The sequence below is a fragment of the Massilia forsythiae genome, from assembly GCF_012849555.1.
In the GTDB taxonomy this organism is placed as follows: domain Bacteria; phylum Pseudomonadota; class Gammaproteobacteria; order Burkholderiales; family Burkholderiaceae_D; genus Telluria; species Telluria forsythiae.
This window is the reverse complement of sequence record NZ_CP051685.1, coordinates 6,036,315-6,149,234: the sequence shown is the minus strand read 5'-3', so window position 1 is coordinate 6,149,234 and position 112,920 is coordinate 6,036,315. Positions and strand designations below refer to the sequence as shown.

Sequence of the window (112,920 nt, the reverse complement as noted above, 5' to 3'; positions counted from 1 at the left end):
CGGCGCGCATCGTTTTCCCTGGCGATGCGGTCGGCGGCCGGCGACAGGTAGGGCTGCTCGCGCTCGTAGGTGTCGCGGTAGCGGCGCGACAGTTCGCCGTAGCCGCCCAGGCGCGCCGAGGCGTCGGCGAACTGGCGCACTTCGGCAAAGCTGATGGGTCCGGCGTTGGGGGACGTGGCGCAGCCGCCGAGCAGGGCGGCGGCCAGGGACAGCAGGGCAAGCAGGAAGGGCAGGCGGGCAGACAGGCGGCGGAAGTCCATGGGTCCTTTCTGGACGGCAAAAGGCCGTGCCGGAACAGCCCATTCTTTCAGCTCATGGATATCGAGTTATTGCCTGGGGTCAATTATCGAAAATGTTGCGGGGCGCGACGTGGATTTGCGGGCGTGGATGCGACGCCCATGGGTATCCGCACAACAATCCAAACCGTCGCCTTGTGTCAGGCCGCGCTGGCCGCCGTGTGCGCCGCGATGGCATCGCGCCAGCCCAGGCTGTCCAGCGTGGCACCGCGCGGGTTGTATTCGCAGCCGATCCAGCCGTCGTAGCCGAGTTCGTCGAGCGTGCGGAACAGGTAGGGAAAATTGATTTCACCCGTGCCCGGTTCATGCCGGCCGGGCACGTCGGCCAGCTGGATATGCTTGATCAACGGCAGCAATTCGCGCAGGTTGTGGGCCAGGTCGCCCTCCATGCGCTGCATGTGATAGATGTCGTATTGCAGGAACAGGTTATCGACCGCGGCGTCGGCGATCACTTGCGCCGCCTGCGCGCTGCGCGTCAGGAAATAGCCGGGCACGTCGCGGTCGTTGATCGGTTCGACCAGCACGCGGATGCCGTGCGGCGCCAGCGCCGCGCAGGCAAAGCGCAGGTTGTCGACGAAGGTGGCGTGGGCGCGTTCGGGCGCGACCGCGGGATGCTGCTTGCCGGACAGGCAGTGCAATTGCTTGACGCCCAGTTCGAGCGCATATTCGAGAGCGATCTCGACACTGTCCTGGAACTCGCCGATGCGGCGCGGATCGCAGGCGAAGCCGCGCTCGCCGGCGGTCCAGTCGCCGGACGGAAAATTGAACAGCACCAGTTCCTGTCCGTAGCGCTGCAGGCGTCCGGTGATCTGCTCCGCTTCGAACGCGTACGGGAACAGGAACTCGACCGCGTCGAAGTCGGCCGATCGCGCCGCGGCGAAGCGGTCGAGGAAACCGAGCTCGTTGAACAGCAGGCTCAGGTTGGCGGCGAATTTCGGCATGCGGGTGACTTTCGTTTGGTTGACAGCCCGACATGCTAAACGATTCCGGCGCGGGATGCGCTGGCACACGCCTGTGGTGCGCCGGCACCTGTCGCGTCATGGCGCCGGCGTTCCGTCCGCAGGCATACCGGCGGCGGGCATACCGGCGGCGGGCGTGCCGGATGCGGACGCGTCAGACAGCGAACGCATCGGCGTCAGCAGCCAGGCCAGCAGCGCGGCGCCGGCCAGGAACAGTCCGGCGCCGGCGAACAATGCGTCCAGCGTCACCCGCGTCGCCAGCCAGCCGGCCACTGCCGCGCCCAGCGGGGTCAGGCCCATGATCACGAACATGAAGATGCCCATCACGCGGCCCAGCATGGCGCGCGGCGCGCGCTGCTGCAGCCAGGTGAACACGGCCACGGTGGCGAAGCCGCCCAGCATGCCGATCGCCAGCAGGACGGCGGCCCCTTGCCAGAGCGTGGCCGCCATGCCCAGCAGCGGCAGCAGCAGCCCGGTGGCGCCGTCGAGCAGCAGCAGCGTCGTGCCGAGCTTGCCGATGCGGCGCTTGCCGGCCGCGCCGCTGACGGCCATGCCGGCCAGGGTGCCGGCCCCGTGGGCGCCGGCCAGCAGCGCCAGCGCCGAGGCGCCGTGCAGGCGGTTGCTGGCCAGCAGCGGCAGGGCCACCTGCATCACGCTGCCGACCACGCACGCGCACAGCCCCCAGTACAGGAAAGCGGTGCGCAGCAGCAGGTCGCGCCATACCGCCGCCACGCCGGCGCCGACCGCGCGCAGCAGCGGCTCGGCCGGCGCCGTCCCGCCGCCGGCAGCGGACGGTGTTTCCTCGCCGGCAGCGAGCGGCAACGGCCGGACCCTGGACAGCGTCCACGCCGATAGCACGAAGCTGAAGCAATCGATGCCGAAGGCCAGCCCCAGCCCGCGCGCATCCTCCACGCCCGCTTTGCCGTCGCCGGCCAGCACGAACAGCAGTCCCGCCAGCAGCGGTCCGAGCAGCATGGTCACCTGGCGTATCGCCATCATCATGCCGTTGGCGGCCTGCAGGTGCTGCGGCGCCACCGCGTGCGGCAGCATCGAGGTCCCGGCCGGGATACTGAACGCCGAGGCCAGGCTCAGGCCCAGCGCCAGCAGCGTTACCAGCGGCAGCGTGGCGCGCCCGGCCAGCACCAGCGCCGCCAGCAGGCCCAGCAGCAGGGCATTGGCGTGCTTGGTCAGCATCAGCACGCGCTTGGGGGAATAACGGTCGACCAGGGCGCCGCCGAACAGGATCAGCAATGCGCGCGGAATGCCCATCAGGGTGATCACCAGGCCCAGCGCCAGCGGGTCGCCGGTCAGCTTCAGCACCAGCCAGGGCAGGGCGATCAGGGTGAACTGGTCGCCCAGCGCGGAAATGACGCCGCCGCTCATCAGCCAGGCGAAGTTGGGGTCGCGCAGCAGGGCGGCACGCGCTGTGGACGACATGAGTTGCTCCTTGTAGTTATTACCGTGTAGTGGAGACTGCCTTGTTGCCTTGTTGCCTTGTTGCCTTGTTGCGGTCCGTGCCTGCCTACTGGACGCCGCCCAGTTGCGCCAGCAGCGTCGAAGTCGTTTCCAGCTGCGGCCGACCGGGACCGCCGAGGGCATTGCGGCTGACGTTGTCGACCACCACGGTGGCATTGGTCGCCATCTCGTCGCCGGCCGGGGTGATCGAGGCGTAGCCGACGCGGGCGTCGCGCGGATCGCTCTGGCGCGTGACCAGGCCGATCTTTTCCAGCGGCAGCAGCGAGCGCGTCACACCGGACGCGGTCAGGCCGAGCTTGTCGGCCAGGTCGACGCGGCGCAGGCGCTGGCCCGGCGCGCGCTGCAGGTGCAGCAGCAGCTGGTAGTCGGCGAAGCTGATACCGTGGTGGCTGCCGAGGGCGCTGTCCAGGCGGCGCGACAGCGTGGCCCAGGCGCGCGACAGGCGCAGGCAGAATTCGGTGGTGAGGGTATCGGTGGCCATGACCGCTCCAGTTGGTTGATGGATGCTTGGTTACCCGAGTATAGGATGCTGCCGGTTCCTTGTAAAGTACTTGAGTACGCAATTATATTCTTGTGGCAAGGCGCATGAAAAAGGCCGGGACCAGGTCCGGCGCCGCAGCGCCGGCATGGTCCCGGCCCTATGCCGTGACGAAATCCTCGTGGCGCCGCCGGACGCAGCGCTGCCGGCAGGCGTCGGCCGGCGCGGCGGTCGACATACTGCCGCGCCGGCCGGCGGACGCCCGCCGGCGCCCGTGAATCAGCGTTCGCCGCTGCCCGAGCGCGCCGACGACGTACGCGGGCCGCGTTGTTGCGGACGGCCGCCGTTGCCGCCGCCATTGGCGCCGCCATTGCCGCGCGCGCCCGGTTGGCCGCCGCGTCCGCCGCCGGCTGCGACGCCGGGGCTGCGCGGCTTGGCGCCGCCGTGGTTGGCATGGCCGCCGCCGTTGCCCGGCGCGCGGTTGCCGCCGCCCGAGCGGCCGCCGCCGCCGCGGTTGCCGTGGCCCGGCGCGCCGCTGCGCAGCTGGATCGGCTGCGCCTTGGCGGTCGGGTCCGGCTCGAAGCCCGGGATCACCTCGCGCGGCAGGGTCTGCTTGATCAGCTTCTCGATGTCTTTCAGCATCTGGTGCTCGTCGACGCACACCAGCGACACCGCTTCGCCGGTGGCGCCGGCGCGGCCGGTACGGCCGATGCGGTGCACGTAGTCTTCCGGCACGTTCGGCAGGTCGTAGTTGACCACGTGCGGCAGCTGGTCGATGTCGATGCCGCGCGCGGCGATGTCGGTCGCCACCAGCACCTGCAAGCTGCCGTCCTTGAACTCGGCCAGCGCCTTGGTGCGCGCCGACTGGCTCTTGTTGCCGTGGATCGCCATCGCCGAGATGCCGTCGCGGCCCAGCTGCTCGACCAGTTTGTTCGCGCCGTGCTTGGTGCGGGTGAACACCAGTACCTGGTGCCAGTCGTTGGTCTTGATCAGGTGCGACAGCATCGGATGCTTCTTGTCGCGGTCGACCGGGTGGATGGTCTGGGTGATGACTTCCACGGTCGAGTTGCGGCGCGCCACCTCGATCAGGGCCGGGTTGTCCAGCAGGCGGTCGGCCAGGGCCTTGATCTCGTCCGAGAAGGTGGCCGAGAACAGCAGGTTCTGGCGCTTCGGCGGCAGCACCGCCAGCACCTTCTTGATGTCGTGGATGAAGCCCATGTCGAGCATGCGGTCGGCTTCGTCCAGCACCAGGATCTCGACCTTGTCGAGCTTGACGGTGCCCTGGCCGACGTGGTCGAGCAGGCGGCCCGGGGTGGCCACCAGGATGTCGATGCCGTTGGCCAGCAGCTTGATCTGCGGATGGATGCCGACGCCGCCGAAGATCACGGCCGAGTTCAGGTTGGTGTACTTGGCGTAGGTGCGGATGTTTTCCTCGACCTGGGCCGCCAGTTCGCGGGTCGGAGCCAGCACCAGCGCGCGGATCGGGCGTTTCGAGGTCTTGTTGGTCAAGGCCGCACCCTGCTTGTCGGTGGACAGGCGGTGCAGCATCGGCAGGGTGAAGCCGGCGGTCTTGCCGGTGCCGGTCTGGGCGCCGGCCAGCAGGTCGCCGCCGCCGAGCACGGCCGGGATGGCCTGGGCCTGGATCGGGGTCGGGGCGGTGTAGCCCGCTTCAGTAACGGCGCGCACGATGGCGTCGGTCAGACCGAGAGTAGTAAATGACATAGTTTTCCGGTGGGGGATCGGCGCGTCGCCCGCATGGGCGCCAGTCCAGCCGATCGGATTACACAACACAGGGCCACCGGTACTGGAGCCGGTGCGCCCAGACGCAGCCATCGCACGAACGCGGGGCTGCGCGGATCAGATTCAAAAGTTTCGCTAGGGAAATTATAGCGCAGCCGGCGCCGATTGCGGCGAGACCGGTGGAAGCGGGAGGCGCGGCGCTGGGATGGGGCGCCGCAAGCGACACTGCAGGCCGGCGCTTGCCGGCCCTGGAACATTCGGCGACCGAGTCTGCGAACGGTGGAACCGCCGGCCTCGTGGGCAGGCGGTCCGTTGCGCGTCGATCTGGAACGATCCGAACTTACACGCCGTCTATTCTACGCGAAAGCCGCAACGTGCGTACTCGGGCTGCATGCTCAGGCGAAGGGTTGCAGCAGGTTGACCATGCCGGCGAAGACCTTGGGGCCGGCGGCGACCACGTTGCCGCTGTCCAGGTAGCCGGCTTCGCCGTCGAACTGGCCGACGATGCCGCCGGCTTCGGTCACCAGCAGCGCGCCGGCGGCGATGTCCCAGGTCTTGAGACCCTTCTCGAAGAAGCCGTCGACGCGGCCGGCGGCCACGTTGGCCAGTTCCAGCGCCGCCGAGCCGCTCGAACGCACGCCCTGGCAGCGCGCCGCCACGACTTCGTACATGCGCAGGTATTCGGCCAGCGCGCGCGGATCGGGGCCATGGCCGGCGCCGATCAGGGCCTTGTTGATGCGGTCCGGATTGCGCACGCGGATGCGCTTTTCGTTCAGGTAGGCGCCGGCGCCCTTCGTGGCGGTGAACAAATCGTTGCGCACCGGGTCGTAGATGACGGCCTGGGTGGTCACGCCGCGCTGGCGCAGCGCGATCGAGATGCAGTAGTTGGGGTAGCCGTGCAGGAAGTTGGTGGTGCCGTCGATCGGATCGATGATCCAGACGTACTCGCTCTCGTCGTTCAGGTTGCTCGATGCGCCCGATTCCTCGGCCAGGATGGCGTGGTCCGGATAGGCCTTGAGCAGGGTTTCCACGATCGCCTGTTCGGACGCTTGGTCGACGTCGGTGACGAAGTCGTTGTGGCCCTTTTCGCTGACGGTGATGCGGTCGAGGTCGAAGGAGGCGCGCTGGATGGCGTGCGCGGCGCGGCGGGCGGCCTTGATGGCCGTATTGAGCATGGGGTGCATAGGGCTTCCGGAAAAAATGCCGGCATCCACCGCGCGAAGGCGCAGCGAACGACGTGGCGAGCAATGAGAATGACAAAGAGCAAAGCGGTGCCGAAACCGTTAGAATCGCAAGCCTTCCGGCCCACAACCCAACGCTTCGTCACCGCGCGATAGCGCTATTTTAAATGAACCCGACCGAAACCGACACATCTCTTTTCCAACGCCTGCGCTTCGTGCTGGTCGAGACCAGCCGTGCCGGCAACGTCGGCGCCGTGGCGCGCGCCATGAAGACCATGGGATTCCACGACCTGGTGCTGGTGACGCCGCGCTGCGCCGATCCGTTGAACGATGCCGAGGCGGTCGCCTTCGCCAGCGGCGCCACCGACGTGCTGGCCGGCGCGCGCATCGTGGACAGCATCGGCGCGGCGCTGGAAGGCTGCAACTTTTCCGCCGCGGTGTCGGCGCGCCTGCGCGAATTCTCGCCGCCGGTATGGGCGCCGCGCGCCTTTTCTGCGCACGTCGCCGGGCAGGAAACGCTGCGCCCGGCCCTGATCCTCGGCAACGAGCGCGTCGGCCTGCCGAACGGCATCGTCGAGGGCTGCAACGTCCTGATCAACATTCCCGCCAACCCGGATTATTCGTCGCTGAACCTGTCGCAGGCGGCCCAGGTGCTGGCCTACGAATGCCGCCTGGCGGCCGAGGGCGAGCACCGCACCCAGCACGGTGTCGGCTTCCACGGCGAAGCCGCCAGCCTGGCGCAGATCGACGGCATGTACGCGCACCTGGAGCAGGCGCTGGTCGACATCGGCTTCCTGAACGCCGACAACCCGAAAAAGCTGATGCCGCGCCTGAAGCGCCTGTTTTCCCGCACCGGCCTGGAAACCGAGGAGGTCAACATCCTGCGCGGCATCGCCCGCCAGATGCAGCGCCAACGCCACGATTGACTTCGCACAAACCGGGGTCAGAGCCCGGTTTTTGGCAATAGGCGGTCCACAACACCAATTCGGGGTCAGAGCACAATCCCGGCGCTATGATTGTGCTCTGACCCCGAATTTCACAGGAGTGGCCGTATGGATGCCTTGCGATGAGTGTGCGCCTGCTGACCCGCATCTTGCTGCTGCTCCAGGCCGCCGCGGCGCTGGGCATCGCGTATGGCCTCCTGCGCTGGGGCGGGGCGGGGCCGTGGCAGGCGCTGCTGGCCGGGGCGGGCGCCGTGCTGATGGCGCGCCTGCTGGTCAACCTGAACAATTTCATCCTGTCCGCGTGGTTCGCCAGCGCCACGCCGGAGGCGTTCCGGCTCGGCGCGGCGGCGCGCTTGCGCCTGCTGGCCGGGGAATTTCATGCCAGCATGCTGACCACGTCCTGGCGCATGCCGCGCGGCCTGCCGCGCACCGCGCTGTACCCGGACAGCAGGGCCGTGCCCGTGCTGCTGTTGCACGGCTACGGCGGCAACAGCGGTTACTGGTCGCGCCTGCTGCCGCTGCTGGACGCGGCGCGCATCAGCCACGCCAGCATCGACCTGGAGCCGCTCGACGGCGACATCGACGGCTACGCGGCGCGCGTGGAGCAGGCCGTGGCTGCGCTGTGCGCCGCCACCGGTGCGCCGCAGGTCGCGATCGTCGCCCACAGCATGGGCGGCCTGGTGGCGCGCGCCTGGATGCGCGCCCACGGCGCCGCCAGGCTGGCGCGCCTGGTCACGCTCGGCACGCCGCACCACGGCAGCGCGCTGGCGCGATTCGGCCCGGGGCGCAACGCGGCGCAAATGCGTTGGAACGGCCGGCGCGAGCGCCGCCGCGCGGAAGGCGCGCACGAAGCCGACGCCAGTGCCTGGCTGCGCGCGCTGGCCGCATCCGAAACGCCCGCGACGCGCGCCCGCATCACCTCGATCTGGACCCACCATGACAACATGGTGGCGCCGCAGGCATCGAGCGTACTGGCGGGCGCGCGCAACATCGAATTCGGCGGCGTCGGCCACGTGGCGCTGGGCAGCGATGCGCGCGTGCTGGCCGAGGTGCTGCGCGAACTGGCGGCGTCGTCCACGCCGTGCGCGACGGCGTCGCGGCGCGGATCGCCCGCCTGAGCCGTGCCGCGGCGGGCCGCCCGCTGTGGCCGCCCGCTGCCGTCGATGTTATCCTTGAGGATGAATCCAATCGAGCCGTCTTCCATGCAACAGAAAGCCCCACGCCGAACCCGCGAACGCATCCTCGAGCTGTCGCTGCGGCTGTTCAACGAGTTCGGCGAGCCGAACATCACGACCACCGTGATCGCCGAGGAGATGAACATCTCGCCGGGCAACCTGTACTACCATTTCCGCAACAAGGACGACATCGTCAACTCGATCTTCGTCGGCTTCGAAGCCGAGATCGAGCGCATCCTGACGGTGCCGGCCGGGCGCCGCTCGAACATGCAGGACGTCTGGTTCTACCTGCACCACATGTTCGAGCTGATCTGGCGCTACCGCTTCTTCTACCGCGACCTGAACGACCTGCTGTCACGCAACCGCACGCTGGAGCTGCGCTTCAAGGCGATCCTGGCGCACAAGATCAAGGTGGCGCGCCAGCTGTGCGAAGACCTGCGCAGCGAAGGCTCGCTCGAGGCCGGCGACGCCCAGATCGGCGCCATGGCCACCAACATGGTGGTGGTGGCGACCTACTGGCTGTCCTACGAATACGTGCGCAACCCGCGCAAGTACAGCGAGCAGCAGGCCATCGCCGACGCCCTGGCGCGCGGCTGCTACCAGGTGCTGTCGATGGTCGGGCCCTACCTGCGCGGCGAGACCCACGCCCTGTTCCAGCGGCTGTCCGAGGATTACCTGAGCAAGCTGCCCCAGGAAGCGCCGGACGCGCCGCCCTCCGAACCGAAAGACTCCCCATGAAATCCATCGCCGTCTACTGCGGCGCCGCGACCGGCGCCGATCCCCGCCATGCCGACGCCGCGCGCGCCCTGGCGCGCGCCCTGGTCGACCACAACATCTCCCTGGTCTACGGCGGCGGCAAGGTCGGCCTGATGGGCGTGATCGCCGACGAGGTGCTGCGCCTGGGCGGCGAGGCCACCGGCGTCATCCCGCGCGCGCTGGTCGAGCGCGAAGTCGGCCACACCGGCCTGACGCGGCTGTTCGTGGTCAAGGACATGCACGAGCGCAAGGCCATGATGTCGGACCTGGCCGACGGCTTCATCGCCATGCCGGGCGGCATGGGCACGCTGGAAGAGTTGTTCGAGATGGTCACCTGGGCCCAGCTCGGCATCCACGCCAAGCCGATCGGCCTGTACAACGTGAACGGCTTCTGGGACCGCCTGGTGGCGCTGGTCGAGCACATGGTGCAGGAAGGCTTCGTGCGCCCGGCCCACGCCGCGCTGCTGCTGCGCGATGCCGATCCGGACGCGCTGATCCGCAGCCTGCGCGGCGCGCCCTAGGCGCCGTCAGGCCACGGCCACGCGGTCGCGCCCGCCCGACTTGGCCGCGTACAGCGCCTTGTCGGCGCGGTTGATGGCATCGTTGAAGGATTCCATGGCGTGGCGCGCGCACAGGCCGGCCGAGAAGCTGACGCGCCGCTCCAGCTCGATGCCCGGCAGCGCCAGCGCCGCCACGCGCGCGCGCATCGCGTCCAGCAGTGCGCCGGCATCGGCGACGGCGGTGTCGGGCAGCATCAGCAGAAATTCCTCGCCGCCCCAGCGCGCCAGCAGGTCGCCCTCGCGCAGCATGGCGCGCGCCGCGCGCGCGAAGCCGCGCAGCACGGCGTCGCCGGCCGCGTGGCCGTGGCGGTCGTTGATCCCCTTGAAGAAATCGATGTCGATCAGGGCCACGCAGGTGGGCAGCGCGCGCGGCGCGCGCCCTTCCTCGTGCGCCAGCATCTCGTTCATGTGGCGCCGGTTGGGCAGGGCGGTCAGCTCGTCGGTGGTGGCCATGGTGCGGATGCGTTCCAGGGCCTGTTCCAGGCGCTCCTGCTTGGCCTTCAGGCGCGCGCGCAGGCGCGTCATCTCGCCGGTGAGGATGGTGACCGACAGCGAGCAGGCCGCCATCATGATGAAGGTCACCGCTTCCACCCCCGGCGGGAAACGGAGCGGGTCGTGCGCTTCCTGCCACCACATGGTGCCGCCCATGCCGAGCAGGCCGGCGAAGGTCAGCAGCATGGTCTGGCGCGGGCGCAGCGCGAAGGTGCAGAACACCACCACCACCATCAGGCCCATCAGGGTGGCGCCGCGCAGCGGCCCGGTGATCGAATACGACCACATGTTGCAGGTGATGCCGAATACGCCCTGCAGCGCGGCCAGCGTATGGAACGACAGGCCGAGCCGGCCACTGGCCCGGATCAGCAGGTAGAACAGGGCCAGGCCGGACAGCGTGTAGACGGCCAGGCCGTGCAGCGTGCCGCCCAGGATGAAGACCTGTTCGTCGTACAGCAGGCCGAGGAAGGTCGCGTACAGCAGGGCGGTGCCGGCCAGGTACTGCAGCATGCGGTGCTGTTTCGCGTCGCTGCCGACCAGCAGGCGCATGGATCTCCGGCCCGGCGCGGCGCGGGTGTCGATGCCCATGCCCATGCCTCAGCCCGCCAGACGCATGCGGTCGCGGCGCGCCTGCTGCGCCAGCATCTCGCCGATGCGTTCGGCATCCACCGGGGCGCTGAACAGGTAGCCCTGCATCTCGTCGCACTCGTGCGCCAGCAGGAAGTCGCGCTGCTGCTCGGTCTCCACGCCTTCGGCGATCACGCGCAGGTTGAGGCGGTGCCCGAGCGAGATCACGGCCAGCGCGATGGCCTGGTCGTCGGTGCTGTCGGCCAGGTCGCGCACGAACGACTTGTCGATCTTGAGGGTGCTGATCGGGAACGACTTCAGCGCCGACAGGCTCGAATAGCCGGTGCCGAAGTCGTCGATCGACAGCGACACGCCCATCGCCTTGAGTTCGCGCATGCGCTCGACCGCCTGGTTGAGGTCGCGCATCAGGAGGCTTTCGGTGACTTCCAGCTCCAGCGCGCTGGGCGGCAGGCCGGACTCGCGCAGGGCATTGGCGACGCGCTCGACCAGGCGCTTTTCCTCGAATTGGCGGGCCGACACGTTGACCGACACCGTCAGTCCCTCGAGGCCGGCGGCGCGCCAGGCCTGGGCCTGGCGGCAGGCGCTGCGCACCACCCATTCGCCGATGGCGACGATCAGGCCCGATTCCTCGGCCAGCCCGATGAAGCGCGGCGGCGGCACCAGGCCGTGTTCCGGATGGCGCCAGCGGATCAGCGCCTCGACCCCGAACATGCGGCCGGTGCGCAGGTCGACCTTGGGCTGGTACACCAGGTGGAAGCGGCCGGCGTGCGCCGGCGCATCGGCGTCGAGCGTCGCTTCCAGCGCCTTGCGCAAGCCTTCCAGCAGCACCAGCTTTTCCTCGACGCTGGCGTTCATCTCGCGCGTGTAGAACTGGAAGTTGTGCTTGCCCAGGTCCTTGGCGCGGTACATCGCCGCGTCCGCGTTCATCATCAGCGTCTTGGGGTCGTCGCCGTCGCGCGGGTACATCACCACGCCCATGCTGCAGCCGACCTGCACGGCCTGCCCGGCGATCATGACCGGCTCGCCCACCGCTTGCCGGATCTTTTCCAGCACAGGCGCCAGCGCCAGCGGATCGTCGGCCACGTCCTGCAGCAGGATCACGAACTCGTCGCCGCCCAGGCGCCCGAGCGTGTCGTTGCGGCGCAGGCAGGCCTGCATGCGCCCGCCCACCACCTTCAGCAATTCGTCGCCGGCATTGTGGCCGAGGCCGTCGTTGACCAGCTTGAAGCCGTCCAGGTCGACGAAGGCCAGCGCCAGGCAGTTGCCGTGGCGCTGGGCGTGCTTCACCGCCTGCTCCAGGCGGTCGCGGATCAGGCTGCGGTTGGGCAGGCCCGTCAGCTCGTCGTGGTGGGCCATGTGGCGGATGCGTTCCTCGGTCAGCTTGCGCTCGGTGATGTCGCGGATGGTCACCACCACGCCGCCCTCGACCCGCACCACCTGGCGCTGCAGCCAGCGTCCGGATGCCGGCTGCGCCGCCGCCTGCCATTCGGTCTCGGCCACGCCGCCGTCCTGCGCCACGCGCGCCAGTTCCTCGAACATGCCGTTGCCGCGGTAGAAGGGCAGCATTTCTCCCATCAGGCGGCCGCGCATGGCGTCCTTGGCAATGCCGGTGAGCTGGCCGGCGCGGCTGTTGGTTTCCTCGACCATGAAGTCGGCCACGGCGCCGTCGGTGGCCAGCACGTTGCGCAGCACGAAGATGGCATCCAGGCTGGCTTCCGAGGCGGCCGCGTAGGTTTCCTGCGCGTGGCGCTCGCGCCGGCGCGCCTTGGCCAGCTGCCACGACCAGGCGCTGACCAGGCCGACCACGGCCACCAGCAGCAGGCTGGCGCCGAGCGCCGCCGCCAGGTAGGTGCCGCGGTGCTGCTGATACTGCGCCATCTGCTCGCCGTGCGCCAGGCCGACCACCACCGCCAGCGGAAAGCCGTGCAGGCGGCGCATGCCGGCGTAGCGCGGCACGCCGTCGGGAATGATCAGGCGCGGCTCGGCGGCGTCGCCGGGCAGGCCGTCGATGGCGATGTGCTGGCCCCAGCTGACCTTGTCGCCCACGCGCAGCGCGCGCGCCACGCCGTCGTTGCCGACCAGCGCAAGCAGGCCGCGCTCGCCCTCGCGCGAGTGTTCGTAGGAACTGGTGAAATAGGCGGGGTCGACCTCGACCATCGCGATGCCGGCGAAATGGCCGTCGGCATCGTTGATGCGGCGCGAGAAGTGCAGGTGCGGCTCCGCCCTGGCCGAGTCGGACAGCGTGTGGCTGACCTGCGGCGCGCCGGCGGCGCTGCCGTCTTCCAGGTCGCGGTGGGTGGCGAAGAACGATTGGCCCGACACGTCCAGCGCCGGCATGGCCGGGTTGCTGGCCACCACCTTGCCGTCGCGGTCGGTGACGCTGACCACGATCACCAGGCCCGGCGGCAGCAAGCCCTGGCGGCGCAGCACCGGCAGCGCGCCGGTCGCGCCGTTCATCTCGACCGCGTACTTGATCACCTTCAGGGTCTGGTCGATCGCGGTCAGGTTGCGCGCCATCTGCGCTTCGTAGGTGTCGACCTGTTCGCGGGTGGCGTCGCGCGCCGCGCCGAGCGCGGCGTTGCGCTCGACGTCGATGAAGTGGAAGGTGGCGATCCAGATCGCCACCAGCGGCAGCAGCGCGAACAGCGGCAGCGAGATATAGGTCTCGAGGGCGCCGCGCAGGCGGCGCGCGCGGCGCGCCGCGCGTTCCGAGGCGGGCGGCTGCGCGGGCGGCTGTCCGAGCGGCTGCCCGGCCGGCGGCGCCAGCGTCTGCGCGGTCGACGGCGCCGTCATCGCACCACCAGCACGGCGCGCACGCTGGCGTCGAGCGCGCCGCGCTCGATGTAGCCGACCGTGTCGGGATTCTCGGCCACGCGGCGGCGCACGGTGGCGCTGTCGAGCGCCTCGGCCGGCGGCTGGCCGCGCCCGGTGAATACCATCTTCGACCAGTAGGCCTTCAGCAGCGACGGGGTCTTGTTGGCCACGCGCTCGTAGAACTGGTCGCGCAGCGGCGCGCCCAGCGGCTGGTCGAGCGGCACCGCTTCCACGCCGTCGGGAAAGCGCGCGCTCTGGCCCAGGAAGATCGCCGCCACCTGGTCCGGGCGCAGGGCCGTCACCGGACTCCTGGCCGAGACGATCACCACCAGTTCGGCGCCGCCGGCGCCTGCTCCCGGTCCTGCCCCGGCGCCGAAGCCGAAGCCGGCGGCCAGCGCCGCACCCGCGCCGCCCGCGCCGGCCGCCACTAGGATTACCGCGGCCAGGCGCCGCGCTCGATCGAGAATGCCCATGCTAGTACACGAAGTCGATGGCGACGCTGGCGACATGCGAGGTGCGTCCGGACTGGTACGCGGGCGTCTGGTTGATCATGGTGCCGCGCGAGCCCTCGTGCGGCGTGATGCGGTCGTATTGCAGCTTGAGCGCGCTGTTGGGGTGCCAGTCCCAGCGCAGGCCGGCGCTCGCCGAATGCTGGTCCGGCACGCCGCTCAGCACCTGGCGCAGCGCCCAATTGAGTTGTCCGGCATAGGCCGCGTAGGCCGGCGGCAGGCCGGCCAGCGGCAGCTTCGGCGCCATCTCCGGGTCCGGCGAGCTGACCCGCGACCAGGTCGCGTAGGGCGTCAAGGCGCCGAAGCGCCAGCCGGCGCTGGCGTACAGGGTGCGGCTGGCGGCCAGCAGCGAGCGGCTGCGGATCTGGCTGGCTTCGCTGGTCAGGAACCACCGGCCGGGGTCGTAGTTGATGCCGAGGCTGGTGATCGTCACGCGCGAGTGGTCCAGGCCGTAGGCGCGGGTGAGGGCGGCGCCGGACTCGCCGAAGGCGCCCAGGGCGTCGAACAGTTCCGGGCTGACCGAGGTGGTGGCGACGCCGGTGATCAGGCTGCCGCGCACGGTGAGCGCGCCCCAGTCGCTGGTATTGGCCAGGCCGACCAGGTCGTCGCCGACGATCGGCGGCACCGTGGCGCGCGTGCTGCGGCCGTAGAACACCTGCGACACGTTGCGCACCGGGCCGGCGCTCCAGCGGTAGTTGGCGTCCACGCCGTCGCTGCTGGTGAACGGGTTCAGGCTGTAGTTCTCGACCGGCGGGCGCACCCAGGGATAGGCGTAGCCGACCTTGCGGTACTCCGCGGCCAGGAACATCGGCACCGCGATGCGGCCGAGGCGCAGCGACAGCTCGGGCGTGACCTGGTACTTGAGGTTGGCCCACTCGACCTTGGGCCGGTAGCTGCCGTCGATGTGCTGTTCGCTGACCAATTGCAGCACCGCCGACCACTGCTTGTTCATCGCCACGTCGAGCTGCAGTCCGAGCCGGGTGTCGACGTCGGCGCTCCAGGAACGGGTGACGCCGGCGCCGCTGCGCTTGAGCACGGACGAGGTGTAGTCCGCCTCGCGTTCGCTCGAATGCACCGCGTCCACGGTGCCGAAGCCGGATACCGATACGGTCGGCCAGGCGCCCTGGCTGTCCGCGCGCGCGCCGCTTGCCGCGCCGGCGGCGAACAGGAAGGCCAGCGCGGGCGTGCACAGGCGCGCCAGCGAGCGTACGAACGAGCGCGCGCACGGAGACGCGCGCAGGCGCGCAGGCAAGCGTGAATCGCGGGATGGAAGCTGCATCTGTCTTTTCTCGGTAGACCGGCCGGTGCGCCGCGGCGGAGGGGCGGACGACCGGTTCGGGACGGCACTGCCGGCCTACGGGGGCATGGCAGGCCAGGCGCACGAGCGCGCATGGCTCATCAATGTAAATCCGGCTATCGTCAAAGTCGATAGTGTTTAACTAATATCGTTTATTGCTTTTAAAAATTGTTGCGTATCGGCAACGGCGTGCAATATAGCATGTTTCCTGGACGCGCGCCGCGCACACGGCGGCAAGCGTGTCACCCCCACAGGCGCGTGCCGCCGCCGTCCAGCAAGGTCAGGTACAGGCGCAGGTCGAACTCGAACTGGTGGTATTCCGGCTCCATCCAGCAGCACAATTTATAAAAGGCCTTGTCGTGGTCCTTTTCCTTCAGGTGCGCCAGTTCGTGCACGGCGATCATGCGCAGGAATTCGGGCGGGGCGTCGCGGAACACGCTGCCGATGCGGATTTCGTGCTTGGCCTTGAGGCGGCCGCCCTGCACGCGCGAGATCGCGGTGTGCAGGCCGAGCGCCTGCTGGACGATGCCGATCTTGCTGTCGTAGCCGACCTTGGCCAGCGGCGCGGCATTGCGCAGGTAATCGCCCTTGAGATCCTGCACGTAGTCGTACAAGGCCTTGTCGGTACGGATGCCGTGGGCGTTCGGGTAGCGCCGGCGCAGGTGATCGGCCAGGCTGCCTTCGTCGATCAGGCGCTGCACCTGCGCCAGCGTGTGGGCGGGATAGGCTTGCAGGTAAGCGAGATGGGGATGGGTGAGGGAAGCCATAGGCTGCGCACTGTAGCACAGCGGCGGCGCCCGCAAGGGAAGTCCGCGCCCAGGCGCGAGCGGCGCGGCGGATGGTCGGCCAGGATGAAGAAACACGCGCACGAAGACGCACGCGCAACTGCGCATCCGCGGCCTGTCACTCCTCCTTGCCGCCCTGGCGGTTGCCGGGCTTGGCGGCCGCCGCGGCGCGGTTGGCCGATTGCCGGCTTTCCCCGCCCTTGCGGCCGATGTCGGCCATGTGGGCGCGGTTGCGGCTCACCACTTCCCCGCCTTTCTGGCCCGCGCGACGCGCTTCCTCGGAATCGAATTCGTGCGCCGTTCCTTTCTGGTGGGCGGCCTGGCCGCCCTTGCTGGCGATTTGGCGCTGCTGGTTCTGGTCCATCGCAGCGAAACCGCGCTTGGCAGGCTGGCTTTTCTGCTCGCTACCGCTCGAGCCCGCAGCGCTCTTGCCGCCGTCCTTGCTTGTCGCCATATCGATCTCCTTGTGCCTGTCGGTGAATGTCCAACCCGAGCGCCATGGATGCGCTCGTGCGTTTAGAGAGGCGAGGGGAACGATAGTTCCGGCGGCTTGGCCACCCGCGGCGCATACGATCAAGCCTTGAGAAACCGCAAGCCGGGGTCAGAGCGCAATTCGGGGTCAGAGCACAATTCTGGCGATCGCCAGAATTGTGCTCTGACCCCGAATTCTCTCCATTGCCAACGTCGTGCGACAATGATCGGCCCTTGTCAACCGACCATGTTCATGACCTATCCCGAATACATCCTGACGCTGTCCTGCCTGGACCAGCGCGGCATCGTGCTGCGCGTGTCCGGCTTCCTGGCCGAGCACGGCTGCAACATCATCGACTCGGCCCAGTTCGGCGACCCGGAATCGAAGCTGTTCTTCATGCGCATCCACTTCGCGCTGGAGGAAGCCGGCGTGTCCGACGCCACGCTGCGCGCCGGCTTCGACGCGCTGTGCGCCCAGCTCGGCGCCAGCGGCCAGCTGCACGACGCCGCGCGCAAGCCGCGCGTGATGATCATGGTGTCGAAGATCGGCCACTGCCTCAACGACCTGTTGTTCCGCTACCGCAGCGGCCTGCTGCCGGTGGAGATTCCGGCCATCGTTTCCAACCACATGGAGTTCTACCAGCTCGCGGCCAGTTACAATATCCCGTTCCACCACTTGCCGCTCGAGGCGGGTGCCGGCGAATCGGCCAAGCTCGCCCAGGAGGCGCGCATCGTCGAACTGCTCGACACCCACCGCATCGACCTGGTCGTGCTGGCGCGCTACATGCAGATCCTGTCGCCGGGACTGTGCGGGGCATTGAAGGGCAGGGCGATCAACATCCACCATTCCTTCCTGCCCAGCTTCAAGGGCGCGCGCCCGTATGCCCAGGCGCACCGGCGCGGCGTGAAGCTGATCGGCGCCACCGCCCACTTCGTCACCGGCGACCTGGACGAAGGCCCGATCATCGAGCAGGACGTCGAGCGCGTCGACCATTCCCTGAACGTCGAGGAATTGACGGCGATCGGGCGCGACGTCGAAAGCGTCGTGCTGGCGCGCGCGGTCAAGTGGTTCGTGGAACACCGCATCCTGCTGAACGGCGACAAGACCGTCGTGTTCAGCTGAACCCAGAACCGAACCGAGAGAACCGATCCACCGATGGCCCTGAAAGCAACGATTTACAAGGCAGACCTGAACATTGCGGACATGGACCGCAACTATTACCAGGAGCACGCGCTCACGATCGCGCGCCACCCTTCCGAAACCGACGAGCGCGTGATGATCCGCCTGCTCGCTTTTGCCCTGCACGCCGACCCGGCGCTGGCGTTCGGCAAGGACCTGTTCGACGTCGAGGAGCCGGCCTTGTGGCTGAAGGACCTCACCGGCGCCATCGACCTGTGGATCGAGGTCGGCCAGCCCGAGGAGCGCCGCCTGATGAAGGCCAGCGGCCGTGCCGAACGCGTGATCGTGTACAGCTACAGCGCCACCAGCAGCATCTGGTTCAAGGGCATCGCGAAACAGATCGACCGCGCCCGCAACGTCAGCATCGTCAACATCGCCGCCGAGACCTGCGCCGCGCTGGAGCGCATGGCCAAGCGCAACATGCAGCTGCAGTGCACGATCCAGGACGGCCAGGTGTGGATCACCGACGGCGAGGAAACTGTGCAGGTGGAGCGCGAGACCCTGCTGGCGCCGCGCTGACCCTCCATCATCATCAACCGACAGGTACGTCCCATGATCAAACGTCTTCTACTTGCCGCCGCTGCCGGCCTGCTGTCGCTGCAGGCCGCCGCCCAGGTCGGCGTGACCGACCCCTGGATCCGCGCCACCGTGCCGGCCCAGAAGGCCACCGGCGCCTTCATGCAGCTGCGCTCGGCCAAGCCGGCGCGCCTGGTCGGCGCCAGCTCCCCTGCCGCCGGCCGCGTCGAGATCCACCAGATGGAGATGCAGGGCCAGTCGATGCGCATGCACGCGGTCGACGCGGTCGAACTGCCGGCCGGCCAGCCGGTCGACCTGGCTTCCGGCGGCTACCACATCATGCTGCTCGACCTGAAGCGCCAGATGAAGGAAGGCGAGCAGGTGCCGCTGACGCTGGTCGTGGCCGGTGCCGACGGCAAGCGCGAGAACGTCGCGCTGTCGGTGCCGGTGCGGCCGCTGGCGTATTCGGCCAGGCCGGCGGCGCACGCCGGCCATTAAAACGCCGGCCATTAAAACGCTGGCAACTGAAGCGTCGGGCGCGGCTCAGTGCGGCGCGCTGCCCAGGCGGCGCAGGCTGCCCGAGCCGATGCTGGTCTTGTCGATGCGCGGATCGCCGTAATAGGCCACGTCGCCGGACCCGACCGCGTTGATGTCCAGGCTGTCGCGCACCCACAGCGCGGCGTCGCCCGAGCCGGCCATGTTGACGTCGGCGGTTTCGACGCGCACGCGCCCCAGGTCGACGTTGCCGGACCCGCCGAACGACAGCGCCAGGCTGCGCACGCTGCCGGCGCCGGCCTTGACGTCGCCGCTGCCTCCCAGGCTGACGCCCAGCCTGGCGCCATCGATCTTGCCGACAGCAATCGCGCCTGAGCCGCCGACGTCGAGCTGCATGCGTTCGCCGCGCACCTGGTCGGCATCGATGCTGCCCGAGCCGCCCACCGACAGGCGCGCCAGCGCGCGCGTGCTTACCGCTATCTTCAGGTGCCGGGTGCGGATCGCCGTGCCCTTCCTGGCGCGGATGTGCAGCGTGCCGTCCTCCACCACCGTCTCGATCAGCGGCAGCAGGTTGGCCTCGGTCTCGATCGACAGGCTCTCGGCGCTGCCGTTCCTGACCTCGACCTTGCCCGGCAGCGACAGCGCCACGCCGTCGAAGCGGCCGACCGGGCGCGCCTCCTGGCGGATGCCGCCGCTGCCCTGCACCTGTCCGGACGGCATGGCGCCGGCGAAGGAGACGTCGCAGCCGCCCGCGGCGAACGCGCCGCCGAGTGCGAAGGCGAGGACGAGGCTGCGGCGCAGGCGGGCAGGGGAACGAGGGTCGGTCATGGCGGTCTCCGGTTCGGTTGCTAGTGGGTGATGCGCCCATCGTAGGCAAACGCGCGCCGCGGCGACGGCGTTTTGCGACGAACTGCAGCCGCGCCGGCCCAGGGTGCATGGATGGAGCATGAAGCGGCGCGCACGCGGTGCCGGGCGCGCGCCAGGTCGAGTATCATGCGGGCATGGAAAACGATCACACTCCCACCGAACACCCGGCGGCCGGCCAGGACGTCGGCTTCGACGACGTGGCCGCGGCCGCCACCCGCCTGCAGGACGAGGGCCGCACCGTCGACGCCGATGCCGTGCGCGCCATCCTCGGCGCCGGCTCGACGGCCGCCATCTTCCGCCACCTGGCCGCCTGGCGCGCCAGCCGCGCGGTGCCGGCCGCGCCGCCGCCGGCCGAGCTGCCGGAAGCGCTGCTGGCCGGCCTGGCCGACTGGGCGCGCCAGTTCGCCGACGCCTCCGGCGCCGGCACGCGCGATGCCCTGGCCCAGTCGGAAGCCGACATGGCGGCGCTGCTGGACGACACCGAGCGCCTGGAAGGCGAGCGCGACGGCCTGCTGGCGCAGGTGGCCGAAGTCGGCGACGCGCGCGACGCGGCGCTGGCCGTCGTCAGCGAGCGCGGGGAAACCATCGAGCGCCTGACGGCCGAGTTGAACAACGCGCGCCAGGTCGCCATGGAAGCGCTGGTCGGCAAGGCCAAGGACCAGCTGGCGATCGAAGGCAAGGATGCGCAGCTGGCCGACCTGCGCGCCCAGGTCGAGCGCAACGTCACGGCGACTTCCGCGCTGTCGGATGCGCGCCTGGCGGCGCAGATGGAACTGGTGGGCGCCACCACCGCGCGCGACAGCCTGGCCGCCGAGAACCAGCAACTACGGGCGCAGATCGCGTCGCTGCGCGCGCGCTGACCGCGCAGGGTGGGCGCGGCCGGCGAGGCGGCCGTACCGCACACGTCGCGTAGCGGCGACGATGACGCCGTCCACGCGCCCGGCCGGCGGCGGATGACACCGCGAGATGGCATGAGGATGACGACACCGCATGCATGCGTGGACGGCGCACGGGTTTGCGCCGGATCGACCGGCACGATATAGCTGCCCGGTTCCGTCGATCGCTGAGGACGGGATGCACGCTGCAACGCCGTGGCGTCGCCCCGTTTTGGTACAATCCCGCACTTTTTTGGTGAGCGTCGGCGCGGGCCGGCAGTGCGGCATGAATCTCGTCTTGTTTGTCATCGCGTTCTGCGCGGGTATCGCGGTCTCGTTCCAGGCCGCCATCAACAGCCAGATGGCGGCGGCGGTGGGCGCCAATTCGGTGGTGGCGGCGCTGGTGTCCTTCCTGTGCGGTTCGCTGGCGTTGGGCTTGGCCGCCTTCGCGCGCGGCGGCCTGCCGGATGCGCTGGCGGCGCTGCCCGGCCAGCCGCTGTGGAAATTCTCCGGCGGCTTCCTGGGGGCCGCCTTCATCTTCTGCACCGTGATGCTGGTGCCGCGCATCGGCCTGCTGAACCTGGTGGTGATGGTGATCGCCGGCCAGCTGCTGACCTCGATGGCGATCGACCATTTCGGCCTGGTCAACGTGGCCATGCGCAAGGTGTCGGCGATCCGCCTGGCCGGCGCGGCGGTGATGATCGCCGGGGTGACGCTGGCGCTGTTCGGCGACCGCATCGCGCAGTCGCTGCAGCGCTGACGGCCGAAAAGCCGGTGCCGAGTTGCGCATCCGCCACAGCGCTGCGCCGCCGCGCCGGGGCGTGCACGGGCGAAGCGGCTCGGCCAATGAAAAATAAATTTCCAGATGGAATTTTAGGCGGGTGCTGAATTTATAATTCGGCATCGCCCGTTGGCGCTTGCAGATCGTCGATCCGATGGAATACCACCAGTCCTCGCAGATTCCCACCCTGTCGTACATCGAAAACGAAGACCACCCGGTGTTCGGCACCCTGGTCGAGCAGATCCTGCACCTGCTGAATTCGAAGCTGGTGTTTTCCGATGTGATCATCCACCAGAACAGTCCGCTCATGCTGCGCCAGCCGAAGGGCCTGGTGGCGGTCACCGATTCGCCGATCACGCGCGAAGAGCTGGAAGAATTCTTCGACGTCATCGAACCGAACTGGGCCGCGCGCATCGCCGAGCGCGCCTTCGACCGCTCGATCGACCTGCACACCGCGCGCATCCGCGCCAACTGCTTCAGCTTCCAGGCGAAAAAACGCCTCGGCTGCGTGATCCGCCGTTTTCCCAAGGAGCCGCTGGCGCTGGCCCAGCTCGGCCTGCACGAGGACGAACAGGACTTCGCGCGCCTGACCAGCGGGCTGGTCTTGATCATCGGCGACACCTGCCAGGGCAAGTCGACCACCATCGCCTCGATGCTGGACGAAATCAACAAGCGCCGCTCGGGCCACATCATCACCATCGAAGACCCGGTCGAGACCCTGATCCCGCAGCGCAACTGCATCATCACCCAGCGCGAGGTGGGCGTCGACGGCGACGTCGAAAGCTATTACCTGGGCGCGCTGGACGCCCTGCGCGAGCGCCCGGACGTGATCGTGATCGGCGAGATCCGCGACGCCGAGACCGCCCAGGAAGCGCTGGCGCTGGCCGAGTCCGGCCCGCTGGTGCTGGCCACGCTGCACGCGCGCTCGACCGAGCTGGGATTGCAGAAGATGCTGCGCCTTCTGGGCAATTCCGATGCCGGCGGCCAGGCGCTGGCGCATGCGCTGCGCGGCGTGCTGTGCCAGGCGCTGCTGCCCTCCAAGCAGGGCAACCGCTACCACCTGGCGACCGAGTGCCTGACCACCGGCCCGGCCGTGCTGGAGATGATCGAGGAGGGCGACCTGGGCGCCATCCGCGCGCGCATGAACGCCGGCATCGATCCCGGCTGCCACACGATGAACGCCAGCCTGGAGCTGCTGCTGGCGGCGCACAAGGTCGGCGTCGAGGATGCGCGCGCGGCCACCACCGACCGCATCGGCTTCGCGGATATGGTGTGATTCAGTCCAGCGGCACCGGCCGCTGGCGGTCGACCTCTGCCGCCGTCACCGGCGCCGCCGCGTTGCCCCAGCTGGCGCGCGCGTAGCTGAGCACCGCCGCCACCTCGGCATCGTCCAGCACCGGGCCGAACGGCGGCATGCCGTAGGGCCGCGGGTTGCCGGCGGTGGCCGGCGGGAAGCCGCCGTGCAGCACGGCGCGGATCGCGTTGACCGGGGGCGCCGCCGCCAGCGTGCGGTTGCCGGCCAGCGGCGGGTAGGCCGGGGCGCCGTTCGTATCCGTGGCGCCGCGGCCGTCGCCGCCGTGGCAGGCGGCGCAGTGCCGGTCGTACAGGCGCGCGCCCGCCTGCGATACCGCATCGGACGGCGCCCGCGTCGGCGCCGGCATGGGCGCTGCCGGCGCAGCCGGCACCGTCCGCAGGTAGGCCGCCATGGCGTGCAGGTCCGCTGCGCTCAGGTATTGCAGGCTGTCGCCGACCACTTCCGCCATCGGCCCCGAGACCGCGCCATGCGCCGAGACGCCGCTGCGCAGCAGCTGCACCAGCTCGCCGGCAGCGCCCGGCGCGGCGCCGGTGGCGCCATGTCCGGCGAGCGCGGGTGCGTACCAGCCGCTGCCCGCCATCGGTCCGCCCCACAAGTTCGCGCCGGCGGCGCCGAGCGCGTTGCGTCCCGCATGGCAGGCGCCGCAGTGGCCCAGCCCTTCGACCAGGTAGGCGCCGCGGTTCCAGGCGGCCGGCCTGTCGGTGCGCGCTGCCTGCACGCCGGGACGGAAGTACAGCAGGCGCCAGCCGGCCAGCGCCAGCCGGCTGTCGTAGGGGAAGCGCAGTTCGTGCGCGCGGTTGGGCCGGCGTACCGGCGCCAGGCTGCGCAGCCAGGCGAACAGGGCGTCGGCGTCGTCGCGCGTCACCCTGGTGTAGTGGGTGTACGGGAACGCCGGGTACAGCAGGCGGCCGCCGGGCGCCACGCCGTCGTGCAGCGCATGCCAGAAATCGTCCGCGCTCCAGGCGCCGATGCCGGTGTGCGGGTCGGGCGTCAGGTTGGGGCCGTACAGGCGTCCGAACGGCGTGTCGATGGCGCGCCCGCCGGCATAGGCCGCGCCGCCGCGCGCGGTATGGCAGGCCAGGCAGCCGCCGGCGCGCGCCAGGTAGGCGCCGCGCGCGACGTTGTCCGCGCTTGGCGCCCAGGCCTGCGGCGAGCGTGACGGCACGAAATCGGCGCGCGGCCAGGCCAGCACGATCCAGGCGCAGGCGGCCAGCACCAGGATCGCCGCCGTGCCGGCGGCAGCCGCCGCGAGCGGATGGCGGCGCCGCGCCGCGCCGCCGGCGTTCGTGGGCGTCATGCCGGTGGGTCTCATGCCGGTGGGTCTCATGGACGCGCCACGGCGGTTCGCGGCCGCGCCTCGGGCGCGCTGCCGCAGGCCAGCGGCAGCGGCCGATCCGGCTGCGGCGCCGGGCGCACATCGGACGGCTGCGGCTGGCTGGCCAGCCAGGCCGAGACGGCGGCGATGTCCGCCGGCGACAGGCGTGCGGCGATGACGGCCATGCAGTCCGGCGCCAGGGCGTGGCGGTCGCCGTTGCGCCAGGCGCCGAACTGGGCGTTGATGTAGTCGCGCGGCAGCCCGGCCAGGCCGGGAATCGCGGGCAGGGCGCCGGTCAGGCGTTCGCCGTGGCAGGCGATGCAGGCCGGCACCTTCAGGGCGGCGTCGCCCTGCGCCACCAGGCGCCGCCCGCGTTCCAGTTCGGCGGCCGATGAATCCGGCCGCCCGGGAGGCGGCGCCGGCGGATGCTGGCCGGCGAAATGGGCGGCGATCTCGCGCAGGTAATCGTCCGACAGCGGCGCCACCATGTGCGTCATCAGCGGATAGCGGCGGCGCTCGGCGCGGAAGTTCAGCAGCTGGTTGTACAGGTAGCCGGCCGGCTTGCCGGCGATGCGCGGGAAGTAGCGCCGCTCCCCGGCCGGCTGCGTGTTCGCGGCCACGGTCGCAGGGGCGCCGTGGCAGCCGGTGCACGCCAGCAGGCGCTGGGCCATGGTGTCCGGCACGACGCGCTGCTGCGCCGCCGCCGGCGCCAGCAGCGCCCAGCCGAGCAGCACGACCGGGATATCGAGACTGCCTCGCATGCGGCTCCTGTCGATGAACGGGTTGGTTCGGACCTGACTCGGGCGTCAGGCCAGATCATAACCCCATCCATGGATGACTTCGCACTATTTCGGGAGGCGGATGGCAGGCCGGCGCGCATCGGCGCCATCGTCGGCGCCGTCGCCGGCTTGCTGGAAGCCGCGCAGATGCGCCAGCAGCGCGGCGAGCTCGCGCTCGTCGCCGATCCCCCAGAAGCGCATGCGGGTGCCCGGCACCACCTTCGACGGATCGCGCAAAAAGGCGGCCAGCGAGCGCTCGTCCCAGACGATGCCGGAGCGCTTCATCGCGTCGGAATAGATGAAATCCGCGCTCGATCCGGCGCGCCGGCCGAACAGGCCGTTCAACTGCGGACCGAAGCCGCCGCGCGCGTTGGGGCCGACCTGGTGGCAGGACGCGCATTTCTGGAAAGCCTTGGCGCCGTCGACCGGGCCGTCGGCGGAGGACGAGCAGGCCTGCAGCGCAGGCAGGAACGACACGAATAACAGGAACGTGGGCAGGCGCAGACGATTCATGCCTGCATTATAGGTGTGGCCGGCGAGGTGCGGCCGGCGAGGTGCGGCCGGCGAGGTGCGGCCGGCCAGGTGCGGCCGGCCAGGTGCCGGCCGGCGCGGCCGGTTCCGGCTGGCGGGCGCCGCGGGTTCAGTCCGGCAACGGGTCCGGTTTCCTGCGTGCGCGTCCGGCGCCGGCACCGGGCGCCTTGTCCGGCGCTGTTGCCGGCAGCGCGTCCGGCGGCAGCGCGCGCCAGTGGCGGTAGACACGCAGGGCGACATGGGCATCGTCGGCGGCGTACTGGATCTGCTTGTCGCTCAGGCGCGGCAGCGACCAGTTGGTGGTGGTGATCTTGCGCGATTTCTGCAGGCGCCGTCCGAAGAAGCGCGCCACCGCGGTCTTGGCGCCCCAGGCGTTGCGCTCGCCGCGGCGCAGGGCGTTGGCCAGGTCGAGCACGTTGCGCGCGTCGATGCCGAGCTTGGCGCGCAGGCGGCGCAGGTCGTCGCCCAGGCCGAAGCCGACCTTGAGGATGGCGGGGGATTCGAGCACCGCGCGCAGCACGGCGATGCCGGCCGCCGGTTCGCCGGCCGCCAGCGCAACGTTCGCGATCTGGAACAGGTAGGCATGGCGGTCGGTCGCGAGCTGCACCAGGTGCGGCCCGGTCGAGACTTCGCCCTTGCGGAAGGTCGGCTTGGATTCGGTGTCGAAGCCGATCGCGTCGGCCTCCAGCAGCGCAGCCAGGGCCGCCGCGGCATCGTCGCCGGAACGCACCAGGCGCACGTCGGCCAGGTCGATGCCCTCGTAGGGCGGCAGCGCATCGTCGGGCGCCGGCGCACGGGCCTGCGCCGGCGCCTGGCGGGCGCCGGCGCTCATGCGGTCATCGGACGTGCGGTCAGCGGCCATACGGTCAGCGGCCATGCGGCCGGCGCGGCGCGGCGCTCGCGGTCATGCTTGACGGCGCGTTCAACGGCGTGCGAACTTGGAAGCCAGCTGCTGCAGCTTTTCCTGGTGCTTGCGCTCGGCTTCTTCCTGGGCCGCCGCCTCGCGTTCGGCCTTCTTGCGGTCGGCTTCCTTCTTGAAGCGTTCCTGCAGCAGTTCCTTGGCGTGCTGGCGGTGGGTGGCGGTGACTTCGGCGCCCGGATTGCCGTCCAGGTCGTAGCGCACGGTCGCCTTCTCCATGGCGCGCAGGTAGCGCATCGAACCGGTGTGGATGCCGAGTGCGACGCGCATGGACTTGCGGTTCAGGCCGGGCATGCGTGCCAGCACCTGCTTGTCGATGCCGATCGCCAGCGGCAGGCATTCGCGGAACGCCTTGAATTCCTGCTGCATCTGCTTGAGCAGGGCGCGCGGCGATTGCGCGTCGGCGCCTTTGGCGGCGGGTGCAGCGGCGGATGCTGCGTCGGGGCCGGCGCCGGCGTCATCGGCCGGTTCGCTTGCCGCTTCGGTGGTGGCGCCGGCAGCCGGTTCGCCGGTCGAGGCGGTGGCCGCTGCGCCGGCCGGTTCGCCAGTGGAATCGCCGGCCGGCCCGGTGGCCGCTGCGACGCCCGTTTCGGCATCCGCTTCCGCGGCCGGGGCGGCGGAATCGGCGCTGGCCGGCGCAGTGCTGGAAGCGGTGGCGGACTCGATGCCGGGGACCTTGTTTTCGGTGGCCTCGGGGAACTCGGCGACAGGACTAATTGGTTTCATTGACTTCATGGTAAGAGCGAGAAGCGGAAGAATAGCATGACGGAGCGGCAAGAGCAGGCTTGAATAGTTGCTGTGCGTCGCATTTTTTACGGGAACACCGGGCCGTTGCGCCGGTCGCCGGCTTGCGGCACGCCCGGCGGCAGCGGGCCGGGCCGGCATGCGCCCGGTGCCGGATAACCGCCGGTCGCGCTCGTGCAAAAACCGCAATTTTCGTCGTCGACGGCGGGCACGGGGATGGGAATTCGTGTATGATCCGCCCCTTTCCTTGTGCCGGCCAGTGCCGGCGCAAACTGGCCGGGAGCGAGGCGGGTGCAAAGGTAGTATGCGAAACGTTTATATCCATTATCGGATATTGAAATTATCGCTAATTCTCTCCTTCTTGCATAATACGCCTGTCTCCTCTATTTCTCCCCTGGAAAAATAGATTGCAAGCCCGTTGTATGACGGGCTTTTTTTCGTTCTGACATGCATGACCGCGATTTCAACCCGATGCCGTTCCACTTCCGCCGCCTCCGTGCGCCCGGCGCAGCCGCTGTCGCGCGCCCCCGCAGTCGACGCGCGGCGAGGGGCGCGCCACGCAGTGCTTGATATCCGGCCTATCCGCCCTTAGCTAGGGCAATCCCGTTATCCCTTCCCGAGGTCCGCAGCGCGGGCCAGGTGGATTATTGACTTCGCAGGCGCGCAGCTCGCCTCGACTGGAGAGAGTTACATGAAAAACACCGCCAAGACATTGACACTGACAGCGAAGAAGGCGCCGGCGAAAAGCACGGCACAGCTGTCGGTGCCGAAAACCGCGACCTCTTACTTCCTCGAAACGGAAGCAGCGGCCAAGGTGACGGTGGTCAAGACGCGTTCCCGCCTGGCTTCGCTGAAGGCGGTCCAGGCCGAGGAAGCGGCGCAGGCGGCTGCGCAACAAGCCGGGCAGCTGCGTCCGGAACAGTTCGACCAGGCCGTGGCGGCGGGCGCCGAGGCGGCCGAGGCCGTCGCGCTCCAGGTGTCCGCGCCGGAAACCGCTGCCGCCGGCGTCGAGGCCGCGCCGGAAGCAACCGCCACGCCGGCTGCCGCAGCCGTGGAAGCCGTGGAAACGGCAGCCGCCGCACCGGCAGCTGCCGATGTGCCGGCCGCAGGCAATGTGGCGGCCGCGGGCGCCGCAGGCACCGGCACCGCAGCGGACGCCATCGGCGCCGCCCCGGTTGCCGGCCAGCCGGCCGCGGTCGCCGCCGTGTCCGCCGACGACGCCGATCCGATTCCGGTGCCGAGCGCGCCCGCCGCGCCGCCGGTGATCGTGCGCAAGCGCGTCTCCAAGCTGGCCGCGCTCAAGGCCGCCACTGCCGACGCCGCGCCCCAGGAAGCGTCGGCGCCGGTGGCGCCGGTTGCCGCGCCCGCCGAGCCGGAGCAGCCGGCCGCGCGCGTGGTCCGCACCCGCACCGCACGCCGCATCGAGCCGACCCAGGCAGCCGCCGCGCCGGCCACCCCGACCGGTAGCGTCAGCACCACCACCGACGCCGCCGCGCTGGCCGCGATCGACACCTCCGGCTACACCCTGCCGGGCGTGAAGGTGCCGGGGCGCCGCGGCCGCAAGCCGAGCGAATTCATGCCGGAAAACGACGAGATCGCGGCGCTGAACGCGGTCGAGCGCGCCGAACTGAAAGCGGCGTCGAAGCTGCGCGAGCGCAAGGCCAAGGGCGCCGCCAACGTGCTGGGCGGCGAGGAAGGCTTCTCGGGCGAGGAACTGGAAAAGCGCCGCACCCAGTTCAAGAACCTGATCAACATGGGCAAGGAGCGCGGCTACCTGACCCACGCGGAAATCAACGACCAGCTGCCGGAAAACATCATCGATCCGGAAGCGATCGAAGGCATCATCGCGACCTTCAACGACATGGGCATCGCCGTCTACGAGCGTGCGCCGGAAGCGGAAATGATGCTGCTGTCGGACGCCGTGGTCACCCCGACCAGCGAGGACGAGGTCGAAGCCGCCGCCGCCACCGCGCTGTCGACGGTCGATTCCGACTTCGGCCGCACCACCGACCCGGTGCGCATGTACATGCGCGAGATGGGCGCGGTGTCGCTGCTGACGCGCGAGGGCGAGATCGCCATCGCCAAGCGCATCGAAGAGGGCCTGAAGGACATGGTACAGGCGATCTCGGCCTGCCCGGTGACGATCTCGGAAATCATCGCGCTGTCGCACAAGATCGCCAGCGACGAGCTGAAGATCGACGACGTGGTGGACGGCTTCGTCGACCTCGAGGAAAACGCGGCGGCGACCACGCCGGCGCCGGCCGCCGCATCCGACGAGGACGAGGAAGACGACGTCGAGGACGACGACGGCGAAGAGGGCGGAGCGGGCGGCAGCGCCGCCGCCGGCTACTCGGCCGAGCAGTTGGCCGCGCTGCGCAAGAGCGCGCTGGACAAGTTCGCGCTGATCGAAAAGCAGTTCGACAAGATGGGGCAAGCCTTCAAGAACCAGGGCTACGGCTCGGCCCAGTACATGATGGCGCAGGCCGTCATCTCGAACGAGTTGCTGGGCATCCGCTTCACCGCCAAGGTCGTGGAAAAGCTGTGCGACACGCTGCGCAGCCAGATGGACGAGGTGCGCGCCATCGAACGCGCCGTGCTGGACATCTGCGTCAACCGCTGCGGTATGCCGCGCGCCCACTTCATCAAGGTATTCCCGGGCAACGAGACCGACCTGGAATGGGTGCAGCGCGAAGTCGACTGCGCGTATCCGTACAGCGCGGTCCTCAGCCGTAACGCCCCGGCCATCATGGAGCTGCAGCAGCGCATGATCGACCTGCAGGCGCGCGTGGCGCTGCCGCTGGCCGACCTGCGCAAGATCAACAAGCAGATGGCGGCCGGCGAAAAGCGCGCCCGCACCGCCAAGCGCGAAATGACGGTGGCCAACCTGCGCCTGGTGATTTCGATCGCCAAGAAATACATCAACCGCGGCCTGCAATTCCTCGACCTGATCCAGGAAGGCAACATCGGCCTGCTGAAGGCCGTCGACAAGTTCGAGTACCGCCGCGGTTATAAATTCTCGACCTATGCGACCTGGTGGATCCGCCAGGCGATCACGCGTTCGATCGCCGACATGGCGCGCACCATCCGCGTGCCGGTGCACATGATCGAGACCATCAACAAGATGAACCGCATCTCGCGCCAGATCATGCAGGAAACCGGCAGCGAGCCGGACATGGCGACGCTGGCGGCCAAGATGGAGATGCCGGAATCGAAGGTGCGCGAGATCATGAAGATCGCCAAGGAACCGATTTCGATGGAAACGCCGATGGGCGAGGACGGCGATTCGCAGCTGGGCGACTTCATCGAGGACAATGCCACGCTGGCCCCACTGGATGCGGCCATGCACGCCTCGATGCGCAACGTCATCAAGGAAGTGCTGGATTCGCTGACCCCGCGCGAAGCCAAGGTGCTGCGCATGCGCTACGGCGTCGAGATGAGCAACGACCACACGCTGGAAGAAGTCGGCAAGCAGTTCGACGTGACGCGCGAGCGCATCCGCCAGATCGAAGCCAAGGCGATGAGCAAGCTGCGCCAGCCGTCGCGTTCGGACAAGCTGAAGACCTTCCTGCACAACCAATAAGGAATTATGCGGCGAGGATAACGCGCGCCGCCAGGTGCGCGCTTGCACGTAGACTCCAGGTCAATCCATGGCCTGGCGTCTTTTTTTTTGTCTCGCTTCGTGAGATTTGGTGATCTTCTGTCAATAGGGATAGTCACTTATTTCAGCCGGTTGTGTTGTATTTGTCCCAAAGTAAATTGTTGTTGAAATGTATTTTCAGCCCGATCCACCCGGCGCGCATATTACAATCCTCCCTTTTGCCGAGAATTTCCCTGCGGCAACCGTGTCTTCGTTTAAGAGAGCGACATGTCTGACGATAAACAATCTCCATCCCGCCGGCGCCTGATCAAGAGCCTGGTGTTCGTGCCGATGGGTGTCGGCGCCGCCGGCGCCCTGCACGGCGGTCTGCAAACCGCCGGTGCCGCCGCCACCGCGGCGCCCGAGGGCAAGCCGAACCCGTACACGCCGACCTTCTTCAATGCCGACGAATGGCGTTTCCTGAATGCCGCCGTCGATCGCCTGATCCCGCACGACGAACACGGTCCGGGCGCGATCGAGCTGGGCGTGCCGGAATTCATCGACCGCCACATGAAGACGCCGTACGCCCACGGCAGCATCTGGTACATGTCGGGCCCGTGGCTGGATGCGCCGCCGGAGTTCGGCTACCAGGGCAAGCTGCCGCTGTGCGACATCCTGCGCGTCGGCATGAAGAACTTCGACAACCATTGCGCCCAGCAGTTCAATGGCAAGAAGTTCGCCGATCTCGACAAGGGCCAGCAGGAAGCCATGCTGAAGGAAGCCGAAGGCAACAAGCTGAAGTTCCCCGATATCTCCGGCAAGATTTTCTTCGCCAACCTGCTGGCCGAGACCCGCAACGGCTACTTCGCCGACCCCGGCCACGGCGGCAACAAGGGCATGGGTTCGTGGAAGATGATCGGCTATCCGGGCATGCGCGCGGATTACCTCGACTGGGTCGAGGTGCGCGACCGGGCATATCCGATCCCCCCGGTGGACTTGGCAGGCAACAGAGGATAAGCATGGCAATCGTAAAAACCAAAGTAGACGCCGTGATCGTCGGCGCCGGCTGGACCGGCGCGATCCTGGCGAAGGAACTCACCGACCACGGCCTGAACGTGGTCTGCCTGGAACGCGGTCCGGACCGCGACACCCAGCCCGACTTCGCCTATCCGCGCGTGGTCGACGAGCTGGAAGGCTCGGTGCACCGCCGCTACCTGCAGGCGCTGGCCCAGGAAACCGTCACCATCCGCCACGGCGTGAACGACACCGCGGTGCCGTACCGCCAGATGGGTTCGTTCAAGCCGGGCACCGGCGTCGGCGGCGCCGGCAGCCACTGGTCGGGCGCGCACTTCCGCCCGCTGCCGGAAGACTTCTTGCTGCGCTCCAACATGGAACAGCGTTTCGGCAAGAAGCTCTTGCCGGAAAACATGAGCATCCAGGACTTCCCGATCACCTACGACGAACTGGAGCCGAGCCTGGACCACTTCGAGTACGTGTGCGGCACCTCGGGCAAGGCCGGCGTCATCAACGGCCAGGTCCAGGAGGGCGGCAACCCGTTCGAAGGCTCGCGCAAGCGCGAGTACCCGCTGCCGCCGAACCCGAACTACCTCGGTTCCGAATGGTTCTATAAAGCCGCCAAGGAAATGGGCTATCACGCCTACCCGATCCCGGCCTCGAACGCCTCGCGCGCCTACATCAACCCGTACGGCTGCCAGATGGGCCCGTGCAATGCCTGCGGCTTCTGCTCGGACTACGGCTGCCTGAACTACTCGAAGGCCAGCCCGAACGCCAACGTCTGGCCGGTCGTGCGCGGCCGCAAGAACTTCGAGATGCGCACCCACGCGCAGGTGCTGAAGGTCAACCTGGCCGACGACAAGAAGACCGCCACCGGCGTGACCTACCTGGATGCGCAAGGCCGCGAGACCGAGCAGCCGGCCGACCTGGTGCTGCTGTGCGCGTTCTCGCTGTACAACGTGCACCTGATGCTGGTGTCCGGCATCGGCACGCCGTACGACCCGGTCACCAAGACCGGCACCATCGGCAAGAACTACTCGTACCAGAACCTGAACCGCGTCGTCATGTACTTCGACGAGACCGTGCAGGCCAATCCGTTCATCGGCATCGGCGGCGCCGGCGCCACCTTCGACGACTTGAACGGCAAGCAGAACGACCCGACCAAGAGCGGCTTCGTCGGCGGCGGCATCGTCTGGGCGCGCCAGCCGGGCGCCGGTCCGGTGCGCGGCATCCCGACCCCGCCGGGCGTCCCCAACTGGGGCAGCGCCTGGAAGAAGAGCGTCAAGGAAGTGTTCCGCCACCAGTTCTACTACGAAGTGCAGGGTTCGTGCATGTCCTACGACGATGCCTACCTGAGCCTGGACCCGACCTACAAGGATGCCTTCGGCCGCCCGCTGCTGCGCATGACCTTCGACTGGCACGACAACGAGATCAAGGCGTCGCAGTTCCTGGTCGGCAAGGCCCAGGAAATGTGCAAGGTCTTGAATCCGCTGGCGATGAAGGGCGATGCCAAGAAGGATGGCCAGCACTACGACGTGACCCAGTACCAGTCGACCCACACCTGCGGCGGCGCCATCATGGGCAAGGACCCGAAGACCTCGGCCCTGAACAAGTACCTGCAGTCGTGGGACGTGTCGAACGTGTTCGCGCCCGGCGCCAACGCCTTCCCGCAGAACAACGGCTACAACCCGACCGGCCTGGTCGGCGGCCTGGCCTACTGGTGCGCCAAGGCGATCCGCGAGCAATACCTGAGCAACCCCGGCCCGCTGGTGCAGGCATAAGGACGGCATGACGATGAGTACAACGAAAAAAGCCCTTACCGCCGTCGTCGGCATCGGCGTGGTCGTGTTCGCCGGTGCGCTGGCCTATGCCTTGACCCCGACCGAGACCCGCGCGATTCCCGCAACGCCGGCCGGCGCCGCTGCCGACCAGGCCGCGCTGGTGGAAGCCGGCCGCTACGTCGCGGTCGCTTCCGATTGCATCGCCTGCCACACGGCGCCGGGCGGCAAGCCCTTCGCCGGCGGCCGTCCGGTGCAGTCGCCGATCGGTAACATGTACAGCAGCAATATCACGCCGGACAAGGCCACCGGCATCGGCAACTACAGCCTGAACGACTTCGACCGCGCGATCCGTCACGGTATCCGCGCCGACGGCGTCACGCTGTATCCGGCCATGCCGTATCCGTCGTACAGCAAGCTGAGCGACCAGGACATGCGCGCCCTGTACGCCTACTTCATGCAGGGGGTACAGCCGGTCAACCAGGCGAATCGCAAGAACGACATCACCTGGCCGCTGTCGATCCGCTGGCCGGTGGCGATCTGGCGCAAGCGCTTCGCGCCGACCGACGTGGGCACTTTCCAGGTCTCGAAGTACCAGAGCGAAGCGCTGGCGCGCGGCGCCTACCTGGTGCAGGGCGCGGGCCACTGCGGCACCTGCCACACCCCGCGCGCTTCCACCATGCAGGAACTGGCGCTGGACGAAGCCGGCAACGGCGGCAAGGACTACCTGGCGGGCGGCGCCCTGATCGACGGCTGGCGCGCGGTCAACCTGCGCGGCGACCAGGCCGGCGGCCTGGGCACCTGGAACGAGCAGGACATCGTCGACACCCTGAAGACCGGCCGCAACCGCAGCAACGCTGTGGTTGGCGGTCCGATGAACGACGTGGTGGCGCACAGCACGCAGAACATGACCGATGCCGACCTGCATGCGATCGCGTCCTACCTGAAGTCGCTGCCGGCGCACGGCGGCGGCAAGGCGACCTACGCGGCCAGCGAGGACACCGCCAAGGCGCTCAAGGCCGGCCAGGAAGCCAACCGCGGCGCCCAGCTGTACATCGACAACTGCGCCGCCTGCCACCGCACCGACGGAAAGTCGAACGCAATCACCTTCCCGGCGCTGCCGGGCAACTCGACCGTACTGGCCGACGATCCGAGTTCGCTGATCCGCCTGATCCTGCGCGGCAGCCGCCTGCCGTCGACCAGGGAGCGTCCGTCGGAGCTGGGCATGCCGGGCTTCGCATGGCGCCTGTCGGACGACGAGACCGCGCAGCTGGTGACCTTCGTGCGCAACAGCTGGGGCAACCACGCGCCGGCGGCGACGGCGTCGGAAGTGGCCAAGATCCGCAAGGCGATCGAAAAGGACGATGGCCAGAGCCTGGACCAGGCGAATACGCACTGATCCCGCCGCGTTCCGCGAGCGCGCAGGCGCCCGGATCGGTGAAAGCGCTGCCGCGAGGCGGCGCTTTTTTTATGCGTTGCCGTATCGGTCGACTGGTCAGTTGCGTTTAGGTAACGCTCGCGCTTCCCGCGTTGGCGCCGCGCAGCCGGCCGGAGGATACTGGCGTTTTTCTTACTTCAGAGCATGTGATGGCTTTTCCACGTTCCGTTTTTCCTCACCAGGCGTCGTTGTCCGTGGCGCTGCGCATCGGCCTGGCATTGGCGCTGGCCGGCGGCCTGGCGCAGCCCGCGTTCGCGCAAGCATCCGGCGATGACGACATCAGTCCCGACCGTCCCGGCTTCGGCGCCTCCAGCGACACGGTCGGGCGCGGCCGCGTACAGCTCGAAGCCGGCGTGCAGTGGGAGCGCCAGCGCGACGATACGCGGCACGAGCGTGCATTGTCGACGCCGGCCCTGCTGCGCATCGGCGTGGGCGAGGAGCTCGAGCTGCGCCTGGAAACCGACGGCCGCGACGTCATCCACGACGTCGACCCGGCCACCGGCGAGCGCAGCACCACGGTCGGCTACGCCGATACCGCGCTCGGCTTCAAGTGGAAGCTGGCCGAGCAGCAGGGCGCGCGCCCGGCGCTGGCGCTGCTGGGCGAAGTCGACCTGCCCAGCGGCAGCCGCCAGCTGCGCGGCCGCGGCGCCCGTCCCGCCGCTTATGTACCGATGAGCTGGGACCTGGCCGGCGGCGTCAACCTGCAGCTGATGCCCGGCCTCGCCACCGAGAACGACGAGCGCGGGGCGCGCTACCGCTACGGCTTCCTGGCCTTGTCCGTGAGCCGCGCCATCGACGAGCGCCTGCAGGGCTACGTCGAGCTGGCGGCGCCGCAGATCGCCGGGGCGCAGCACGGCGGCACCCAGGCCGCGGTCGACGGCGGGTTCATGTTCAAGCTGTCGAAGGACTGCCAGCTGGATGCGTCGCTGGTGCACGGACTGAACCGCAGGACGGCGGACCTGGGGGTGGCGTTCGGGGTGTCGGTCAGGCGCTGAGAATGAAGGGGTATCGGGCACAAGCGCTTCGCCGAAGGAGCGAGCGCCAATGCGTCGTCCCCGCGAAGGCGGGGACCCATGCGAGGCAAGCAAATTCGTCACATTTGCTCAGCCTGCGCATGGTTCGGGTGCGCCGACTTCGCAAGCGCAGCATGGGTCCCCGCCTTCGCGGGGACGACGATAAGTACCTGGCCATCATTTAAGCCGCACCCATCAACCCGTATTGCGCAAGCCCGCCGCCACGCCGTTGATCGACAGGTGGATCCCCCGGTGCACGCGCTCGTCGACCTGGTCCGGTTCCTTCGACAGCGCGCGGTGGCGCTGGATCAGTTCCACCTGCAGGTGGTTGAGCGGGTCCAGGTAGGCGAAGCGGTTCTGGATCGAGCGCGCCAGCAGCGGGTTGCCGGCCAGGCGCTCGCCGTTGCCGGTGACCAGTTCCAGGCAGCGCAGCGTGGCGTGGTACTCGTCGGCGATGCGCTTGAAGATGCGCTCGCGGAGCAGCGCGTCCGGCACCAGTTCGGCGTAGCGCGAGGCGATCGCCAGGTCGCTCTTGGCCAGCACCATGTCCATGTTGGACAGCAGCGTCATGAAGAACGGCCAGTGGCGCGCCATCTCGCCCAGCAGGGCGCGGCGGCCTTCCCGGTCGGCGTCGTCGGCGCCGTCGGCGATCCAGCCGGACACCGCGGCGCCGAAGCCGAACCAGCCCGGCAGCAGCAGGCGGCACTGGCCCCACGAAAAGCTCCACGGGATCGCGCGCAGGTCTTCGATGCGCCGCGTCGACTTGCGCGAGGCCGGGCGCGAACCGAGGTTCAGCTCGGCGATCTCGGCGATCGGCGTGGCGGCGAAGAAGTAGTCGGTGAAGCCCGGGGTCTCGTACACCAGGTCGCGGTAGGCTTGGTAGGCGCGCTGCGACAGCTCGGCCATCGCCGCCTCGAAGCAGCCCAGGCGCTCGACCTGCGCGCGGTCTTCGCCGTGCGGCATCAGGCCGGCTTCCAGCGTGGCCGCCAGCAGGAGTTCCAGGTTGCGCCGGCCGATCTCCGGGTTGCTGAATTTCGAGGAGATGATCTCGCCCTGTTCGGTCAGGCGCACCTGGCCGTTGACCGTGCCCGGTGGCTGCGCCAGGATGGCGTCGTAGCTGGGGCCGCCGCCGCGGCCGACGGTGCCGCCGCGGCCGTGGAACAGGCGCAGTTTCACATTCGCGTCGGCGAACACTTGCACCAGTTTCAGCTCGGCCTGGTACAGCTCCCAGTTCGAAGTCAGGAAGCCGCCGTCCTTGTTCGAGTCAGAATAGCCGAGCATGACTTCCTGCAGGCGGCCCTGGTTGGCGATGATCTCGTTCACCAGCGGCAGCGCCATCCACTCGGCCATGATGGTCGACGCGCGCTGCAGGTCGGGGATGGTCTCGAACAGCGGGATCACCATCACGTCGGCGCGGCCCTGGCCCGGATGCAGCAGGCCGGCTTCCTTTTGCAGCAGGAAGACTTCGAGCAGGTCGGACACGGTCTCGGTGTGCGAGATGATGTAGTTGCGGATCGCGCGCGCGCCGTAGCGGGCGCGTACTTCGCGCGCCGTGCGCAGCACCTGCAGCTCGGACTCGGTGGTCTCGTCGTAGCTTTCGTAGGGCGAGTACAGCAGGCGCGGCTGGGCCAGCTCGGCCAGCAGCAGCTGCACCTTGCCGGCTTCTTCCAGCTTGGCGTAGTCGGCCTGCACGCCGGCGCGCGCGAACAGGTCGCCGAGGATGCGCTCGTGCACGTCCGAGCTCTGGCGCATGTCGAGCGTGGCCAGGTGGAAGCCGAACACGCGCGCCGCGCGCAGCAGGCCGTGCAGGCGCGGGCGCGCCAGGATGGCGCCGTGGTTGGCCGCCAGCGATGCGTCCACGGTCGTCAGCTCGGCCACGAATTCGGCCGGGTCGTTGTACGGATCGGCGTGGCCGACTTCCTTGCGCAGGATGTTGGTGGCGCCCAGCTCGCGCGCGCTCGAGGCCAGGCGCGCATAGATGCCGATCAGGGCGCGCCGGTACGGCTCGTCGCTGCGGTGCGGCGAGTGGTCGGGCGAGGCATCGGCCAGCGCCTGCAGCGCCGGGCTGGCCGGCACCAGCAGCGTCGAGGGCGACAGTTCGGCGCCCAGCGCGTGCACCTCGTCGAGGTAGAAATCGAAGATGGTGGTGGCCTGGCGCACCAGCGCGCGCTGCATGGTGGCGGCGTTGACGTTGGGGTTGCCGTCGCGGTCGCCGCCGATCCAGCTGCCCATCTGCATGTAGTTGGCGTCGATCGGGGCCGGGGCGTTGACGATGCTGTCGACGCCGTCGTCGTCCGCGACCTCGGCGGCCGGGTGGTCGTCCGGGCTGGGGAAATGCGCCGCGAGTTCTTCCTCGATGTCGTCGTACACCGCCGGCAGTTCGCGCAGGAAGGTGATGCGGTAGTAGGACAGGGCGTTCTCGATCTCGTCGGCCACGGTCAGCTTTTCGTAGCGCAGCATGCGCGTCTGCCACAGCGTGGCGATGCGCGCCTGCAGCAGCTGCAGGTTGCGCGCGCGTTCCTTCGGCGTGAGCGGCAGGTCGCGTTCGGCCAGCAGGCGCGCGATGTCGTGCTCGGCGTCCAGGATGCTCTTGCGCTGCACCTCGGTCGGATGCGCGGTCAGCACCGGCGACACCAGCGCATCCTGCAAGAAGGCCTCGATGGCGTCGCGCCCGATGCCGGCCCCTTTCAGGCGCTCCAATGCGTAGGCCACCGAGGACGGCTGCGGCTTCGAGCCGGCCAGCAGGTGGGCGCGGCGGCGGCGGATGTGGTGCTGGTCCTCGGCGATGTTGGCCAGGTGCGAGAAATAGGAAAACGCGCGCACCACCGAGATGGTCTGTTCGCGCGTGAGTTTCTTCAGCAGCGTGGTGAGCTCGGCGCCGGCCTGCTGGTCGTCCTCGCGGCGGAAGCGCACCGCGGTCTGGCGCACGGTCTCGACCACGTCGAACACCGCCTCGCCCTCCTGGGCGCGCAGCACGTCGCCCAGCAGGCGGCCCAGCAGGCGGATGTCTTCCTTCAGCGGCGCGTCCTTGTCGGCGCCGGCGGCGATGGTGCTCGATGCATCGATGGTGCTTGGTGCATTCATGTCTGGTGCAGGTTTGTCCATTATCGACCACGGGTTGGATTGGTGGGAAGGCATGGCGGCAGGCAGGGCGCCGGACTCGTCGACAGGCATGGCGGCCGGCTGTCGGTACAGGGGGCGCGTGCTAGAATTTGTGGTTCCAAGCATGCCTTGCCGGGCCGGCCGGTACGGCACGGCGGCGGCACAACGACAGTGAAAGAATCCGTTTTGAACTCTACCGATACGACCCAGCGCATCCCCGCGAAACTCATTATCGCATCGCGCGAGAGCAGGCTGGCCATGTGGCAGGCCACGCACGTGCGCGACCGGCTCGCGGCATTATATCCGCAGTGTCAGATCGACATCCTCGGCATGACGACGCGTGGCGACCAGATCCTGGACAAGACCCTGTCCAAGGTCGGCGGCAAGGGCCTGTTCGTCAAGGAGCTGGAGGTGGCGATGGCGGAAGGGCGCGCCGACCTGGCCGTGCACTCGCTCAAGGACGTGCCGATGGAACTGCCGCAGGGCTTCGAGCTGGCCGCCGTGCTCGAGCGCGAGGACCCGCGCGATGCCTTCGTCTGCAACGACTACGACAGCCTGGCCGGCCTGCCGCCTGGCAGCGTGGTCGGCACCAGCAGCCTGCGCCGCCAATCCTTGATCGCGGCGCGCTACCCGCAGCTGGTGATCAAGCCGCTGCGCGGCAACCTCGACACGCGCCTGGGCAAGCTCGACCGCGGCGACTACGCCGCCATCATCCTGGCCGCCGCCGGCCTCAAGCGCCTCGGCCTGGAGCGCCGCATCCGCGCCTACCTGGAACCGGAGATCAGCCTGCCGGCCGCCGGCCAGGGCGCGATGGCGATCGAGATCGTGGGCGGCGCGCGCAGCGACGGCGCCGACCTGACCGCGCTGCTGGCGCCGCTGAACCACGAAGCCACCGCGCGCGCGGTCACGGCCGAGCGCAAGGTCTCCAAGGTGTTCGGCGCCAGCTGCCAGATCCCGCTGGCGGCGCACGCCGTCATCGACGGCGACACGCTGCACCTGCGCGCCATGGTCGCCACGCCGGACGGCCGCCGCAGTGCCTTCGCCGAGGCATCCGGCCCGGCGGCGCTGCCGGAAGCGGTGGGCGAGCAGGCGGCGCAACTGCTGGCGCAGCAGGACGCGGCCGCGATCCTGGCCGAGTGCAAGCGCGATGCCGCCGCCGGCGATGCCTGAGCAGGACGCAGGCGCGGCGCCCGGCGCGGCCGTGACGCCGCCTGCGGCCATGGGCGCCGCCGCGGCGGCCGCGGGCGGCCATTCCGATGCCGCAGCGCTTGCGGGTGCGTATCCCGGCGCCGCCGGTGCGGATGGGACCGCGTCTGCCGTTGCGGCGCCGAATTCGGCGTCTGAAGCGCGTGACCGGCACGATGTACCGGTCGTCATCACCCGCCCGCGCCGCCAGGCCGAACCGCTGGCGCGGGCGGTGACGGCGCTGGGGCGGCGTCCCGTGCTGCTGCCGCTGCTGGACATCGCGCCGGTCGACGACCAGGACGGCTTGCGGTGCGTGCTGGCCGGCCTGCACGAGTACGCACTGGTCGCCTTCGTCTCGCCCAACGCGGTCGACGCCGCCTTCGCCCATATTCCGCGCTGGCCCGCGGACACGGCGATCGCCGTGGTGGGCGAGGGCAGCCGCCTGGCGCTGGCGCAGTACGGCGTCGACGACGCCTGCGCGCGCATCTACCGTCCGCGCGATCCGGCCCACAGCGATTCCGAGCACCTGCTGCAGGCGCTCGACCTGGATGCCATCGCCGGCCGCCGCGCGCTGGTGGTGCGCGGCGACGGCGGCCGCGAGCTGCTGCCCGACGCCCTGCGCGCGGCCGGCTGCGCGGTCGACACCCTGGTCGCCTACCGGCGCGCCGTGCCTGCGCTGGACGCCGCCCTGGCCGCTGCGCTGGCCGACCTGCTGGTGCGCCCGAACGACTGGATTGTCACCAGCTCGGAAGCCTTGCGCGGACTGGATGCGCTGGTGCGCAGCCTGGAAGGTGCGGAAAATGTGGCAAAACTGCAACAGCAACGCCTGATCGTGCCGCATGCCAGGATCGCGCAGACCGCACGGGCGCTGGGTTTCACGGAAATCACGCTGACCGGTTCCGGCGACGAGCGTTTGCTTGCCGCGTTACAATCACGGGCATGAACGAATTGCCCAACCAGCCAGACCAGCCGGGCGCGGGCGGCGCGTCCGTGCCGCCGGATAGCCACGCCGCGCCCGCCGCTTCCACGCCTTCCGCCGCCACGTCCGCCGCCGCGGCGGGCGCGTCCCCGTCCTTCGCGCCGCCGCCGCTGGGCGAGCCGCGCGTGCCCGAGGGTTCAAGCCTGGGGGCCTTGCTGGGCAAGCCGCAGAATGTCGCCATCCTGGCGCTGGCGCTGCTGCTGGCGGTGCAGACCTGGTCGACCCACAACCGCTTCGGCAAGCTGCGCGAGGAAGTCGCGCGCACGCTGCAGAAGGACAATGCGTCCAACGCCGAGACCGCGCAGCTGGTGCGCGACACCCAGGAAAGCGCCAAGGAACTGGAAGTCAAGGTCGGGGTGCTGGAAAGCCGCGCGGCCGAGTCGCAGAACCAGCAGGCGGCGCTGCAGCAGATGTACCAGGACGTCTCCAAGAACCGCGACGAATGGGCGTTGACCGAGATCGAGCAGGTGCTGTCCACCGCCAGCCAGCAGCTGCAGCTGGCCGGCAACGTGCAGGGCGCCCTGATCGCGCTGCAGAATGCCGACCGCTCGCTGTCGCGCTCCGACAAGCCGCAATTCATCACCATCCGCCGCGCCATCGCGCGCGACATCGAGAAGCTCAAGGCGCTGCCGTCGGTGGACCAGGCCGGCATCGCGCTGCGCCTGGACAACGTGATCGCGCAGATCGACGGCTTGCCGCTGCTGTCCGACGAGAAGCCGGCCCAGCCGAGCGCGCCCAGCCGCGTGAACGGCGGCGCCCGCGGCGCGGTTGCGGCGCCGGCACGGCCTGCCGGCGCCGGGTCGCCGGCCGCCGGGTCGCCGGCCGCAGGTTCGCCGGCCGCCGAGGAGCCGGGGCTGGGCCGGCGCATGGCCGAGACCTTGCGCAACTGGAGCCACGAGATGTGGGACGACATGCGCCAGCTGGTGCGGGTGCGCACCGTCGACACGCCGGAGGCGCTGATGCTGTCGCCGAGCGAATCGTATTTCGTGCGCGAGAACCTCAAGTTGCGCCTGCTGAACGCGCGCCTGGCGCTGTTGTCGCGCAACGAAGGCACCTTCCGCGACGACCTCGGCAATGCCCAGGAAATGCTGGTCAAGTACTTCGACACGCGCGCGCGCTCGACCCAGGTGGCGCAGGCGCTGCTGCGCCAGGTGCAGGCCAACAACGTGTCGATCGACGTGCCCGACCTGTCGGAAAGCCTGAACGCCGTGCGCAACTACAAATCGAAGAGCCAATAAGCCATGCGTCTACTTCTCTGGCTGGTGGCCCTGATGGCGGCGGCGATCGGCATCGCCGTGACCGCCCGCTTCAATCCCGGCAACGTGGTGTTCTTCTATCCGCCGCACCGGATCGACATGTCGCTCAACCTGTTCGTGGTGCTGGCGGCGCTGCTGTTCCTGGTGCTGTACGGCCTGGTGCGCGCATTGCGCGCTACCCTCGGCATGCCCGAGCGCGTGGCCGAGTACCGGCAGCGCAAGCGCGAGCGCGAAGCCAACCGCGGCCTGCGCGAGGCCCTCAAGGCCTTGTTCGAGGGCCGCTTCGGCCACGCCGAAAAGGCCGCCATGCGCGCCGCCGAGCTGCCCGAGAATGCCGGCCTGGCAGCCCTGGTCGGCGCGCGCGCCGCGCACCGCATGCGCGAGCCGGCGCGGCGCGACGCCTGGCTGGCCGGCATCGCCCACGACGCCGGCCTCAAGACCGCGCGCCTGATGACGGTCACCGAACTGGCGGTCGACGAGCACAAGCCGGAAGGCGCGCTGGAAGCGGTGGCCGAGCTCAACGCCAGCGGCCAGCGCCACATCCACGCGCTGCAGTGGGCGATGAAGGCCAACCAGCAGGCGCGCAACTGGCCGGAAGTGCTGCGCCTGGTGCGCACGCTCGACAAGCGCAATGCCTTGCACCCGGCGCTGTCGAAGCGCCTGCGCGAGCTGGCCTACGAAGACCTGCTGGCCGAAGGCGCGCAGGACGCCGATGCGCTGCGCCGCGAATGGGCGGCGGTGCCGGCGGCGGATCGCGTGCAGCCGGCCATCGCCGCGCGCGCGGTGGCCGCCTTGAATGCGCACGGCCTGCACGACGAAGCGCGCGCGGTGGCCGAGGACGCCCTGCGCGCCGGCTGGGACGAGCGCGTGGTGCGCGCCTACCGCGACGCCGCCGCTCCGGAAGGCTCGGCGGCGCTGCTGGCCCAGATCGAACACTGCGAAGCCTGGCTGCGCGAGCATCCGGACGATGCCCAGCTGGCGCTGACCCTGGGTTCGCTGTGCCTGCGCCAGAAACTGTGGGGCAAGGGCCAGCGCTACCTCGAGCAGGCGCTGTCGGACGCCGGCGACGGCGTCATGGTGCGCGAGGCGCACCTGAAGCTGGCGCAACTGCACGAAGCGCTGGGCCAGCACGAGGAAGCCGCGCGCCATTACCGCCAGTGCGCCCTGGCGACCTTGTTGTAGAACGTTCGTTTTCCTCGGCTGTTTCCGTCGTTGATGAGGGCTTGTGCGCCGCACAAGCCCGGGACGATTCGCTATAATGGCTCCCTTTATTGTTTCTCCAGCAACCAAGGACACCCATGAGCCTGAATAACGTCAACGCCGGCCGCGATGTGCCGAACGACTTCAACGTCGTCATCGAAATCCCGATGAACGCCGACCCGGTCAAGTATGAAGTGGACAAGGAATCCGGCGCGATCTTCGTCGACCGCTTCATGGGCACCGCCATGCACTACCCGTGCAACTACGGCTACATCCCGAACACCGTGGCCGACGACGGCGACCCGTGCGACGTGCTGGTGATCACCCCGTTCGCCCTGATCCCGGGCGTGGTGGTGCGCTGCCGCGTGCTGGGCGTGCTCAAGATGACCGACGAAGCCGGCGGCGACTCGAAGATCCTGGCGGTGCCGGTCGAGAAACTGTTGCCGCTGTACAGCAACCTGCAAAAGGTGGAAGACGTCCCGGAACTGACCCTGCGCCAGATCCAGCACTTCTTCGAGCACTACAAGGACCTGGAAAAAGGCAAGTGGGTCAAGGTCGAGGGCTGGGAAGGCCCGGAAGCCGCCAAGCAGGAAATCCTGACCGGCGTGAAGAACTACGAAGCGACCCAGCCGAACCAGGACGCGGTCACGCAGCCGTCGATCAACCAGCTGTAATCGGCGCGCAGCCGTCCGCGGCGTCCGCCCGCTTTTCATCGTACGGGTGCGATGCGGGCGTGACGCGAGCGAGCGGACGCGGTCGCAACATCGAAGCCGGCACCTCGTGGTGCCGGCTTTTTTTCGTCATGCGCTTCGGCGGCGCGACCTCGCCGGCGCGCCCTGGACCGCGGGAGCGCCGCTCGGGCGGACTACCTGAGCGTCACCCCGCCGCGCCGGCAGAACGATGGACTGCCGGACTGCCGGACTGCCGGACTGCCGGACCGCGGCTTACCAGCCGATATCGCGCAGCAGCGGGAAGGTCAGGTCGCGCGGCGGCGTCACCTCGTGCGTCAGGTCGACGTTGATCGCCGGTTCCATCAGCTGGTTCGGCTTGGCCTCGGTGGTGTAGTGCGAGACGCTCGAACCCGGCGACAGGGTGCTGGGCGTGTACAGCAGGATCCGCCCCGCACTGTCGGTGCCGGCCAGGCGGTTCGGATTGACCCCCAGGCTGGCGAGCACGCCCGACTGGGTGCGCGAGCGCCGCTGCAGGGACGCCTTGAGGGTGACGCCATCGGCTTGCGTGATGCGCACGGCCGGGATGGCGATGGTCGGATCGGCGCCGCCGAGGTCGCTGACGTCGCCCGGCTGGTTGTCGGCCACCACCATGCCGATCGCGCCGGCCGCCTGCACGTTGCGCGCCTTGTCGACGAAGGGGCAGGTGCCGCGGTCGACCAGTGCGACGTTGCCGCGCACCGCCAGCGCATTCAGGTTGCTCAACGGTTCGCAGGCCAGGCCGGTGCCGTTGGCCTGGTCGACCACCGGCATCAGCTGGCCGCTGACCGCCGGCTGGCCGAGCGGCGGGCCGAAGGCGGCATCCCCGACCTGGTAGTTGCCGGTCGCGCTGCCGGCGGCGCTGCCGGAAATCGCCAGGTTCGAGGCAGGGTCGAGCACCTGCGGCACGGCGGCGGTGACGATCGGGCCGTTCCACGACAGGCCGCGCCAGGTCGTGGCCGATGCCGCGCGTTCGGCCGGCGTCATCTCCACCCACAGGCGGTTGTTGCGGTTGTTGAGCAGGTAGTAATCCCAGATCGAGGGGATGTTCAGGATCTCGGCGCCGGTCTCGTCGTCGGTGAAGGTCTGGAAGCCGAAGCCGTGCGCGAACTCGTGCAGCAGCACGGTCACCAGGTCGATCTGGGTGCCGAAATTGCGGTCCAGGCCCAGGTAGAAGCCGGAACCCGGCAGGCAGTCGGAAAACAGGCCGACACGCGAATTGAAGCGCGCCACGATGTGCGGCTCGCCCGGCGTGGCGACGTCCTCGCCGGCCAGCTTGCTGGCCAGGGCGCTCGGATACCAGGTGTTGGCGCGCGGCGCGTTGGGGAAATCGGACCAGATTTCGTTGGCGCCGGCCGAACCCAGCGTGGCGCTGGTGGCGGTGCACGACAGCGGCACGAACGAGGCGCCGATGCGGATCGGCACGTTGCTGGTCAGCGTGGCGCCCCAGATATCGGCGGCGCGCTGGAAGGCATACAGGCGCTGCTGGCCGAGCGTGGTGCCGGGGTTGCCGCCGACCGGCGCGGCCGGGGTCGGGTCGTTGAAGCCGACGCCGGTGGCGTTCTGGTTGACGATCACGATGGTGGCGGCGGCCTGTGCGCTGCCCGCGGCGCCGGCGACGGCGCAAGCCAGGGCGGCCGCGGCCGCCATCGTCCGGGCGGCGGCAGCGGTGCGCTGCAGGCGCGACGGCGCGGCAGGCTGCGATTGGGCAGCCCCCGATTCGGCCGGCTGTAGCCCGGCGGACGGCATTTCAGCGGACATCATGGCTGTGCTCCTTGTGTTCGGTGTTGGCGGGACGGCCGAGGGCATCGGCGGCGGCCGCTTCGCCCTGCACGCACTGGCTGGACAACGTGCCGTCGGCGCCGCGCGCGACGACTTCGTAGACCATGGACTTCTCGCCCAGGCGCACGCCGCGCGCGCCATTACGGGCGCTGAGCGCGGCCGGTCCCTGCGCCGCGCCGGCGCCGAGCGCTGCCGGCGCCGGCGCCTTGGCGCGCAGTGCCCGGAGTTCATCGGGCGTGGGTGCGCGTACCTGGCTGGTGACGGGGTCGCGCACGACGACCATGCCTTCCTGGCCGGCCGCCTTGGCCTGCATCGAGAACGCGGCGAGGGCGCACAGCGCCGCCATGGCGCTGGCAGTGAGCATTTTTTGCTTGGACATGATGGTTCCTCTCATTGACGCGATGCGCGGCGCAGCAGCCCGAAGCCGCCCAGGCCCATGGCCAGCATCATCCAGGCAGCCGGTTCGGGGACAGCCGTTACCACCGAGACCGTGTCCAGGCCCACATAGTTCAAGGTATCGGCCTGGCCGACATAGCGGAACGCGAAGCGGCCGGCGCCCTCGGTGCCGATGCTGGCGGTGAACGCGGTCCAGTCGTCCGGATAGGCGGTGGCGCGCCCGACGCTGCCGAGCAGGGTGGAGAAACCGGACGGATCGCTGCCGGAACCGGACGAAAAACGGACTTCGAGCAGGTCGTTGAAGTTCGATTCCGTATCGTGGCGGGTGAAGAAGCTCAGTACCGTGGTGCCGGTCAGGTCGAGGACGGGGGTGATCAGCCAGTTGTCGACGCTGCCGCTGCCGTTGGCGGCGCCGAGGTAGTTGGCGGCCGCGTAGGCATCGGCGGCGCCGGACTGGGCGCCGAAGATGCCCGGGTTGCCCTGGAACCAGCCCGTGCCGGGTGGCGTACTGGCGTTGAGCTGGGTCCATCCATCCAGGCCGCCGAGATTGCCGAACCCTTCATTCAGTACTTCGACCCCGGCGGCGCCGGCAGTGCCGGAGCCCAGCGCCGCCAGCGAAACGACCGCCGTCGCGCACATGGATTTCGCGGAAAGCCCTTTCATGGGAAAGCCCTTTCATGGAAGCCAGTAGGATGGTGGACAGCTCGCGCTGGCTGGTCGACGAGGCCACTGTTGGGCTCATCATATGATTCAAAAGTCAACAGGTATTGATCTTTGGCTAACGGCCGGGCTGGACAGGTGAAGGCGAATCGGGCAGTACGCGCGGGCGCAAGGCATGCACCCTGGATGCGAATATTGGGGGAAATTGAGATCGTGCAATTACTTGCAGGTGGGAAGTTGCAATATCGCAAGACCGATCTGGCAGGCCTGCCGGTGCCGGATGCGACGCCATGCGGCGGGACGGCGCCCGCACGGCATCGTCAGGCATGCACGCATGTATGCCTGCACATGCGTGCAGGACCGGCCGTCAGCGCTTGCGGTAACGCCGCATGCGCAGCTTGCCGACGATCCCGATCGGGAAGAAGTAGATGGACAGGATGAACAGCACGCCCAGCCACAGCATCCAGCGGTCCGGATGCAGCACCGCCGCCAGCGGCGGCACGCCCGCCAGCGCCTCCGATACCTGGCCCATCAGCGTTTTCAGGTAGTTCTGCGCCAGGATGAACAGGGCGGCGCCGACCACCGCGCCGTACATCGTCCCCATGCCGCCGATCACGACGATCAAGAGGATGTCCGTCATCACCTCGAAGCCGAGCATGGTCTTGGGGCCGACGTAGCGCAGCCACAGCGCCATCAGGGCGCCGGCCAGCGCCGCCACCACGGCGGCCAGTACGTTGGCCCAGATGCGGTAGACCACGGTGCGGTAGCCGAGCGCCTCGGCGCGGAATTCGTTCTCGCGGATCGCCTGCAGCACCCGTCCGAACGGCGAGTTCACCAGGCGCAGCAGCAGCAGGAACAGCAGGGCGCAGCCGGCCAGCACGAGGTAATAGGTGATCAGGCGGCCATCGACGGCGCGGCCCAGCACGTCGCTCTCGAACAGGGTGAAGCCGGGCGACAGCAGCGCCGGCACGCCGAAGGTGCGCCCGTCCTCCCCGCCCGTCAGGTCGGACAGCTGCGACGCCAGCACCGAGAACGAGGCCGCCACCGCCAGCGTGATCATGGCGTAGAAGATGGCGCGCACGCGCAGCGCGAACAGCCCGATGAGAAAGGCGAGCAGCACCGTCAGCGCCAGCGCCAGCCCCAGGCCGGCCAGCGCGGCGCCCCAGGTCGGTTCGTCGACGCGCGCCAGGGCGATGCCGATGCCGTAGGCACCGATGCCGTAGAACATCGTGTGGGCGAACGAGACGATGCCCGTATAGCCCAGCAACAGGTCGTATGACGCCACCAGCACGACGTAGATGCAGACGGTGGCCGCGGTGTTGAGCGGACGCGCGCCGCTGAACAGGAAGGGCGCCAGCAACAGGCCGAGCGCGATCGCGACCAGCAGGCCGGTCAGCAGGCGGCTGCGCGGCAGGTCGTTCGACAGGAGCTTCGCCAGCATCTCAGTGCCTCGCTTTCGCATACAGGCCGGCCGGCCGCCACAGCAGGATCGCGACCATCAGCATCAGGTTCGACACCAGCGCGACCTTGGGCGCCAGGAAGGCGGCGTAGTTGGCCACCAGCGCCATCAGGAGGGCGCCGATGAAGCAGCCGCCGACCGAGCCGAGGCCGCCGATGATGACCACGATGAACACCATCACCATGATCTCGCTGCCCATGTGCGCCACCAGGTTTTCCTTGTACAAGCCCCACAGCACGCCGCCCAGCCCGGCCAGCGCCGAACCGGCCGCGAACACGCCGACGAACAGGCGGCGGATGCGGTAGCCCAGCGCCTCGACCATCTCGCCGTTCTCGACGCCGGCGCGGATCAGGAGGCCGATGCGGGTGCGGTTCAGCACCAAGAACATGGCGGCGAATACCACCAGCCCGACCGCGACCGCGAGCAGCCGGTATTTCTCGATCGCGGCGTCGCCCAGGAAGATGGCGCCGCGCAGCGCCGCCGGCATCGGCAGCGCGATCTGCTCGGCACCCCAGATCAGGTTGATCAGCTGTTCCGAGACGATCATGCCGCCCATCGTGACCAGGATCTGCTTCAGGTGCTGGCCGTACACCGGCATGATGACGACGCGCTCGAACGCCCAGCCGAGCAGGGCGGTGACCAGCATCGCCAGCGCCACCGCCAAGCCCAGCACGCCCAGGTTGGCCGCCAGCGAATCGGCTTCCAGCCAGCCGCGCATCGGCAGCAGCACGGTGGTGGCGGTAAAGGCGCCCACGGAAACGAAAGCGCCGTGGCCGAAATTCAGCACGTTCATCAGCCCGAACACCAGCGTCAGTCCGCTGGCCATGATGAAGATCATCATCCCCATGGCCAGGCCGGCCACGGTCAGCGTGATCCAGGTCGGCAGGCTGACGAAGGGGAGCATGGCCAGCGCCAGCGCCGGCGCCAGCAGCAGCGGCAGGAGGTCGCGCCGCGGCGCCGGCAGCGGCGCGTCCGCTGGCGCGGCCGGGGCGGGTGGGACCGGCTCTACGGCCGGGTCGATCGGGTAGGTGGCGTTCACGTCATGGTTTCCTTGTCCGGTGCGGCATGCATGCGTTTTCACTGGTGCGCGTCCAGCGCCAGGCCCAGCAGGCGCTGCTGCAGCGCCGCGTCGCCGGCCAGGTCGTGCATGGCGCCGGCATGCACGACGCGGCCGTCGTCCATCACGCCGACGCTGTCGCCCAGCGTGCGCACGAAGTTGACGTTCTGTTCGACCAGCAGGATCGTGGTGCTGGTGTCCTTGAGGTCGAGGAAGGCCGCCATCAGGCTGGCCACGATGGCCGGCGCCAGGCCCTTGGTCGGCTCGTCCACCAGCAGCAGTTGCCGCGGTTCGACGACGGCGCGCGCGATCGCCACCATCTGCTTCTGGCCGCCGGACAAATTGCCGGCCGCGCTGTGCCAGAACTTGCGCAGGGCCGGGAAGAAACCGCAGATCCAGTCGACGCGCGCGCTGTCGAGCAGCCCGTTCCTGGCTGCCAGCACCAGGTTCTCGCGCACCGTCAGTTCGGAAAACACGGCCATGCTTTCCGGGACGTAGGCGATGCCGGCGCGCGCGATGTCGGGCGTGGCCATCCCGGTGATGTCGCGGCCGTCGAACACGATGGTCCCGGCGCTGGCGCGCCACAATCCCATCACGGTGCGCAGCGTGGTGGTCTTGCCGGCGCCGTTGCGGCCCAGCAGCACGGCTAGGGCCCCGCGCGGCACGGCCAGGTCCACGCCCTGCAGGATGTGGTACTGGCCGATGTGGGTGTGCACGCCGGACAGCGTCAGGATCGGCTCGCCCATGGATGCCGTCGTATTCGACGCTTCACGCGGGTTCGGTTGCGCCAAGATAGGCCTCCTGCACGATGGTCGATCGCATCACCTCGGCCGGCTTGCCGTCCGCCACCAGGGCGCCGTTGTGCAGCACCACGATGCGGTCGGCCAGTGCGCGCACCACGTCCATCTTGTGCTCGACCAGCAGCACGGTCCTGTTGCGCGCCGCCTTGACCTGGTGGATCAGGTCGAGCACCACCGGCACTTCGTCCACGCTCATGCCGGCGGTCGGCTCGTCGAACATCAGGATGTCGGGTTCCAGCGCCAGCAGGATCGCCACCTCCAGCTTGCGCTGGTCGCCGTGCGACAGCGTGCCGACCCAGGCATCGCGCTTGGCTGCCATGGCGACGCGCTCGAGATAGTGCTCGGCGCGCGCGATGACCTCGCGGTGGCTGGAGCACAGCGACAGCATGTGCATGCCGATGCCGGCCCGGCTCTGCACCGCCAGGCGCACGTTTTCCAGCACGCTCAGGTGCGGGAACAGGTTGGTCAGCTGGAACGCGCGGCCGATGCCGAGGCGGGTGCGCCGGGCCGCGCCCAGCCGGCTAACGTCGCGGCCGTTCACGAACACCCGTCCGGCGCTGGCCGCCAACTGGCCGGACACCAGGTTGAAATAGGTGGTCTTGCCGGCGCCGTTCGGTCCCACGATGACGGTCAGGGTACCGGGATAGAAGGCCGCCGTCACCGCGTCGACCGCCACGTGGCCGCCGAAGCGCACCGTCAGGCCCTCGGTCGCCAACGCAGGCGCGAGCGCCGGCGCCGGCCCGGTGGACGGCGCGGCTGCCGGCGCGGCGGCTTGCTGGTCGGGCGCCATCAGCGCTTGTTCCTGACCGGCAGCGGCAATTCCGCGGCCGGGATTTCGCGCACCAGTTCCAGCAGGTCCCACTCGTTCTTCTGCTCCTTCCTGATGCGGAAATGGTACATCGGCTGCAGCGCCTGGTGGTCTTCGCGGCGGAAGCTCAGCGTGCCTTTCGGGCTCTCGAAGCTCATGCCTTCCATCGCCGCCACCAGTTGCTCGCTGTCGGCCGACGGCACCTTCTGCAGCGCCGCGAACACCGCGCCGGCCGCGCTCATGCCGCCCGCGGTGAACATGTCGGGGGGTGCCTTGAAGCGCTTCATGTGCTCGGCGACCAGCCAGTCGTTCATCTTGTTCCTGGGGAAGCCATAGTAGTAATAGATCGTGCCTTCGGTACCGGCATACGCCTTCCAGGTCTTCATCACCGGCAGCAGGTTGCCGCCCGGCGCCAGCGCGATGCCGAAGCGTTCCGGCTTCATGTCGGCGATCTTGTTCATCGGGTTCGGTCCGGCCCAGGCGATGGCCAGGATGCGCGGCTGCGGCTTGTCCTTGAGCGCGTCGAACAGGCGCTGGGTCGGTGCGGTGAAGTCGGTGGCGGCGACGGGCGCGTATTCCTCGTGCACCACTTTCGCCTTGCTGCCGGTCGCCGCCAGCGCTTCCTTGCCGGCCTTGACGGCGTCGCGCCCGAAGGCATAGTCCTGGGCCAGGAAGGCGACGCTGCCGCTCTTGAGCGTGGATGCCGCCGCCAGCGCGTCCTGCATCGAATTGCGCGCGGTGCGGAACACGTACCTGTTCCACCTGGCGCCGGTGATCTCGTCGGCCACGGCCGGCTCGACCACCAGCACCTTCCTGTATTCCCTGGCCACCGGCAGCATCGCCAGCGCCGAGCCGGACGAGGTCGTGCCGACCGCGATGTCGACCTTGTCGTCGTAGGCTTCGGCCAGCAGGGTGCGGCCGAGGTCGGGCTTGCCCTGGTCGTCCTTGACGATCACCTTGATCTTGCGGCCGTTGATTTCCATCTTGCCGCCGGTCAGGTATTCCAGGCCCATCATGAAACCGGTCTCGGTCTCGCGCGCATACGATTCCAGGATGCCGGTCTTGCCGGCGATCAGGGCGATCTTCAGGTCGGGCGCGGCGCCGGCATTGCCGCCATACGCGATGCCGGCGGCAAAAGCGGCCGACAGCATCGCCGGCAAGAGTTTGAAGCGTGTCATTCCGTCTCCTTTTCGATACTTGTCGTAGTCTCAGGGCAGGCCGGCCAGGAACGCGGTGACCGCCGCCAGCGCGGCCGGCTCGGTCAGCATCGGCGCGTGGCCCACGTCCGGCACCTCCACGTAGCGCATCGACGGCGCCGCGCGCCGCATCCATTCGGCCTGCCGCGCTTCCAGCAGGTCGGACAGTGCGCCGCGCACCAGCAGCAGCGGCCGTTCGCGCGCCAGCCGGCGGAAGGCCATCCGGCTCTGCAGCGAGGTCGGCCTGAGCTTGCCGCTTTGCAGGGCGATGGCGATGTGCGGGTCGTAGCGCGGCGCCAGGCGCCCGCCGGCATCCGGCTCGAAGGCGCGGCGCGCCCATTTGTCCCATTCCGCATCCGGATTGTGCGGAAAGGCGCAGCGGTTGATGTCGCTGACGTAGCGCGCGGCATCGTCCCACGACGCCGGCCGCACCGGCTTGCCGGTATAGCCGGCGATGCGCGCCAGGCCCTTGTCGGATACCACCGGGCCGATGTCGTTCAGCACCGCGGCGGCGATCAGGCCGATGTCGCGCGTCGCCAGCGTCATCGTGATCAGGCCGCCCATCGAGGTGCCGACGAAGATGGCGCGCGCGATGCCGAGCCCGGCCATCAGGCGCTCGACGTCGGCGGCGTACACCTGCGGGTTGTAGTTGTCCGGATTCGGGTCGCGCGCCGAGTGGCCGCGGCCGCGCACGTCGAGCGCCAGCACGCGCCGGCCCAGGCCGGCGACGAGGGGGGCGAATTCATCGAAGTCGGCGCAATTGCGGGTCAGTCCGTGGATGCAGATGACGGGCAGGCGCGCCGCGGGCGAGGCGGCAGCCGGCGTGCCTGCCATCGATGCGCCGGCCGCCGCGGTGTCGACCGCCGCGGTGTCGACCGCCGCGGTATCGACCGCCGCGGTGTCGACCGGCGCATAATCCCGCGCATACAGCGTCAGGCCGTCTTCGCTGCTGTAATGGATCGGTGTGAAGTGAGGCACGCTCGGCAGGTCCTGTGGTTCGAATCGTTGGGGTGAATCCTTGCGCCGGCATCCAGGGGCGCCGGGGACGTCGGCGGCGCCGGGCGGCTGCACGGCGGCCGCCATGGCGCGGGGTGTGGACGCGGCGCTCAGAAGCGGTACTCGACCGTTGCCTGCACCGTGCGCGGCGCACCGTAGAACGCCGTCAGCGTGCCTTCGTTGCCCAGCGTCGGGAACAGGTAGCCGGCGGTCTTGTAGTGCTTGTCCGACAGGTTCTTGCCGTGCAGGCCGGCGCGGATCTTGCCGTCCTTGCGGGTCCAGATCACGCTGGCGTCATATAGCTTGTACGACGCCTGGTCCAGGATCGACACGGTCTCGAACTGGTTGGTGGCGCCGCGGTAGGATGCCGCGCCGATCAGCGTCAGGCTGCCATCGACGCCGCCCAGCGGCAGCGCCACATCGTAGGTGGCGCGCAGGTTGGCCGCGTTGCGCGGCGTGTTCTGGAACACGCGCTGGTTGGCCACGTTGACGCCGGCCACGATGTATTCGTCGTACTTGGCGTCGATGTAGCTGACCATGCCGGACAGGCTGAAGTTCCTGGTGAGATGGGCCACCGCCTCGAATTCGACACCCTTGATGGTGGCCTTGCCGGCATTCGTGGTCAGGCCGGCGAAGCTGTCGTCGCGGCCGTCGCCGTTGGTGTCGATCGCCACCGAACCCGGAATCTGCACGTCCTTGTAGTCGCTGTAGAACAGGGCGGTGTTGGTGGTGACGAGCCCGCCGTTGAACGAGGACTTCAGGCCCAGCTCGTAGGTACCGATGGTTTCCGGGCTGTAGCCGGCGCGCGCCTGGGCCAGCGTGATGCGGGTGCCGACCACGTTCAGGCGCGGGTCGAAGCCGCCGCCCTTGAAGCCCTTGGCGTACGAGGCATAGACGTTCTGGTCCGGCGTGGCCTTCCAGTTCAGGGCGATGCGCGGCGTGAACTTCTTGTCTTCGCGCTGCAACTGGCCATTGCGCAGGTCGGTGTCGGTGCGGAACAGGATTGCGCCCGGGTTGCCCATCTCGGGCGTGCCGTTCAGGCCCAGATAGATCTGGCGGTAGACGTCGGCCTCGCGCTTGTCGACGGTGTAGCGTCCGCCCAGCGACAGCTGCAGGACGTCGGTGAGGTTGTAGCTGCCGTCGGCATACACGGCCCAGGCGCGGGTGTCGACGTCGCCGCTGGTAAAGGTGCTGGTCGGCACGGCGCCGGCCAGGATGGTGTCGAACTTGTTGTAGGCGTTGGCGTCGATGTAGTAGACCCCGGCCGTACCCTGGATCTTGGGACCGGTATAGGTCAGGTTGAATTCCTGGCTGAACTGGCGGTTGGTGTACAGGGCCGGCACCTCGAAGTCGACCACCGGCAGCGAATCGAAGTCGATCGGCGCATACGACTTGTCCTGGCGCTGCGCGGTGATCGACTTGAAGGTCAGCTCCGGATTCACGGTCCATTCGACCGTGGCGGACACGCCGTGCTGGCGCACTTCCTGTTCGTGCCCGAGCGCCCTGGCCAGGTCGGCTTGCGTGTCGTAGACGTTGGACAGGATCGGTGCGCCGCCCGTGCGGCCGACGATCAGGCGGTGACCGTTCTTCGGATGCGAGTCGTCCTGGGTGATGTCGCCGGCCACGCGCACCCACAGGTCGGGCGTGGCCTGCCATTCGGCCGACAGGCGGCCCGCCGTCAGGTCCTTGTCGTAGTTGGGCGCGCCGGTGAACAGGTTGCGGCCATAGCCGTCGTGCTTGAAGCGGGCGACCGTGCCGCCGATGCGCAGCTGCTCGTTCACCGGCGTGCTGGCGGTGAGCACGCCGTCGCGTTCCTTGTAGTTGCCGAGCGTGCCTTTCAGGCGGATGTCGGTCTGCGGCGCCAGCTTGCGGGTCACGTACTTGACCGCGCCGCCGATGGTGTTGCGTCCGTACAGCGTGCCTTGCGGGCCGCGCAGCACCTCGATGCGCTCGACGTCGTAGATGTCGGCCACGGCGCCCTGCGGGCGCGCCAGGTAGATGTCGTCCAGGTAAATGCCGACGCCGGACTCGAAGCCGGCCAGCGGGTCGGCCTGACCGACGCCGCGGATGAAGGCGGTCAATGTCGAGTTGGTGGCGCGCGACGCCTTCAGGGTGGTATTCGGCAGCGTGGTGGTGAGCGCCACCACGTCCGGGATGCCTTGCTTGGACAGCTGGTCGGCGGTGAAGGCGGTGACCGAGACCGGCACGTCCTGCAGCGTTTCCTGGCGCCGGCGCGCGGTGACGACCACCTTCTCGATATTGCCCTCGGGCGCGGCGACGGCGCTGCTGATGCCGCCGCCTTCCTGTGCATGGACACCCACGCCGGCGCCGGCGCCGGTCAGCACCAGCAGGGCGGCGGCCGAGCGCCCGAGCAGCCTGCTCCCTGGCAGCCTGCGCCTGGCCGATTGGTGAACGGGCGAATCCGACTTCTTGCTAACACGCATCATTGTCTCCTGAATGTCTTGTGGTGTCATGCCGTGAGCTACAGGTCGCACGCACCGCAGTGTGCCTCGGTTGGGATCGACTGGAAAGACATCACCGCGCCCACAGGGTGTGCATGAATGCACAGCCAATTGCACCGGGCCGGTGCGGCAAAATAACGGGGTCCGGCAGGCGCTGCGCCAGGTTGGGGTGCGCGCGCAAGGCCGAGCCCGAAAACGTTGCAGCGAGAATGTGCACGAGCGCACAATATGTCACCTTGACAAGGAACAGCCCGCCGATGAATACCCTGCCGGAGTGGACCGACCTGCGTTTCTTCCTGGAATTGGCACGCGCCGGCACGCTGTCGGGCGCTTCGCGCCGGCTCGACGTCGAGCACACCACCGTGGCGCGCCGCATCGACCGTCTCGAGCACCAGCTCGGCAGCACGCTGTTCGACCGCTCGCGCGAAGGCTACGAATTGACCGAGATGGGGCAGGCGCTGCTGCCGCACGCGGAGGTGATGGAAGGCGCGGCGCTGGCCGCCGCCGAGCAGCTGGGCGGGGCCGAGGTGGCGGCGCACGGCGTGGTGCGCCTGGGCGTGCCGGAAGTGTTCGGCACGCGCGTGGTGGTGGCGCTGCTGGCCAGGTTGTTCGCCGACCACCCCGACCTGTCGATCGACCTGCTGGCGCTGCCGCGCTTCGCCAACCTGGCCAACCGCGAGGCCGACCTCGGGGTGATGCTGGACCCGCCCTCGACCGGACGCTACATGGTCACGCGGCTGGCGGCGTTCCGCTTCTACCTGTACGCGGCGCCGGACTACCTGGCCACGCATGCGCCGATCCTGGCCCAGGCCGACCTCGAGCGCCACGACTTCGTCGACTATGTGCAGGACCGCCTGGCCAGCCGCGAACTGTCCTACCTGAATGAGCTCGGTTTCACGCCGCGGCGCCGCCTGTGCTGTTCCGGCATGGCGGCGCAGATCGAGGCGGCGGCGCTGGGGATGGGTCTCATGATGGCGCCGCCGTACGCGGTGCCGGACGACGGCCGCCTGGTGCCGGTACTGCCGGGCTTCCACGCCGAGCGCTCGTTTTGGCTGGCGGCGCCGGCCGACCTGTACCGGCTGCGCCGGGTGAAGCTGGTGTGGGACCTGCTGCGCCACCTGGCCGACAACAACCCGACCCTGTGGTGGCACCATGGCGACATTCGACGCAAGGCATGAGGACAAGGCGCGCATGGAGATCACGATCCGCCATTACCGGCCGGACGACCGGGACGGCGTCAACCGCGTGGCGCTGGCCGCGTTCGCGCAGTACGCCCGGGACTACGACGACTGGGCCGGTTTCAGCGCCGGCATCAAGCGCATGGCCGACCTGGCCCTGGACGCCGATTTGCTGGTGGCCGAAAGTGGCGGCGCGCTGGTGGGTGCGGTCGTGCATGTGGGGCCGGGCAAGCCGCGCGGCGCCATGTACCCGAACGGCTGGTCGGTGATCCGCATGCTGGTGGTGGACCCGGCCTGGCGCGGGCGCGGCGTCGGCCGGCGCCTGGTGGCGGCCTGCCTGCAGTGTGCGCTGGACGCGCGCGCGCCGGTGGTCGGCCTGCATACCAGCCCGATCATGGCGTCGGCGCTGCGCCTGTACCTGGCGATCGGGTTCGAACGCGACATGGAGCTGCCGCCGAACCGCGGCGTCGAATACGCGCGCTACGTGTTGCCGGGTTCGGAAGTGCGGACGGCGATCGCGGCGTTGAACGTGTAGCCGGCGGGTTCAGGCGCCGCGGAACGGCGTGCGGTCCCTGAGCTCGTCGATGTAGCCGTCGATGCCGCCCGCTTCCTGCGCCAGGAAGCGCTCGACCGCGTCGGCGAAGGCGGGGTGCGCCAGCCAGTGCGCCGACCAGGTGCGGGTCGGCAGGAAGCCGCGCGCCATCTTGTGCTCGCCCTGGGCGCCGCCCTCGAATACCCGGATGCCCTGCTCGATGCAGAACTCGAGCGGCTGGTAGTAGGCGGTCTCGAAGTGCAGGCAGGCCACGTGTTCCAGCGCGCCCCAGTAGCGGCCGTACAGCGTGTCCGCATCGTGCACCACCAGCGAGGCGGCGATCGGGGAGCCTTCGCGCTCGGCGATCACCAGCAGCAGCTTGTCCGGCATGCCGCGGCCGATGCGGCGGAAGAAGTCCAGGTTCAGGTAGGGCGTCGAATGATGCTCGGCATAGGTGTGGCGGTAGCAGCGCGTGAAGAAGCGCCAGTCTTCGTCGGTGGCGTCGCGCCCGCGCACGCGCCGCAGCGTGACGCCGGCCTCCTTGACCTTGCGGCGCTCGGCGCGGATGTTCTTGCGCTTCTTCTGTTCCAGCGTGGCCAGGAAGGCGTCAAAGTCGGCGTAGTCCCGGTTCTCCCAGTGGAACTGGACCCCACTGCGCAGCAGGAAGCCGGCCTCCTGCAGCTGGCGCGCCTGGTCCTCGGGCGGGAACAGCACGTGGGTCGACGACACCTCGGTCGCGCCCTGGGTCGCGCACAGCACCTCGACCAGGGCGGCGCGCGCCGCGGCGTCGCGCGCCAGCAGGCGCGCACCGGACACCGGCGTGAACGGGATCGCCGACAGCAGCTTCGGATAGTAGTCCAGCCCGTTGCGCCGGTAGGCGTCGGCCCAGGCCCAGTCGAACACGTACTCGCCGTACGAATGGTCCTTGACGTACAGGGGCAGGGCGGCCGCCAGGCGTTCCGGCGCAGCGCCATCGGCCGTTGCGCCTTGCGCCGGTTCGTACAGCACGATGAATTGCGGCTGCCAGCCGGTCTCGGGGGCGGCGCTGCCGGATTCGTGCAGCGCGTGCAGGAAGGCATACGAGAGGAAGGGATTCGGCTGTGCCTGGACGGCGACCAAGCCGTCCCAGGCGGCCTGGCCGATTTCGGACAGGGATGAAGCGATATGCGTGCGATAATTCAAGATGACTTCCATATCAAGGCAACAAGAGCCAGCGGTGAAGCAACCAGCGACGAATATAGAAAGATGAACATGGACAAGCGATTCTTCAACCTCTATTCACACGATTTCGCGCGCGTGGCCGTGGCCAGCCCGCGTTGCCGCGTCGCCGATCCGGCCTTCAACGCCCAGGAAACCATCAAGCTGGCGCGCCAGGCGGCAGAGCAGGGCGCGGTGCTGGCCGCCTTTCCCGAACTCGGGCTGTCGGCCTACACCTGCGACGACCTGTTCCACCAGCGCGCGCTGCTGGACGCCTGCCTGGCGGCGCTGGCAGACGTCGTCGAGGCCTCGATCGAACTGCCGCTGGCGCTGGTCGTCGGCATGCCGCTGCGCGTCAACCACACGTTGTTCAACTGCGCGGTGGTGCTCGCGGGCGGGCGCATCCTGGGCGTGGTGCCGAAGAGCTTCCTGCCCAATTATGGCGAATTTTATGAAATGCGGCAGTTCAATCCGTCCGAGAACACCGCGGTCGAGCGCGTCGAGCTGCTCGGCCAGGCCGTGCCGTTCGGGCCGGAACAGCTGTTCGAGATCGAAGCGCTGCCGCTGCTGCGCTTCCACGTCGAGATCTGCGAGGACGTGTGGGTGCCGGTGCCGCCGTCCTCGTTCGCGGCGCTGGCCGGGGCCACGGTGCTGGTCAATTTGTCGGCGTCGAACGTGGTGGTGGGCAAGAGCGGCTACCGCCACCAGCTGGTCGGCCAGCAGTCGGCGCGCTGCCTGGCGGCCTACCTGTACACCTCGGCCGGCCTGGGCGAATCGACCACCGACATGGCCTGGGACGGCCAGTCGCTGATCTACGAAAAGGGCGACATGCTGGCCGAGTCGCAGCGCTTCCGCGACGATTCGCACATCATCTACGCCGACGTCGACCTGGAGCGCCTGTCCACCGAGCGCATCCACACGACCACCTTCGCCCAATCGGTGCGCCGCCATGCCGGCGAGGTGGCGAAATTCCGCCTGCAGCGCTGTTCCCTGGCCCTGCCGCTGGCACGCGACCTGCCGCTGCGGCGCCTCGTCGAGCGCTTCCCGTACGTGCCGGCCGACGGCCGCCGCCGCGACGAGCGCTGCACCGAGGTCTACAACATCCAGGTGCAGGCGCTGGTGCAGCGCCTGCAGGCGTCCGGCCACCAGAAGGTGGTGATCGGCGTCTCCGGCGGGCTGGATTCGACCCATGCGCTGCTGGTGTGCGCCAAGGCGATGGACCGCCTGAACCTGCCGCGCGCGAACATCCTGGCCTACACCATGCCCGGCTTCGCCACCAGCGAGCGCACGCTGCGCCAGGCGCGCGAATTGATGGAGGTGGTCGGCGCCACGGCGGCGGAAATCGATATCCGTCCCAGCTGCCTCCAGATGCTGAAGGACCTGGGCCACCCGTACGCCGAGGGCAAGGAAGAATACGACGTCACCTTCGAGAACGTGCAGGCCGGCGAGCGCACCAGCCACCTGTTCCGGCTGGCGAACCACCACCACGCGATCGTGATCGGCACCGGCGACCTGTCCGAGCTGGCGCTGGGCTGGTGCACCTACGGCGTGGGCGACCACATGTCGCACTATAACGTCAACGCCAGCGTGCCCAAGACGCTGATCTCGCACCTGGTGCGCTGGGTGGCGGACACGGGACAATTGCGCGGCCCGGCGCGCGCGCTGCCGGAAGGCCCGGCCGGCGCCAGGCTGGACGACCGCGGCGCCGAAGTGCTGAAACGCGTGCTGGAAACCGAGATCAGCCCGGAGCTGGTGCCGGGCAAGACCGGCACCGGAACGGATGCCGGCGAGGCGGCGGCCGGCAAGCCGGCCCAGGTCACCGAGGATTTCATCGGTCCCTACGAGCTGCAGGATTTCAACCTGTACTACACACTGCGCTACGGTTTTTCGCCGGCCAAGGTCGCCTTCCTCTCGTGGAGCGCCTGGCACGACCGCGCCCAGGGTCCATGGCCGGAAGGCGGCAGCCCGGCGCGCAACCAGTACGACCTGGCGGCGATCAAGAAGAACCTCGGCATCTTCCTGTGGCGCTTCTTCAAGACCAGCCAGTTCAAGCGCTCGTGCGTGCCCAACGGCCCGAAAGTCGGCAACGGCGGCTCGCTGTCGCCGCGCGGCGACTGGCGCGCCCCAAGCGATGCCGAAGCCGTGGTGTGGATGGATGCGCTGGCGCGCATCCCGGACGATGCCATCGCGCCGGCAAGTGCGCCTGAATCTGATTCCCAAGAACCTGAAAGGAGCAGCAAATGAAGCAAATTACGTGCGTGATCAAACCGTTCAAGCTGGACGAGGTGCGCGAAGCGCTGGCCGAGGTGAACGTCACCGGCCTGACCGTGACCGAGGTGAAGGGCTTCGGCCGCCAGAAGGGCCATACCGAACTGTACCGCGGCGCCGAGTACGTGGTCGATTTCCTGCCCAAGGTGAAGATCGAGGTGGTGGTCGACGATGCGATGACCGAGCAGGTGGTCGACGCCATCATCAAGGCGGCGCGCACCGGCAAGATCGGCGACGGCAAGATCTTCGTGCAGGAAGTGGAGCAGGTGATCCGGATCCGTACCGGCGAGACGGGGCCGGATGCGGTGTGACAGAGCGTGGGGTGGCAAGTCGGTGTCAGGCGGCCATGCCAGTTGAACCGTCGTCCCCGCGCAGGCGCACTACTGTCCAAGATAAGCGTTATCTCTGCATTGAGCGGGTTTTGTTGCTAGCAGTAATGTAAAAATCATTATTAGCCAACAACTCGTCGTCCCCGCAAAGGCGGGGATAATGCCACTGGCATTATCCACTCCATACTGAGCAAGAGAATTTGGTACTTAAAAGCAACCATAATGCTTCAAAAATCCTAATTTTTGGTACTCAGCATGGGTCCCCGCCTTCGCGGGGACGACGGTTTTTAGGCCAGCAATACTATCTTGGACAGTAGTGCGCGCAGGCGGGGACCCATGCTGAGCTTGCAAAGTTACCGCACTCAACGACGCTACAGTATTTCCAGTTCTGCGATTTCAATAGCTCACTATGGGCCCCCGCCTGCGCGGGGACGACGGTGCAGGGTGCGGCATCCAGGATTCACTATCCGCGAACATCACCGCCCCAGCGTCATATCGAACTTCCAGCAGATCAGCCGCAAGCCGCTGATGAACAGCGCGCTGGACCACAGCGCGAAGTCGTGCTCCACGCCGTACAGCCCCATCAGCAGGAAAATCCAGTTGCCGATGAATGCGCAGATCGCATACGGTTTGCCGTCGCGGAACACCATCGGCACCTCGTTGCAGACGATGTCGCGCAACACGCCGCCGAAGATGCCGGTGATGACGCCCATCATCGAGGCGATGAACAGCGGCATGTGCGCTTCCAGCGCCGAGGACACGCCGGCCACCGAGAACAGGCCCAGGCCGACCGCGTCGGCGATCACGATCATGCGTTCCGAGACGCGGTGGCGCAGCGTGCGGATCAAGGGGGACGCGACCAGCGCCAGCACGAAGATCAGGATCGCGTATTCCTGGTGCGTCACCCAGAACAGCGGGCGGCGGTCGAGCAGGATGTCGCGCAGGGTGCCGCCGCCGAATGCGGCGATGAAGGCGACGGTGAACACGCCGACCACGTCCATGCGCTTGCGGCGCGCCTCGATGAAGCCGGAAAAGGCGCCCACCAGGATCGCCACGATTTCGATGAAGGTGATGAGATGCATGCAGAGCCGTTTTTGTTGCGACCCTGCAAGCCTACCATGCCGGACGGGTGGATGTACGGACGCGCTGCCGCACCGTCGTATCCGCGGCGCGGCGCCGCATCGGCAGGCGCCGCGACCGGCGTATCAGGGCTGGGCGGCCTGGCGCGGCGCCAGCGGCAGGCGCACGGTGAATACCACGCAGCCGTCCTCGTGGCGGTAGCCGATCTCGCCCTCGTGCTCGCGCACGATCTGCTGGGCGATGTACAGCCCCAGGCCCATGCCGGTGCGGTTGCGCGCGTTGTTCAGCGAGCTGCGCTTGTACGGGTTGAACAGCGTGGCCTCGGCCTCGGCCGGGATCGGCGCGCCGTGGTTCGACACGCTCACCACCGCGTGATGCGCCTCGAGCTTCAGGCGCACGCCGATCGGCTGGTTCGGCTCGCCGTGGTGGCGCGCATTGCTCAGCAGGTTGGACAACACCTGGCCCAGGCGGCTGTCGTCGCCCAGCACGAAGGCCGGGCCGATCGTGTGCAGCTCGTAGACGATGGTGGGGTAGGCCAGGCGCGCCTCCTCGACCATGTCCTCGACCAGCGCGGCCAGGTCGACCGGCGCCAGCGCCACGCCCAGCGCCAGGCCGCGGTCGATGCGGCTCATGTCGAGCACCTGGCTGATCATGCGCTGCATGCGGCTGCTGGACGACTGGATGCGCTTGCCGAGCGTGCCCTTGGTGTCGCTGGCGGCGGTCTTCTCCAGCACCATGCCGGCCATGTTGATCGAATGCAGCGGGTCGCGCAGGTCGTGGCCGAGCATCGCCAGCAGCTGCGAGCGGGTGGCCTCGGTCTGGGCGCGGCGCGCGTTCGACACGCGCATCAGTTCGCCCAGCGTCATGCGCGCATGGGTCAGGATCGCTTCTTCCCACGGATGGGCGCGCCCGCGCACGGTCTCGTGCCAGGCTTCGAACGAGCCACGCGGCGTCAGGCGCACGCCGAGCGGGCCGACGGTCTCGATCTTACCCGGCTTGCCGCCCCAGACCACGTGCTCGATCTGCTCGGTGCGCAGCAGCAGGCACCAGCCGCCGCTGGGCGGGTCGAACGGCATGCCCAGCAGGCCGGCCCACTTGCCCAGGTGCGGGCGCACATTTTCCGGCCAATCCTGCATGCCTTCGCGCAGCAGCAGGTCGTGCACGTGCTCCGGCAGCGAGGCGACCACGCGTTCGCCGTCCTCCTGCTCCAGGCCGAGGCAGACCGTGCGCCCGAACTGGGTCGCGATCATCGCCTGCGAACGGGTCGAGGCCATCAGTTCCTGGCCGTGCTTGACCAGCGCTTCCAGCGGGTCTTCTTCCAGCAGCTGGGATTCGACCAGGTGGGTGCGCACCTCGGCGGCGCGCTGCGCCAGGCCGGCCTCGAAATTCGCTTCGATGCTCTGCACGGTCGAGGCGATCACCTGGGCCAGCACGTCGGCCGCCATGCGCACCGAGTAGGGCACGCGCTTGGGCGCCATGTGGTGGCAGGCGATCAGGCCCCACAGGCGCCCGTGGATGACGATCGACACGCTCATCGAGGCCGCCACGCCCATGTTGCGCAGGTACTCGACGTGGATCGGCGAGGTGCTGCGCAGTACCGCGAAGCTCATGTCGAGCGGCGCCGCGCCCGGTGCGCCCAGCATCGGCACGGCGTCGTAGGTCATGTCGGCGATCATGCGCAGCGTGTTCAGCACGTACAGGCGGCGCGCCTGGGCCGGGATGTCGCTGGCCGGATAGCGCTGGCCGCGGTAGGCCACCAGGCCTTCGCGGTGCGCCTCGGCCACCACGTCGCCGCTGTCGTCGCCGCGGAAGCGGTAGGCCATGACGCGGTCGAAGCCGGTGAAGTCGCGCACCTGGCGCACGGCGGTCTGCAGCAGGCCGTCGATGCTCTTCTGGCGGCGCACGCGCTCGATCGAGGCATGCGCCTTGATGGCGAACTGGGCCACTGCGTCGGGCGTTTCCTCGCGCGCCTCGAATTCGACGATCACCCGGCCCTTGTGCCCATGCACCACCGAGTCGTAGTCGACACCGCCGATCGACACCGCGCCGACCGCGGGTGCGGCTTCGCCGTCGCTCATGGCGTCGAAGGTCTCGCGCACCAGGTCGACCACGTCGTCCGGCAGGCCGGCTGCGGTGAACGGCACGCCCAGTGCGAGCGCGGTGCCCAGCCTGTCGTCGGCGTTCGCGCTCCAGCCTTCGACCGCACCGTCCGCGTCCAGGAAGACCAGGGCGCCGTGCGGCTGGATCGAACCGGGCGTATGGATCGGCTCGTCGGCGCAGTTGAGCAAGTCGACCTGCCGCGGCGCTACCATCGATTCTGGCATACTGGACTTCACTATCGGATCATCCCTTCTCGTGCGGAACCACCGTGGCGCCGCGTGCAACGCATCTTACAGGTTTCACACTCAACCTGCCCTGTTTCCACCATAAGCGATATCAGTAAAGCTCAGTGGAAATTACTAATTTACTTGAGAATTCGCAAGAAGTTCTCAGTCTTCTAGTGCCGGACGCAACAATACGATCAGTGCACCGTGTCCGCCGTCGGTCCGTCCGGCCACGCAGAACGCGACCACCCCGGCGGTCTGCACCAGCCAGCTGTGCACCATGCCACGCAGCACCGGCTCGCCCCCGGCGGAGCCGTAACCGACGCCGTGGATGATGCGCACGCAGCGGATGCCGCGCTTGCTGGCGCGCTTCAGCCAGGCATCGACCTGGCTGCGCGCGAGGTCGCGCGTCAGGCCGTGCAGGTCGAGTTCGTCCTCGACCGGCCAGTTGCGTTTTCGCAACTTCTTGACCACGTCCGGACCCACGCCCGGCGCCGACCAGCTCAGCGTCGGGTCCTCGTCGAGCAGGCCGTCGACATCGAAGCCGTCCGACAGCATCGACTCGGCCAGCACCGCCGCGATTTCCTCCTCGTAGGTGCGCGGGCGCGCCGGCAGCGGCTGGCCGCGCAGTTCTGCTTCCTGCATCGGCCGCCAGACGTAGCGGTCCGATTCCGGCATTTTGGTCACGTCCCGGACCGCCGAGCGGAACTCGACCGCCTGTTCGCGTTCGATGCGTTCGCGCCGCTCGCGCTCGGCCTTTTCGATGGCGCGCCGGCGTTCCTCTTCCTGCAGCCGGTCACGAAAGGATTTCAGGTCAGAAAAATTTTTCATGCTTGCACGCGGGCGCGTTTCCAATGCGGCCAGCGGCAAGGATGATCGCCATCGATGCCGCAGCCGCTATCTTACTCCAGAACAATTAAATGCATCGACAACCCGTTGCGCATGGTGTGGCGCGCACAACGGATGGCGACGCCCAGCCTTATTCGAGCGCTTCCAGGTAGCGCTGGGCATCCAGTGCGGCCATGCAACCGGTGCCCGAGGACGTGATCGCCTGGCGGTAGATGTGGTCCTGCACGTCGCCGGCCGCGAACACGCCCGCCACGTTGGTGGCGGTGGCCATGCCCTCGGTGCCGCTGCGGGTCTTGATATAGCCGTTATGCATGTCCAACTGGCCCTCGAAGATGGCGGTGTTCGGCTTGTGGCCGATCGCCACGAACAAGCCGTGCACCTTGACGTCCTTGGCGCCGCCGTCCGCGGTCGATTTCAGGCGCAGGCCGGTCACGCCGCTCTGGTCGCCCAGCACCTCGTCCAGGGTCTGGTTCAGTTCCAAGACGATCTTGCCTTCTTCGACCTTGTGCATCAGGCGGTCGATCAGGATCGGCTCGGCGCGGAACTTGTCGCGGCGGTGGATCACGGTCACCTTGGTGGCGATGTTGGCCAGGTACAGCGCTTCCTCGACCGCGGTGTTGCCGCCGCCGATCACCGCCACTTCCTGGTTGCGGTAGAAGAAGCCGTCGCAGGTGGCGCAGGCCGACACGCCGCGGCCCATGAATTCCTGCTCGCTCGGCAGGCCGAGGTATTGGGCTGAGGCGCCGGTGGCGATGATCAGGGCGTCGCAGGTGAACTCGTGCGAATCGCCGACCAGGCGGATCGGCTTTTCGTTCAAGTACGTCGTGTGGATGTGGTCGAACACGATCTCGGTATTGAAGCGCTCGGCATGCTGCAGCAGGCGCTGCATGAGTTCCGGACCCTGCACGCCCAGCGGATCGCCCGGCCAGTTCTCGACGTCGGTCGTGGTCATCAGCTGGCCGCCTTGCTCGACGCCGGTCACCAGCATCGGTTGGAGGTTGGCGCGCGCGGCATAGACGGCGGCGCTGTAGCCGGCGGGGCCGGAACCGAGGATGAGGACTTTGGCGTGTTTGCGAGTGGTCATAGGACTTCTTCCGAATAATGATGGCCGAATAATGGTGGCTGAGAGAATGGGGCCATCGGCATGCTAATCAAGGGGCGTGGAAGCGGAGATTATAGTCCAGGATGCATACGAGCATGAATCATGGGCCTGCCTGGCAATATATCCCTTACAATGACCATCTTTAGGGGATCTTTGCCCCGGCAGCATCGGTTTCATTCAGCATGAGCAAGAATAGTCCATCGTCGACCGGTTCGACCTATACCCATAAACCCAGGCCGCCGCGGCAGCCCCTGCCGAACCGCCTGGTACGGCTGCTGTCGGAGGCGCGCTGGATCGCCACCGCGGTGGCGTTGTTGTATTTCGTCCTCATCCTGCTCAGCTATAACAAGGCGGATCCGGGCTGGTCGCACGAGAGCGCGGTGGCGCACGTGATCAACCTGGGCGGGCGCGCCGGCGCCTGGCTGGCCGACCTGCTGCTGTTCATCTTCGGCTTTTCCGCCTGGTGGTTGTGCATGTGCTTTACACGCGCCGTATGGAAGGGTTACCGGCGCCTGCACAGCCGCTTCGTGAAGGAAACCGTGATCATCCAGGAGCCGGAACACCAGGGCGAGACGGTGCTGCGCTGGGTCGGGTTCTTCATGATGATCGCCGGCAGCGTCGGCCTCGAATACCTGCGCATGTGGTCGCTCAAGGTGGAATTGCCGCGCGCCGCCGGCGGCGTGCTGGGCCAGCTGATCGGCCACTCGACCCACGTCGCCTTCGGTTTCACCGGCGCCACGCTGTTGCTGTTGCTGCTGTTCGGGCTGGGCTTTTCCTGGTATTTCCAGGTGTCGTGGCTGGCCGTGGCCGAGCGCATCGGCGAGACGGTCGAGAACACCTTCGCCTGGTTCCGCCTGCGCTCCGAAGACCGCGAAGACCGGCGCCAGGGGGAAGCGGCGGCGCACCAGCGCGACGAGACCGTGGTGCACGAGCGCGCGCGCCAGGTCGAGAAGGGCGACAAGCCGTCCAGGAAGGCGGCGCCGGCCATCGCCGCGCCGGCCGCGGCGCCCGCCGCCGCGCCCGATCCGACCGGCGCGCCCGACGAGCAGGACCTGTTCGACGAGGTCGATACGCAACCCAGGCCGGGGCTGCTGGCCAAGGCCATCGCCAAGGTCAAGGAAAAGACCGAGCCGCGTCCGGCGGCGCGCGCCGAGCCTCGGGCCGAGCCGCGCGCCGAGCCGACCATCGGCGGCTTCGACGACGACGTCGCTGGCGACGCTTCGAGCGCGCCGGTGCAGGTGCCGGCCGGGCCGATCTTCGACGTGACGCACGCCGCCGCACCGGTGGCCGCAAGTGCCGCATCCACGGCCACTGCTGCAACCGCGCCGCGTGCCGCCGCGGCGCCGCTGTCCAGCGCGCAGTTGTCGAGCGCATTGACGCCGCCGCCGATCCGCGTCGAGCCGCCGATGACCAGCGTGCCGCGCGCCGAGCGCGCCGACAAGGAACGCCAGACCGGCCTGTTCGACGTCAACGGCGACTCGGTGCTGCCGCCGCTGTCGCTGCTGGACGAAGCGCCGGCGGTGCAGGAAACCGTGGCGGTCGAGACGCTCGAATACACCAGCCGCCTGATCGAGAAGAAGCTGTCCGACTTCGGCGTGGAAGCCAAGGTCATGGCCGCCTATCCGGGCCCGGTGGTCACGCGCTACGAGATCGAGCCGGCCACCGGCGTCAAGGGCAGCCAGATCGTCAACCTGGCGCGCGACCTGGCGCGTTCGCTGTCGCTGACCTCGATCCGCGTGGTCGAGACCATCCCCGGCAAGAACTACATGGCGCTGGAATTGCCGAACCCGAAGCGCCAGATCGTGCGCCTGAGCGAGATCGTCGGCTCCAAGGTATATGCCGACAGCGTGTCCAGCCTGAGCGTGGCGCTGGGCAAGGACATCGCCGGCAAGCCGGTGGTGGCCGACCTGGCCAAGATGCCGCACCTGCTGGTGGCGGGCACCACCGGCTCCGGTAAATCGGTGGGCATCAACGCCACCATCCTGTCGCTGCTGTACAAGGCCGATCCGGCCGACGTGCGCCTGATCCTGATCGACCCGAAGATGCTGGAGATGTCGGTGTACGAGGGCATCCCGCACCTGCTGGCGCCGGTGGTGACCGACATGCGCCAGGCCGGCCACGCGCTGAACTGGGCGGTGAACGAGATGGAGCGCCGCTACAAGCTGATGTCCAAGCTGGGCGTGCGCAACCTGGCCGGCTACAACGGCAAGATCCTCGATGCGGCCAAGCGCGAGGAGCATATCCCGAACCCGTTCTCGCTGACACCGGACGCGCCCGAGCCGCTGGATAAACTGCCGACCATCGTCATCATCATCGACGAACTGGCCGACCTGATGATGGTGGTCGGCAAGAAGGTCGAGGAACTGATCGCGCGCATCGCGCAAAAGGCGCGTGCCGCCGGCATCCACCTGATCCTGGCGACCCAGCGGCCGTCGGTGGACGTGATCACCGGCCTGATCAAGGCGAACATTCCAACCCGCATCGCCTTCCAGGTGAGCTCGAAGATCGACTCGCGCACGATTCTCGACCAGATGGGCGCCGAGACCCTGCTGGGCATGGGCGACATGCTGTACATGCCGCCGGGCACCGGCCTGCCGGTACGCGTGCACGGCGCCTTCGTCTCGGACGACGAAGTGCATCGAGTTGTAAAACATCTGCAGGCGACCGGCGAACCGAATTACATTGAAGGCATCCTCGAAGGCGGCGTGGCCGAGGAAGGCGGCGCCGGCGGCGAAGCCGCGGCGGCCGGCGAGGGCGGCGGCGAGTCAGACGCTATGTACGACCAGGCGGTGCAGGTGGTGCTGAAGAACCGGCGCGCCTCGATCTCGCTGGTGCAGCGCCACCTGCGCATTGGCTACAACCGCGCCGCGCGCCTGCTCGAGCAGATGGAGCAGAGCGGCGTGGTGTCGCCGATGCAGTCGAACGGCAACCGCGACATCCTGGTGCCGGCGGCCAGCGCGGAGTAGTAAAAGAGCGCGGGGCGCTCTTTTACAAGGACGCGGGGCGTTTTTCACGCGACGCGGGGCGGCATGACGTAGGGTGGACATCTCCACCATATGACGTGAATCCGCACCGCCGTCTGCGCCGTCCACGCGTCCAGCCACCGCCGGCGCTGCCTCGCCACGACGCCAATCGAACAAAAACAAAGGAACCGACTACATGCACACCAAGCCGCACACCGTGTTGACCACCCTGATCGCCGCCGCCACGCTGGCGTTATCCTTGGGCAGCGTCGCCCACGCCGCCGCCCTCGACCAGTTCAAATCCTTCGTGGCCGGCACCAAGTCCGCGCGCGGCGAATTCACCCAGACGCAAGCGCGCAGCGCCAGCGGCAAGCCGGCCCCGGTCTCCAGCGGCAGCTTCGTATTCGCCCGTCCCGGCAAGTTCATCTGGACCTACCAGAAGCCGTACGAGCAGGTATTGCAGGCCGACGGCGAAACCCTGTACATCTTCGACAAGGACCTGAACCAGGTCACCACCCGCAAGCTGGGCAATGCGCTGGGCAGCTCGCCGGCCGCGATCCTGTTCGGCAGCAACGACCTGGAAAAGAATTTCACGCTGGCCGAGGCCGGCAACCGCGACGGCCTGGAATGGCTGAGCGCCACGCCCAAGGCCAAGGACACCACCTTCGAGCAGATCGGCATCGGCATGAAGGACGGCGCGCCGCAGGCGATGGAACTGAAGGACAACTTCGGCCGCACCACGCTGCTGAAGTTCACCAGTTTCCAGCGCAACCCTGCGCTGGGCGCGCAAGCCTTCCAGTTCGTGGTGCCGAAGGGCGCCGACGTGGTCAACCAGTAAGACCGGGAGGTCCGCGATGAAGCCGTTCCTGCATTGCGTGGCCGCCGCCATCACGGCCTTCGCCGCTGCATCGGCCGCATCGGCTGTCAGCCCGGATGCGCAGGCGGCTGCGCAGCAAGCCGGCGCCGACCCGGCTGCTGCGGGCGTCGCCAGCCAGGCCGCCGGCGCCGACCAGGGCCAGTCCGGCGTCGGCGCCGACCCTGCCGCCGCGCCGGCGGCCGTGCCCATCCCCGACACCTGCGCGCGCCCGCCGTGGCCGCCCGAGGCGCGCCGCTACGAACTCGAGGGCCGCACCCGGCTGCGCTACCGCATCGCGGCCGACGGCAGCGTCGCCGATGCCGCGATCGAGCAGGGCAGCGGCTGGGCGCTGTTGGACGAGGCCAGCCTGAAGACGCTGCGCGGCTGCAGCTTTCCCGCGCAGCAGGCCGCCGACGCCCAGGGCACGGTGCGCCAGGTGGTGCATGTGTGGGCGCCGGAGGGCGAGGGCATGCGCCCGGCGCTGGTGGCCGGCAGCTGCGCGCCGTCCACCCAATTCGCCGGCTTCGCGCCGCTGGACGGCAGCAGCGATGGCGGCGGCATCCGCGTGCGCATGCTGGTCAATACCGGCGGCGCGCCGTTCGGCGTCAAGGCCGAACGCGGCGCCTTCCCGGCCGACCAGGTCGAGGATGCGCGCCAGTACGCGGTCAGCTGCCGCTTCACGCCGGCGAGCGGCGCCGGCCGCCGCAGCGACGCCATGTTCGGGCGCGTCCTGCTGAAATAGGGCCGCGCGGCGCCGGTGCGCGCCGCTTGTGTTTTCGGCATCCCGCCCCTACATTGGCGGGATGAAAATCATGTACACCCCGAGCGCCACGGGAGCCTTCCTTGGCTGACCTGTTCAAGACCGAACCCGCGCCGCCGCTGGCCGAGGCGCTGCGTCCGAAGACCATCGGCGAGGTGATCGGCCAGAGCCACTTGCTGGGCGAGGGCAAGCCCTTGAACCTGGTGTTCAAGTCGGGCCGCCCGCATTCGATGATCCTGTGGGGGCCGCCGGGCGTGGGCAAGACCACGCTGGCGCGCCTGACGGCGCATGCCTTCGACTGCGAATTCATCGCGCTGTCGGCGGTGCTCTCGGGCGTGAAGGACATCCGCGCCGCCGTCGAGCAGGCAGAACAGTACCTGGCGCGCGGCAAGCACACCATCCTGTTCATCGACGAGATCCACCGCTTCAACAAGTCGCAGCAGGACGCGCTGCTGCCGTTCGTGGAAAGCGGCCTGGTGACGCTGATCGGCGCCACCACCGAGAACCCGTCGTTCGAAGTCAATTCGGCGCTGTTGTCGCGTTCGCAGGTGTACGTGCTCAAGGCGCTCAGCGACGACGAGCTGCGCCAGTTGCTGGAGCGCGCGCGCCGGAACGTGCTGCAGCACCTGGTGTTCGACGAGGTGGCGGTGCAGACCCTGGTCGGCTACGCCGACGGCGATGCGCGCCGCTTCCTCAACCTGCTGGAGCAGACCAAGACCTCGGCCAACACCAGCGGCGTCACCCGCATCACCAAGGACTTCGTCGAGAACGCGCTGACGTTGAACGCGCGCCGCTTCGACAAGGGCGGCGACAATTTCTATGACCAGATCTCCGCGCTGCACAAGTCGGTGCGCGGCTCGCATCCGGACGCCGCCCTGTACTGGCTGTGCCGCATGCTCGACGGCGGCGCCGACGCCAAGTACCTGTCGCGCCGCATCGTACGCATGGCCTGGGAAGACATCGGCCTGGCCGACCCGCGCGCGATCCAGGTCGCCAACGACGCCGCCGCCACCTACGAGCGCCTCGGGTCGCCCGAGGGCGAGCTGGCGCTGGGACAGGCCGTGATCTACCTGGCGATCGCCGCCAAGAGCAACGCGGGCTACAACGCCTTCAATGCCGCCATGGCCTTCGTGCGCAAGGACAAGTCGCGCGAAGTGCCGGTCCACCTGCGCAATGCGCCGACCAAGCTGATGAAGGAACTCGGCTACGGCCACGAATACCGCTACGCGCACGACGAGCCGCATGCCTATGCGGCCGGCGAAACCTACCTGCCGGACGGTATGCCGGAGCCGCGCTGGTACCAGCCGGTGCCGCGCGGGATCGAGGGCAAAGTGGCTGAAAAACTGGCCTTCCTGCGCCAGCTGGATGCGGACGCGGGCACGGCCGGAGAGTAGCGGCGCCAGCCCTGCGTCGTCCCCGCGCAAACCCATCCGTCGTCCCCGCGCAGGCGGGGACCCATACCGAGTAGCCGGAAGCGATACATCCGCATGACAGCAAAAAGCCCCGCACCGGCAAGGCCGGCACGGGGCTGGAGCGTGGATACGCGGTGGCTTGCGCCACCGCGTCTGTCACACGATCAGTAGCTCTCGTAGGCGCCGATGTCGAACGCGCCGCCTTTCGGACGGGCCACGCCCAGGATGTCGGTGCCCGGCGCCGACGAGGCGCTGCCCTTGTTCACCGCCGGCGAGCCGGACTGCAGGCGGTAGTCGCCGGTGCCGGCCGGGTTGTAGCTGACGAACTTCGGATCGGCGCTGACGGTCGCGGTGGCGCTGCCGACCTTCATCGTGATGCTTGAACCGTTGCCGTAGACCAGGTTGTTGGTCACGCTGTTGCCCGAGCCGATGCAGCTCTGGCCCGAGTAGCAATATTCCATGATGCCGGCGCGCGGGTTGTTGTAGACGATGTTGTTGAGCACCTTGGTATTCACCAGCTGCACGCCGCCGGGCGAATCGCCCACGCCGATCACGATGCCGCCGCCCATGCCCGACGAACCGTTGGCGAACACGGTGTTGTTGGCGATGGTGGCGTCGGACGCGGCGTGCCACAGGTGGATGCCGTAGGCCGAGACGCGGTAGACCACGTTGTTCATGATCTTGCCGCCCTTGTTGGACGAATAGATGCCCTGCACGCCGTTGCAGCCGCCCGGCTTGCCGATGTCGTGCACGACGTTGCCGATCACATCGCCGTTGGAACCGCTGTAGTTGGCATTGACCACGCCGGCGCCGCCGCTGCCGGTGCAGCCGCCGGAGACGGTGATGTTGTGGATGTGGTTGTTCGAGACCAGGGTGTTGGAACCGTTGTTGACGATGCCCAGGCGGCCCGGGCCGCTGATGTCGAAGCCGGTGATGTCGATGTAGTTGGCGCTGTTGGTCCACATGGCTTCGGTGCCGCTGCCGACGATCTTGGCGCCCCACTTGGTATCGGACAGGAACACGATGCGGTTGCTGGATGTGCCGCTGACCTTGGTGGTGACGTTGCCGGCATAGGTGCCGGCGGCGACGTGCACGGTGGTGCCGGCCTTGGCGGCGGCGGCGGCCTTGGTGATGGTCTTGAACGGCTTGGCCTGGGTACCGGTGTTGGCATCGGAACCGCTGGTGGACACGTACAAGTGGTAGATGCTGGTGGTGGTTGCCGTCGGAGTCGCGGTCGGCGCGGTGGGCGCCGCCGGGGTAGCCGTGCCGCTGCGGGTACGCGAGACCGAAGCCAGGGTATCGTTGTCGGCGGAGACCAGCGCGGCGTCGACCGCGGTTGCGACGGCGGCGCTGACGGCTTGCTGGTAGCCGTCGGCATTCTTGCTCTCTGCGCTCAGCGGTGCCGCCGCGGCATTGGCGGGTACGGCGGCCTGGCCGGCGGCTTGGGCGGCGCCGCAGGTGCCGAGGAAAGCGATGGCGCTGCAGGCGAGGAGATTGTTGGCACGGTGGGCGAACAGGGAGGCGATTGCGTTTTTCATGCGGGAGATTCCTTACTTCAACGAGTCAATGAGTACTGCTTTTGAGCTGTGGAAACTTCCTAAGTTCAACTTTTTCGAAAAAAGTTTTCTTAGGGTATGAAAATGCCAAAATAAATTTCTAATTAGAAATAAATGGCAAATATTGTTCAGCTCGCTTAAAAGGGCATGCACGGCGTTGCGCGCATGCCGGATCGAGAAATTCCAGGGAAATGGGAGGAGTGCGGCGCTGCGGCGGATCGCTTCAAGCGCCTTGGCCCGGCGCCGGAACGTATCGGTTCAAGCGCTGCCGGCAGTTGCTTCGACGGCGCGGATCAGTAGCTCTCGTAGGCGCCGATGTCGAACGCGCCGCCCTTCGGCCGCGCCACGCCCAGGATGTCGGTGCCCGGCGCCGACGAGGCGCTGCCCTTGTTCACCGCCGGCGAACTGGATTGCAGGCGGTAGTCGCCGGTGCCGGCCGGGTTGTAGCTGACGAACTTCGGATCGGCGCTGACGGTCGCGGTGGCGCTGCCGACCTTCATCGTGATGCTTGAACCGTTGCCGTAGACCAGGTTGTTGGTCACGCTGTTGCCCGAGCCGATGCAGCTCTGGCCCGAGTAGCAATATTCCATGATGCCGGCGCGCGGGTTGTTGTAGACGATGTTGTTGAGCACCTTGGTGTTCACCAGTTGCACGCCGCCGGGCGAGTCGCCCACGCCGATCACGATGCCGCCGCCCATGCCCGACGAACCGTTGGCGAACACGGTGTTGTTGGCGATGGTGGCGTCGGACGCGGCATGCCACAGGTGGATGCCGTAGGCCGAGACGCGGTAGACCACGTTGTTCATGATCTTGCCGCCCTTGTTGGACGAATAGATGCCCTGCACGCCGTTGCAGCCGCCCGGCTTGCCGATGTCGTGCACGACGTTGCCGATCACGTCGCCGTTGGAACCGCTGTAGTTGGCGTTGACCACGCCGGCGCCGCCGCTGCCGGTGCAGCCGCCGGAGACGGTGATGTTGTGGATGTGGTTGTTCGAGACCAGGGTGTTGGAGCCGTTGTTGACGATGCCCAGGCGGCCCGGGCCGCTGATGTCGAAGCCGGTGATGTCGATGTAGTTGGCGCTGTTGGTCCACATGGCTTCGGTGCCGCTGCCGACGATCTTGGCGCCCCATTTGGTGTCGGACAGGAACACGATGCGGTTGCTGGACGTGCCGCTGACCTTGGTGGTGACGTTGCCGGCATAGGTGCCGGCGGCGACGTGCACGGTGGTGCCGGCCTTGGCGGCGGCGGCGGCCTTGGTGATGGTCTTGAACGGCTTGGCCTGGGTACCGGTGTTGGAGTCGGAACCGCTGGTGGACACATACAAGTGGTAGATGCTGGTGGTGGCCGCCGCCGCGGCGTGGGTGGCGGCGTATTCCTCGCTGTTCAACATCGCGTTCGAGACGGCGTCGATGGACATGCCGGCGTTTACCTGCTGGGTCCAGTACTGCAGGCCGGCGCTGTCAGGCTCGCGGCCGAGCAGGGTACGGTAGAGTTCGGCGATCTGGTCCGAGACGCTGGCCGCCGCCGAGCCGACCGAGGCCAGCAGGCGGGTCGGGGAGATGGCGGCAGCGGGCGTTGGTTGCGAAGCGGCTTGCTCGATAGCGCCGGTGCCGGCGCTCTCTTCCGTCAACGCCGCGGCCTGGCCGTCGGCGGCAACAGTTGCTTCGGATACGATCGCGCTCTGGACCATCCCGGCGGTGGTGGCGGACGGGGTGTCGGTCGTGCCGCCGCCGCAGGCGGCCAGCAGGACGGCGGCGCTGCAGGAGAGCAGTGCGCCGGCGTGAACATTCGAAGCAAAAGTGACGATTTTCTTCATCTGGAAATTCCTCTCAAAAAAGATCAATGCGATACCTTTGAGGGAATGAAGCTTCCATAGTTCAATGTTTTTGGGAAAAAATTTTGAAGAAATAACTGAATCCCAAGGAAATTTGTTTGCCTGGAATGATTATCAGGAAACCCGGCGCGGTTGCCTGCGGAAGACGGTGGCCGGCCGGCATGCGGGAGTGGACGGGGCGCGCCCTGAGGCGGCCCATGACAGCTGCGGCGGACGGCTCAGCGCTGCTGGTAGGCGCCGATGTCCACGGCCGCGCCGCGCGGACGGCGCACGCCGTCGATATCGGTTGCCGGCGCCGCCACGGCGATGCCGCTCTTCAAGGCCGGCGACCCGCGCTGCAACTGGTAGTTGCCGCTGCCGTCGGCACGGAAGGCGACGAAACCGGGATCGGCCACGATGGTTCCTCTTGCCTTGCCGACAAGCATTTCGATGCCGATGCCGTTGCCATACACAACATTGTTGGCGACCACGTTGCCGGCGCCGATGCACGCCTGCCCGGGATAGCAATATTGCCTGATCGACGCACGCGGATTGAAGGCCACGATGTTGTTGATGATCCTGGTCCCGCTCAGCACCACGCCGCCGGGCCGGTCGCCGGTGCCGGCCACGATGCCGCCCCCGACCGTAGCGGAACCGTTGGCGAACACCGTGTTGTTGGCGATGACGACCCGGTCGGCCGCATGCCACAGGTGGATGCCCCAGGCCGAGGCACGGTATACGATGTTGTTGTCGATGCGCCCGCGCAGGTTGGAAAGGTAGATGCCGTGCACGCCCGGACAGGCGCCGGGCGTGCCGATGTCGTGCACCACGTTGCCGCTGATCTCGCCGTCGGACGCCGTGTAGTCGGCATTGACGATGCCGCCACCGCCGTTGCCGGTACAGCCGCCCGACAGCGCCAGGTCGTGCACGTGGTTGCCGGCCATGCGCACCCGCGACGCGAAATTCAGGATGCCGGCGCGCCCGCTGCCGCTGAGGTCGAAACCGGCGATTTCCACGTGGCGTCCATGGTTTTCCCACACCGCCTCGGTGCCGCTGCCGACGATCTTCGCGCCCCATTTGACGTCGGACAGGTAGCGGATCGGCGCCGCCGCGCTGCCGGGGGCGGTCGACTTGACGTTCTCGGCATACGTGCCGGGCGCGACGCGCACCGTGGCGCCGGCGCGCGCCCTGGCGGCGGCGGCGCCGACGCTGCGCAGCGGCGCCGCGCGCGTGCCCGGATTGGCATCGTCGCCGTCGGGGGCCACGTACAGCGTGGCCGGTGCGGCGGCGTCGGGCCGGGCCGGTCCGGCAGTGGAACAGCCGAATCCGGCGCAGCAGAACAACAGGCAGGGAAGGGTGCGCATGTCGGTCCTCGATCGATGCGGCCGTCCCGCAGTCGGGCTGGCCGCGCAGCGCGACCTTAGCCCAAACCCGGCCGACCCGTCTTGCGCCGGCTCGACCGCCATGCGGCGTGCGCCTGATGTTTAATTATGGCAATTCACTTTGCCGCGTGCTGATTGATCGGCCTCAGCCTCGCGCCGTAGCGCCATCGCATAATGGACCGGCGTGACCGATGCCTGGTCCGTCCACCCATCTTTCGCACGAGCGAAGTCATCCGCATATGCTGACCCACATGAAAAGCTTGCTGGCATCGCTTTCCCTCGGGCGCACGCCCGATGCGCGCTTCGATCTGTCGGCCGCGATCGGTTCGACGCTGCTGCGCCAGGTGGTGTCGAGCGGCCTGTATTTCGTCGCCCTGTGGGTGACCACGCGCCAGCTCGGCCCGCACGACAATGGCTTGCTGGTGACCGCGCTGCTGCTGCCGCAAACCCTGTACGCCTTCCTCAACCTGGGCCTCGGCCCCAGCCACGTGTACCACATGAGCAGCGGCACCGGCAGTCCGCGCGCCATGCGGCGCCTGAACCGGCGCCTGGCATTCGGCCTGTGGAGCGCGGCCGCGCTGGCGCTGGCGCTGCTCGGCGACGGCGCCATCGGCCGCTGGCTGCCCGGCACTGCCAGGCACACGGCGCTGTACGCGAGCCTGCTGTTCCCGATGATGCTGCTGGCCGGCTGGACCTCGTCCCTGATCCAGGGCGCGCGCGACTACGCCGCCTACAACAAGACCGCGCTGACCCAGCCGCTGGTGTTCTGCACGGGGGTGCTGGTGCTCGGCGCCTTCCACGCGGTCGGCGTGGCCGCGGTGCTGGCCTGCCACATCCTGAGCCAGGCCGCGCTGTGGCTGGCCAGCGAGGTGCGCGTGCACGGCTACGCCGCGCCGGTGCCCGATCCCGGCGTCAAGCTCGGCGCCGCGGTCGCGTTCGGGCTGCGCACCCATCTCAGCAACGTGATCACCTTTCTCAACTACCGGGTGGCGCTGTATGCGGTGAGCCTGATGATCGATCCCGCCGGCGCCGGCCGCTACGCCCTGGCGATCCAGCTGGCCGAGGTGCTGTGGCTGATCGCCAGCGCGGCCTCGGTCGTGGTGTTTCCGGAGTCGGCGGCGCACAACCGCACGCCGGCGGCGTTGCAGGCCATGGTGCGCAAGGTCGCGCTGACCGTCTTCAAGATCACCTTGGGGGCGGCGCTGCTGGCGGCCGTGCTGGCCACGCCGGTGATCCCCTGGGTGTTCGGGCGCGACTATGCGGAGGCGGCGCTGCCTTTCGTGATCCTGCTGCCCGGCATCGTCGCCTGGAGCTACATGAGCGTGGTCGCCAATTCGCTGGCCGGCATGGGCTGCCAGCGCGTCAACATCCAGGCCGCGCTGCTGTCGTTCAGCCTGAACGGCGCGGGCTGCCTGCTGGCGATCCCGCAGTACGGCCTGCATGGCGCCGCCCTGGCTTCCACGGTGGCCTTCAGCGCCACCGCCGCGTACACGATCTTCTTGTACCGCAGGATCATGGCCGAGCGCATCGCCCGGGCCGGCGCAGACGGGCAGGGGACGGCGCGGGCACCAGGGGAAGAGCGATGAAGCCGGCAAGAATGCTGATGGTCACCTCGCTGTACCCTTACGGACAGGGCGAGACCTTCGTGACGGCCGAACTCGAGCATGTGGCGCGCAGCCTGGGAAGGATCGGCATCGTGCCCGGCTTTTATGTGCCCGGCACCACCCCGCGCCCGGCGCGCCAGCCCGTCGATCTCGCCTATGCCGACACCCGCTGGGGCTTCCTGCGGGTGCCGCGCATGCTGGCCTGCCTGCTGCTGGCGCTGGTCCATTACCGCTGGGCCGGCGACCTGGCCTCGATCCTGGCGCGCCCGCGCAAGCTGGACAACCTGAAGGAACTGGTGCGCGCCTTGTACCGGGCGCGCATGTTCGAGCATTTCCTGGGCGGGCTGGCGCGCCGGGCCCGCAGCGGCGCGGCGCATGCTTGCGGCGCCGGCAGCGACGCCGGCGTCGATATCGTCTATTTCTACTGGATGGTGCCGGAGATCGCCGGCGCACTGCATTTCCGCAAGGCCAGCGGCACCCCCTTGCGCATCGTCTGCCGCGCCCATCGCGGCGATCTCTACGAAGACCTCAAGCCGGGCGGCTACGCCGGACTGCGGCGCACCGTCATGGCCGGCATCGACGACGTCTACTGCATTTCCGAGCACGGCGCGCGCTACCTGGCCGAGTGCTTTCCGGCGGCGTCCGGCAAGATCCATGTGTTCCGGCTGGGCGTCGACGACCCCGGCTTCCTCAACCGCCAGCCGCACGACGGCCCCTTGTCGATTGTCTCCTGCGCCTTCGTCATCGCCAGCAAGCGCCTGCACCTGATCGTCGACGCCATGGCCTGCCTGCTGGCGGCCGATCCGGCGCTGCAGATACGCTGGACCCATGTCGGCGACGGCCCCTTGCTGGAACAGGTGCGCGCCCATGCGGCCAGGCGCCTGGGCGGCTTCGGCGCGCGCGCACAGGCCGTGTTCGAGGGCTACCGCACGCAGGCCGAACTGATGGCGTTGTACCGCGCAGAAGCATTCGACGTCATCGCCAACGTGAGCGACAGCGAAGGCATCCCGGTCAGCCTGATGGAGGCGTGCGCCGCGGGCATGCCGATGGTCGCTGCCGACGTCGGCGGCAATGCCGAGATCGTCAACGGCGCCAACGGCGTGCTGCTGCCCGCCGACGCCGGCGCCGCGGCCATCGCGGCGGCGCTGCTGCGTTTCAACGACCGCGCCGCGGCGCGCGCCGTGCGGGCGGCGGCGCGCCGTCATTGGGCCGCCCATTTCGACGCCGCCGCCAACTACGCGCGCTTCGGCCGCGAACTGGCCGGCGGCGGCCAGGCGCAGCCGCATGCAGCGGCCGGCGCGGCGCCCGTGCTGGATGCGGTCGGCGGCGATGGGCCGCCGGCCGGCTGACCTGGCGCATCGGCGAGGAATGACCATGAGCGACGGCGCACGGCGGCAGGCAGGCGGCAGACTGGCGTTCCTGGGTTTCCTGGTCGCGCTGTTCCTGTTGTTCACCCCGTTCGAGCAAGGCGGGCCGAACCCGTCGATGTTCCCCAAATATTTCACCGCCGCCATCTCGGTACTGGCGCTGGCGCCGCTGTGCTTCATCACCCGGCTGCGCCTGCGCATCGAATCGCAGCTGGTGCTGGTGGCGCTGGCGATGGTGGCGCTGCACGCGCTGGCCGTCAGCCCCGTTCCCTTCCACTTCGTGCTGCTGATATCCCTGAACATCTGCCTGGCGCTGTTCATCTACGAGGCCAGCTTCACCTGGCGCGCCGAATTCGTCGCCGCGCTGTCGTGGCTGCTGGTGATCAATGCCGCCGTGATCACCGTGCAGGCGCTGCTGTTCCACTTCACCGGCGGGCCGATCGTCGACTTCCACAAGATGGTGTTCGGCTCCAGCAGTCGCTTCGTCGAGGACTTCCTCAACATCGCCCGCTTTTCCGGTCTGCACGTGGAGCCGGGCACCTACGCCAATTACATCGGCTGCCTGGCGGCAATCCTGATGCTGGCCTCGACCTTCAGCGGCCGCTTCCTGCTGCTGTGCTTCATGGCGGTGCTGTCGGTGTTCGCCACCAATTCCGGCTCCTCGGTGTATTTCGTGCCCTTGATGATCGTCCTGCTCGCCTACCTGTGGCGCTCCAAGGTGCGCGCGTCGCACATCGTCCTGCTGGTCCTGGCGGTGCTGGTCTACATGTTCTTTTCCGGCGTGATGGAACACCTGGAGGCGCGCTTCTTCGAGCGCGACGACGGCAGCCTGTCGCACCGGCTGGAAGGCGTGCACGCCTGGGTGGCGCTGAGCCTGGAGGACAAGCTGATCGGTGTCGGCTTCGGCGCCGATCCGTGTTTCCGCTGCTATTACCAGGACATCGGCATGGTCTTCAACCTGCTCACGCGCGGGGGGCTGATCGTCACGCTGGCGTTCGCCGTCATGGTCGGGCGCATGATGCTGGCGAACGGCCCGGTGCTGGCGGTCTTGCTGGTGCTGGTCCCGGTCAACGAAAAGATGTTTTTCTATGAGGCGCCGATCTGGCTGTTCTTCCTGTTCGCGATGACGCCGCATGCCAGGGGCAGGGAACTGCGCAGCCGCGGGGCAGCGCCATTGCCACCCGTGCCGGCGCCGCGTCGCGGCCGTGACGACGTCCGCGCGCCGGCCGCCGCGCTCATGGACGAACGCCCCGGCGCCTAGGCCATGCCCGCTGCGGGCGTCCGTGCGCCGCCGATCCACGCGCGCGGCATGCAAACGTCTTGGAACGGCCTGCGGCTTGGTACAATTGTGATTTCGACATACGTCCGCTTCCTTCCGACAATGATAGACATCCAACTCCTCCGCAAAGACATCGACAACGTGGCCGCGCGCCTGGCCACGCGCAAGTACCAGCTCGACGTCGCCGCGTTCAACGGTCTCGAAGCCGAACGCAAGGCGATCCAGACCCGCACCGAAGAGCTGCAGGGCAAGCGCAACGCCTTGTCCAAGCAGATCGGCATGCTCAAGGGCAAGGGCGAGGACACCAGCGCCGTGATGGCGGACGTGGCCGGCCTGGGCGATGAACTCAAGGCGAACGAAGCCGCCCTGGCCGATGTCCAGTCGCGCCTGGCGGAATTCCTGGAAGCGGTGCCGAACCTGCCGCACGAATCGGTGCCGCCCGGTCTTGACGAAGGCGGCAATGTCGAGGTGCGCCGCGTCGGCGCCCCGCGCAGCTTCGACTTCGCCGTCAAGGACCATGTCGACATCGGCGAAAAGCTGGGCCTGGACTTCGATACCGCCACCAAGCTGACCGGTTCGCGTTTCTCGGTGATGAAGGGCGGCATCGCGCGCCTGCACCGCGCGCTGGCCCAGTACATGCTCGACACCCACACCGGCCGGCACGGCTACACCGAGTGCTACACCCCCTACATGGTGAATGCCGATTCGCTGCGCGGCACCGGCCAGTTGCCGAAGTTCGAGGCCGACCTGTTCTCGGTCAGGAAGGGCGGCGTGGAGGGCGAGGGCGAGCATTTCTACCTGATCCCGACCTCGGAAGTCTCGCTGACCAACATGGTGCGCGACGAGATCGTGGCGCTGGAAGAATTGCCGATCAAGATGACCGCGCACACCCCGTGCTTCCGTTCGGAAGCCGGCAGCTACGGCCGCGATACCCGCGGCATGATCCGCCAGCACCAGTTCGACAAGGTGGAACTGGTCCAGGTCGTGCATCCGGACACCTCGTACGCGGCGCTGGAAGAGATGGTCGGCCACGCCGAGACCATCCTGCAAAGCCTGGACCTGCCGTACCGCGTCATGTCGCTGTGCACCGGGGACATGGGCTTCGGCGCGGCCAAGACCTACGACCTGGAAGTCTGGCTGCCGGCGCAGAACACCTACCGCGAGATTTCCTCGCTGTCGAACTGCGAAGATTTCCAGGCGCGCCGCATGCAGGCGCGCTTCCGCAACGCCAGGAACAAGCCGGAACTGCTGCACACCCTGAACGGCTCCGGCCTGGCGGTCGGCCGCACCCTGGTGGCGGTACTGGAAAACGGCCAGCAGGCCGACGGCAGCGTCGTCATCCCGGAAGTGCTGCGCCCCTACATGGGTGGCCTGGAGCGCCTGTCGCCGGCGGCCTGAATCGAGACAGGGCGATCGATGCGCGGATAGCCCTTCCGTTTTTCCATGGGGCTGCTATAATGCGGCCTCTCGCGAATACAGCGACCGGTTACCAGGAGAGGTGGCAGAGTGGTCGAATGTACCTGACTCGAAATCAGGCGTACGGGTGACCGTACCGTGGGTTCGAATCCCACCCTCTCCGCCAATAAATAAAAAAGGCTCCCTCGGGAGCCTTTTTTGTTTGGTGGCGGAGAGGAGGAGAGCGCCTACGCGCGTTCCGTGTGGGATTCGAAGCCGTGCGCGTACTCGCGCACGGGCGGCCCGCGGCACGTGGGCGAATCCCCCCCCTCCCCAAGAAGCGCCCGCAGGGCGCTTCTTCATTCCAGGTTCTGCGTAGTGAAGCACGCTTGCCGCTATCTCTGCGGTTGGCGAGAAATGCAAAAACAATTTCCACGCTTGCGATATTCCCAACCCCCATCTATAATACGGCCTCTCGCGATGCAAGCGACCGGTTACCAGGAGAGGTGGCAGAGTGGTCGAATGTACCTGACTCGAAATCAGGCGTACGGGTGACCGTACCGTGGGTTCGAATCCCACCCTCTCCGCCAAAAATGAAAAAGGCTCCCTCGGGAGCCTTTTTCTTTTTGGCTTCGATGCGGAGAGCGCCTGCGCGCTCGCCGTGTGGGATTCGAAGCGATGCGCGTACTCGCGCATCGGCGGCCCGCGGTACGTGGGCGAATCCCACCCTCCCAAGAAGCGCCCGTAGGGCGCTTCTTCATTCCAGGCCTTGGCAGTGAAGCCTGCAGACCCACAACTTCGCTGCAAAAACCGATCCCGACGCCAGCCCGCCAACTGGCGTCTTCACAAGAAGGATGCCTCGATGAAAACCGCCGTCTTCAGTACCCGCCGCTACGACCAATCCCTGCTGCGCGCCGCCAACGCCGATGCCGGCCACGAACTGCTGTTCCTCCAGGATCGCCTGACTGCGGCCAGCGCGCCGCTCGCCGCCGGTTGCCCGGCGGTGTGCGTGTTCGTCAACGACGAGGTCGATGCCGAGGTACTGGCGATCCTGGCGGCGCAGGGCACGCGCCTGGTGGCGACGCGTTCGACCGGCTACAACCACGTCGACACCGCCGCCGCCGCGCGCCTCGGCATCGAGGTGGTGCGCGTCACCGATTACTCGCCGCATTCGGTGGCGGAATTCGCGGTCGGCCTGCTGCTGGCCGTGAACCGCAAGATCGCGCGCGCCAGCGTGCGCACGCGCGACGGCAATTTCGAACTGGACGGCCTGATGGGCTTCGATTTGCACGGCAAGACGGTGGGCGTGATCGGCACCGGCAAGATCGGCGCGATCTTCGCCCGCATCATGCTCGGCTTCGGCTGCCGCGTGGTCGGCCACGACGTGCACCCGAACCCGGCCTTCGAGGCGATGGGCGGGCGCTACCTGGCGGTGGACGAGCTGCTGGCCTGCAGCGACGTGGTGTCCCTGCATTGCCCGCTGTTCGAGGCCACCCGCCACATCGTCAACGCAGCCTCGCTGGCGCGCGCCAAGCGCGGCTGCATCCTGGTCAATACCAGCCGCGGGGCGCTGGTCGACACCGAGGCCGCGATCGGCGCGCTCAAGAGCGGCCAGCTGGGCGGCCTGGCGATCGACGTCTACGAGCAGGAATCGAGCTTGTTCTTCCAGGATTTGTCATCGACCGTGATCGCCGACGACGTGATCCAGCGCCTGGTCTCGTTCCCGAACGTGATCGTCACCGGGCACCAGGCCTTCTTCACCGAAGAGGCGATCGGCCAGATCATGCGCACCACCATCGACAGCATCGGCGCCTTCGAGGCCGGGCGCGAACTGGTCAACCGGGTGCCGGCGGCCTGAACCGCCGCACCAGTCCGCGCTCAGCCGCGCCTGACCGCATGCAGCCACACCGCCGCGATGCGCTCGACCCGCTCGTAGCCTTCGCAGCCGAGCTGGCCGCCGAAGATGTCCGGGTCGAGTTCTTCGTAGCGCCACTCGGCGCAGCCGGCGTCGAGGCGTTCTCGGATCGCCGCCAGGAAGCGGTCTTCGCCTTCGACGATGGCGACGCCGGTGTACAGCAGCAGGCTGCCGCCCGGGTTCAGGCGATCGAGCGCGGCGTGCACGATGTCGATCGAGAGCTGGGCGCCGTGTTCGCCGCCGCCATGGCGGTAGGCCAGTTCGTCCTTGTCGAGGATGTAGGGCGGATTCGACATGATCACGTCGAACCCGCCATCGACGCCGTCCAGCAGGTCGCTACGCACGGGCACCAGGTTGCTGGCGCCATTGATGGCGGCGTTGACTTCGGCCAATGCCAGCGCATCGCCGTTGATGTCGGCGCCGTATACCATGGCCTCGGGCCGGCGCAGCGCCAGTTCGATCGCGCCCGGACCGGCGCCGCAGCCGATGTCGATTGCGCGCTCCACCTTGCGTTGCAGCGACGCCGACGCCAGCGCGCGCTGCAGCGCGGCGACGTAGCGGTAGGTGTCGGGGCCGAAGAATACGGCATCGTCGTCGTGCGTCGGCCAGGCCGAGTGGAAGTACAGGCGGTCGCCGATGGTCGAGGCGCGCACCAGCGCGCGCCGCGCTGCGGGAGCGTCGGGGGGCGTGGCGGATGCAGCGCCGGACGCCGCACCGGAAACGGCAGCGAGCAGCCCGGCCTGCGCCAGCGGCGTTTCGACCTCGGCCGGCAGCACGCCGGGGCCGAACGGCCGGCTCCAGCCGAGCGCGCCGCGCAGGTCGTGCGCCCGGGCATTCTCGGGGCGGCCGTTGACGCGGCGGTGGGTGGCCGGGGTGACGGTCACGAAGCGATAGGCATCGGCGCGCAGGCGTGTGCCGAGTTCGACGAGGGCGGCGCGCGCGGCGCTGGAGGCGAGAGGCAGTGTCATGGTTCCAGCATGCGCGCCCGCGCGGCGGCCTTCCGTACGCCGTCGCACAGTCGATGGCATGCTGCGATCGCGGCGCAGGCAGAGGAAAAAGCGCGAGAAATCCTCGCGCGCTCCCGAAAAACATGTCTTATGTGAATATTCGAACATACCATGCAGTGCCCATCACGCATACTGCGACCATGGCCGGTGATGCCGGCCTTTGCACACAAGGATTACGATGAAATCGACATTGCCGAAGGATTCCCTGAACGAGCGCCTGGAGCGCGAATGCGAGCGCGAGCGTCACGAGCGCGCGCTGAACGACGAGCAGCGCGCCGGCATCTGTTCGGAAGCGGAATTCCGTTCCAAGGATGCCCGTGAAAAAACCGGCCTGGTCAATGTAAAGCGTCCAACCGGACGTTGAGAAACGAGGCGCCGCATGGCGCCGCAGCAAGGAGAAGCGGTATGCGTTGGGATGGTGATCGGCAAAGCGACAATGTGGAAGACCGCCGCGGCGATGGCGGCGGCGGCGGTGGCGGCTTCGGCATCGGCGGCGGGACCCTGGGGATCGGTTCGGTCGCCATCGCGTTGCTGGGGTCGTGGTTCTTCGGCGTGTCGCCGGGCACCATCCTGAACCTGTTGTCGGGTGGCGGCGGCACGCAGCAGGTGCAGCAGGCGCCGTCCCATCCGCCCGCCACCGACCGCGAGACCCAGTTCGTACGTACCGTGCTCGGCTACACCGAAGATACCTGGACCCAGATATTCAAGTCCAACGGCGCCACCTATTCGCCGCCGCGCCTGGTGCTGTTCTCGCGCCGCACCCAGACCGCCTGCGGCACCGGCCAGAGCGCGACCGGCCCGTTCTATTGCCCGGCCGACCGCAAGGTGTACATCGACCTGTCGTTCTTCCAGTTGATGCAGCAGCGCTTCAAGGTGGGCGGCGAGTTCACGCAAGCCTACGTGATCGCGCACGAGGTCGGCCACCACGTGCAGAACCTGCTGGGCATCTCGGGCAAGGTCGACAGCGCCCGCCGCAACCTGTCGGAAACCCAGGCCAACGCCATGTCGGTACGCCTGGAACTGCAGGCCGACTGCTTCGCCGGCGTGTGGGCCTACCACACCAACCAGGCCAAGCAGATCATCGAGCAGGGCGACATCCAGTCGGCCCTGGCCGCCGCCAGCGCCATCGGCGACGATGCGCTGCAGCGCCAGTCGCAGGGCGAAGTGGTGCCCGACTCATTCACCCACGGCACGTCCGAACAGCGGGTACGCTGGTTCACGCGCGGCATCCAGACCGGTTCGGTCGAGCAATGCAATACCTTCGAGGCGCGCCAGCTCTGACCCGCGACCCACTTTCCTGACACGACGAACGGCCGCTCCCATGCGGCCGTTTTGCTTTGTTAATTCCAATTGGAAAATAACCTGTATCAAAAATTTCCTTTTAAAAACAATAATCTAGCAGACGGCAAAATAACGTTCAAAAAGTGCCGTTCCTTTCCGTGCGCCTATCGCCTTTCTTGATTTTTTGCCATAAGGTGGGCCGATCGTCCTTGCATATGCGGGCCGTCAACCATTGGAGGACTTATGCTGGCAATGAATTACCGCGGACCCTACCGCGTCCGCGCCGACCACAAACCGGACCCGGTCATCGAACACCCCGGCGATGCGATCGTGCGCGTGACGCGCGCCTGCATCTGCGGTTCCGACCTGCACCTGTACCACGGCATGGTCCCGGATACCCGGGTCGGCCACACCTTCGGCCACGAATTCATCGGCGTGGTCGAGGACATCGGTTCGGACGTGCACAAACTCAAGGTCGGCGACCGCGTGCTGGTGCCGTTCAACGTATTTTGCGGTTCCTGCTTCTTTTGCCAGCATGAGTTGTACGGCAATTGCCACAACACGAATGCGCAGGCGTCGGCGGTCGGCGGCATCTACGGTTATTCGCACACGGCCGGCGGCTACGATGGCGGCCAGGCCGAGTTCGTGCGCGTGCCGATGGCCGACGTCGGCCCGATGGTGATCCCGGACGACATCCACGACGACGACGCCGTGCTGCTGACCGATGCGCTGCCGACCGGCTACCAGGCCGCCGAGATGGGCGACATCCAGGAAGGCGATACCGTGGTGGTGTTCGGCGCCGGCCCGGTCGGCATCTTCGCGGCGAAGTCGGCGTGGCTGATGGGGGCGGGGCGCGTGATCGTGGTCGACGAGGTGGAATACCGCCTCGAATTCGTCAAGCGCTACGCCCAGTGCGAAGTCATCAACTTCCGCGAAATCAACGACATGGCGGCGCACATCAAGAAGATCACCGACGGCATGGGTGCCGACGTCTGCATCGACGCGGTCGGCGCCGAAGCCGGCGGCGACGTCGCCCAGACCATCACCGGGCGCTACATGAAGATGCAGGCCGGTTCCGCCACCGTGCTGCACTGGTGCATCAACTCGGTGCGCAAGGGCGGCAACGTGTCGATCGTCGGCGTGTACGGACCAACCTTCAACGCGGTCCCGATCGGCAACGCGCTGAACAAGGGCCTGACCCTGCGCATGAACCAGGCCAGCGTGCGCCGCCACCTGCCGCGCCTGATCGAGCACATCCGCGCCGGGCACATCAACCCGAAGGAGATCATCACGCACCGCATTCCGCTGGAAGAAGTGTCGGATGCCTATCACATCTTCTCGAGCAAGCTGGACGAATGCATCAAGACCGTCCTGATCCCGCCATCGGCCCGTGAAGTGCGCGCCGTCAGCGCCAGCGCCAAGCCATAAGGAGCCAGCATGGAATCGAACCGCGACAACCCCATCGAACGACAAGATCATCAGGACCATGTCCACCGCCACGACGGCGACGGCCATGTACACCAGCACCCGCTGCAGGGCGACTTCACCAGCCACCCGCCGCGTCCCGGCCGCGAGCAATTGAGCCATATCCAGGGCTGGGGCGTCGACCTCGACCGCAAGAACCGTCCCGGCGTGCCCATGGAGCGCACGCCGCCGCGCTTCATCAACCAGCACGAAGGCAAGCTGCCGCAGCAGCCGGAAAACGTCGAAGTGCTGGTGTCGTGCGAACGCTCCGGCATCACGCCGGTCTTCGGCACCGTGCAGCCGCCGCAGGGCGTGTCCGGCGCGCTGCGCCGCCTCGCCTTCAAGTGGAGCGAGAGCGACATGCGCCACTGGCTGCTGCTGTTGCTGGCCGACCGCGTCAACGTGGTCGAGGGCATCGGCGACGACCTGGCCAGCGGCAAGGTGCCGAACGTGCTGGGAGAAATGGGCATCAAGGCCGAGTGGCAGTACAACAAGGCCGGCCTGGCGAAAAAGGCACTGGTGGCCGGCGCCGTGGTCGGCACCGCGGTCTACCTGATGCGCCGGCGGGATCGGTGAACGCGTCCAACCGTGGCATGCTTTGCCGATGTGCCGGCGATGGATGACCGCGTGGGCGGCGTAGCCGTCCACCCTACCACGCCGCGAAAGTAATTCTTGCGCTTGAGCAAGTATCATTAACCGAGCTCGTCCACACTTCGGTAGTCACCCCTACCGAATGGAGACGAGATGAACAAGCGCACGATCCTGGCGTCGCTGGACGCCTGCTCCCCGCTGGCCCTGGCCGCTGCCCTGCTCGCGAGTCACGCCGCGGCCGCGGCGCAGGCCGCCGCACCCACGGCCAGGCCGGCGGCCATGAGCGCGCCGCAGGCCGCCACCCCGCAGACCCGCGCCGCGCTGGTGGCCCAGCTGGAGGCGCGTCGCATCGAACGCGGGCTGGATGCGCGCCACGGCTTCGCCGTGATTGCCCAGCATCCCGGCATGCAGGGCATGCAGGTGGCGCGCGTGGCGCATACATTCAAGGGCGTGCGCGTGTTCGGCTCGGAATCGGTGCTGGTGCTCGACGATAGCGGCCGCATCCGCTCGGAATCGGCTTCCGAACGCCGCCTCGGCCTCACGGCCGGCGCCGGCCAGGCGTTCGCGCCGGGCACGCCGCCGGCCCACGATTTCAGCGTGGCGCCGGCGCTCACTTCGCAGGCCGCGATCGAAGCGGCGTTGAAGGCGCTGGGCGCGTCGCCGTCGCCCGACGCCGGTACGCGCCACGTCACGCCGCCCAGCGCCGAACTGGTCATCTTCCCGGTGATGCGCAGCGAACGCCTGCAATCCGCGCTCGGCAAGCCCGAGCAGGAATTGAACGCGCTCGACGTGCGCGACGTCGTCGACCGCTACGAACTGGCCTGGCTGGTGCGCATCCGCATGCACCTGGATGGCAAGCCGGTGTACCGCGACACCGTGGTCAGCGCACGCGACGCCGCCATCCTGGACAGCTGGGACATGCTGCAGAGCGTGATCGGCATCGGCAAGAGCCAGTACAACGGCGAGGTGCCGATCAATACCACGCTGGTGGACGGCAAGTACAAGATGCTGGACGACAGCCGCGGCGCCGGCGGGACGTTCGGCGGCATGGCGATCACCAATGCCGACCACGGCACCAGCGCCGGCGCGGTGTACGTCAACGACACCAATACCTGGGGCGACGGCAAGCAATACAGCGCCGGCGGCCTGACCACCGACGCCAACGGCCAGACCGCGGCGGTGAATGCGATGTGGGGCCTGATGAACACCTACGACGCCTTGAAGAACGTGTTCGGCTGGCTATCGCTCGACGGCCACAACACGGCCACTTACATCGCCGCCCACGTCAACACCGCCTACGACAACGCCTACTACAGCGACACCTGCCGCTGCATGTTCATCGGCGACGGTTCCAGCTTCAACAGCCTGGGCTCGATCGACGTGATCGGCCACGAGATGGGCCATGGCGTGACGGCGTCTACGTCCAACCTGACCTATTCAGGCGAATCGGGCGGCCTCAACGAATCCTCGTCGGACATCAACGGCGAAGTCATCGAAGCCTATGCGCGCGCCGGCGGCAAGGGCGACGCCATCCCGGCCAGCGGCAACGACTGGGTGCTGGGCAAGGAAATCAGCAAGGACGGCACGCCGCTGCGCTGGATGATGAAGCCGAGCAAGGACGGCAGCAGCCCGGATGCCTGGAGCAGCACCCTGAAACGCCTGGACGTGCACTACAGCAGCGGCCCGAACAACCGCATGTTCTTTTTCCTGTCCCAGGGGTCGAGCAGCGACAAGGCTGGCGATACCTGGAGCAAGTACCTGGTCAAGACCCCGCTGGCGATGACCGGCATCGGCCTCGACAAGGCATTCCGCATCTGGTTCAAGGCCAACACCACCAAGTTCACCTCCAGCACCAACTACGCCGACGCGCGCGCCAAGATGATCGAATCGGCCGAGGAGCTGTATGGCAAGGGCAGCAGGGAAGCGATCGCGGTGCAGCGGGCGTATGCGGCGATCAATGTGGGGACGGATGTGGACGAATGAAGATGTCGGAGATACACGCACGGCAACCGGCGTCGTCCCCGCGCAGGCGCACTGTTGTCCAAGATAATCGTCATCTCTGCTTTAACCCATAGCTCGTCGTCCCCGCGAAGGCGGGGACCCATGCAGCATGTCCGAAGCCGGTACTTTTGCAGCATTCGGGATACGCTCCAAGGCGGCATGATCTACGCTTGCATCCCTGATCGACGCTGCAATCGATGCCGCTGACGCGGCGGCATCACCTGCTGCCCAGCAGCGGATACGGATTCACCGGCGTCCCTTTCCACCACAATTTCTCCGGCGTCAGCTCGAACACCGCGAAGTGCAGGTGCGGCGCCTTGGGATCGGCATTGCCGGTCGTGCCCACGTAGCCGATCGGGTCGCCGCGCTTGAGCATGGCGCCTTCCTTGACGCCGTCGGCATAGCGGTCCAGGTGCGCATAGTAATAGGCATACTTTTCGCTCGGATCGAACTGGTACAGCGTGATGCCGCCCGGCTTGCTGGTAAACAGCTTGGCCACCACGCCGTCGGCCGCCGCCACCACTTTCGTGCCCTTGGGCGCCATGATGTCGAGCGCTTCGTGGTGGCGTTCGTTGCCGCGCGGCTGGTCGAAGGTGTCGCGGATCTGGCCGGCGGCGATGCCTTCGACCGGCGTGCTCAGCGTGCCGGGCGGCAGCGCCGGCGGCGGCACCGCGCCGCCCGGCAACGCGGCCAGGTCGGCCACAGCCGGGCGCAGCGGCAGGTCGATGTCGGCCAGTTCCGTGAAGTCCGGGGCGATGTGCGGCGCCGGCGGCAGCTTGCCGGCGATGGCCGAGGCCGGGATCGGGGCATCCGGCGCCGGCGTCGCGGCGGCCGGCACCGACGCCATCGGGGCGGCGCCGGGCGCAGCGTCGTGCGGTACCTGGCGCAGGAAAGCGAACAGGCCGCCGGCGCCCACCAGCACGCCCGCCAGGAAGGTCAACAGCCATTTCATCGTGGTCTCCTTTGATCGTTGTAATGAGCGGTGTCAGTCGCGCAGCACGACTTCGGTGCCGGCCTGCACCAGCCCGCCGACCTCGGCGGCGCTCCAGTTGGTCAGGCGGATGCAGCCGTGCGATTCGCTCTTGCCGACCAGGCCCGGCACCGGGGTGCCGTGGATGCCGTAGTGCGGCTTGGACAAATCGATCCACACCACGCCGACCGGGTTATTGGGGCCGGCGGCGACGGTGGCGCGCTTGTCGCCCTGCTTGGCATCCCAGAACAGCTTGGGGTTGTAGTGGTAGGTCGGGTTGCGGTACACGCCCTGGATGGTCCAGTTGCCGATCGGGAGCGGATCGTGCACGCTGCCGGTCGAGGCCGGGTATTGCGCCAGCAGCCGGCCGTCCGCGTCGAGCAGGGTCAGCACGCGCGTGCTGTTCGACACCACCACGGTGGAGGCCGGCGGCAACGGCGGCGTGCCGACGACGTTCGGCACCACGATGCTCTCGCCCAGGCGGGCCAGGTCCTTGCCGGCGTTGAGCTTTTCGATCAGCGCGGGATTGGCGTGGAACTTTTCACCCAGGCCTTCGGCCGGGGTCGCGTAGCCGAGCTTGGGCAGCTTGGCCTTTTCCATCATGTCGCCCGGGATCGGCTGGAACGGCCCGGCGACGTCGCCGTGCGCGAGCGTGTAGCTGACCAGGGTCGGCGCGGCGTCGGCGTTCAGGGCAGTCCAGGTCGGACCGTCGAGCTTGCCGCTCGGCGCCAGCTTGTGGGCTTTCTGGAAGCCGGTCAGCGCCTGGCGCATGTTGGAGCCGTAGGCGCCGTCGATCTCGCCCGGCGAGAAATGGGCGCGGTCGAGCAGCACCTGGGCGCGCAGCATGCGCTCGAATTCGGCGGCGGCCCATTGCGACGATGGCGCCTGGCCTGCCATACCGGCGGCGGGCATGGATGCGGAGGCGGACACCGCCGGCACGTCCGGCTGCAGCGGCGCGGACGGCGACATCGGCGCGGACGACTGCGCCTGGCTGGGCGGCTGGGCAGTATCGGATGGCTCGACGGTATCGGCCGGCTGCATCGCGGCACCGGGCGGCGCCAGCTCCGGCGAGCGTGCCTGCGCCGAGCGCTCGACCACCGGCGGGGTCGCGCGGAGCGGCGTGGCCGGGGCGGTTCCCGACTGCGCCGGGTGCGCCGTGGAGCGGGATGGATTGGATACCGGCTGGGCGGAAGCGGAAAACGCGCCGCCGAGCAGGACGACGAGGAGGGGAGTGCGGAAGTTCTTCATGTGCTGCCTGCTGTCTTGCATGTCGAGGCTCCAGCCTAATGCTGCTCGAAAACATGGTCTGTGCGGAAACGAACCCATGGGCGGGACAGGGCCGCGGGTACAATCCGGGCCATGAGCACACCGATCATCACACTCCGGCCGTCCGGCTGGACCTTTGCGGCGCAGGACGGCGAGACGCTGCTGCGCGCGGCCGAGCGCGCCGGCATCGAACTGGCCAGCTCGTGCCGCAACGGCACCTGCCGCGCCTGCATCTGCCGCCTGGCGCCGGACAGCCGCGGCGCCGCCGTGCGCTACCTGGTCGACTGGCCGGGCCTGTCCGTCGACGAAAAGCGCGACGGCTACCTCCTGCCATGCGTCGCGGTCGCGGAGGAAGACGTCGCCATCGAGCAGCGCCTGGCGCGGCGCATGCCGGCCTGAGCGGCGCCGTTCCCCCGCGCTGCGGACGACGTCAGCGCGCGGCTGCCGGCGCCAGCGCCGCTTCGATCGCCTTCAGCACCAGCGGCCACGACGCCGAACCGGCGGCCACCTCGTCGTAGTGGCTGGCGCCGGGCAGGATCACGACCTCGGCGGCGTCGCCGGCGGCGCGCGCGCGCGCCGCGAACGCATGCGCCACGCGCGGCGGCGCGATGGTGTCCAGTTCGCCGGTCACCAGGATGGTGCGGCTGCCGTTGGGCAGCAGGTCGCCGGCATTGGTGTCGGAAAACACGTCAGGGCGCGCCGCGCTCGGCGTGCCGGCCAGTTGCGCGGTCTCGCGGCCACAGCTCGATGCGATCAACGCCGCTTCCCGGCGCAAGTCGGCCAGGCCGCCCAGGCTGACGACCTGGCGTACCGGCAGCGGGTGCGCCGTGTAGAGCGGGCTGGAGGCCGGGATGCGCGGGCGCGCCGCCAGCCACTGCACCAACTGGCCGCCGGCCGAGTGTCCGACCGCGGCCAGGCGCTCCAGGTCGAGCGGATAGGCCTTGGCCTTTGCCGCCAGCAGTTCGAGCGCGGCGTTCATGTCCTGGTAGGTGCCGGGATAGCCCCCGCCGGCTTCGTCGACGCGGCGGTACTCGACGTTCCAGACGGCGATGCCGCGCGCGGCCAGTGCGCCGGCCATGTTGCGCAGCTGGACGATGCCGCCGAATTCCCTGGTCCAGCAGCCGCCGTGCACCAGCACCGCCACCGGAAACGGCCCCTTGCCGGCCGGCAGGAACAGTTCCGCGTACTGCGACGGCGCGCTGCCATAGGCGAAGGTGGCGCTCGGTGCCGGGCCGTTCAGCGCCATGTAGTCGGCCAGTTTCATCGGAACGGCGGGCGCGCCGGCCTGTGCGGAGGCGGTGGCGGCAAGGCCGGCGAGCGCGGCGATGGCGGCGGCGGAGCGGAACGGGGCGGAGGGACGCGGCATGTCTGGAAACGTGAGCGGATGGTTGGCCAGGCGCCACTATAGCAAGCCGGCGCAGCGCATGGCAGAGCCGCGCGCACGATTGAAAGCCGGGTCGTTCCGTCCATGCTAGTCTGCGCCGGACGGCAACGGTTCGCGTGCCGACCTACCCGAGGAGGAACCATGATCGACATGCAGCAACCGGGTCCGGGCGCCCGCATCCACGCCCATTCGACGCCCGATCCCAGCAATCCGGAAGTGCCGCCGCCGCAGCCGAGCCCGGACCCTGACGACGTGCCGGCGCCGTCGCGCGCACCGGTGCAGGAACCGGACATGCCGACGCCGCCGGTGAAGGCGCAATAAGAAGCCCAACGCAATGAGAAAGGGCGGCGCGGACGGCAAAAGCCGCCGCGCCGCCCTGGTGATGCCCTGGTATCAGCCCTGCGCGGGCTTGTCGTCCTGCGATTGCTGCGGCTGACCGTCGCCGGACTTGCCGTCCGCCGGCAGCGGCGGGATTTCCTTGATCATCTGGTCGGTTTCGTGCTGCGCCGGCGAACGCTCGCCGCTGCCGATATCGGCTTCGTGCAGCATGCCGCTACCCTTGGCGGCCGGATCGTGCTTGGTATCGGAAGTTGTCATGGGGTGCTCCATTTCGTTGTCATGTTGACGTGATCCTAACAGCCGATACCGGGTACCGGCGCGCAATAGGCGCCGTGCAGGGCGCCCGCCGCGAAGCGATGCGTTGCGTGGCATGCACAATGCACCGCTTTGCCTTGCCGGGCGCTTGCCGGGGCACCTGTGCCGTCCGCAAACTTTTTATAATGGGTAAGGGGGCCTCGAAAAACCGTCGCGAGCGGCAGCAGTTTCAGCTGAGAAGCGCAGCCGTACAGGCGTACGGCGAGAATCGCAAGTTGAAAATGCAACGCGTAGTAGGTTTTTCGAGGTACCCGTAAGCGGCGCGTGCCGTTTTATGGAGGACATGATGAGCACCACCTTGCACAACAAGATCTACCTCGGCCGCAATAGCCTGCTGGATTCGCGCTCCATGCAGGCGGCGCTGGTGCTGAGCGCGCTGGCCGGCCTGGTGTGGGCCGCGCTGGCGATGCGTGCCCCGAAGTAGGTTGCCGCAGCGGCCCGCCACGGGTACCATGGCGGGTTTGCTTCCGTTGAAAGTGGTAATGAAGAACGAAAAACTCACGGGCGACGAATACGACGCGCTCGAATGGATCCGCGGCGGCGCCCGCAACGACCGGGTGAACGCCTGCGTGGGGCGCAACGCCAAGCGCCTGTCCGGATTGAAGATGGTGCAGTACGCCCGCAACGGCGGCCTGGCGCTGACCGACAAGGGAGAGGAAGTGCTGTTCCTGCGCCGCTGCGTGCTGGCGCTGCGCAACCTGGACGGCGACCCGGCGGCGGCGGTCGACGAGGACGTGGTGCAGTTCCTGAACCGCAAGTCGCACATCGCCGTGCGCAGCGAGGGCGGCTACGAGCTCACCGCGCGCGGACGCGAATCGCTGGCCGACATCCGCGCCCAGGAACCGCAGCGCTGAACGCGGCCTGCCGCGCCGGTGCGCGCGCTTTACCGCGCAGCCGTGCGCGGTGATGCCGGGCCGGCGCGTCCAGGCCGTACGTTGCTGTTCAAGCTATGCGGCGGCGGTGCGGATACACCAGCGTGCGCACGGCGATCTCGGCCGGCACGTTCATCGAGGCCAGGAACTCGGCGGCGCGCTGCAGGCCCAGCGTCGGGATCGAGGCCACCGCCTGGTTGACCAGGTCGCGCGTGCGCATGTCGGTGCGCTGCTGGCGCTGGCCCACGGTCGCGCTAGTGCCGTTCATCGTATCGTTCATCATTTTTTCCGTGTGTCTATTGCAAAAAAGGCAGACGTATTGTATGGGAACGATGCCGTTTAGGCCACCTCTAAATGCTCGGACCGGCGGGTCAGCCGCGGCGCGCCAGCGTGCGCCGCTGGCGCAGCAGTTGCTCGAAATCCGCGGCTGGCAGCGGGCGCGAAAAATAGTATCCCTGGATCTCGTCGCAGCCCTGGCGCCGCAGGTAGTCCAGCTGTTCCGCCGTCTCCACGCCTTCCGCGATCACCGACAGGCGCAGGTTGTGGGCCAGCGCGATGATCGAGGCGACGATGGCGGCGTCGTTGGCATCCTCGGTGATGTCGTTGACGAACGAGCGGTCGATCTTGAGCACGTCGATCGGGAAGCGCGACAGGTACGAGAGGCTCGAGTAACCGGTGCCGAAATCGTCGATCGACAGGTGGATGCCCAGCACCTTCATGCGGTGCAGCAGTTCCACCGCCGGCGTGATGTCGCTCATGAACAGGCTTTCGGTCAGCTCCAGTTCCAGGCAGGCCGGCTCCAGGCCGCTGTCTTCCAGCGCCGCCTCGATGCTCGGCAGCAGGTCGGCGGCGCCGAACTGGCGCGCCGACAGGTTCACCGCCACCCGCAGCTTGCCCAGGCCGGCTTCGTGCCAGGCCTTGGTCTGGGCGCAGGCGGTGCGCATCACCCAGGCGCCGATCGGCACGATCAGGCCGGTCTCCTCGGCCACGCCGACGAAGCGCACCGGCGGCACCATGCCCAGTTCCGGATGGCGCCATCGGATCAGCGCCTCCATGCCGACCACCTGGCCGGTACGCAAATCCACCTGCGGCTGGTAGTGCAGCACGAATTCATCGCGTTCCAGCGCATTGCGCAGCGCGCCCTCGATGCGCACGCGCTCCAGCGATTCCTCGTTCATGGCCGGCGTGTGGAACTGGAAGTTGTTGCGGCCCAGCTTCTTGGCGCGGTACATGGCGATGTCGGCGTGTTCGATCAGGCTGTCGGCCGGCAACGCGCCGTGCGCCGGATCGTTGCTCGCCGCATCGTCTCCCGGACGAGCGCCCGCCGGACGAGTGCCCGCATAGGCGGCCACGCCGATGCTGCAGGTGACGAAGAATTCGCTCGGTCCCAGCAGCATCGGCCGGGCCACCGCATCCATCAGGCGCTGCACCACGGCGGCGTCCAGCGGTTCCTGCTGGTGCTCGGACACGATCACCACGAATTCGTCGCCGGACAGGCGCGCCACGGTGTCGCTGTCGCGCAGCGCCGCGCGCAGGCGCGCCGCCACCGTCATCAGGAGCACGTCGCCGGCCTTGTGGCCCATGCTGTCGTTGACGTACTTGAAGCGGTCGAGGTCGATCAGCATGACCCATATGGCGCGCCCGCTGCGATCGGCCAGCGCCACCGCCTGCCCCAGGCGGTCCTGCAGCAGCGAACGGTTGGGCAGGCCGGTCAGCACGTCGTGCTGGGCCACGTGGTGGATGCGCTGCTCGGTGAGCTTGCGCGCCGTGATGTCGCTGCCGGTGCCGCGGTAGCCCTTGAAGCGAGCGCGCTCGTCGAACATCGGCTCGCCGCTGATGCAGAACCAGCGCTCGTCGCCGCCGTCGTCGATGGCGCGGCATTCCAGGTTGCGGAACGGCTGGTGCGCTTCGATCTGCGCGAGGTGCGCGCGGCCGCCGTGGCTGTCGGTCAGCTCGGGCAGCAGCACGTCCCACGGCGTCTTGCCGAGCAGGCGGCCGGTACTGAAGCCGGTCTTTTCGGTGAAGTCGCCGGTCACCTCGACGAAGCGCAGGTCCTGGTCCTGCTCCCAGTACCAGTCGGACGACATCGCCGCCAGCTGGCGGAAGCGCTGCTCGCTGTCCTGCAGCGCTTTTTCGGTCTGCTTGCGCGCCAGCACGTCGTCGATCAGGCGCTGGTTGGCCAGCTTCAGGTCGGCGGTGCGCTGCTGCACCAGTTCCTGCACCTTGCGCGTGCGCTGCCCGGCGGCCTGCACGAAGGCCGTGAGCAGCAGGCTCGACAGGATGCCGCCGCCCAGCAGCAGGAGCGAGCCCAGGTGTGTGGCGACGTAGGGGCGCGGCGCGGCCAGCGCTTCCACGGTCCAGGTCTGGCCGCCGACCGCGAAGCGGTGCAGCGAACGTCCGCTGAAGCCGCCCGCCAGCAGCGCCGGGGGCACGGCGGCGGCGCGGCCCTTGCCGCCGTCGTTGGCGTAGGCCAGGCTGGCCGGCACGGTCGCGGCGCCGGCATACAGGCGCAGCAGGATGCCGTTGTCGGCCTGCAGGCCGGCGTGCGCCAGTGCGGCGTGCGCCAGGCTGCGCACGCACACCACGGCGGCGGTGTCGCCGAGCGGGCGGCCGTCGGCGGCGCTCACCGGCATCACCACCTCGAAGCCGAGGCCGTCGACCGGATCCTGGCCCAGGCGCAGCAGGCCGGTGGCGGCGGCCTCGCCGCTGGCGCGGGCGCGCTCGATGGCGCGCGCGCTGGCGCCGCCGGGGGACGCGTTCAGGCCCAGCAGCGCGCCGTTGCCCTGCATTGGCTCCACGTAGTCGACCACGTCGTAGCGCGCACGGCGCGGCGCCGTGACCAGACGCCCGCCCTGCGATTCGACGATCCGCGTGCCCGGACGCAGCCGTCCCAGCTCGGCCTCGAAGCCGGCGCGCTCGTCGTCCGCCACCATGCGGCGGAAGGTGAGGGCCTGGATATACGGGTTGCGCTGCAGCAGCGGCGCGGTAAAGTCGTGGAATTGCGGCCGCGTCACCGGCTGCACGGTGGTGAACAGCTGGTGGGTGACGTTCAGCACCCCGACCGCTTCGTCCAGGCCGCGCCGCAGGGCGGCGGTGCGCACGCCGGCGGAGCGCTCGAACGCCAGCGCCTGGTTGTCGTATTCCAGGCGCGTGATGGCGCCGCACAACAGCGCGCTGATGCCGAGGCCGCCTGCCAGCGTGAGCAGCGCCGCCGGCGTCAGTGCCCGCCGCTTGCGGCGCGCCGCCTGCCGATTCGTGATGATTTTACTAAGCAACGGATGTGACGATCGCGTTCAGCGACCAGAAGCTTGCCCGTAGGCATAATCGATGGCCAGTGTGTCATACGATCGAAGCTTCCGGCAAATAAATTACCTGCTTGCACGCGTGGCGCCGTCGGAGTGTGGCGGGCTCAAAACAGAACGCCATGTCAGCCATGCAAGCAGCAGCCGGATGCCGAGCCGGTTCAGCCAGCCCAATCCCAGGCCGCGCCGCCGCGCCAGGCGCCGCTGCAGGCGCGCCGCCGGCGCGGCGTCGTCGCGCGCGCGCACGGCGAACACGATACGGTTGTTGCCGGCGACCTTGTCCAGCCAGCAGGTGCGTCCGCCGAATACCGCGTCCAGCGCCGCCAGCACGGCGTGGTAGCGCGTGTCGTAGGTGAACACGTTCGCCACCAGCACGCCGCCCTCGTGCAGCAGCGCGCGGCAGTCGCGGTAGAAGCCGGCGTTGGCGAGCGCGGCGGGCAGGCCGGCGCGGTCGAAGCCGTCCACCAGGATGACGTCGGCGGGTGCGATGTCCGCACAGGGGCGCCCGCTGCGCCTGCCGGCCGGCGCCAGGCAGGCGGCGGCGTCGCCGTGCACGATGCGCAGGCGCGCGTCGTCCTGCGGCACGCAGAACTGCTCGCGCAGGGCGATCACGTCGGCGCGCAGTTCGATGACGGTGATGCGGCAGCCGGGAAAGCGGCGGTAGCAGAACTTCACCAGCGAGCCGCCGCCAAGGCCGACCATCAGGATGTGGCGCGGGCGCGGCACGAACAGCGCGAAGCCCATCATCGCGCGCGTGTAGTCGAGCACCAGCGCGTCCGGGTCCGACAGCAGCATCTCGCTCTGGATGTCGCCCGGCGCGAATTCCAGCGTGCGGCGCCGGCCACGGGTGCGCACCAGCGGCGTGGCGGTGCAGGTGGAGGTCGGGTCGGGATGGCTGGCCATCACGCCAGTGTACAAGGGGAAAGGGCGCAAGGCAGGCAAAGCGGAAGCGTGCGCGGCGCATGGCGGCCGGAAGCGCCCGCCGGGGCCGCCGCCGGCTTGTTGGCGGCGCCGGGTTTCTGCTAAGCTGGCCGGCGCATCCTCAGCGGAGTTCACATGTCCCCACACCCTTCCGGCAGCAGCGTCATCCACCCGTCCGGCCGGCCGGCGCGCGCCCGCGCCGCCGGCCGCACCGGCTGAGGCGCGCATGGACTCGACCACGATGGTACTGGCGCTGGCGCTGGGCAACCTGGCCCTGTGCGCCGCGCTGTTCTTCTTCGAGCACGTGGATGGGCGTCCGGCGGCGCTGTCGGCGTGGGGCTGGGCGCGCCAGTACCAGGCGGCCGGCTGGATGCTGCTGGCGATCGGCGCCTCCGGCGCGATGCCCGAACAGCTGGCGCTGCCGGTGGCGTATGCGCTGGTGTTCGCCGGGGTCACCTGGGAAGCCGGCGCCTTGTGGGAGCGCGCCGGACGGCCGCGCTGGCGCCGCGTGGCCGCGCCGCTGCTCGGCCTGGCCATCGCCGCCTTCATCCTGTGCAACCTGGTCGATCCGATCGGCCTGCGCGCGCTGGCCGCCTCGCTGATCCTGGGCGCCGCCTACCTGGCCGGCGCCGCGGCCCTGGCGCGCGGCTGGCGCAGCGCCTCGATGCTGCAGCGCTTCCTGGCCGTGGCGGGTGCCGTGCTGGCGCTGGTGGTGGGCGCGCGCGGCGTGCTGGTGCTGGCGGCCCCGAGCGGCTGGGGCTGGATGAGCAACGACATGCTGCGCCAGCTGCACGGCGCCGCCCTGTACCTGTCGGCGTTGCTGGGCGCCTTCGGCTGGCTGCTGCTGGGGCGCGAACGCCTGCAGGGCGAACTGGCGCGCCTGGAGGTGGTCGATCCGGTCACCGACCTGCCCAACCGGCGCGGCTTCTTCCAGGCGCTGGCGCCGTGGATGGCGCTGGCGCGCCGCCCCGGCCAACCGACCGCGATCGTGCTGTTCGACCTGGACGGATTCAAGCGCATCAACGACAGCTACGGCCACCCGGCCGGCGACGCCGTGCTGGCGGCGCTGGCCGACGCCTGCAAGCGCCAGCTGCGCGACAGCGACCTGCTGGGGCGCCTGGTCGGCGTCGAGTTCGCGATCCTGCTGCCGCGCACCGGCGCCCAGGAAGCGCTGATGGTGGCCGAGCGCATGCGCGCCGCGGTCGAGGTGCAGGGCGTCAAGACCGAGCGCGCCCTGGTCAAGCTGACCGCCAGCTTCGGCGTCACCACGATCCGCCCGGAAGACAGCAACGTCACCCTGATGGCGCGCGCCGATGCGGCGCTGCGCGCGGCCAAGGCGGCCGGGCGCAACCGGGTCGAGCTGGCGCCGGCGGCGGCGCCGCTGACGCTGCACGAAGAGTGAGGCGGCGCCGCCCGGCACCGCACGCCAGGCGCGCGCCGGGGCAGGCGTCGCGGCCCTGGCCGCCGCAACCGGGGTCATCGGGCGGGGCGCCCCGAGCACGCTTTCGTGCGTGCGCAATGGCGCGATGACGGCCGTGGCGCCATGCTTCCTTCCCCCTCATGGCCGAATCGACTATATTATTTGGTTTGTTTGACGATGGAGTCGGAAATGGCGAGGACAACAGCGGCGGCCAAGGCCGCGCCGAAGGGCGGACGCGCATCAGCGGCGGCGGACGATGCCGTGGGCAAGGCGGTGGGCAGGGCGGGCAAGGCAGGCAGGGCGCCGGGGGCAGCGGCCAAGCCGGCGCCGGATGCAGCGGCGAAGTCGAAGCAGGGCGCGGCGGGCAAGCCTGGTACGAAGGCGGCGGGCGCCACCGGCAAGGCAGGCGGGGCGACGCTCGAACCGGTTGCCAGGGCCGGCGCCAAGCCGGCTGCCAAGACCAGCGCCAAGCCGGCTGCCAGGGCCAGCGCTCGGCAGGTCGCCAAACCGGCCGCCGTGGCAGGCGCCAAGCCCGCCGCCAAACCGGTCGCCGCGGCAGGCGCCAAGGCCGCCGCCAAGGCGCCGGCGAAGCCGGCTGCCGCAGCCGCTGCACTGGCGGCGCGCAAGCTGGTTGCGCCGGCCAAGGCAACGCGCGCGAAATCCGCTGCAGGCACGCAGGCCGGCGGCGCGGCCGCTCGGGTGGCGGCCGTACGCTCGCAACTGGTGCGCGACAGCTTCACCATGCCGGAACAGGAATATGCGGTGCTGGGCGCCGTCAGGCAAGCCTGCCTGCAGGCCGGCTTCGAAGTCAAGAAGAGCGAGCTGCTGCGCATCGGCGTGGCCTTGCTGGGCCAGCTCGACACGGCGGCGCTGCGCGCCATCCTGGCCAGCCTGCCCCAGCTCAAGACCGGACGCCCGCCCGGCGAATGACGCGCGCGGGGGCGATCAATGGTGCACGCGCCCCTCGGGCGGCGTGCGCGAAGCGGCCGTCAGTTCCTTCAGTTCGCGGATCGGGATATTCGATTTCTCGTGCATGCGCAGCAGGATGGTCGCGCCCACGTTCAGCTTGCGGTGGCGGATCTTGCTGATGATCGGCGGCTGCACTTCCAGCACGCGGCACAGCTCCGCATCGTTCTTCAGCTGCATGCGCTGGATCAGGGTGTCGAGCAGTTTATTCGGTACAAAGCTCGACGGTTCCAACTCCCGCGCCCGATGCATGGCATCGAGCAATTCCTGCTTTTTCTGACGTACGCTCATGAACTCCTCCGCAATGGATGAACATTCAGGACCGATCGACTGTCTTGGAGTAACGCCAACCGTCATATTCTGATGCTCTTAGCACGCGCTTTGCACGGGCTATGCGGGGCGGGTTTGTTGGAATACTACTACGAATTTGACAACATGCACGCACTGTTCATGACTAAAAACGCAAAACCTCGGTCTTTCTTCGTGGAACTTACGCTAATTTCAATCCGGAACGCGTGAGCAGCAGCACGCGGTCGGCCAGCGCCGCCGCCGCGTGCGAGTGGGTCACCATGATGGCGCCGGCGCCGCTTTCCTTGATCTCGGCGCGCAGCAGGTGCAGCACGCCGTCGGCGGTTTCCGGGTCGAGGTTGCCGGTCGGCTCGTCCGCCAGCAGCAGGGCGGGACGGTGCACCAGCGCGCGCGCGATCGCCACCCGCTGCAATTCGCCGCCCGACAGCTGGCGCGGAAAGTCGGCGCCGCGTCCCGCCAGTCCGACCGCCTCCAGCATGTGCGCCGCGCGCGCCGGGTCGGGCGCGCCGTTCAGCAGCAGCGGCAGCGCCACGTTCTGCAGCAGACTCAGGTGCGGCAGCACGTGGAAGGCCTGGAAGATGAAGCCCATGCGGGTGCGCCGCAGGCGCGTGGCGGCATCGTCGTCGAGGCCGGACATCGGCATGCCGTCCACCAGCACCTGGCCGCTGTCGGGCGCGTCGAGGCCGGCGATCAGGTTCAGCAGGGTCGACTTGCCGACGCCCGATTCGCCCATCACGGCGACGAATTCGCCCGGCTGGAAGCGGTGCGACAGCTTGGCCAGCACGTTGCGGCCGCCGTAGGATTTGCCGAGGTTGACGAGTTCGAGCATGAAGTCGGTAGGAAAAGGGAACCGCCACTGTATCACGATGCCGGTTTTCAGCTGTCTGGAGGGAAGCTGAACACGCTTGCCAAGGGTGGCGAGCCCTGTAGCGCAAATCGCGTATTATGGCTGAAACGGCAACACCTTCAATCGAGGATTTTCATGCTGAACCAACTTTCGCCGGACGCGCCCGTCCAGGACGCCGGGCTGCACCAGGCCGCCGAGCTCGATGCCAGCCTGCGCGCGCACGAAGCCTTCATCTCGCCCAAGTTTCTGTACGACCCCCTCGGCTCCAAGCTGTTCGAGGCGATCTGCGAACTGCCCGAATACTATCCGACCCGCACCGAGGCGGCGATCTTCGAGGCCCACGGCGGCGAGATCGCGCGCGTCGCCGGCAGCGGCGCCACGCTGATCGACCTGGGCGCCGGCAACTGCGCCAAGGCGGCCAGGCTGTTCCCGCTGCTGCAGCCGGCGCAGTACGTGCCGGTCGACATCTCGGCCGAGTTCCTGCGCGGCGCGGTGGAACGCCTGCGCGACTGCCACTCGCACATCCAGATGACCCCGGTCGGCATGGATTTTTCCAGATCGCTCGACCTGCCCGACAGCGTGCGCGCCGAACGGCGCCTGTTCTTCTATCCCGGTTCCTCGATCGGCAACTTCACCCCGGACGAGGCGCGCGAGTTCCTGCAGCGCGTGCGCGCCGCCTGCGGCCAGGACGGCGGCCTCCTGATCGGCATCGACCTGGCCAAGGATGCCAAGGTGCTGAACGCGGCCTACGACGATGCGCTCGGCGTCACCGCCGCCTTCAACCTGAACGTGCTGCGCCACGTGAACCGCCTGCTGGGCGCCGACTTCGATGTCTGCCACTGGCGCCACCAGGGCTTCTACAACGAACAGGCCGGCCGCATCGAGATGCACCTGGAGGCGCGCTCGGCGCAGCAGGTAACCTGGCGCGGCGGCAGCCGCCTGTTCCAGGCCGGCGAATGGATCCACACCGAGAACAGCTACAAATACAGTCCGAGCGAAGCGGTCGGGCTGCTGGAGCAGTCGGGCTTCGCCGCCACCAAGGTCTGGAGCGACCCGCACAACTGGTTCGCCGTGATCCACGCGCGCGCCGTGTCCCACTGAGCAGAGAACGAGCGGAGCCGCCATGGGAGCCCCCGAACACCGTCCAACCCTCCAGTTCGACCACGTGCGCCAGCGCTCGGTGCACCTGGCCGAACCGCTGTCGCCGGAGGACTGTTGTGCCCAGTCGATGCCCGACGCCAGCCCGGTCAAGTGGCACCTGGCGCACACCACCTGGTTCTTCGAGACCTTCATCCTGGAGCCGCGCGGGGCCGGCTTCCGGCCTTTCCACCCGGCCTTCCGGGTGCTGTTCAACTCGTACTACAACGGCGTCGGCGCCAAGCACCCGCGCCCGCAGCGCGGCCTCCTCACGCGGCCCGGCCTGGACCAGGTGCTGGCCTACCGGCGCGATGTCGATGCGCGCATGGTGCGCCTGCTGGCGCAGTCGCCGCACGACCGCGAGCTGGCGGCGCTGGTGGAACTCGGCCTGCAGCACGAGCAGCAGCACCAGGAACTGATCCTCACCGACCTCAAGCACCTGCTGTCGCATAACCCCCTGTACCCGGCTTACCTCGATTCGCCGCTGGCGGGCGCTGGCCCGGCCGAGCCGCTGGCCTGGATCGCGTTCGACGGCGGCCTGGCCGAGATCGGCCATGGCGGGCACGGCTTCGCCTTCGACAACGAGCTGCCGCGCCACCGCCAGTACCTGGCGCCGTTCGCGCTGGCCTCGCGCCTGGTGAGCAACGGCGACTACCTGGAATTCGTCGAGGCCGGCGGCTACCGCGATCCGTCGCTGTGGCTGTCCGAAGGCTGGGACCTGGTGGCGCGCGGCACACTGCGCCATCCGCTGTACTGGGTCGAAGGAGAAGCGGGAGAAGACTGGCGCGAGTTCACGCTGCACGGCCTGCAGCCGCTCGACCCGGGCCGGCCCGCCACCCACCTGTCGCTGTACGAGGCCGATGCCTATGCGCGCTGGCGCGGTGCGCGCCTGCCCACCGAGGCCGAATGGGAATTCGCGGCGCGCGACGTCGCCATCGCCTGCGGCGACCTGCATCCGCGTGCCGCCGGCAGCGCCGGCCTGGCGCAGATGTTCGGCGAGTGCTGGCAATGGACCAGCAGCAGCTATGCGCCGTACCCAGGCTTCGCGCCGGCCGCCGGTGCGCTCGGCGAATACAACGGCAAGTTCATGATCAACCAGTACGTGCTGCGCGGCTCCTCGTGCGCCACGCCGCACGGCCATGCGCGCGCCAGCTACCGCAACTTCTTCCCGGCCGGCGCACGCTGGCAATTCACCGGGATCAGGCTGGCCCGATGAGCAAGGTGCAAGGCGAAGGACTGCGGCTGCTGAACCGGCGCGTGAACGCCTGGATATTGTCGCACCCGCTCGAGTTCGCGCTGACGGCCGTGAAAGGCTTCCGCGCCAACCAGGGACTGCTGCTGGCCGGCGCGGTAGCGTATTACGCGCTGCTGTCGATCGTGCCGTTCCTGATGCTGGTGGTGGTGGTGCTGTCGCATTTCATCGACCAGCAGGAACTGCTCACCACGCTGCGCCGCTACCTGGAGCTGATCGTACCCGGCCAGTCCAAGCCGCTGGTGGCCGAGGTGGCGCACTTCCTCGACACGCGCGACCTGATCACCTGGGTGCTGGCCGGCACCATGCTGTTCTTCAGTTCGCTCGCCTTCACGGTGCTGGAAAACGCCATGAGCGTGATCTTCGTGCACCGCGTGGCGATCCGCCGGCGCCATTTCCTGATTTCTGCGCTGCTGCCGTACTGCTACATCCTGGCGCTGGGCGTGGGCGTGATGATCGTGACCCTGGTGGCCGGCACCCTGCAGGTGATCGGTTCCGAATACGTCGACCTGTTCGGCTACCGCTGGTCGCTGCACGGCGTCTCGGGCGCGCTCTTGTACCTGCTCGGGCTGGCCGGCGAAATCCTGGTAGTGACCTCGATCTACATGGTGATGCCGGTCGGGAACCTGCGCCTGCCGCAGGCGCTGCTGGGCGGCGTCACCGCGGCGCTGCTGTGGGAAATCGCGCGCCACGTGCTGGTGTGGTACTTCACCACCCTGTCGCAGGTGAACGTGGTGTACGGCTCGATGACCACCGCCATCGTGGTCATGTTCAGCCTGGAAATCGCCGCCACGCTGCTGCTGTTCGGCGCCCAGGTGATCGCCGAGTACGAGCGCGTCGGCGAGAACAAGGTGGGGCAGGAGCCGGCGCCGCTGCGCACCGGTCCCTGAACGCGCAGGACGCGCCGCGCGTCAGGCCGGTTGCCGCAGCCCCGCGCTGCCCTGCAGGGCCAGCGGCATGGCCCTGGCCCAGCGGTTGGCCGACAGGGAGAAGGTCAGCGCACGCACCTGGTGGTACCAGCCGGCCGGCACGTACAGCATCTCGCCGGGTTCGACGATGCATTCGGTCACGTGCGCCTGGCGCGCCAGCGGAAAGCGCGCGAAGTCCGGCGCTTCCGGATCGAACGGCGAGCCGAACAGGATGGCGTTGGCCTCGCGCACGTACAGGAATGCGTCGTGGTGCGGCGGCGCCAGCATGATGCGCTTGCGGCCCCAGACCTGGGCGAACAGGTTGTCGTCGTAGTCGCAATGCAGCGGCGTCACCGTGCCGGTCGGGCCGAGCCAGAAGCGCGGCGGCCCCATCTTGTCGAACCAGGCCGGCCAGTGGCACATGCCGTTCAGCTCGCGCAATTCCAGGTTGCCGACGTAGGGCGGCGGATGGCCGGCGGCGCCGGGATCGCTGCCGCCGTTGCCTGTCACGAGGTCGAGGTACTCTCCCAGCAGCAGGTCGCGCATGGGCCGGTCCGGCGCGAACGCGGTGTCGATGTAGTCGCCCACGCGCGCCCGCACCGGCACCTGGCCGAAGCGTTCGCGCAACGCCTGCGGGCCGAGCGCGCGCAGCGGCCAGCGCGGCACCACGCCGGTCACCAGGAACGGCAAACCGGCAGCGGCCTGCGCACGGAAGGCGGCGGCGTCGGGACGGTGCAGGCGCGGCACGGAAGCCAGCGGCGGCAGTGTACGCGCGGCCTGGCGGAGGGCGTCGCGCATGGCCTGCATCGAGACCACGCCGCGCACCTGCGCATCGCGCCGTTCGCGCGCCAGGCGCGCGGCGGCGGCATCGCCGTCGCGCGTCGAGCGCGGTTGCGGCGGCAGGCTGCGCGCAGGGGTGGCGCCCGCTGGAGCGCCGGTTGCCGGAGCGCCGGCCGCCGCATCGTCGCCAGCCGGATGGTCGACCCTCGGGTCGCCGGCCGTCGATCCCGCGCCGCGCGGGTCTTGCCCGTGCATCACGCTCAAGCGGCGCGCGCCACCGGCGCCTGGGCACCCTGCGCCAGCTGGCGGTTCACCGCCGACAGCACCGCCTTGAACGACGCCGTCAGGATGTTGCTGTCGATGGCGGCGCCGAACAGGGTCGGGCCGTTGCCCAGGCGCAGCTCGACGTAGCAGGCGGCGCGTGCGTCGGCGCCGGAACCGATCGCGTGCTCGTGGTAATCCATCAGGCGGATGTCCAGGCCGAGTGCGTTGACGAAGGCGTCGATCGGGCCGTTGCCGTGGCCCTGGTGGGTCTTCGGCACGTGCCGTTCCTGCAGCGACACTTCGATCTGCACGCGCTGCTCGCCTTCGCTGTCCTCGGTCATGCGGTGCGCCGTGTAGCGGTAGGCGGCATCGTCCTGCTCGAAGTATTCCTTGGCGAACAGGGCGTGGATGTCGGCCGCGGCCACTTCGCGTCCGCTGGCGTCGGCATGGCGCTGCACGACGCGCGAGAATTCGATCTGCAGGCGGCGCGGCAATTCCAGGCCATACTCCTGTTCCAGCAGGTAGGCCATGCCGCCCTTGCCGGACTGGCTGTTGACGCGGATGACGGCGTCGTAGCTGCGGCCCAGGTCGGCGGGGTCGATCGGCAGGTAGGGCACTTCCCACAGTGCGTCCGCCTGCTGCTTGGCGAAGCCCTTCTTGATCGCGTCCTGGTGCGAGCCGGAAAAGGCCGTGAACACCAGGTCGCCCACGTACGGATGGCGCGGGTGCACCGGGATCTGGTTGCACTCCTCGACCAACTGGCGGATGCTGTCGATGTCGGAAAAATCCAGGCCCGGATGCACGCCCTGCGTGTACAAATTCAGCGCCAGCGTCACCAGGTCGACGTTACCGGTGCGCTCGCCGTTGCCGAATAAACAGCCCTCGACGCGGTCGGCGCCGGCCATCACCGCCAGTTCGGCGGCGGCCACCGCGGTGCCGCGGTCGTTGTGCGGGTGCACGCTGATGACCAGGCTGTCGCGGTCGTTCAGGTTGCGGCACATCCATTCGATCTGGTCGGCATACACGTTCGGCGTCGCCGCTTCCACGGTGGACGGCAGGTTGACGATCATCTTGTTGGCCGGGGTCGGCTGCCACACGGCGCCGACGGCGTCGACGATGCGCTTGGAGAATTCCAGTTCGGTGGTCGAGAACGATTCCGGCGAGTATTCCAGGCCCCACTCGGTGTCCGGGTGCTGCGCCACCAGTTCCTTGATCAATTGCGTGCCCTTCACCGCGATCTGCACGATCTGGTCTTCGTCCATGCCGAACACCACGCGGCGGAACACCGGCGCCACCGAGTTGTACACGTGCACGATGGCGCGCCTGGCGCCGATGCAGCTGTCCACGGTCCGGCGGATCAGCTCGTCGCGCGCCTGGGTCAGCACGATGATGGTGACGTCGTCCGGAATCCGCTTTTCCTCGACCAGCATGCGCACGAAGTCGAAGTCGGTCTGCGACGCGGACGGGAAGCCGACCTCGATCTCCTTGATGCCCACCTGCACCAGCTTTTCGAAGAAGCGCAGCTTCTTGTCCAGGCTCATCGGCTCGATCAGCGCCTGGTTGCCGTCGCGCAGGTCGGTGCTCATCCAGATCGGCGGATGGGTGATGGTCCGGCTCGGCCACTGGCGCTCGGCCAGCGGAACGGCGGGGAAGGGACGGTACTTGGCGGCGGGATTGATCAACATGGCGGCTCCTTAGGTTTGTATGCAGGGGTCAGAGCCCGGTTTTACCGAAAGGGCTCCGACCCCGGTGTTAAATCGGCATGTCGATGACGTCGTGTCCGCTTCGAAGAAACGGAGACGCGACAACGTCATCGGACGCGGCGCACGATGCGGCAAAAGAAGAAAACGAGGTGGAAGCGGTGCTGGCAAACATCTGTGCAACTTTCCTGTGGCTACGAAATCCGGCGCGGGGCCGGGCAGGGTACGGCGCGGTTCAGGCGCGTAGTAGCAGCGTTGCCGGTGCTAGGGCGCCGGCAAGCGATAGGAAGGTCGACAGAGGCAGGGGATAGAACATTTCTTCACTCTAAGTGAATTTTGTTTGGCGTGTCAAGTTTTTAATACTGTCGAGTTCGGTCCGAGCGACAGCGCCATGCCGAGTAGTTTCCTGTTGGCAGCGTTGCGGTTCATCAATTTCATCAGAAAGCTGCGATGGCACAGTACCGCTTACACGCTTGCGCCGCGCCAAGCGGATGTAAGAAAAATCTGATTGGGAGATGTCATGAGCCAGACTTTGTTCCTCGGTTTTCCCGTTCCCGTCGTGGTCGCGTTCGCGGCGCTGGTGCTGGTGCTGGCCGCGCTGGGGTACGTGGTGGCGTCCCTGCGCAAGCCGGTGAGGATACGCCCGCCGGCCAGCAAGCAGTGGGAGGCGCTGGGACAGGACACGTTGGCCATGGACGAACCGGACGAGCAGGACGCGCAGCCGGCGTCGCCTCCGGCCCGCCCGAGGCGTGCGGCGCAGACCGAAGCCGAAGCCGAAGCGCAGTCTCACTAGGCGCCGGCACCGTGCGCGGCGTGCGTTCGCAAGCGGTCCGACCCCGCCCGCCGATCAGGTGGCGAACCCCGGCGTTTTTCGCTATCGTGATCCGAATCTGTTTTCTCAGGAGGGAAATATGACGGCACTCAAAGGTCTGGATACCGCCATGGAACTGACGCGCCACGCCCAGGCGCTCAGGCAGCAAGGCTACGATTTCGTGCTGCGCTACTACAGCCACAACGGCGCCAAGAACCTGTGTCTGGGCGAAGCGCGTGCGCTGGCGCAGGCCGGGCTGCGCATCGGCGTGGTGTGGGAAAGCGCGGGCACCCACGCCAGCTTCTTCAGCCGCGCCCAGGGCCTGTCCGACGGTGCCGCCGCCTTCCAGATGGCGCACGAAAAGATCGGCCAGCCGTTCGGCTCGGCGATCTACTTCGCGGTCGACTACGATCCGACCCAGGCCGATATCGACGGCCCGATCAGCAATTATTTTACCGGCGTGCGCGCCGCGCTGTACGTGGCGACCCAGGGCCAGCCCTCGTACCGGGTCGGCGTGTACGGGTCCGGCCTGTGCTGCGGCGCCCTGGTCGAGCGCGAGGTGGCGAGCCTGAGCTGGCTGTCGCAGTCGACCGGCTTCGCCGGCTCGAAGCAGTATGCCGATCAGATGAAATACGACCTGATCCAGACGATGCCGACCCGCATCGGCGGCGACTGCGGCATCGAGTTGTCGATCGATCCGGACGCTACCCGGCCGGATTGCGATGCCGGGCTGTTCACGGTCTGAGCCATGCGGGCGGCAGTCCGGCGCCGGCCCGCCGTTGACCATGGCGGACGGGCCGGCTTACCATGCCTCTTTATACGGGAGGAATGGTTTGGACGTCAGCCTGCAGGAAATCACCGAAGACAACTTCGAAGACTTCATGGACATGGAATTGCCGGAGCACCAGCGCGACCTGCTGGCCAGCAATGCCTATTCGATCGCGCAGTCGCGCTTCTATCCGGACTACATCGCGCGCGGCATCGTGTGCGACGGCCAGCCGGCCGGTTTCCTGCTGTATGATCGCTGCGCCGGCGGCGTCGCCGGCGACTATGCCATCTATCGCTTCATGGTCGACCATGCGCGCCAGGGGCGCGGCATCGGCCGCCGCGCCATGGCCGCACTGCTGGCGGAACTGCGCCAGCGGCCCGGCCTGTGCCGCATCACCATCTGCTACCACACCCACAACGAGCGCGCACGGGCGTTCTATGCCGGCTTCGGCTTCGTCGAGACCGGCATCGACGAACGCGGCGAGATGGTGGCCGAACTCGGCGCAGCTCAGCCCGGCGCGGCCGCCTGAGCCGTTATTACGCGACCGTCACGCGCGCCGCGCCGGCTTCCATGCGCCCGATCACGGCGGCGTGTTCGAAGCCTTCGCGCGCGAACAGTGCCAGCACGTCGTCCACGCTGCCCGGATCGCACGAAACCAGCAGGCCGCCCGAGGTCTGCGGATCGCTCAACAGCACGCGCCGGGTATCGTCGATGCTGCTGCCGAGCTCGACCTGGCTGCCGTAGGCATCCCAGTTGCGGCCCGAGGCACCGGTGAAATAGCCGTCGCGCGCCAGCTGCTCGACGCCCGGCAGCAGCGGGATGCGGTCCATTTCCAGGCGCGCCGTCAGGTTCGCGCCGCGCGCCAGTTCCAGCAGGTGGCCGAGCAGGCCGAAGCCGGTGACGTCGGTCAGTGCATGCACGCCGTCCAGCTGCGCCAGCGCCTTGCCCGGTTTGTTCAGCTTGGTGGTGTTGGCGATCATGGCGGCGTAGCCGTCGGCATCCAGGCGGTCCTTCTTGAGCGCGGCCGACAGCACGCCGACGCCGAGCGGCTTGCCCAAAATGAGCACGTCGCCGGCGCGGGCATCGGCATTGCGTTTCACCTTCGACGGATGCACCAGGCCCATCACCACCAGGCCGTAGATCGGCTCGACCGAGTCGATCGTGTGGCCGCCGGCGATC

Annotated in this window: 100 protein-coding genes and 2 tRNA genes (2 of these 102 running past the window's edge); 52 read left to right on the top strand and 50 right to left on the bottom strand. The window is 68.5% G+C overall.

What is annotated here, in order from left to right:
- The 6 genes from HH212_RS25880 to HH212_RS25855 form a co-directional block, all read right to left on the bottom strand.
- Window positions 1–260, bottom strand: partial view of a hypothetical protein gene (locus HH212_RS25880; protein ID WP_170205072.1) — the 5' end (the start) only. Its footprint begins 619 nt before the window's first position; 260 of the gene's 879 nt are visible here — the first part of the coding sequence; it begins with the start codon at window positions 258–260; the stop codon falls past the left edge of the window.
- Between the two features lie 176 nt (window positions 261–436).
- Window positions 437–1,237 (bottom strand): 2-oxo-tetronate isomerase, encoded by an 801-nt coding sequence (gene otnI, locus HH212_RS25875; protein ID WP_170205071.1) that lies wholly within the window; start codon window positions 1,235–1,237, stop codon window positions 437–439.
- A 96-nt stretch (window positions 1,238–1,333) separates the two neighbouring features.
- Window positions 1,334–2,692, bottom strand: coding sequence for an MFS transporter (locus HH212_RS25870; RefSeq protein ID WP_170205070.1), 1,359 nt, complete (start codon window positions 2,690–2,692; stop codon window positions 1,334–1,336).
- A gap of 85 nt (window positions 2,693–2,777) precedes the next feature.
- Window positions 2,778–3,212, bottom strand: coding sequence for a MarR family winged helix-turn-helix transcriptional regulator (locus HH212_RS25865; protein ID WP_170205069.1), 435 nt, complete (start codon window positions 3,210–3,212; stop codon window positions 2,778–2,780).
- A 276-nt stretch (window positions 3,213–3,488) separates the two neighbouring features.
- Window positions 3,489–4,931: a DEAD/DEAH box helicase gene (locus HH212_RS25860; protein WP_170205068.1), complete on the bottom strand. Its 1,443-nt coding sequence runs from the start codon at window positions 4,929–4,931 to the stop codon at window positions 3,489–3,491.
- A 413-nt stretch (window positions 4,932–5,344) separates the two neighbouring features.
- Window positions 5,345–6,124: an inositol monophosphatase family protein gene (locus HH212_RS25855; RefSeq protein ID WP_170205067.1), complete on the bottom strand. Its 780-nt coding sequence runs from the start codon at window positions 6,122–6,124 to the stop codon at window positions 5,345–5,347.
- A gap of 173 nt (window positions 6,125–6,297) precedes the next feature.
- Here HH212_RS25855 and HH212_RS25850 point away from each other — a divergent pair, with 173 nt between their 5' ends.
- From HH212_RS25850 to HH212_RS25835, 4 genes are all read left to right on the top strand, one after another.
- Window positions 6,298–7,056, top strand: a complete 759-nt coding sequence (locus HH212_RS25850) for an RNA methyltransferase (RefSeq protein ID WP_170205066.1) — start codon at window positions 6,298–6,300, stop codon at window positions 7,054–7,056.
- Window positions 7,057–7,196: 140 nt separating this feature from the next.
- Window positions 7,197–8,192, top strand: a complete 996-nt coding sequence (locus HH212_RS25845) for an alpha/beta fold hydrolase (RefSeq protein WP_170205065.1) — start codon at window positions 7,197–7,199, stop codon at window positions 8,190–8,192.
- A gap of 84 nt (window positions 8,193–8,276) precedes the next feature.
- The gene (locus tag HH212_RS25840) at window positions 8,277–8,987 is read left to right on the top strand and encodes a TetR/AcrR family transcriptional regulator (protein WP_170205064.1); all 711 of its coding nucleotides are present in this window, start codon (window positions 8,277–8,279) and stop codon (window positions 8,985–8,987) included.
- Entirely contained in the window at window positions 8,984–9,526 is a 543-nt protein-coding gene (locus HH212_RS25835) for an LOG family protein (RefSeq protein WP_170205063.1), read from the top strand. The genes HH212_RS25840 and HH212_RS25835 overlap by 4 nt, the downstream gene beginning before the upstream one ends.
- Before the next feature lie 6 nt (window positions 9,527–9,532).
- On the opposite strand, the gene HH212_RS25830 is transcribed toward HH212_RS25835, so the two are convergent.
- The 6 genes from HH212_RS25830 to HH212_RS25805 all read right to left on the bottom strand — a co-directional run bounded on the left by HH212_RS25830 (window position 9,533) and on the right by HH212_RS25805 (window position 16,504).
- Window positions 9,533–10,645, bottom strand: coding sequence for a diguanylate cyclase domain-containing protein (locus HH212_RS25830; RefSeq protein WP_229217476.1), 1,113 nt, complete (start codon window positions 10,643–10,645; stop codon window positions 9,533–9,535).
- 9 nt (window positions 10,646–10,654) lie between these two features.
- On the bottom strand, window positions 10,655–13,438 hold the full coding sequence (locus HH212_RS25825) for a bifunctional diguanylate cyclase/phosphodiesterase (RefSeq protein WP_170205062.1): 2,784 nt from the start codon (window positions 13,436–13,438) through the stop codon (window positions 10,655–10,657).
- A complete protein-coding gene (locus tag HH212_RS25820; protein WP_229217475.1) occupies window positions 13,435–13,932 on the bottom strand; it encodes a phosphate ABC transporter substrate-binding protein in 498 nt (165 codons plus the stop codon). The genes HH212_RS25825 and HH212_RS25820 overlap by 4 nt, the downstream gene beginning before the upstream one ends.
- A gap of 1 nt (window position 13,933) precedes the next feature.
- Window positions 13,934–15,247: a porin gene (locus HH212_RS25815; RefSeq protein WP_229217474.1), complete on the bottom strand. Its 1,314-nt coding sequence runs from the start codon at window positions 15,245–15,247 to the stop codon at window positions 13,934–13,936.
- Window positions 15,248–15,507: 260 nt separating this feature from the next.
- Window positions 15,508–16,032 carry a M48 family metallopeptidase gene (locus HH212_RS25810; RefSeq protein WP_170205061.1) on the bottom strand — a complete coding sequence of 175 codons (525 nt, stop codon included), beginning with the start codon at window positions 16,030–16,032 and terminating at the stop codon, window positions 15,508–15,510.
- 136 nt (window positions 16,033–16,168) lie between these two features.
- Window positions 16,169–16,504, bottom strand: coding sequence for a KGG domain-containing protein (locus HH212_RS25805; RefSeq protein ID WP_170205060.1), 336 nt, complete (start codon window positions 16,502–16,504; stop codon window positions 16,169–16,171).
- 270 nt (window positions 16,505–16,774) lie between these two features.
- Between HH212_RS25805 and purU the strand changes: the two genes are divergently transcribed.
- The 3 genes from purU to HH212_RS25790 are packed head-to-tail and all read left to right on the top strand — an operon-like array spanning window position 16,775 to window position 18,715.
- Window positions 16,775–17,644, top strand: a complete 870-nt coding sequence (purU, locus tag HH212_RS25800; protein WP_170205059.1) for a formyltetrahydrofolate deformylase — start codon at window positions 16,775–16,777, stop codon at window positions 17,642–17,644.
- A 33-nt stretch (window positions 17,645–17,677) separates the two neighbouring features.
- On the top strand, window positions 17,678–18,220 hold the full coding sequence (locus tag HH212_RS25795; protein ID WP_170205058.1) for a YaeQ family protein: 543 nt from the start codon (window positions 17,678–17,680) through the stop codon (window positions 18,218–18,220).
- Between the two features lie 33 nt (window positions 18,221–18,253).
- Entirely contained in the window at window positions 18,254–18,715 is a 462-nt protein-coding gene (locus HH212_RS25790; protein WP_170205057.1) for a copper chaperone PCu(A)C, read from the top strand.
- 45 nt (window positions 18,716–18,760) lie between these two features.
- Here HH212_RS25790 and HH212_RS25785 read toward each other — a convergent pair whose 3' ends face one another.
- Window positions 18,761–19,540: a head GIN domain-containing protein gene (locus HH212_RS25785; RefSeq protein ID WP_170205056.1), complete on the bottom strand. Its 780-nt coding sequence runs from the start codon at window positions 19,538–19,540 to the stop codon at window positions 18,761–18,763.
- 173 nt (window positions 19,541–19,713) lie between these two features.
- On the opposite strand from HH212_RS25785, the gene HH212_RS25780 reads away from it, so the two are divergent.
- The 3 genes from HH212_RS25780 (at window position 19,714) to HH212_RS25770 (ending at window position 22,511) form a co-directional block, all read left to right on the top strand.
- Window positions 19,714–20,439 (top strand): DNA-binding protein, encoded by a 726-nt coding sequence (locus HH212_RS25780; RefSeq protein ID WP_170205055.1) that lies wholly within the window; start codon window positions 19,714–19,716, stop codon window positions 20,437–20,439.
- A 301-nt stretch (window positions 20,440–20,740) separates the two neighbouring features.
- Window positions 20,741–21,214 carry a DMT family transporter gene (locus tag HH212_RS25775; RefSeq protein WP_170205054.1) on the top strand — a complete coding sequence of 158 codons (474 nt, stop codon included), beginning with the start codon at window positions 20,741–20,743 and terminating at the stop codon, window positions 21,212–21,214.
- 175 nt (window positions 21,215–21,389) lie between these two features.
- Window positions 21,390–22,511, top strand: a complete 1,122-nt coding sequence (locus HH212_RS25770; protein ID WP_170205712.1) for a type IV pilus twitching motility protein PilT — start codon at window positions 21,390–21,392, stop codon at window positions 22,509–22,511.
- Between the two features lies 1 nt (window position 22,512).
- On the opposite strand, the gene HH212_RS25765 is transcribed toward HH212_RS25770, so the two are convergent.
- The 5 genes from HH212_RS25765 to HH212_RS27555 form a co-directional block, all read right to left on the bottom strand.
- Window positions 22,513–23,847, bottom strand: coding sequence for a c-type cytochrome (locus tag HH212_RS25765; RefSeq protein ID WP_170205053.1), 1,335 nt, complete (start codon window positions 23,845–23,847; stop codon window positions 22,513–22,515).
- A gap of 26 nt (window positions 23,848–23,873) precedes the next feature.
- Window positions 23,874–24,626 carry a c-type cytochrome gene (locus HH212_RS25760; protein ID WP_170205052.1) on the bottom strand — a complete coding sequence of 251 codons (753 nt, stop codon included), beginning with the start codon at window positions 24,624–24,626 and terminating at the stop codon, window positions 23,874–23,876.
- A gap of 84 nt (window positions 24,627–24,710) precedes the next feature.
- A complete protein-coding gene (locus tag HH212_RS25755) occupies window positions 24,711–25,157 on the bottom strand; it encodes a c-type cytochrome (protein ID WP_170205051.1) in 447 nt (148 codons plus the stop codon).
- A 127-nt stretch (window positions 25,158–25,284) separates the two neighbouring features.
- Entirely contained in the window at window positions 25,285–26,007 is a 723-nt protein-coding gene (locus tag HH212_RS25750) for a 3'-5' exonuclease (RefSeq protein WP_170205050.1), read from the bottom strand.
- A 90-nt stretch (window positions 26,008–26,097) separates the two neighbouring features.
- Window positions 26,098–26,475, bottom strand: a complete 378-nt coding sequence (locus tag HH212_RS27555; protein ID WP_308633272.1) for a ProQ/FINO family protein — start codon at window positions 26,473–26,475, stop codon at window positions 26,098–26,100.
- Window positions 26,476–27,529: 1,054 nt separating this feature from the next.
- Here HH212_RS27555 and rpoD point away from each other — a divergent pair.
- The 5 genes from rpoD to HH212_RS25720 all read left to right on the top strand — a co-directional run bounded on the left by rpoD (window position 27,530) and on the right by HH212_RS25720 (window position 35,640).
- Window positions 27,530–30,418, top strand: coding sequence for an RNA polymerase sigma factor RpoD (gene rpoD / locus HH212_RS25740; protein WP_170205048.1), 2,889 nt, complete (start codon window positions 27,530–27,532; stop codon window positions 30,416–30,418).
- A 285-nt stretch (window positions 30,419–30,703) separates the two neighbouring features.
- Window positions 30,704–31,432: a gluconate 2-dehydrogenase subunit 3 family protein gene (locus HH212_RS25735; RefSeq protein ID WP_170205047.1), complete on the top strand. Its 729-nt coding sequence runs from the start codon at window positions 30,704–30,706 to the stop codon at window positions 31,430–31,432.
- A gap of 2 nt (window positions 31,433–31,434) precedes the next feature.
- Window positions 31,435–33,210: a GMC family oxidoreductase gene (locus tag HH212_RS25730; protein WP_170205046.1), complete on the top strand. Its 1,776-nt coding sequence runs from the start codon at window positions 31,435–31,437 to the stop codon at window positions 33,208–33,210.
- Between the two features lie 13 nt (window positions 33,211–33,223).
- A complete protein-coding gene (locus HH212_RS25725) occupies window positions 33,224–34,606 on the top strand; it encodes a cytochrome c (protein ID WP_170205045.1) in 1,383 nt (460 codons plus the stop codon).
- A gap of 188 nt (window positions 34,607–34,794) precedes the next feature.
- A complete protein-coding gene (locus tag HH212_RS25720; protein WP_170205044.1) occupies window positions 34,795–35,640 on the top strand; it encodes a transporter in 846 nt (281 codons plus the stop codon).
- A gap of 213 nt (window positions 35,641–35,853) precedes the next feature.
- Here the strand turns inward: HH212_RS25720 and ppc are convergent, their stop codons facing one another.
- Complete coding sequence (ppc, locus tag HH212_RS25715; protein ID WP_370663946.1) at window positions 35,854–38,853, bottom strand: phosphoenolpyruvate carboxylase; 3,000 nt, start codon at window positions 38,851–38,853, stop codon at window positions 35,854–35,856.
- Between the two features lie 93 nt (window positions 38,854–38,946).
- Here ppc and hemC point away from each other — a divergent pair, with 93 nt between their 5' ends.
- From hemC to ppa, 5 genes are all read left to right on the top strand, one after another.
- Entirely contained in the window at window positions 38,947–39,930 is a 984-nt protein-coding gene (gene hemC / locus HH212_RS25710) for a hydroxymethylbilane synthase (protein WP_370663899.1), read from the top strand.
- A complete protein-coding gene (locus HH212_RS25705) occupies window positions 39,923–40,888 on the top strand; it encodes a uroporphyrinogen-III synthase (protein WP_308633233.1) in 966 nt (321 codons plus the stop codon). Before hemC ends, HH212_RS25705 begins: the two co-directional genes overlap by 8 nt.
- Window positions 40,885–42,162, top strand: a complete 1,278-nt coding sequence (locus HH212_RS25700) for a uroporphyrinogen-III C-methyltransferase (RefSeq protein WP_170205041.1) — start codon at window positions 40,885–40,887, stop codon at window positions 42,160–42,162. The genes HH212_RS25705 and HH212_RS25700 overlap by 4 nt, the downstream gene beginning before the upstream one ends.
- Window positions 42,163–42,165: 3 nt before the next feature.
- Window positions 42,166–43,362, top strand: coding sequence for a heme biosynthesis protein HemY (locus HH212_RS25695; protein ID WP_170205040.1), 1,197 nt, complete (start codon window positions 42,166–42,168; stop codon window positions 43,360–43,362).
- Between the two features lie 116 nt (window positions 43,363–43,478).
- Window positions 43,479–44,054 carry an inorganic diphosphatase gene (gene ppa / locus HH212_RS25690; RefSeq protein WP_170205039.1) on the top strand — a complete coding sequence of 192 codons (576 nt, stop codon included), beginning with the start codon at window positions 43,479–43,481 and terminating at the stop codon, window positions 44,052–44,054.
- A 270-nt stretch (window positions 44,055–44,324) separates the two neighbouring features.
- Here ppa and HH212_RS25685 read toward each other — a convergent pair whose 3' ends face one another.
- The 10 genes from HH212_RS25685 to HH212_RS25640 all read right to left on the bottom strand — a co-directional run bounded on the left by HH212_RS25685 (window position 44,325) and on the right by HH212_RS25640 (window position 55,688).
- Window positions 44,325–45,851: a PA domain-containing protein gene (locus HH212_RS25685; RefSeq protein ID WP_229217472.1), complete on the bottom strand. Its 1,527-nt coding sequence runs from the start codon at window positions 45,849–45,851 to the stop codon at window positions 44,325–44,327.
- Window positions 45,838–46,248, bottom strand: a complete 411-nt coding sequence (locus HH212_RS25680) for a post-PEP-CTERM-1 domain-containing protein (protein ID WP_170205038.1) — start codon at window positions 46,246–46,248, stop codon at window positions 45,838–45,840. Before HH212_RS25680 ends, HH212_RS25685 begins: the two co-directional genes overlap by 14 nt.
- A gap of 11 nt (window positions 46,249–46,259) precedes the next feature.
- On the bottom strand, window positions 46,260–46,928 hold the full coding sequence (locus HH212_RS25675) for a choice-of-anchor J family PEP-CTERM protein (protein ID WP_170205037.1): 669 nt from the start codon (window positions 46,926–46,928) through the stop codon (window positions 46,260–46,262).
- Window positions 46,929–47,292: 364 nt separating this feature from the next.
- Window positions 47,293–48,366, bottom strand: coding sequence for a branched-chain amino acid ABC transporter permease (locus HH212_RS25670; protein ID WP_211172422.1), 1,074 nt, complete (start codon window positions 48,364–48,366; stop codon window positions 47,293–47,295).
- Window position 48,367: 1 nt separating this feature from the next.
- Window positions 48,368–49,423: a branched-chain amino acid ABC transporter permease gene (locus tag HH212_RS25665; RefSeq protein WP_229217471.1), complete on the bottom strand. Its 1,056-nt coding sequence runs from the start codon at window positions 49,421–49,423 to the stop codon at window positions 48,368–48,370.
- Window positions 49,424–49,461: 38 nt separating this feature from the next.
- The gene (locus tag HH212_RS25660) at window positions 49,462–50,187 is read right to left on the bottom strand and encodes an ABC transporter ATP-binding protein (RefSeq protein WP_170205707.1); all 726 of its coding nucleotides are present in this window, start codon (window positions 50,185–50,187) and stop codon (window positions 49,462–49,464) included.
- A gap of 22 nt (window positions 50,188–50,209) precedes the next feature.
- On the bottom strand, window positions 50,210–51,031 hold the full coding sequence (locus tag HH212_RS25655; RefSeq protein ID WP_170205036.1) for an ABC transporter ATP-binding protein: 822 nt from the start codon (window positions 51,029–51,031) through the stop codon (window positions 50,210–50,212).
- Window positions 51,031–52,227 carry a substrate-binding domain-containing protein gene (locus HH212_RS25650; protein WP_211172421.1) on the bottom strand — a complete coding sequence of 399 codons (1,197 nt, stop codon included), beginning with the start codon at window positions 52,225–52,227 and terminating at the stop codon, window positions 51,031–51,033. The genes HH212_RS25655 and HH212_RS25650 overlap by 1 nt, the downstream gene beginning before the upstream one ends.
- Before the next feature lie 30 nt (window positions 52,228–52,257).
- Window positions 52,258–53,223: an alpha/beta fold hydrolase gene (locus HH212_RS25645; RefSeq protein ID WP_229217470.1), complete on the bottom strand. Its 966-nt coding sequence runs from the start codon at window positions 53,221–53,223 to the stop codon at window positions 52,258–52,260.
- Window positions 53,224–53,351: 128 nt separating this feature from the next.
- Window positions 53,352–55,688: a TonB-dependent receptor gene (locus HH212_RS25640; protein ID WP_229217469.1), complete on the bottom strand. Its 2,337-nt coding sequence runs from the start codon at window positions 55,686–55,688 to the stop codon at window positions 53,352–53,354.
- Between the two features lie 272 nt (window positions 55,689–55,960).
- On the opposite strand from HH212_RS25640, the gene HH212_RS25635 reads away from it, so the two are divergent.
- Both HH212_RS25635 and HH212_RS25630 read left to right on the top strand, forming a co-directional pair.
- Window positions 55,961–56,881 carry a LysR family transcriptional regulator gene (locus HH212_RS25635; RefSeq protein WP_170205034.1) on the top strand — a complete coding sequence of 307 codons (921 nt, stop codon included), beginning with the start codon at window positions 55,961–55,963 and terminating at the stop codon, window positions 56,879–56,881.
- Complete coding sequence (locus tag HH212_RS25630) at window positions 56,856–57,416, top strand: GNAT family N-acetyltransferase (RefSeq protein WP_229217468.1); 561 nt, start codon at window positions 56,856–56,858, stop codon at window positions 57,414–57,416. Before HH212_RS25635 ends, HH212_RS25630 begins: the two co-directional genes overlap by 26 nt.
- Before the next feature lie 9 nt (window positions 57,417–57,425).
- Here HH212_RS25630 and HH212_RS25625 read toward each other — a convergent pair whose 3' ends face one another.
- On the bottom strand, window positions 57,426–58,595 hold the full coding sequence (locus tag HH212_RS25625; RefSeq protein ID WP_370663898.1) for a GNAT family N-acetyltransferase: 1,170 nt from the start codon (window positions 58,593–58,595) through the stop codon (window positions 57,426–57,428).
- A gap of 69 nt (window positions 58,596–58,664) precedes the next feature.
- Between HH212_RS25625 and HH212_RS25620 the strand changes: the two genes are divergently transcribed.
- Window positions 58,665–60,854: an NAD(+) synthase gene (locus tag HH212_RS25620; RefSeq protein ID WP_170205031.1), complete on the top strand. Its 2,190-nt coding sequence runs from the start codon at window positions 58,665–58,667 to the stop codon at window positions 60,852–60,854.
- The gene (locus tag HH212_RS25615; protein WP_170205030.1) at window positions 60,851–61,189 is read left to right on the top strand and encodes a P-II family nitrogen regulator; all 339 of its coding nucleotides are present in this window, start codon (window positions 60,851–60,853) and stop codon (window positions 61,187–61,189) included. The genes HH212_RS25620 and HH212_RS25615 overlap by 4 nt, the downstream gene beginning before the upstream one ends.
- Window positions 61,190–61,683: 494 nt before the next feature.
- Here the strand turns inward: HH212_RS25615 and HH212_RS25610 are convergent, their stop codons facing one another.
- The 4 genes from HH212_RS25610 to trxB all read right to left on the bottom strand — a co-directional run bounded on the left by HH212_RS25610 (window position 61,684) and on the right by trxB (window position 66,544).
- The gene (locus HH212_RS25610; RefSeq protein WP_170205029.1) at window positions 61,684–62,289 is read right to left on the bottom strand and encodes a trimeric intracellular cation channel family protein; all 606 of its coding nucleotides are present in this window, start codon (window positions 62,287–62,289) and stop codon (window positions 61,684–61,686) included.
- Window positions 62,290–62,412: 123 nt separating this feature from the next.
- Window positions 62,413–64,611, bottom strand: a complete 2,199-nt coding sequence (locus HH212_RS25605) for an ATP-binding protein (RefSeq protein ID WP_229217467.1) — start codon at window positions 64,609–64,611, stop codon at window positions 62,413–62,415.
- 165 nt (window positions 64,612–64,776) lie between these two features.
- Window positions 64,777–65,442, bottom strand: a complete 666-nt coding sequence (locus HH212_RS25600) for a Smr/MutS family protein (RefSeq protein ID WP_170205028.1) — start codon at window positions 65,440–65,442, stop codon at window positions 64,777–64,779.
- Between the two features lie 148 nt (window positions 65,443–65,590).
- Window positions 65,591–66,544 carry a thioredoxin-disulfide reductase gene (gene trxB / locus HH212_RS25595; RefSeq protein ID WP_170205027.1) on the bottom strand — a complete coding sequence of 318 codons (954 nt, stop codon included), beginning with the start codon at window positions 66,542–66,544 and terminating at the stop codon, window positions 65,591–65,593.
- 200 nt (window positions 66,545–66,744) lie between these two features.
- Here trxB and HH212_RS27550 point away from each other — a divergent pair, with 200 nt between their 5' ends.
- The 4 genes from HH212_RS27550 (at window position 66,745) to HH212_RS25570 (ending at window position 72,535) form a co-directional block, all read left to right on the top strand.
- The gene (locus HH212_RS27550) at window positions 66,745–69,528 is read left to right on the top strand and encodes a DNA translocase FtsK (protein WP_229217466.1); all 2,784 of its coding nucleotides are present in this window, start codon (window positions 66,745–66,747) and stop codon (window positions 69,526–69,528) included.
- Between the two features lie 193 nt (window positions 69,529–69,721).
- Window positions 69,722–70,363 carry an outer membrane lipoprotein chaperone LolA gene (gene lolA / locus HH212_RS25580; protein ID WP_170205026.1) on the top strand — a complete coding sequence of 214 codons (642 nt, stop codon included), beginning with the start codon at window positions 69,722–69,724 and terminating at the stop codon, window positions 70,361–70,363.
- Window positions 70,364–70,379: 16 nt separating this feature from the next.
- Window positions 70,380–71,123 (top strand): energy transducer TonB, encoded by a 744-nt coding sequence (locus HH212_RS25575; protein WP_170205025.1) that lies wholly within the window; start codon window positions 70,380–70,382, stop codon window positions 71,121–71,123.
- 101 nt (window positions 71,124–71,224) lie between these two features.
- The gene (locus HH212_RS25570) at window positions 71,225–72,535 is read left to right on the top strand and encodes a replication-associated recombination protein A (RefSeq protein ID WP_170205024.1); all 1,311 of its coding nucleotides are present in this window, start codon (window positions 71,225–71,227) and stop codon (window positions 72,533–72,535) included.
- 182 nt (window positions 72,536–72,717) lie between these two features.
- On the opposite strand, the gene HH212_RS25565 is transcribed toward HH212_RS25570, so the two are convergent.
- The 3 genes from HH212_RS25565 to HH212_RS25555 all read right to left on the bottom strand — a co-directional run bounded on the left by HH212_RS25565 (window position 72,718) and on the right by HH212_RS25555 (window position 77,287).
- On the bottom strand, window positions 72,718–74,091 hold the full coding sequence (locus tag HH212_RS25565; protein ID WP_170205023.1) for a right-handed parallel beta-helix repeat-containing protein: 1,374 nt from the start codon (window positions 74,089–74,091) through the stop codon (window positions 72,718–72,720).
- 311 nt (window positions 74,092–74,402) lie between these two features.
- On the bottom strand, window positions 74,403–75,926 hold the full coding sequence (locus tag HH212_RS25560; protein ID WP_229217465.1) for a right-handed parallel beta-helix repeat-containing protein: 1,524 nt from the start codon (window positions 75,924–75,926) through the stop codon (window positions 74,403–74,405).
- 236 nt (window positions 75,927–76,162) lie between these two features.
- Window positions 76,163–77,287 carry a choice-of-anchor Q domain-containing protein gene (locus HH212_RS25555; protein ID WP_170205022.1) on the bottom strand — a complete coding sequence of 375 codons (1,125 nt, stop codon included), beginning with the start codon at window positions 77,285–77,287 and terminating at the stop codon, window positions 76,163–76,165.
- Window positions 77,288–77,556: 269 nt separating this feature from the next.
- On the opposite strand from HH212_RS25555, the gene HH212_RS25550 reads away from it, so the two are divergent.
- The 7 genes from HH212_RS25550 (at window position 77,557) to HH212_RS25520 (ending at window position 84,808) form a co-directional block, all read left to right on the top strand.
- Window positions 77,557–78,891 (top strand): lipopolysaccharide biosynthesis protein, encoded by a 1,335-nt coding sequence (locus HH212_RS25550; RefSeq protein ID WP_170205021.1) that lies wholly within the window; start codon window positions 77,557–77,559, stop codon window positions 78,889–78,891.
- Window positions 78,888–80,258, top strand: coding sequence for a glycosyltransferase (locus HH212_RS25545; RefSeq protein ID WP_170205020.1), 1,371 nt, complete (start codon window positions 78,888–78,890; stop codon window positions 80,256–80,258). Before HH212_RS25550 ends, HH212_RS25545 begins: the two co-directional genes overlap by 4 nt.
- 25 nt (window positions 80,259–80,283) lie before the next feature.
- A complete protein-coding gene (locus HH212_RS25540; protein WP_170205019.1) occupies window positions 80,284–81,537 on the top strand; it encodes a hypothetical protein in 1,254 nt (417 codons plus the stop codon).
- A gap of 120 nt (window positions 81,538–81,657) precedes the next feature.
- Window positions 81,658–82,953 carry a serine--tRNA ligase gene (gene serS, locus HH212_RS25535; RefSeq protein WP_170205018.1) on the top strand — a complete coding sequence of 432 codons (1,296 nt, stop codon included), beginning with the start codon at window positions 81,658–81,660 and terminating at the stop codon, window positions 82,951–82,953.
- Window positions 82,954–83,047: 94 nt separating this feature from the next.
- Window positions 83,048–83,137: transfer RNA gene (locus tag HH212_RS25530), tRNA-Ser, on the top strand.
- Between the two features lie 313 nt (window positions 83,138–83,450).
- A tRNA-Ser gene (locus HH212_RS25525) sits at window positions 83,451–83,540 on the top strand.
- A gap of 272 nt (window positions 83,541–83,812) precedes the next feature.
- Window positions 83,813–84,808, top strand: coding sequence for a 2-hydroxyacid dehydrogenase (locus HH212_RS25520; protein WP_170205017.1), 996 nt, complete (start codon window positions 83,813–83,815; stop codon window positions 84,806–84,808).
- A gap of 20 nt (window positions 84,809–84,828) precedes the next feature.
- Here HH212_RS25520 and HH212_RS25515 read toward each other — a convergent pair whose 3' ends face one another.
- Window positions 84,829–85,833, bottom strand: coding sequence for a methyltransferase (locus tag HH212_RS25515; protein ID WP_170205016.1), 1,005 nt, complete (start codon window positions 85,831–85,833; stop codon window positions 84,829–84,831).
- A gap of 217 nt (window positions 85,834–86,050) precedes the next feature.
- Here HH212_RS25515 and HH212_RS25510 point away from each other — a divergent pair, with 217 nt between their 5' ends.
- The 5 genes from HH212_RS25510 (at window position 86,051) to HH212_RS25490 (ending at window position 91,191) form a co-directional block, all read left to right on the top strand.
- Window positions 86,051–86,236: a hypothetical protein gene (locus HH212_RS25510; RefSeq protein ID WP_170205015.1), complete on the top strand. Its 186-nt coding sequence runs from the start codon at window positions 86,051–86,053 to the stop codon at window positions 86,234–86,236.
- Between the two features lie 41 nt (window positions 86,237–86,277).
- A complete protein-coding gene (ypfJ, locus tag HH212_RS25505) occupies window positions 86,278–87,153 on the top strand; it encodes a KPN_02809 family neutral zinc metallopeptidase (RefSeq protein ID WP_170205014.1) in 876 nt (291 codons plus the stop codon).
- Window positions 87,154–87,396: 243 nt separating this feature from the next.
- Complete coding sequence (locus HH212_RS25500) at window positions 87,397–88,581, top strand: zinc-dependent alcohol dehydrogenase (protein WP_170205013.1); 1,185 nt, start codon at window positions 87,397–87,399, stop codon at window positions 88,579–88,581.
- Window positions 88,582–88,590: 9 nt separating this feature from the next.
- Window positions 88,591–89,193: a hypothetical protein gene (locus HH212_RS25495; protein WP_229217464.1), complete on the top strand. Its 603-nt coding sequence runs from the start codon at window positions 88,591–88,593 to the stop codon at window positions 89,191–89,193.
- Window positions 89,194–89,361: 168 nt separating this feature from the next.
- The gene (locus tag HH212_RS25490; protein WP_170205012.1) at window positions 89,362–91,191 is read left to right on the top strand and encodes a M4 family metallopeptidase; all 1,830 of its coding nucleotides are present in this window, start codon (window positions 89,362–89,364) and stop codon (window positions 91,189–91,191) included.
- A 235-nt stretch (window positions 91,192–91,426) separates the two neighbouring features.
- On the opposite strand, the gene HH212_RS25485 is transcribed toward HH212_RS25490, so the two are convergent.
- Window positions 91,427–92,161 (bottom strand): M23 family metallopeptidase, encoded by a 735-nt coding sequence (locus HH212_RS25485; protein WP_170205011.1) that lies wholly within the window; start codon window positions 92,159–92,161, stop codon window positions 91,427–91,429.
- A 33-nt stretch (window positions 92,162–92,194) separates the two neighbouring features.
- Complete coding sequence (locus tag HH212_RS25480; protein ID WP_308633232.1) at window positions 92,195–93,448, bottom strand: L,D-transpeptidase family protein; 1,254 nt, start codon at window positions 93,446–93,448, stop codon at window positions 92,195–92,197.
- 90 nt (window positions 93,449–93,538) lie between these two features.
- Here HH212_RS25480 and HH212_RS25475 point away from each other — a divergent pair, with 90 nt between their 5' ends.
- The gene (locus HH212_RS25475; RefSeq protein ID WP_170205010.1) at window positions 93,539–93,844 is read left to right on the top strand and encodes a 2Fe-2S iron-sulfur cluster-binding protein; all 306 of its coding nucleotides are present in this window, start codon (window positions 93,539–93,541) and stop codon (window positions 93,842–93,844) included.
- Between the two features lie 31 nt (window positions 93,845–93,875).
- Here the strand turns inward: HH212_RS25475 and HH212_RS25470 are convergent, their stop codons facing one another.
- Window positions 93,876–94,811 carry an alpha/beta hydrolase family protein gene (locus HH212_RS25470; RefSeq protein WP_308633231.1) on the bottom strand — a complete coding sequence of 312 codons (936 nt, stop codon included), beginning with the start codon at window positions 94,809–94,811 and terminating at the stop codon, window positions 93,876–93,878.
- 159 nt (window positions 94,812–94,970) lie between these two features.
- Here HH212_RS25470 and HH212_RS25465 point away from each other — a divergent pair, with 159 nt between their 5' ends.
- The gene (locus HH212_RS25465; RefSeq protein WP_169433520.1) at window positions 94,971–95,150 is read left to right on the top strand and encodes a hypothetical protein; all 180 of its coding nucleotides are present in this window, start codon (window positions 94,971–94,973) and stop codon (window positions 95,148–95,150) included.
- A gap of 72 nt (window positions 95,151–95,222) precedes the next feature.
- On the opposite strand, the gene HH212_RS25460 is transcribed toward HH212_RS25465, so the two are convergent.
- A complete protein-coding gene (locus tag HH212_RS25460) occupies window positions 95,223–95,426 on the bottom strand; it encodes a hypothetical protein (protein ID WP_170205009.1) in 204 nt (67 codons plus the stop codon).
- A 340-nt stretch (window positions 95,427–95,766) separates the two neighbouring features.
- Between HH212_RS25460 and HH212_RS25455 the strand changes: the two genes are divergently transcribed.
- Together HH212_RS25455 and HH212_RS25450 are read left to right on the top strand one after the other, a co-directional pair.
- A complete protein-coding gene (locus HH212_RS25455; RefSeq protein WP_169433519.1) occupies window positions 95,767–95,907 on the top strand; it encodes a hypothetical protein in 141 nt (46 codons plus the stop codon).
- 58 nt (window positions 95,908–95,965) lie between these two features.
- Window positions 95,966–96,337: a hypothetical protein gene (locus HH212_RS25450; RefSeq protein ID WP_170205008.1), complete on the top strand. Its 372-nt coding sequence runs from the start codon at window positions 95,966–95,968 to the stop codon at window positions 96,335–96,337.
- Window positions 96,338–96,425: 88 nt separating this feature from the next.
- Here the strand turns inward: HH212_RS25450 and HH212_RS25445 are convergent, their stop codons facing one another.
- The 3 genes from HH212_RS25445 to HH212_RS25435 all read right to left on the bottom strand — a co-directional run bounded on the left by HH212_RS25445 (window position 96,426) and on the right by HH212_RS25435 (window position 100,560).
- Window positions 96,426–96,623 carry a hypothetical protein gene (locus HH212_RS25445; RefSeq protein WP_229217463.1) on the bottom strand — a complete coding sequence of 66 codons (198 nt, stop codon included), beginning with the start codon at window positions 96,621–96,623 and terminating at the stop codon, window positions 96,426–96,428.
- A gap of 103 nt (window positions 96,624–96,726) precedes the next feature.
- Window positions 96,727–99,630, bottom strand: a complete 2,904-nt coding sequence (locus HH212_RS25440) for a bifunctional diguanylate cyclase/phosphodiesterase (protein ID WP_229217462.1) — start codon at window positions 99,628–99,630, stop codon at window positions 96,727–96,729.
- A 93-nt stretch (window positions 99,631–99,723) separates the two neighbouring features.
- Complete coding sequence (locus tag HH212_RS25435; protein WP_170205006.1) at window positions 99,724–100,560, bottom strand: fused MFS/spermidine synthase; 837 nt, start codon at window positions 100,558–100,560, stop codon at window positions 99,724–99,726.
- A gap of 244 nt (window positions 100,561–100,804) precedes the next feature.
- Between HH212_RS25435 and HH212_RS25430 the strand changes: the two genes are divergently transcribed.
- Both HH212_RS25430 and HH212_RS27545 read left to right on the top strand, forming a co-directional pair.
- Window positions 100,805–101,980 (top strand): GGDEF domain-containing protein, encoded by a 1,176-nt coding sequence (locus tag HH212_RS25430; protein WP_170205005.1) that lies wholly within the window; start codon window positions 100,805–100,807, stop codon window positions 101,978–101,980.
- A 207-nt stretch (window positions 101,981–102,187) separates the two neighbouring features.
- Entirely contained in the window at window positions 102,188–102,928 is a 741-nt protein-coding gene (locus HH212_RS27545; RefSeq protein ID WP_229217461.1) for a hypothetical protein, read from the top strand.
- Window positions 102,929–102,943: 15 nt separating this feature from the next.
- On the opposite strand, the gene HH212_RS25420 is transcribed toward HH212_RS27545, so the two are convergent.
- A complete protein-coding gene (locus HH212_RS25420) occupies window positions 102,944–103,255 on the bottom strand; it encodes a hypothetical protein (RefSeq protein WP_170205004.1) in 312 nt (103 codons plus the stop codon).
- A 199-nt stretch (window positions 103,256–103,454) separates the two neighbouring features.
- Complete coding sequence (locus tag HH212_RS25415) at window positions 103,455–104,102, bottom strand: ABC transporter ATP-binding protein (RefSeq protein ID WP_170205003.1); 648 nt, start codon at window positions 104,100–104,102, stop codon at window positions 103,455–103,457.
- A 153-nt stretch (window positions 104,103–104,255) separates the two neighbouring features.
- On the opposite strand from HH212_RS25415, the gene egtD reads away from it, so the two are divergent.
- From egtD to HH212_RS25400, 3 genes are read left to right on the top strand one after another with little or no spacing between them, the layout of a single operon-like run.
- On the top strand, window positions 104,256–105,221 hold the full coding sequence (egtD, locus tag HH212_RS25410; protein WP_170205002.1) for an L-histidine N(alpha)-methyltransferase: 966 nt from the start codon (window positions 104,256–104,258) through the stop codon (window positions 105,219–105,221).
- 22 nt (window positions 105,222–105,243) lie between these two features.
- A complete protein-coding gene (egtB, locus tag HH212_RS25405) occupies window positions 105,244–106,473 on the top strand; it encodes an ergothioneine biosynthesis protein EgtB (protein ID WP_170205001.1) in 1,230 nt (409 codons plus the stop codon).
- Entirely contained in the window at window positions 106,470–107,399 is a 930-nt protein-coding gene (locus tag HH212_RS25400; RefSeq protein ID WP_170205000.1) for a YihY/virulence factor BrkB family protein, read from the top strand. The genes egtB and HH212_RS25400 overlap by 4 nt, the downstream gene beginning before the upstream one ends.
- A 21-nt stretch (window positions 107,400–107,420) precedes the next feature.
- On the opposite strand, the gene HH212_RS25395 is transcribed toward HH212_RS25400, so the two are convergent.
- Both HH212_RS25395 and leuA read right to left on the bottom strand, forming a co-directional pair.
- Complete coding sequence (locus tag HH212_RS25395; RefSeq protein ID WP_170205697.1) at window positions 107,421–108,452, bottom strand: cupin-like domain-containing protein; 1,032 nt, start codon at window positions 108,450–108,452, stop codon at window positions 107,421–107,423.
- A gap of 5 nt (window positions 108,453–108,457) precedes the next feature.
- Window positions 108,458–110,146: a 2-isopropylmalate synthase gene (gene leuA / locus HH212_RS25390; RefSeq protein WP_170204999.1), complete on the bottom strand. Its 1,689-nt coding sequence runs from the start codon at window positions 110,144–110,146 to the stop codon at window positions 108,458–108,460.
- 535 nt (window positions 110,147–110,681) lie between these two features.
- On the opposite strand from leuA, the gene HH212_RS25385 reads away from it, so the two are divergent.
- The 3 genes from HH212_RS25385 (at window position 110,682) to HH212_RS25375 (ending at window position 112,270) form a co-directional block, all read left to right on the top strand.
- Window positions 110,682–110,954 carry a hypothetical protein gene (locus HH212_RS25385; protein WP_170204998.1) on the top strand — a complete coding sequence of 91 codons (273 nt, stop codon included), beginning with the start codon at window positions 110,682–110,684 and terminating at the stop codon, window positions 110,952–110,954.
- A gap of 118 nt (window positions 110,955–111,072) precedes the next feature.
- Window positions 111,073–111,717: a DUF1906 domain-containing protein gene (locus HH212_RS25380; RefSeq protein WP_170204997.1), complete on the top strand. Its 645-nt coding sequence runs from the start codon at window positions 111,073–111,075 to the stop codon at window positions 111,715–111,717.
- An 88-nt stretch (window positions 111,718–111,805) separates the two neighbouring features.
- The gene (locus HH212_RS25375) at window positions 111,806–112,270 is read left to right on the top strand and encodes a GNAT family N-acetyltransferase (RefSeq protein ID WP_170204996.1); all 465 of its coding nucleotides are present in this window, start codon (window positions 111,806–111,808) and stop codon (window positions 112,268–112,270) included.
- 7 nt (window positions 112,271–112,277) lie between these two features.
- Here HH212_RS25375 and selD read toward each other — a convergent pair whose 3' ends face one another.
- Window positions 112,278–112,920, bottom strand: the 3' portion of a protein-coding gene (gene selD / locus HH212_RS25370; protein ID WP_170204995.1) for a selenide, water dikinase SelD. It continues 422 nt past the right edge of the window; 643 of the gene's 1,065 nt are visible here — the last part of the coding sequence; its start codon lies off the right edge, out of view; it ends in the stop codon at window positions 112,278–112,280.

Coding starts and splice junctions, on each gene's coding strand:
- HH212_RS25615 (WP_170205030.1), top strand. CDS start 60,851: ATGAAGCAAATTACGTGCGTGATCAAACCGTTCAAGCTGGACGAGGTG.
- otnI (WP_170205071.1), bottom strand. CDS start 1,237: ATGCCGAAATTCGCCGCCAACCTGAGCCTGCTGTTCAACGAGCTCGGT.
- HH212_RS25395 (WP_170205697.1), bottom strand. CDS start 108,452: ATGCACGGGCAAGACCCGCGCGGCGCGGGATCGACGGCCGGCGACCCG.
- HH212_RS25620 (WP_170205031.1), top strand. CDS start 58,665: ATGGACAAGCGATTCTTCAACCTCTATTCACACGATTTCGCGCGCGTG.
- HH212_RS25555 (WP_170205022.1), bottom strand. CDS start 77,287: ATGCGCACCCTTCCCTGCCTGTTGTTCTGCTGCGCCGGATTCGGCTGT.
- HH212_RS25560 (WP_229217465.1), bottom strand. CDS start 75,926: ATGAAGAAAATCGTCACTTTTGCTTCGAATGTTCACGCCGGCGCACTG.
- HH212_RS25460 (WP_170205009.1), bottom strand. CDS start 95,426: ATGACAACTTCCGATACCAAGCACGATCCGGCCGCCAAGGGTAGCGGC.
- HH212_RS25445 (WP_229217463.1), bottom strand. CDS start 96,623: ATGAACGGCACTAGCGCGACCGTGGGCCAGCGCCAGCAGCGCACCGAC.
- HH212_RS25575 (WP_170205025.1), top strand. CDS start 70,380: ATGAAGCCGTTCCTGCATTGCGTGGCCGCCGCCATCACGGCCTTCGCC.
- ypfJ (WP_170205014.1), top strand. CDS start 86,278: ATGCGTTGGGATGGTGATCGGCAAAGCGACAATGTGGAAGACCGCCGC.
- HH212_RS25675 (WP_170205037.1), bottom strand. CDS start 46,928: ATGAAAGGGCTTTCCGCGAAATCCATGTGCGCGACGGCGGTCGTTTCG.
- HH212_RS25465 (WP_169433520.1), top strand. CDS start 94,971: ATGATCGACATGCAGCAACCGGGTCCGGGCGCCCGCATCCACGCCCAT.
- HH212_RS25775 (WP_170205054.1), top strand. CDS start 20,741: ATGAATCTCGTCTTGTTTGTCATCGCGTTCTGCGCGGGTATCGCGGTC.
- HH212_RS25660 (WP_170205707.1), bottom strand. CDS start 50,187: ATGGGCGAGCCGATCCTGACGCTGTCCGGCGTGCACACCCACATCGGC.
- HH212_RS25475 (WP_170205010.1), top strand. CDS start 93,539: ATGAGCACACCGATCATCACACTCCGGCCGTCCGGCTGGACCTTTGCG.
- HH212_RS25455 (WP_169433519.1), top strand. CDS start 95,767: ATGATGAGCACCACCTTGCACAACAAGATCTACCTCGGCCGCAATAGC.
- HH212_RS25735 (WP_170205047.1), top strand. CDS start 30,704: ATGTCTGACGATAAACAATCTCCATCCCGCCGGCGCCTGATCAAGAGC.
- HH212_RS27545 (WP_229217461.1), top strand. CDS start 102,188: ATGGCGAGGACAACAGCGGCGGCCAAGGCCGCGCCGAAGGGCGGACGC.
- HH212_RS25485 (WP_170205011.1), bottom strand. CDS start 92,161: ATGAAATGGCTGTTGACCTTCCTGGCGGGCGTGCTGGTGGGCGCCGGC.
- HH212_RS25610 (WP_170205029.1), bottom strand. CDS start 62,289: ATGCATCTCATCACCTTCATCGAAATCGTGGCGATCCTGGTGGGCGCC.
- HH212_RS25380 (WP_170204997.1), top strand. CDS start 111,073: ATGACGGCACTCAAAGGTCTGGATACCGCCATGGAACTGACGCGCCAC.
- HH212_RS25510 (WP_170205015.1), top strand. CDS start 86,051: ATGAAATCGACATTGCCGAAGGATTCCCTGAACGAGCGCCTGGAGCGC.
- HH212_RS25830 (WP_229217476.1), bottom strand. CDS start 10,645: ATGGGCATCGACACCCGCGCCGCGCCGGGCCGGAGATCCATGCGCCTG.
- HH212_RS25815 (WP_229217474.1), bottom strand. CDS start 15,247: ATGCAGCTTCCATCCCGCGATTCACGCTTGCCTGCGCGCCTGCGCGCG.
- HH212_RS25810 (WP_170205061.1), bottom strand. CDS start 16,032: ATGGCTTCCCTCACCCATCCCCATCTCGCTTACCTGCAAGCCTATCCC.
- HH212_RS25705 (WP_308633233.1), top strand. CDS start 39,923: ATGCCTGAGCAGGACGCAGGCGCGGCGCCCGGCGCGGCCGTGACGCCG.
- HH212_RS27550 (WP_229217466.1), top strand. CDS start 66,745: ATGAGCAAGAATAGTCCATCGTCGACCGGTTCGACCTATACCCATAAA.
- egtD (WP_170205002.1), top strand. CDS start 104,256: ATGCTGAACCAACTTTCGCCGGACGCGCCCGTCCAGGACGCCGGGCTG.
- HH212_RS25730 (WP_170205046.1), top strand. CDS start 31,435: ATGGCAATCGTAAAAACCAAAGTAGACGCCGTGATCGTCGGCGCCGGC.
- HH212_RS25435 (WP_170205006.1), bottom strand. CDS start 100,560: ATGGCCAGCCATCCCGACCCGACCTCCACCTGCACCGCCACGCCGCTG.
- HH212_RS25780 (WP_170205055.1), top strand. CDS start 19,714: ATGGAAAACGATCACACTCCCACCGAACACCCGGCGGCCGGCCAGGAC.
- purU (WP_170205059.1), top strand. CDS start 16,775: ATGACCTATCCCGAATACATCCTGACGCTGTCCTGCCTGGACCAGCGC.
- HH212_RS25765 (WP_170205053.1), bottom strand. CDS start 23,847: ATGACGCCCACGAACGCCGGCGGCGCGGCGCGGCGCCGCCATCCGCTC.
- HH212_RS25450 (WP_170205008.1), top strand. CDS start 95,966: ATGAAGAACGAAAAACTCACGGGCGACGAATACGACGCGCTCGAATGG.
- HH212_RS25605 (WP_229217467.1), bottom strand. CDS start 64,611: ATGCCAGAATCGATGGTAGCGCCGCGGCAGGTCGACTTGCTCAACTGC.
- HH212_RS25750 (WP_170205050.1), bottom strand. CDS start 26,007: ATGAGCGCCGGCGCCCGCCAGGCGCCGGCGCAGGCCCGTGCGCCGGCG.
- HH212_RS25835 (WP_170205063.1), top strand. CDS start 8,984: ATGAAATCCATCGCCGTCTACTGCGGCGCCGCGACCGGCGCCGATCCC.
- HH212_RS25545 (WP_170205020.1), top strand. CDS start 78,888: ATGAAGCCGGCAAGAATGCTGATGGTCACCTCGCTGTACCCTTACGGA.
- HH212_RS25760 (WP_170205052.1), bottom strand. CDS start 24,626: ATGCGAGGCAGTCTCGATATCCCGGTCGTGCTGCTCGGCTGGGCGCTG.
- HH212_RS25725 (WP_170205045.1), top strand. CDS start 33,224: ATGAGTACAACGAAAAAAGCCCTTACCGCCGTCGTCGGCATCGGCGTG.
- HH212_RS25420 (WP_170205004.1), bottom strand. CDS start 103,255: ATGAGCGTACGTCAGAAAAAGCAGGAATTGCTCGATGCCATGCATCGG.
- leuA (WP_170204999.1), bottom strand. CDS start 110,146: ATGTTGATCAATCCCGCCGCCAAGTACCGTCCCTTCCCCGCCGTTCCG.
- rpoD (WP_170205048.1), top strand. CDS start 27,530: ATGAAAAACACCGCCAAGACATTGACACTGACAGCGAAGAAGGCGCCG.
- HH212_RS25865 (WP_170205069.1), bottom strand. CDS start 3,212: ATGGCCACCGATACCCTCACCACCGAATTCTGCCTGCGCCTGTCGCGC.
- HH212_RS25845 (WP_170205065.1), top strand. CDS start 7,197: ATGAGTGTGCGCCTGCTGACCCGCATCTTGCTGCTGCTCCAGGCCGCC.
- HH212_RS25640 (WP_229217469.1), bottom strand. CDS start 55,688: ATGATGCGTGTTAGCAAGAAGTCGGATTCGCCCGTTCACCAATCGGCC.
- HH212_RS25495 (WP_229217464.1), top strand. CDS start 88,591: ATGGAATCGAACCGCGACAACCCCATCGAACGACAAGATCATCAGGAC.
- HH212_RS25635 (WP_170205034.1), top strand. CDS start 55,961: ATGAATACCCTGCCGGAGTGGACCGACCTGCGTTTCTTCCTGGAATTG.
- HH212_RS25655 (WP_170205036.1), bottom strand. CDS start 51,031: ATGGCGCCCGACCAGCAAGCCGCCGCGCCGGCAGCCGCGCCGTCCACC.
- HH212_RS25870 (WP_170205070.1), bottom strand. CDS start 2,692: ATGTCGTCCACAGCGCGTGCCGCCCTGCTGCGCGACCCCAACTTCGCC.
- ppa (WP_170205039.1), top strand. CDS start 43,479: ATGAGCCTGAATAACGTCAACGCCGGCCGCGATGTGCCGAACGACTTC.
- HH212_RS25785 (WP_170205056.1), bottom strand. CDS start 19,540: ATGACCGACCCTCGTTCCCCTGCCCGCCTGCGCCGCAGCCTCGTCCTC.
- serS (WP_170205018.1), top strand. CDS start 81,658: ATGATAGACATCCAACTCCTCCGCAAAGACATCGACAACGTGGCCGCG.
- HH212_RS25430 (WP_170205005.1), top strand. CDS start 100,805: ATGGACTCGACCACGATGGTACTGGCGCTGGCGCTGGGCAACCTGGCC.
- HH212_RS25400 (WP_170205000.1), top strand. CDS start 106,470: ATGAGCAAGGTGCAAGGCGAAGGACTGCGGCTGCTGAACCGGCGCGTG.
- HH212_RS25840 (WP_170205064.1), top strand. CDS start 8,277: ATGCAACAGAAAGCCCCACGCCGAACCCGCGAACGCATCCTCGAGCTG.
- HH212_RS25520 (WP_170205017.1), top strand. CDS start 83,813: ATGAAAACCGCCGTCTTCAGTACCCGCCGCTACGACCAATCCCTGCTG.
- HH212_RS25855 (WP_170205067.1), bottom strand. CDS start 6,124: ATGCTCAATACGGCCATCAAGGCCGCCCGCCGCGCCGCGCACGCCATC.
- HH212_RS25630 (WP_229217468.1), top strand. CDS start 56,856: ATGGCGACATTCGACGCAAGGCATGAGGACAAGGCGCGCATGGAGATC.
- trxB (WP_170205027.1), bottom strand. CDS start 66,544: ATGACCACTCGCAAACACGCCAAAGTCCTCATCCTCGGTTCCGGCCCC.
- HH212_RS25480 (WP_308633232.1), bottom strand. CDS start 93,448: ATGCAAGACAGCAGGCAGCACATGAAGAACTTCCGCACTCCCCTCCTC.
- HH212_RS25385 (WP_170204998.1), top strand. CDS start 110,682: ATGAGCCAGACTTTGTTCCTCGGTTTTCCCGTTCCCGTCGTGGTCGCG.
- HH212_RS25685 (WP_229217472.1), bottom strand. CDS start 45,851: ATGATGTCCGCTGAAATGCCGTCCGCCGGGCTACAGCCGGCCGAATCG.
- HH212_RS25825 (WP_170205062.1), bottom strand. CDS start 13,438: ATGACGGCGCCGTCGACCGCGCAGACGCTGGCGCCGCCGGCCGGGCAG.
- HH212_RS25500 (WP_170205013.1), top strand. CDS start 87,397: ATGCTGGCAATGAATTACCGCGGACCCTACCGCGTCCGCGCCGACCAC.
- HH212_RS25820 (WP_229217475.1), bottom strand. CDS start 13,932: ATGGGCATTCTCGATCGAGCGCGGCGCCTGGCCGCGGTAATCCTAGTG.
- HH212_RS25755 (WP_170205051.1), bottom strand. CDS start 25,157: ATGAATCGTCTGCGCCTGCCCACGTTCCTGTTATTCGTGTCGTTCCTG.
- HH212_RS25415 (WP_170205003.1), bottom strand. CDS start 104,102: ATGCTCGAACTCGTCAACCTCGGCAAATCCTACGGCGGCCGCAACGTG.
- HH212_RS25700 (WP_170205041.1), top strand. CDS start 40,885: ATGAACGAATTGCCCAACCAGCCAGACCAGCCGGGCGCGGGCGGCGCG.
- lolA (WP_170205026.1), top strand. CDS start 69,722: ATGCACACCAAGCCGCACACCGTGTTGACCACCCTGATCGCCGCCGCC.
- HH212_RS25600 (WP_170205028.1), bottom strand. CDS start 65,442: ATGAAAAATTTTTCTGACCTGAAATCCTTTCGTGACCGGCTGCAGGAA.
- HH212_RS25670 (WP_211172422.1), bottom strand. CDS start 48,366: ATGCTGGCGAAGCTCCTGTCGAACGACCTGCCGCGCAGCCGCCTGCTG.
- HH212_RS25720 (WP_170205044.1), top strand. CDS start 34,795: ATGGCTTTTCCACGTTCCGTTTTTCCTCACCAGGCGTCGTTGTCCGTG.
- HH212_RS25695 (WP_170205040.1), top strand. CDS start 42,166: ATGCGTCTACTTCTCTGGCTGGTGGCCCTGATGGCGGCGGCGATCGGC.
- HH212_RS25770 (WP_170205712.1), top strand. CDS start 21,390: ATGGAATACCACCAGTCCTCGCAGATTCCCACCCTGTCGTACATCGAA.
- HH212_RS25540 (WP_170205019.1), top strand. CDS start 80,284: ATGAGCGACGGCGCACGGCGGCAGGCAGGCGGCAGACTGGCGTTCCTG.
- HH212_RS25565 (WP_170205023.1), bottom strand. CDS start 74,091: ATGAAAAACGCAATCGCCTCCCTGTTCGCCCACCGTGCCAACAATCTC.
- HH212_RS25490 (WP_170205012.1), top strand. CDS start 89,362: ATGAACAAGCGCACGATCCTGGCGTCGCTGGACGCCTGCTCCCCGCTG.
- HH212_RS25650 (WP_211172421.1), bottom strand. CDS start 52,227: ATGACACGCTTCAAACTCTTGCCGGCGATGCTGTCGGCCGCTTTTGCC.
- HH212_RS25790 (WP_170205057.1), top strand. CDS start 18,254: ATGATCAAACGTCTTCTACTTGCCGCCGCTGCCGGCCTGCTGTCGCTG.
- HH212_RS25515 (WP_170205016.1), bottom strand. CDS start 85,833: ATGACACTGCCTCTCGCCTCCAGCGCCGCGCGCGCCGCCCTCGTCGAA.
- HH212_RS25805 (WP_170205060.1), bottom strand. CDS start 16,504: ATGGCGACAAGCAAGGACGGCGGCAAGAGCGCTGCGGGCTCGAGCGGT.
- HH212_RS25860 (WP_170205068.1), bottom strand. CDS start 4,931: ATGTCATTTACTACTCTCGGTCTGACCGACGCCATCGTGCGCGCCGTT.
- HH212_RS25680 (WP_170205038.1), bottom strand. CDS start 46,248: ATGTCCAAGCAAAAAATGCTCACTGCCAGCGCCATGGCGGCGCTGTGC.
- HH212_RS25470 (WP_308633231.1), bottom strand. CDS start 94,811: ATGCCGCGTCCCTCCGCCCCGTTCCGCTCCGCCGCCGCCATCGCCGCG.
- HH212_RS25795 (WP_170205058.1), top strand. CDS start 17,678: ATGGCCCTGAAAGCAACGATTTACAAGGCAGACCTGAACATTGCGGAC.
- HH212_RS25850 (WP_170205066.1), top strand. CDS start 6,298: ATGAACCCGACCGAAACCGACACATCTCTTTTCCAACGCCTGCGCTTC.
- HH212_RS25550 (WP_170205021.1), top strand. CDS start 77,557: ATGAAAAGCTTGCTGGCATCGCTTTCCCTCGGGCGCACGCCCGATGCG.
- egtB (WP_170205001.1), top strand. CDS start 105,244: ATGGGAGCCCCCGAACACCGTCCAACCCTCCAGTTCGACCACGTGCGC.